The sequence below is a fragment of the Streptomyces sp. NPDC088387 genome, from assembly GCF_044753385.1.
Lineage (GTDB): Bacteria > Actinomycetota > Actinomycetes > Streptomycetales > Streptomycetaceae > Streptomyces.
This window is the reverse complement of record NZ_JBIVNC010000006.1, coordinates 1-115,343: the sequence shown is the minus strand read 5'-3', so window position 1 is coordinate 115,343 and position 115,343 is coordinate 1. Positions and strand designations below refer to the sequence as shown.

Sequence of the window (115,343 nt, the reverse complement as noted above, 5' to 3'; positions counted from 1 at the left end):
TCGCCCGCTCGCGCTGCTGCTTGGCCTCCGCACTGCGGGCACGCCGGGGAACGGCCTGGCTCATGGCCCCGAAGGTAACACAACGAGGTTTCACTATTTAACGAACCCTGGTTGCGTTAATACCGAAACAGTGTTTCGCTAGAGCCATGGACATACGGAGCTCACAGAACACGCAGAGCGCACAGGACACACCGGCCCGCACCTGGCTGATCACCGGCTCGTCCCGGGGCTTCGGCCGCGACCTCGCGATCGCGGCACTGGAGGACGGCGACAACGTCGTCGCCACGGCCCGCAGGCCCGAGCAGTTGGACGACCTCGTGCGGAAGTACGGGGACCGCGTCCTGCCCGTCGCCCTGGACGTCACCGACCGGCCGGCCGCGGTGGCCGCCCTCAAGGCCGGGACCGACCGGTTCGGCCGGGTCGACGTGGTGGTCAACAACGCCGGGTACGCCAATCTCGCGGCCACCGAGACCACCCCCGAGGACGACTTCCGCCGGCAGTTCGACACCAACTTCTGGGGCGTCTACAACGTCTCGACGGCCGCGATCCCGGTCCTCAGGGAGCAGGGCGGCGGCACGATCGTGCAGTTCTCCTCGATCGGCGGCCGTGTCGGCGGCACTCCCGGCCTCGCCTCCTACCAGGCGGCCAAGTTCGCCGTCGACGGCTTCACCCGGGTACTCGCCGCCGAGACCGCGCCCTTCGGCATCAGGTACGTCGTGGTCGAACCGGGCGGCTTCGCGACGGACTGGGCCGGCTCCTCGATGCAGATCCCGGACGTCTCCCCCGAGTACGACGCCACGGTCGGCGCGATGGTCCGTGTGCTCGACAGTTCCGTGGTCGCCGCGGGCGATCCGCGGCGCGCCGGCGAGATCCTCGTCCGGGTCGTCAAGCACCCCAGCCCACCGACCCATCTGCTGCTCGGCGTCGGTGCCGTCGAGATGGCGCAGACCTACTCGCGCGCCCAACTGGAGGAGGCGGCCGCCTGGGCACCGCTGAGCCGCTCGGCGGACTTCGGCCAGGACTACCCGGTCGACCTCCCCTAGACGGCACCCTCCGCACCCTCCGCACCCTCCGCACCCTCCGCATTCTCCGCATCCGCCCGGCGGCTTCCCTGCCCGAGGGCAGTTCCGTACGACTCGTCACAAGGTGCCCTCTTGTGGTGGGAACCGGTGCCAGAGTGGGCACATGTGGCAGCCCCGGACCGCTCCCGCCGCCGTGCGGTGGCTGGTGCCGCTCCTCGTGGCTCTGCTGCTCGGGCAGATGGCCGTGGCGATGGCCACCAGCGCCGCCCGGCAGACCCCGACCATCGACGAGCCGGTCTACGTCGGCGCGGGCACCGTGTATCTGCGCGAGCACAGCCTCCGGCACAACCCCGAGCACCCTCCCCTCGGCAAACTGCTGATCGGCGCCGGGGTCGCGCTCGCGCAGCCGCGTCTGGAGCGGCCGGTCCCGGACCACCAGGGCGCCCTGGGACGGCGGTTGCTGTACGAGTCGGGCAACGACCCGTGGGAGGTGATGCGCGGGGCGCGGCTCCCGGTCCTCGTACTGACCCTGCTCTTCGGGCTTGTGGTCTTCGCCTTCGCCCGTGAACTGGCGGGCACGGCGGCCGGGTTGGCGGCCCTCGCCCTCTACGCCCTCTCGCCGGACGTCATCGCGCACGGTTCGCTGGCCACCCTCGACGTACCGGCGGCGGGTTTCCTCCTCACCTCGGTCTGGCTGGTGTGGCGGGCGCGGTCCGGCCTCCCCCGGTTTCTCCCCCTGGCGGGGCTGGCGCTCGGTGCCGCCCTGGCCACCAGGATGAGCGCGCTGCCCGCGCTGCCGGTCCTGATGGCGCTGGCCGGCTGGTCGGTGTGGCACGCGCGCGGGCGGTCCCTGCGGCGGGCCCTGCTGGGCGCGGCCCTGGTCGCGGTGGTGGCCGTGGCGGTGGTGTGGGCGGCGTATCTCGCGGTGGATCCGCGGCTGCGCTGGGCGCCGCAGCAGCCGGTGCCGGTGGTACGAGGTCTGCGTGGACTGCTGGTGCAGTTGCTGCCGTTCCCGGAGGCGTACCGGGACGGCATGCGCGTGCAGTTCGGCCTGGAGGAGCATGCCTGGGAGGGCTATCTCTTCGGCCGGCTCTACACCGGCTCGCTCTGGTACTACCTGCCGGCGGCGCTCCTGGTGAAGACCCCGCTGGGCACCCTCGCCCTGTGGGCGGCGGGCGCCTGCGCGCTGGTGACGGTACGTCGGCTGCGGCCCGCGGCGCCCTATGTGCTGCTGCCCGCCGCGGTGCTGCTGGCTGCGGCCATGCACACGACCCGCGATCTGGGCACGCGGTACGCGGTGTTCCTGCCGCTGTTCCTCGCGGTGGCGGCGGGCTGTGTGCCGGCCGTGCGCGGGCGGTGGCCGGCGCCGGCCGTGTGGGCGCCGGCGGTGTGGGTGCTGGTGGCGTTCGCCGCGGTGAGTTCGCTGCGGACGTATCCGTACTATCTGCCGTACGGGAACGAGGCGTTCGGCGGGCCGGCGGCGACCCACCAGCATCTGCACGATTCCAACGTGGACTGGGGCCAGGATCTCGGCAGGCTCGCGGACCGGCTGCGCGAGCGGTATCCGGGCGAGCGGGTCTGGCTCGTGTACAAGGGCAGTGGTGTGCCGTCGTACTACGGCATCGACGCGTCCGACCCGCTGGCCGTGCCCGAACAGCGGGTCCGCGGGCTGCTGGTGGTGTCGGACTCGTCCGTCGCCAAGGCGCGCGGACGGCTGGCCGCGCTGATCGACAGCGGTCGGCCGGTCGACGAGGTCGGTCACTCCCTCACGATCTACCGCAGGTGAGGGCGGGCGCCGGCCCACCACGACACCCCTGACGGCCACGTTCCGTGAGCTATGTTGAACGTCCGTGGGAAACGAAGGAGGTACACCGGTGCCATCGCCCCAGCAGGCACGCGCACAGGCATCCGCCATCACCTCCGGCAAGGCGGCGCCCGAGGCCGAGGCCGCCCCGGTTTCCCAGATCAGAACGCTCTTCGACCGCCCGCGGCTGTCCCCGGGACAGCGCCGGATCGCCCAGTACCTGATCGAGCACCTCACCGAGGCCGCCTTCCTGTCCATCACGGATCTCGCGGAGCGGGTCGGTGTCAGCCAGCCGTCGGTGACCCGGTTCGCCGCCGCGGTCGGCTTCAGCGGTTACCCCGCGCTACGGGAGAAGCTCCAGGCGATCGCGCTCGGCACGTTCTCCGGCACGGCGGCCGAGGAGAACCACGGCAACGAGTTGCAGTCGGCGGTGGACGCCGAGATCGAGAACCTGGAGAACCTGCGGCGCGACTTCGCCAACCCGGACCAGGTCATCGAGATCGGGCGCAACCTGTCCTCGTCGGTGCCGCTGACCGTCCTCGGACTGCGTATCTCCGCCTCGCTCGCGGAGTACTTCGGCTACGCCGCACGCCGGATCCACCCCGACGTACGGCTGGTGACCCGGGGCGGCAGCATCGCCTACGACGCACTGCTGCAAGCGCGTGCCGCCGGCGGCAGCTGGGTGCTGGCCTTCTCGATGCCGCGGCACGCGCAGGAGACCCTGGCCGCGGTCAGGGTGGCGCGCGAGGCCGGTCTGCGCGTCGCGCTGATCACGGATCTCGCGCTGGGCGCGGTGGCCGACGAGGCCGATCTCACCCTGGCCACCGGCACCGGATCACGCCTGGTCTTCGACTCGTACGCGGCTCCGGGACTGATGGCCGCGGCGGTGCTCCAGGCGATGACGGACGCCGATCCGGAGCGCACACACGGCCGTCTCGACGAGTACGAGCAGATCTCGGAGCAGCACCAGTTCTTCCTCAGGGACTGAACTCCGCGCGCGTCGCGGATGTGAGCCGTGGTACCCGTGCACCTGATGTGTCCTGTCCATCACAATCCGGCACAGCACGTACACAGCACACATGAATGTTTTCATACGCCTTGAAAACCGAACCGCATATATAAATACTGCTCGCGGATCCCGCACCGCCCGTAGAGAGCCGACGTCCTGCCCATGCGCACAGCCTCCCAGTCACCGCGCGGGTCACGTCTGCCCTTCGAGGGCTCCAGTTCGAACACCCGGGGCCGCCGTCCCCTACCCGCGTCGGGACCCGGGGTGTTCGGTCGGGCATCGCCTGCGCGAGCGCCCGTGGCGGTCCCGGTCATCCCCTAGACCGGGGCCGCCTCAACCCGTCGGACCACCCAGACGACGTCGTAGAACCGGAAGCGATGGCCATGCCCCTGACGTACACACGCACCAGTCCGGACTGGCCGTGCCAGGTCAAGATCCCCGGCAGCTACGACTGGGAGCGCTCGGCGGCCAAGTGGCTGCGCGAGCTGGTGCCGGCCCGCTACGCCGGTTATCCGACCCTGATCCGCCACCCCGTGCTGCTCGCCCGGCACGCGGAACTCCAGGTGCAGCAGGAGGTCCGGGTCGCCCGTACCGCCCTCCAGACCGCCCGCGCCGACCTGCCGCGGCTCGGCGTCCCGGAGTCGGTCATCGAGCACACCATCAAGCTGTACGCGGCGGAGGTCCTTCAGTTGCAGCACATCGCGCGCAGTGTCCGCGCGGTCAGCCAGGCCCTGGCCGAGCACAACAGCGGGCGCTGACCGGCGGGCCGGACCCGCCCGGCCGCCGGCTCTCCGGCGCCGGTGGCGGTCAGCGCTCGTACGACCCCTGGCCGCCCGACCTCACCGACTCGCTGCCGCGCTCGTCCTCGTCCCGGATGAGCAGCGAGATCAGGTGGGCCACGGTCACGCCCGCCTCGGCGGGGTGCCTGAGCGCCCGTCCCGGCTCGATGTTGTAGAGGTTGCTCCGGCCCTCACGCGTGTGCGACAGGTACCCGCCGTCCTCCAGATCCGCGATGATCTTCTGGACGGCCCGCTCGGTCAGTCTGCACCGGGCCGCGATGTCCCGGATCCGGGAGCTGCGATCGTCGGCGATGGCGGCCAGCACACGGGCGTGGTTGGTGACGAACGTCCATCCGCTGTGCGGCTCCGGCACTTCGCCCGTGTCCCTGTGCGAGTCGCCCATGTCCCTACTCATGACTCCTCAGCATACGACCCAGTGTTCCCGCATACGAAAGCGCGAAAACAAGTTCACGTTTATCTCGACGTCTCCACACAAGCGGACCCGGCCACGAAGCGCCACAGCGACGCCTTCATCGCCGCGACGAACTCGTCCTGCCGGGACGCCGGAAGAGCCTCCAGCGACAGATACGGGTTGAGGTCCTCCAGCTCCACGAGCAGCAGTTCGCCGCCCGGCGCCCGGCAGGCGTCGACGCGCTGGATGCCGCACTCCAGGGTGTTCCACGCGATGAAGCGGCGTGCGAACTCCAGGTCCCCGGGGGTGGGTTCGTACGGTTCCAGGTGCCAGCGCCGGGCCGTGTCGGGGGTGTACAGCGCGTACTGGAAGTCGTGGTCGACGAAGTAGAAGGAGACCTCGTGGACGAAGTCGATGTGCGGCTGGACGAGGACCGTGCCGTCGGTGAGCCCGTCCAGGGTGTGCAGTTCCTCGGGACCGGTCACCCGCAGGCCTATGGAGTCCGCGCCGAGCACGGGCTTGACGACGTACCGGTCCACGGCGGGCAGGCGGCCGAGGTCCGCGCGGCGGTCGACGGTCGGGATCACCGGATGTCCGGCCGCGCTCAGCTCCGGCAGATACCCCTTGCCCGCCATGTCCGCCCGGCCGGTGACCGGGTTGTAGACCCGCGCGCCGGTGCGCAGCGCATGGGCGCGGAAGGCGTCGTAGGCGTCCTGGTGGCCGAGGACCGGGCCGCTGTTGCGGACCACAACGGCGTCGAAGGCGTCCATCAGCGCGACCGCGTCCCGGGGATGGCACAGGGCGAGGTCGAAGTCCTCGCGCAGGCGGGCGGTGAGCCGGATGTCCTCGTCGCAGTAGCGCCGCCCGCGCGCCTCGTAGGCCAGGTCGGTCACGTACAGCAGACGCGGTCGGGCGCGGGACATTCGGGGCTCCTCGTGCTTGGGCCTGTGCTTGAGCTCGGGCTGGGCTGGGCTGGGCTTGCGCCGGGGCCGGCGCCTCCGGGGGCGGCCAGATTAGCCGGGCGGCTCGAACGGCCGTCCGGCCGCGCACTCAGTTCCCTCTGCGGACAGCACCGAGTGCCATCCGCGGCGGACTGGTGCTACGTTCCCGTCCATGAGCTCCAGCAGCGCGGAGAGCGCTGAGAAGGGCGAGGCGACGGCCGCCAAGCCGCCCATGCGGGACGCCCTGGTCGGGGCCGCGTTCGACCTGTTCCTGGAGCGGGGGTACGAGGAGACCACGGTCGACGACATCGTGGCGCTGGCCGGGGTCGGCCGGCGGTCCTTCTTCCGCTACTTCCCCTCGAAGCTGGACGTGGTCTTCCCCGACCACGAGCGCTGTCTGGCCGACATGACGGCGTTCCTGGCGGCGAGCGAGCCCGGGGACGAGCCGGTGCGGCGGGTGTGCGACGCGGCCCGGCTGGTGCTGCGGATGTACGCCGAGAACCCGACGTTCTCCGTGCAGCGCTACCGGCTCACCAAGCAGGTTCCGGGGCTGCGGACGTACGAGCTGTCGGTGGTGTGGCGGTACGAGCGGGCGCTCGCCGAGTTTCTGCGGGACCGGTTCGCGGGCCTGCGGGACGGGACGCTGCGGGCCGACGTGATCGCGGCGGCGGTGGTCGCCGCGCACAACAACGCCCTGCGGTCCTGGCTCCGTTCGGACGGCCGGTCCGACGCCGACGCCGCGGTCGGCCACGCGCTGGGCCTCGTGCAGTCCGCGTTCGGCACGTCCGCGGCACCGCCGGTCGAGGAGGCGCCCGAGGACGTGGTGGTCGTGGTGTCGCGGCGCGGGGCGCCCCTGTGGCGTGTGGTGCAGGAGATCGAGACGACACTCGCCCGCGACTGACCCGGCACGCGGAGCCCTCCTGCCCCGCTCGGCTCCCGCACAGGATCGGCACAACCCAAGGGTACGCAGTGCCTTTACGGCTGACACTGAGTGCCATAGCATCGCTGACGTGCACGGTGGCACGACGGACCGTGCACGGGCGTGCACGGTGAGCCGCGCACGCGGGATTTCCGGCCCCGGCGCAGGGAGTTGACCAGCGTGTACCACCACTCAGGAAGCCTCGCGCAGCAGGCGTACGGCCCGGCGACGGGTGTCCTCGACGGCCAGGCCCCCGGGTCGGAGGCCGTCCTCTTCCAGCGCTGCAACTGGTGCGGCACCGCCATGTACCAGCGGCTGCTGTGTCCGGTCTGCCAGGGCAGCGATCTGCGCACCGAACGCAGCACGGGCACCGGCACGGTCCGCCACACCACGGTCGTGCACCGCAACTCCCCCGCCGCGCGCAATGTGTCGCTGGTGGAGATGGCGGAGGGCTTTGTCGTCCGCGGCCGGGTCATGGGACCGCTCATCGGCATCCACAGCGGCGACCGGGTCCGGCTGGCGACGGCCAAGGACCCGGTACGGGGCGAGCCGGTCTTCCAGCTGGTCGACGAGCCGTACCGGGCCTGGAGCTGATCCGCCGGACGCGGTACCGGGTGGACCGGCGGACCGTCAGCCGGCCCGCGTCAGGGTGATCCGGATGCCGACCGTGCCGTCCAGACCGCGCCGCAGCCGGCTGCCGTAGACGGTGAACCAGCCGATGACGTGGTACTTGCGGACCAGGAGCCGGCGGTAGCGCTTGGTGGTCTCCGCGTCGCAGATCTCCGCGGTCGCCGGGACCGAGTCACCGGTGGGCCTGCCCCGTACGTCGCAGGGGCCGACCAGGATGTCGGCGCGGTTGCGGATCCGCTTCACCTTCCAGGAGTCGGTGGGCGTCCAGATCCCGAGGGCGTCGCCGTCGGCCACCACCCAGACCGGCGAGGCGACCGGTGTGCCGTTCTTGCGGTAGCTGGTGATCAGCACGTACTGACCGCCCGCGAGGGCTGCCGTGGTGGTGTCCATGGCGGGCAGTCTAGACGCGCGTACACCCCCGGCCGGGCCCTGTGGGCCGGCGGGTCCGGGTGGGCCGGGACCAGGGCGGACGAGACGAGCGGGCCGACGGTGAACACGCCCGCCTCCCCGCACGTACTGAGGGAGGGCACTCAACTGCCGGAGGCCCCCGCGGTGTTGACGCCGCGTATTCGGGTTCGGGGTCGGGAGCCATTGATGAGCCACGCACGACGACGGGTCGTCCGCCGAGCGACACAGCTGGCGGCCGTCGGCGGACTCCTCCTCGGAGGGACGATGGTCACCCAGGCCGTGGCGAGCGAACCGCCGGGCACCGCGGCCCTGACGCGCAGCGGGCCGGCGGCCGGCACCGGCGCGGACCTCGTGCAGCGGCTCGGCACCTCCCGCACGGCCGGTACCTGGATCAACGCGCAGGGGCGTCCGGTCGTCGCGGTCACCGACGAGGACGCGGCCGCCGAGGTACGCGACGCGGGCGCCCAGCCCCAGCAGGTGCGGCACAGCATGAGCGACCTCAAGGCGGCCACGGCCGCGCTGCGGGCGGCGCCCAAGGTGAGCGGCACGGCCTGGGCGCTGGACTACCGCACCAACGAGGTCGTGGTGCGCGGCGACAGCACGGTCTCCTCCGGCGACTGGGCGCGGCTGACCGAGGTCGCCGAGGGCGTCGGCGGCTTCGTCCGTATGGAGCGCACCGAGGGCACCTTCACCACCCGGATCAACGGGGCGGAGCCGATCCTGTCGACCGCCGGGCGCTGCTCGGCGGGGTTCAACGTGACGGACGGCACCCGTGACTTCATCCTCACCGCGGGGCACTGCGGCCCGATCGGTTCGGTGTGGTTCTCCGACAACCAGGGCCGGCAGCAGGTCGGCCAGACCGTGCGGGGCAGCTTCCCGGGCAACGACTACTCGCTGGTCCAGTACGACGGCGGCCGGGCGGGTGCCGGGGCGGAGGTCGTCGCGGTCGGCGGCGGCAAGGGGGTGCGGATCACCGGTGTGGACAACGCGTCGGTCGGGCAGCGGGTGTTCCGCAGTGGCAGTACGAGCGGGCTGCGCGACGGACAGGTCACGGCGCTGGACGCGACCGTCAACTACCCGGAGGGCACCGTCAGCGGGCTGATCGAGACGGACGTGTGCGCGGAACCGGGTGACAGCGGCGGGCCGTTGTTCTCGGACGGCATCGCGCTGGGCATCACCTCGGGCGGCAACGGCGACTGCGCCACCGGCGGTACGACGTTCTTCGAGCCGGTCACAAAGACGCTGTCGGAGCTGGGTGTTCAGCTGATCGCGGCGGCGCCGGCCGCGGGGCCCTCGCCGTCGGCCTCCGCGGGGGCGCCGGGCGCGGCGACGCCGGGTTCCTCGGCGCCGGTCGGCGGGGAGGTGGCGGCGACGCTGCTGGCCCGGCTGTCGGACCCCAAGAACGTGGGGCCGGGGATGCTGGTCATCGCGGGCAGTCTGGTGGCGCTGGTGGCCACGCGGTACGTCCGCGCGGAGCAGGACCGCAAGGCGTACCGCAACTACTACTCGGCGACATGGAGCTGAGGCCTGCGAAGAGGGGCTCCCGAAAGGGGGCCAGGGCCAGGAGGAGGGGCGGCCGGGACAGAGGCGTCGAGGCCGCCAGGGCCGGCTCGGCGGTCCGGCGCTCAGGCCGCCTTCGCCGTCGGCGGGGCCGCTGCGGCCCACTCCAACACGAGCCGCTGGTACTGCTCGCGCTGCTCGACGCTCAGTGTCCCGCCCGACCGGCGCCACAGGGCCCGGATCTCCTCGTTGACCTCGGCCGCCGATCGCTCGGTGACGGATTCAACGGTGGTGGACATGGTGTGAAGCATACGGCGACCGAGGTGAAGGCCGTGTGAGTAAGTACGGCACTAACGGACATATCGGACCGTGTCACTGATCACGTCCATCTCCCAAGATCTAGTGCGGAGTTCAATATTCCGCTGCCCCGAGGACCAGCACCTGAATGGCCAGTACGGCAGCTCCGCGCGCCCAGTCGTGGAAGTCGGAGACTTTCGTCTCCAGGGCGACGGGCCCGGCCAGCGGGTGCCGCCGGGCGCGTACCGTCTCCTCGACGGTCTTGCCCGCCACGTCCATCAGGCCGACCCCCTCGCCGGCGAGCAGGATCTTCTGCGGCATCACGAAGTTGGCGATCGTCGCGACGAGAATGCCCAGCGCACGGCCCGCCTCCTCCACGACCCGGGCCGGCATCGGCTCCCCGGCGGCGGCCCCGGCGAGGATCTCCTCGTAGGAGTGGTCCCGGCCGGTCGCGGCCTGCACCTGGTAGCGGATGCTCGGGATGGAGAGATACGACACAGCGCTGCCGCGTGACCCGTCGGGGGTGAGCGGTCCGTTCGCGTCGACGATCCACTGCCCGCCGAAACCCCACTCCTCGCCCGGCGGAGCCACCCGCTTGCCGTCCAGCGCCAGCCCGTAGCCGACCCCGGCGCCGATGGTGAGGACCACAAAGCGCGCGAGGCCGCGGCCCGCGCCGAACCAGGCCTCGGCCTCGACGAACGCCGCGAGGTCGTTCTCGACGACCACCGGCAGCCCGGTGCGCTCCTGGACCAGCGCGCCCAGCGGCACACCGCGCCAGCCCAGGAAGACCGACTCGTCGACGGTCGAGCGGTCCGGCACCATGCCGCCCACGCCGATGCCCATCCCGGCGACGCCCGGGTGCTCGCGGGTCAGTTCGGCCGCCATCTCCGCGATCAGTGCGACGACCTCGTGCGGGTCGTGGGTGGCCAGCGGGCGGTCGTGGCGCGCGACGATCTCGCTCCTGAGGGTGGTGACGACGCCGTAGACCATATCGGTGGTGATCTTGAAGCCGAGGAACGAGCGGGATTCCGAGACGATGTCCAGCGGCTGTGAGGGGCGGCCCTGCCGGGACTCCGCCGGCGTGGTCCCGTCCGGCACCTCGACGAGCAGGCCCGACTCCAGCAGTGGTTTGGTGAGCCGGGTCAGGCTGCCCGCCGAGAGATCCAGGCGCCGGGCGATCTCGGTGCGCGAGAGCGGCCCGTGCACCAGCACCTCGATCGCCACCGAGCGCTCGCCCCGACTCAGTGGCAGCCAGCTGGCAGCACCTTCGCTCATCCGGATCGACCCCCTGGTTTCTTTTGTCGTGGAAGTAACGAGCTCACTGTATGTGACACACACAACTTCCAGAAGATGTCCGCAGGCATCTTGACGGCTGGATTCTTTCGCGTCGAAAGTAAGTGACCCCAAGGTGAGCCGCCGCGGACGAGGGAGTCTCTGATGACCATCGCCTCCAGCAGCCCTCCGTCACGGCTGCCGCCGAGCGGCCCGGCGGGGGCAGCGACGAAGACCGGCACCGGCCGGCCCCGATCCCGGGAGGGCCGGGGGGACGGGCGGCTCGCGGCCCTGTTCATCGCGCCCGCCCTGCTGGGCTTCCTGGTCTTCCTGCTGTGGCCGACGCTGCGGGGCGTCTATCTGAGCTTCACCCGGTTCAACCTGCTCACCCCGCCCGAGTGGATCGGGCTCGCCAACTACGACCGGATGATCCACGACCCGATCTTCTGGGACTCGCTCCGGGTCACCGTCGTCTACGTCGTCATCAACATCGGTGTGCAGACGGTCGCCGCGCTCGCCATCGCCGTACTGCTGCAACGGCTGACCCAGTCCGCGGTGCTGCGCGGCATCGTGCTCACCCCGTATCTGATGTCCAACGTCGTCGCGGGCATCGTCTGGCTCTGGATCCTCGACACCCAGCTCGGCATCGGCAACGAGATCGTCTCCGCGGTCGGCGCCGACCGCATCCCGTTCCTCGCCGACGAGACCTGGGCGATCCCGACGATCGCCCTGATCAACGTGTGGCGGCACGTCGGCTACACCGCGCTGCTGCTGTTCGCCGGCCTCCAGGCCATCCCGAACGACATGTACGAGGCGGCGAAGATGGACGGCGCGAGCGAGTGGCGGATGTTCTGGCGGATCACGATGCCGCTGCTCAGGCCGGTGCTCGCGGTGGTCCTGATCATGACGGTGATCGGCTCCTTCCAGGTGTTCGACACGGTCGCCGTGACCACCAACGGCGGCCCGGCGAACGCCACGAACGTCCTCCAGTTCTACATCTACGGCGCCGCGTTCGGCCGTTTCCAGTTCGGCTACGCGTCCGCGATGTCCGTGGCCCTGCTGATCGTGCTGACGGCCATCACCGTCCTCCAGTACCGGCTCACCCGGGCCGGCCGCACCGACCTCGGCTGACCGGAGAGGTGTCGACATGGCCACCGCGAACACCGTGATCCCCTCGACCACCACAACGACCGCGCGCATCCGCACCCCGCGCCGCAGGCCCTCCTTCGGGCGGGCCGTGGCCTGGACGGTGATGGCCGCGATCGTGCTGATCACGCTGCTGCCGTTCTACTGGATCCTGCGCACCGCGCTGTCCACCAACAGCGGGCTCGCCGCCCACCCCGCGGACCTGCTGCCGGTCGACGCGACCACCGGCGGCTTCGAGCGGGCGCTCGGCCTCCAGTCGACCGAGGAGGCGATCGCCCAGGGCGGCTCCGGCGGCGATCTGGCCTTCTGGCGCTATCTGCTGAACTCGGTGATCGTCTCGACCCTGATCACCGTCTGCCAGCTGCTCTTCTCCGCGATGGCGGCCTACGCCTTCGCCCGGCTGCGCTGGCGGGGCCGGGACAAGGTGTTCGCCCTGTTCCTCGCCGGGCTGATGGTGCCGACCATCTTCACGCTGCTGCCGAACTTCGTGCTCATCAAGGAACTCGGCCTGGTGGACAACCTGTTGGGCATCGCACTGCCGACGATGTTCATGACGCCGTTCGCGGTGTTCTTCCTGCGCCAGTTCTTTATGAACATCCCCCTGGAGGTCGAGGAGGCGGCGCTCCTGGACGGCGCCGGAAAGATCCGGATCTTCTTCCGGGTGCTGCTGCCGATGGCGTCGACGCCGGTCCTGACGCTGGCGGTGCTGACGTACATCACGTCCTGGAACGACTACTTCTGGCCGCTGATGGTGTCCTACACCGACAGCTCCCGTGTGCTGTCGGTGGCCCTCGCCGTGTTCCGGGCCCAGACCCCGCAGTCCGGCTACGACTGGTCGGGCCTGATGGCCGCGACACTCATCGCCGCGCTCCCCATGCTCGTCCTGTTCGGCGTCTTCGCCCGCCGCATCGTCGGCACCATCAGCTTCACCGGGATCAAGTGAGGGAACCGACATGCGATTTCGTACAGTTGCCGCCCTCACCGGGGCGCTCGCCCTCTCCCTGGTGACGGGATGCGCGCAGGGCGACTCGGCCGGCGGGGCGCGGAACAAGGTGAGCTACTGGCTGTGGGACGCCAACCAGCTGCCCGCCTACGAGGCCTGCGCGAAGGACTTCGAGCAGCAGAACCCCGGACTCGACGTAGACATCACGCAGATGGGCTGGGCCGACTACTGGACCAAGCTGACGGCGAGCTTCATCGCCGGCACCGAACCGGACGTGTTCACCGACCACATCCAGAAGTTCGGGCAGTTCGCCGACCTCCAGGTGCTCGAACCGCTCGACGACCTGAACATCGACGACTCCGCCTACCAGCCCGGTCTCGCCGCCAACTGGGTCGGCCAGGACGGCCATCGGTACGGGGCCCCCAAGGACTGGGACACCGTCGCCCTCTTCTACAACCAGCAGATGGTCCAGGACGCCGGCCTCACCGGCGGCGAACTCAACCGGCTCGCCTGGAACCCGGACGACGGCGGCACCTTCGAGAAGGCCGTCGCCCATCTCACCGTGGACGAGAAGGGCAGGCGCGGCGACGAACCCGGCTTCGACAAGAACAACGTCAAGGTGTACGGGCTGGCCACCGGCGGCGCGGGCGACTCCGACGGACAGACCACCTGGAGCCCGTTCGTGGCCTCGGCGGGCTGGAACTACACGGACAAGAAGCGCTGGGGCACCGAGTACCAGTACGACAGCAAGACGTTCCAGACCGTCGTGGACTGGTACTTCGGGTTGGCGGAGAAGGGCTATCTGGCGCCGTTCACCGACTACACCGACGGCGCGAACCCGGCCAACGCGCAGGTCGCCGCGGGCAAGGCGGCCACCGCCATCGACGGTGCCTGGCTGATCTCCGCGTACTACGGGACCGAGGGCCTCGACATCGGCACCGCCGTCACCCCGGTCGGCCCCACCGGCAGGAGCGCCACCATGATGAACGGTCTCGCCGACTCCATCACCAAGAACGCGCCCAACAAGGCGGGCGCCCGGAAGTGGGTTCAGTACCTGGCGTCGGACGAGTGCCAGCGGACCGTCGGCGGCTTCGGCATCGTCTTCCCGGCGACCCCGGACGGCACCGAGGCCGCCGTCGCCGCCTACAAGAAGAAGGGCATCGACGTCACGGCCTTCACCCGGCCCGTCGACGACAAGCGGGACTTCACCACCGTCTCCTTCCCGATCACCAACTACGCGGCGGACGTGTACGCGCTGATGCGCCCCGCCATGCAGGACCTCTACGCCAACGACGCCCCGGCGAGCGGGCTGACGCAGACCAACGACCAGATCAATTTCATCCTCGGCCAGTGAAGGGCTCGTAATTCCATGACGTTCTCCCTCGGCATCGTCGGAGCAGGCCAGTTCTCCGGCCAGTTCGCCCGGCTGTTCCTCGCCCACCCGGGTGTGAGCGAGGTGTATGTGACCGATCTGCTGCCCGAGCGGGCGGAGCGACTGGCCGCCGCGGAGTCGCTGTCCGGCACGTTCCCGTCGTACGAGGCCATGCTGGAGTCACCGGCCGTCGACGCGGTCGCGATCTTCACCCAGCGCTGGACCCACGGACCGCTGGTCCTCCAGGGGCTCGGCGCGGGCAAGCACGTCTACTCGGCCGTGCCGATGGCGATCAGCACGGAGGAGATCGCCGCGATCATCGACGCGGTGAAGGCGACCGGGCTGACGTATATGATGGGCGAGACCAGCCAGTACAACCCGGCGACGGTCCACGCCCGCAACCAGATCGCGGAAGGCGCCTTCGGGCGGATCTTCTACGCCGAGGGCGACTACGTCCACGACATGGACCTCGGCTTCTACGACGCCTACCAGTACAGCGGCGGCGAGAACTGGAAGGCCACCGCCAGCTATCCCCCGCTGCTCTACCCGACGCACTCGGTGGGCGGTGTGCTCGGCGCATGGCGGACGCACGCCGTGAGCGTGTCCGCGATCGGGGTCGTGGACCAGCGGGACGACGGGGTCTTCGACCGGTCGGTGAGCCGGTTCGACAACGACGTGTCGAACGCGACGGCGCTCTTCGAGGTGGCCGGCGGCGGCTCGTTCCGCACCAACGAGTTCCGGCGGGTGGGCTACCCCTCCCACATCCGGGAGTCGCGGTTCCGCTTCTTCGGCACGGAGGCGAGTATGGAACAGCTCGCCACGGTCGCGTTCTGGCAGGACAAGAAGGGCGTCAAGGACATCAGCGAACTCCTCGAGCCCAAGCCCACCATGTCCCCCGACGACCCGTCGCTCCAGCACATCGCGCCGGAGCTGCGCGCCGCGTTCACCTCGGGCTCGGCCCCCGTGCACGACCGGGCGCGGCTGCCGCGGTCGTACGACCACCTCCACAACGGGCACGAGGGCAGCCACCACTTCCTGGCGGACGACTTCGTGACGGCCGTCAACACCGGGTCGCTGCCGTCGGTGAACGCGTGGGTGGCCGCCCGCTACACCCTGCCGGGCATCGTCGCCCACGAGTCGGCGCGGCAGGGTGGGGTACGGCTGGAGATCCCGGACTTCGGGGACGCCCCGCAGGTGTGAGGCCCGTCGGTCGCGGGCCGGGTGCCTCAGGTGCCCGGCTTGCGGCCGTAGACGTAGACGTCGTCGCCCTTCTTCAGCAGCGACCAGTACTTCTTGGCGTCGGTCTTCGTCATGTTGGTGCAGCCGTGCGAGCCGGGCGGGTTCCACATGCTCACGTTGACGGAGTGGAACGCCTGGCCGCCGTCGAAGAACTGGGCGTAGGGCATCGGCACGTCGTAGATGCTCGACACGTGGTCGATGTTCCGCCAGTAGATCTTCTTCAGGCCGGTGCGGGTCTCGTAGCCGTTGCGGCCCGTGCGGACCGGGACCGGGCCGTAGACGAGCCGGCTGCCGTCCTGGATCCAGCTGATCTGGAGGGTGAGGTTCACACAGGCGATCCGGCCCTTGTTCACCGGGCACTTGCCGTCCTTGTTGGGCTTCTTGCCCACGGCCTTCTGCTTGTTCATGAGATCCATCACGCCCCAGGTGACGGATCCCGCGTAGCCGATGTTCGGCCTGATGCCGTGCTTGTTCTGGAACTTCTGGATCGCCTTGCAGTCGGCGCTCGACTGCTTGCCGTCGACCGGCCGCCCGAGGAACTTCTCCACCTGCTTCTGGTGCGGCCCCACCGACGTCGTACAGCTCGCCGCCTGGGCCGGCGCGGTGCCCAGCCCGACCACGAGCGGCGCCACCAGCGCGGTGGCCCCGACGACCACGGCTCCCCGTCTGCGCATGTCCCCCATGACTGCATCCCCTTCACCTGCGGTCCGCGCACACCGCGCGACTCTGCCCAGCTAGACCGGCGCGGGAGGGGTTCGGTTGTAGGGCGGCGGGGGCCGGGACGAAACGGTGACATTCACGGGTGTGCGCCGGGGGTGGACGATCGGTCCACTCGCCGGTGATTGGTCCGGTACGGGGGCCGTCGACACGCCTAGGCTCGGATCATGGACTCCCAGCTTGCCGATGACCTCGCCCGGTTTCCCGAACTCCTCCAGGCGGCCCGTGACTTCGCCGTGCCGGAACTGGCGGGGCTCGGGGCGCGGCCGGCCGCCCGGCTGGATCCGGCGCCGCCCTTCGAGGGGCTGCCGGAGGAGGGGGCCGGGACCGAGGAGGCGCTCGTCCGGTTCGGGGAACGGTGGGCGGCCGGGTTCTCCGGCTCGGCCGGGCCGCGCTATCTGGGCTTCGTGACCGGCGGCGCCACCCCCGCCTCCGTCGTCGGCGACTGGCTGACCGGCGTCTACGACCAGAACGCGTCCGGTGCCATCGGCTCCTGGGCGGCGGGCCTGGAGCGGGAGACCGTGGGCTGGCTGCGGGACCTGTTCGGGCTCGGTGAGGCGCACAGCGGGGCGTTCGTGACGGGCGCCAGCGCGTCCAACACCGTGGGTCTCGCCATCGCCCGCGAGTGGCTCGGCGAACGCCTCGGTGTCCAGGTGTCGCGCGAGGGTGCGGCCGCGCTCGGGCCGGTCGACGTGCTGTCCGGCAGCCCCCACTCCAGCATCGGCAAGGCGCTCTCCGTACTCGGCATCGGCCGGGACCGGCTGCGGGCGGTGCCCGTGCTCGACGCCGGCCGGGAGGCCGTGGACGCCGGGGCGCTGGACGCGGCACTGTCCGCGCTGGACGGCCGCCCGGCGATCGTGGTGGCCAACGCCGGCACGGTGAACACCGTCGACTTCGACGACCTGCGCGCGATCGCCGCGCTCAGGGAGCGGCACGACTTCTGGCTGCACGTGGACGCCGCCTTCGGCGGTTTCGCCGCGCTCTCCCCCGCCTTCACCCACTTCGTCGACGGGCTCGACGCCGCCGACTCGCTCTGCGTCGACCTGCACAAGTGGCTCAACGTGCCCTACGACGCGGCCGTGCAGTTCACCCGCCGCCGGGACCTCCAGGTCGCCGTCTTCCACAACGCCTCGCCCTACCTGGGCATGCCGGCCGGCGACCACCCCGACTACCTCCATCTGACGCCGGAGAACTCCCGGCGGCTGCGCGCACTGCCCGCGTGGTTCGCGCTGGTCGCCTACGGGCGGGCCGGGCACCGCGAGATCGTCGAGCGCAATGTCGCCCTCGCGCGCCGCCTCGGCGACGGGATCACCGCGATGCCCGCACTGCGGCTGCTCGCGCCGGTGCGGCTGAACGTCGTCTGCTTCACCCTGGCCACCGATCCGACCCGCGAGCGGGTGGCCACGCTGACGGAGTCGCTGGCCGCGTCGGGCGAGGTCTTCATGACACCGACGGTGTTCGAGGGGACACCCGCACTGCGGGCGGCCTTCAGCAACTGGCGTACGTCGGAGGACGACGTGGAGCGGACGCTGAGGGCGCTGGAGGCGGCCCAGAACCTGTGAGTGGGGGCGGCGGGCCGGGGTCAGGTGTCGTCCCTTGCACGGCGGGCCGCGTCAGGTGTCGTCCCGTCCGCGCCAGGCCGACCTGAACCCGGAGTCGACCGCCGTCAGTCCCCCGTCGACGACCAGCGTCGTGCCGGTGATCCAGGCCGCGTCGCGCGAGGCGAGGAAGGCGACGGCGGCCGCGATGTCCTCCGGCTCGCCGACCCGGCCGAGCGGGTACAGACCGCGCAGGGCGTCGAGGGCACCGGCCCGCTCCTCCCACGGAGGTGTGCGTACGGTGCCGGGGGCCACCAGGTTGACCCGTACGCCGCGTTCGGCCGCGTGACCCGCGAGGGTGCGGGTCAGCGAGACGAGGCCGGCCTTCGCGGCGCTGTAGGCGTGGTTGCCGAAGTCGCGCAGGCCGTTGACCGAGCCGATGCTGACCACGGCACCGCGCCCGGACGCCGCGAGGTGCGGGAGCGCGGCACGGCTGCACCGGTAGGCGCCGGTCAGGGTGATGTCGAGGTCGCGCGCCCAGTTGTCGTCGGGCTCGTCCTCGAAGAGCGGGGCGTCGGGGGAACAGTGATAGGCGTTGTTGACCAGCACGTCGAGCGAGCCGAGGGTGTCGACGGCGTGGGCGACGGCCGCCTCGACGGATACCCGGTCCGCCACGTCGCAGCCGAACGCCCCGGCGGCCATGCCCTGTTCGCGCAGGGCCGCCGCGGTCGTCTCCGCGGCGGCCGGGTCGATGTCGGTGACGAGGACGTGCGCGCCCTCCTCGGCGAACCGGCGCACGGTGGCGGCGCCGATGCCCTGTGCCGCGCCGGTGACCAGTACGCCGTATCCCTCGAAACGCCTTGTGTCAGCCATGGGCAGAACCTACTGCCCCGGCGATCACGACGCCGGGCTCAGCGGCGGTGGCGCCGCGAAGTCACCGGTATCCGTGCGTGTCCGCCGGCTTCCCGGGGTCCTGCACCTCCACCAGGTACCGCCACGCGTCGGGCCGGCTGCCGTCCAGGTCGGTGAAGCCGTACTCCTGGGCGAGTCCGCCGCTGGACAGGGACTGCCCGTTGAAGCGGGCCACGTCGGGGTCGGCGGCGAGCGCGGCGACGGCCCGGCCGACATAGCGCGGGGTCTCCGAGATCGCGAAGTGCGGGGTGGTGGTCAGGGCGTCGCGCCAGTTGGCCTCTTCCACGCCGTAGTGGTCCAGCATCATCTCCGAGCGCAGCCAGCCCGGGGTGAGGGCGACGGCGGTGGCGCCGCGGGTGCCGAGTTCCTCGCCGAGGGCGAAGCCCATCCGCAGGACGGACGCCTTGGCGAGGTCGTAGAAGAAGTTCACGCGGTAGTTGTCGCGGTTGTAGTCGGCGGTGCCGTCGGTCATCTCGACGACCAGGCCGCCGGGCCGGCGCAGCAGCAGCGGCAGGGCGTGGTGGCTGGTGATGGCGTGGGTCTCGACGGCGAGGCGCAGCAGCCGCAGGCCCTTGTCCAGGTTGTGCTCCCAGACCGGCTTGTCCCACTCGAAGAGCGTCTCGCCGCCCCAGATGTCGTTGACGAGGACGTCGAGGCGGTCCTGCTCGCCGGCGATACGGTCGACGAGCGCCTTGACCCGCGCCTGGTCGAGGTGGTCGGTGGGTACGGCGATGCCGTGGCCGCCGGCCTCGGTGACCAGGTCGGCGGTGTCCTCCACAGTCTCGGGGCGGTTGTACTCGGAGCGGGCCGCGCGGGTGCTGCGGCCGGTGACGTAGACGGTGGCACCGGCCGCGCCCAGTTCTACGGCGATCCCGCGCCCGGCGCCGCGTGACGCTCCGGCGACGAGTGCGACCTTGCCCTGCAACGGCTGTGACATGTCCGGCCTCCTGGTGCCCGTACGGTGCTGCGGCGTCCCGGTGCCTGTGCGCACCGGGCGTTTCCGCGCTTGCGTGGACGAGCCTTCCGTGAAAGCCGGACATCTTCTGTCGGCTTTCACGGTGGGGTCACTCGCGTGGCGCAGGGCACCGCCGGGGCGGGGTCAGCGGGCGGGTGCCAGCCTGGCCGCGAGTGCGTCGAAATCCGTCAGGAACCAGATGTGGCCGCCGGTGTTGGTCTCGCGCAGGAGGTCGCGCAGGGCGTCGCTCGCCGCGACGTGGTGGGAGACGTCACCGACGACGGCCAGGCGCAGCCGGTAGTTCACGAACTTCTGCATGACGGCTCCGGCGATGCCGGTACGCAGTTCGAAGAAGTCGGCGGCCACCCGCTCGACGGGCACGGCGACCAGTTCGGCCTCCTGCCCGAACGCGTCGCCGATCAGGTCGAGCGCCGCGCCCTCGCCGTCGAGTGGCGGACCGTCGGGGGCGCAGCGCAGGACACGTACGTCGTGCAGGGTGACAACTGTGTTGGCGGTCATGGACGTTGATCGTAATGCCGCCCCGGCCGCCGGGGTGTGCCGGCTCAGTGGCCGCGCGCGATCCACTCCTGGAGGTGCGGGGCCTCGGCGCCGATCGTGGTCGGGTCGCCGTGGCCGGTGAGGACCCTGGTGTCGGCCGGGAGGGTGAGCAGGCGGTCGCGGATCGAGTCGACGATGGTCGGGAAGTGGGAGTAGGAGCGGCCGGTGGCGCCCGGCCCGCCCTGGAAGAGCGTGTCGCCGGTGAAGACGACACCGAGGCCCGGGTCGTGGAGGCAGACGGCACCCGGCGCGTGTCCCGGGGTGTGCAGGACGCGCAGGTCGGCACCCGCGACCTCGATCACCTGGCCGTCGGCGAGATGCGCGTCGGGGTCGCGGTCGGGGTGGGTGAGCTTCCACAGCGGCAGGTCGTCCGGGTGCAGCCGGATGACGGCTCCGGTGCGGTCGGCGAGCGCGGGCGCGGCGTCGATGTGGTCGTTGTGGGCGTGGGTGCAGACGATGGCGGTGAGCCGCCGGTCGCCGACGGCCTCGGCGATGGCGTCGGCGTCGTGCGCGGCGTCGATGACCACGACCTCGTGGTCGTCGCCGACCAGCCAGACGTTGTTGTCGACGTCCCAGGTGCCGCCGTCGAGGCTGAACTGTCCGGAGGTGACGAGGCGTTCGATACGGGCGGCCATCACAGCACCACCACCGAGCGCAGCACGTCACCGTGGTGCATCCGCTCGAACGCCTGCTCCACCTCGTCGAGCGCGATCGTCTCGGTGACGAACGCCCCGAGGTCGAGCCGCCCCTGCTGGTGCAGGTCGATGAGCATCGGGAAGTCACGGGAGGGCAGGCAGTCGCCGTACCAGCTGGACTTCAGCGCGCCGCCGCGGCCGAAGACGTCGAGGAGGGGCAGTTCGAGCTTCATCTCGGGGGTCGGTACGCCGACGAGGACGACCGTGCCGGCCAGGTCGCGGGCGTAGAAGGCCTGCTTGTACGTCTCCGGGCGGCCGACCGCCTCGATGACGACGTCGGCGCCGAACCCGCCGGTCAGCTCGCGGATCGCCTCGACGGGGTCGGTCTCCTTGGAGTTGACGGTGTGGGTGGCGCCCATGGTGCGGGCGGTCTCCAGCTTCCGCTCGTCGATGTCGACGGCGATGATGCGGGCGGCACCGGCGAGCTGCGAGCCGGCGATGGCCGCGTCACCGACGCCGCCGCAGCCGATCACGGCGACGCTGTCGCCGCGGCCCACGTTGCCGGTGTTGATGGCGGCGCCGATGCCCGCCATGACGCCGCAGCCGAGGAGTCCGGCGACCGCGGCGGAGACCGCCGGGTCGACCTTGGTGCACTGTCCGGCCGCGACCAGCGTCTTCTCGGCGAAGGCGCCGATGCCGAGCGCCGGGGAGAGTTCCTGGCCGGTGGCGGCGAGGGTCATCCTCTGCTCGGCGTTGTGCGTGTTGAAGCAGTACCAGGGCCGGCCGCGCAGACAGGCCCGGCAACGGCCGCACACGGCACGCCAGTTGAGGATGACGAAGTCTCCGGGCGCCACGTCGGTGACGCCGTCGCCGACCGTCTCGACGACCCCGGCGGCCTCGTGGCCGAGCAGGAAGGGGAACTCGTCGTTGATGCCGCCCTGCTTGTAGTGCAGGTCGGTGTGGCAGACCCCGCACGCCTGCACCCGCACCACGGCTTCACCGGGCCCCGGGTCCGGCACCACGATGGTCTCGATCCTGACCGGCTCGTCCTTGCCCGGCGCGATGACGCCGCGCACCTCCTGCGCCATGTGCTGCCCCTCTCGTCGACGATCATCCGTCCCGCTGCCGACCCTACGCGTGATGGAACGGCTGCGGCAGGACCTCGCGCGCACGTCCCGCCGCTGGTCGCCCGGCCCGCTGTCAGTGGCCGGCCGTAGGCTGACCTTCACCGTTCGGCCCGGCGAAGGAGCCCCGTGAGCACCGCACAGACGGAGACCAGTACGCCCCCGTGGCGCATGCTCGTCGGATATGTCCGCCCGCACCGCTGGACCCTGCTCGTCGGCGCCGTGCTGTCGCTGGTCACCGGCGCGACCGGGCTGCTGCTGCCGCTGGTGGCGCGGGGCCTGATCGACGACCTCTCGCACGACCGGGCGATCACGGGCGCGCTCATCGCCATGTCGGCCCTGGTCGTCACCAACGCGGCGCTGGGGGCGGTGGGTTCGTACGTGCTTCAGCGCACCGCCGAGTCGGTGGTGCTGGGCGCGAGACGGACCCTGTCGTCCTATCTGCTGCGGCTGCGGATCTCGGCCGTGGACCGCAGCGAGCCCGGTGACCTGATGGCCCGCATCACCTCCGACACCACCCTGCTGCGCGAGGTGACCACGGACTCCCTGGTCGGCCTCGGCACCGGCGGGCTGACACTGCTCGCGACCATCGTGATGATGGGCGTGGTCGATCCGGTGCTGCTCGCCGTCACCCTGGCCGTCATCCTCGGCGCGGGCACGGTCCTCGGAGTGATCGTGCCCCGGATCAACCGGGCGAGCCGCAAGGCGCAGGACGCCGTCGGTGTGATGGGCGCCTCGCTGGAGCGGGTGCTGGGCGCGCTGCGCACGGTGAAGGCGTCCGGCGCCGAGCACCGCGAGGAGCAGACCCTGCACACCGCGGCCGAGGAGTCGTGGCGACAGAGTGTGCGCGCCGCCAAGTGGTCGGCCGCCGCGGGCAACACGGCGGGGCTGGCGATGCAGATCGCCTTCATCACGGTCCTCGCGGTGGGCGGGGCCCGGGTCGCGACGGGCGCGGTCGACGTCGGCACCCTGGTCGCGTTCCTGCTGTACGTCTTCTACCTGATGTCGCCGATCCAGCAGGTCGTCGGCGCGATCACGCAGTACCAGTCGGGCGCCGCGGCCCTGGCCCGTATCCAGGAGGCGTTGGCCCTCCCCGCCGAACCGCCCATCACCGCTGCCCCGTTGACGGCCCCGGACGCCCGTCCAGCGGCCCTGGTCTTCGACGACGTGCGCTTCCGCTACGCCGACGATCTGCCGTACGTGCACCACGGGGTGAGCTTCGACGTGCCGGCGCAGGGCATGACGGCGTTCGTCGGACCGTCGGGCGCGGGCAAGACCACCGTCTTCTCGCTCATCGAGCGGTTCTACGACCCCGAGTCGGGTCTGATCACGGTGGACGGCCGGGATGTCGCGCAGTGGGACCTGTCGCAGCTGCGGTCCGCGATCGGTTATGTGGAGCAGGACGCGCCGGTCCTGTCGGGTTCCCTGCGGGACAACCTGCTGCTGGGCAGTCCGGACGCGGACGACGGTCAGCTCGCCCGGGTGCTGAAGACGACCCGGCTCGACGGTCTGGTGGAGCGGCTGCCCACCGGCCTTGAGACGCTGGTCGGCCATCGTGGCACCAAGCTGTCCGGCGGTGAGCGCCAGCGGGTGGCCATCGCCCGCGCCCTGCTGCGCAGACCCCGGCTGCTGCTCCTGGACGAGGCGACCTCGCAGCTCGACGCGGTGAACGAGGCGGCACTGCGGGACACGGTCGCCGATGTGGCGCGTACGACGACGGTTCTGGTGGTCGCGCACCGGCTGTCGACGGTGACGATGGCGGACCGGATCGTCGTGATGGACGCCGGCCGGGTCCGCGCGGTGGGCACGCATCAGGAACTGGTGGCCGCCGACCCGCTGTACGCGGAGCTGGCGGCCACACAGTTCCTCGCCACGGCCGGCTGATCCCGGCCGCCGCGTCGGTCCGCGGTCAGTACCCGATCGCGGGGACCAGGTTGGTCACGGGGGCGACCAGGTCGGTGACCTGGTGCAGTTCGTTGAGCTGGTTCAGCTGGTTGAGCTTGTTGACTTCGGCGAGCTGCTCGGAGGGCCTCGGGACGAGGCTCTTGTGCTCGGCGGGGATGTCGGTGACGGTCAGCGAGTCGAGCACGGCGATCGGGTTCAGCTTGCCCTCGCTGTGCGCGTCCGCCTCGGCCGCGCCCGCCTGGGGGACGGCGAGACCGGCGGCCCCCACGGCGAGACAGGCGGCGGCGAGGATACGACGAGTTGAGATCATGTCCTCAGCAACGCGCGCGGGCCCGTGCCGGACACGGGCGGCCCGCGCTCCTCACCCGACAGGCGCACCTTCGGGCCCGTCGTGCCCGGCGGCGGCCTGCTCCTGCCCGGCGGGGGCCTGCGCTTGCCCAGCGGCGCGGCGAGGAGGAATCTCGTAGGAGAGGGTCCCGCGCGGCCCGCCTCCCTCCGGGCCGCCGCCCTCGAAGGAGGTCACGATGAGTACGGTGGTAAGCTCCGCCTTCGGCGCCGAGGTACTGCGCCGGGGTATCGAAGGAAACCCGGACACCCTGCTCGCGCTCTACGCCGACGACGCCGAACTGCGGGTGGTGGACCGCAACTCCCAGCCGAGCCGTCCGATGGTGCTGCACGGCCGGGACGAGATCAGCGCCATGCTCGACGACATCTACAGCCGCGACATGACGCACAAGCTGGAGAACTGCGTGATCCAGGGGGACCGGGCCGCGTTCACCGAGTCGTGCCAGTACGCCGACGGCGTGCGGGTGCTGGCCGAGTCGATGGTGTCGCTGCGCGACGGCAAGATCGTCGAGCAGACCGTGGTCCAGGCCTGGGACGAGTAGGAAGGAACATGCCCCGGTTCCGCCTCGACGCCAGGCTGAGCTGGTCCTTCTCCGCACAGGCGGGACCGGCCCGCCCGCACGGCCCGCGCCGCGCCACGACGGCCGCTCACCTGCTGCGCGCCTCGGCGCTGCGCTCACTGATCCGCGCGGCGACCCGCCCCCACCGGCCGGGGACCGCGGTGGGCCGGCGCGGGCATGTCCGACGGCCGCGGGGCGGGTAGGAGCCGAGAGCCGACCGGTCCCGGGCCTCCCGGCGCGGACGGCCCACGCCGCCCGTGCGCGGGCCCGCCGCCGACCGGCAGCCGGGGATCGCGGGGCGCCCGGCAGCCGGCGTTCGCGGGCGCCCGGCAGCGGGCGGCCGGGGATCTCGGGCGCCTAACCGCCCGTCCGTGCCGACCACGCGGTGAGTTCCGCGCGGGCCGCTGCGAGCAGTTCGGCGGTGGGGGCCGCCGTCGACCCGTTGGTCACGAGCGCGTAGTGGGTGACGCCGGAGTCGGGGGCGGTGAGCAGGAGGCGGCGGCTGCCGGTGTCGCCCGGTTCGGCGGCGACGGCAATGGGGGTGGTGCCGGTGTACGCCGGTGGTGCGTGGGCGGTGCCCAGGTCGGAGACGACCGTGGTGGAGGAGGTCGGGAAGGACGCCGGGAGATGGAGTTCGGTGGGGGCCGGGCCGCCGTCGGAGCGCCACTTCAGCAGGGCGTACTGGCCGGACCCGACGAGCCGGGCCACGTTGGGCAGTGAGCTGGGCACGGGGTTCCAGGTCAGAGTGGTGGAACCGTCCCGGGAGCGGTCCTCGTAGGTGAACGCGAGGGTGGTCCCGGCGGTGGCGCTCGGGTACACCCGGTCCAGCAGCCGGGCGTCCTGACGCAGTGTCACGGTGCCGCTGTCGTCGAGGTGTACGGCGGACAGGTCCTCGTCGTTCCAGGCGTCGCCCTCGGTGAGCACCTTGTCGGGGTTGCCGTTCATCGGCTCGTGGTGCCGGCCGTGGTAGATGTCCCACTGCCACTGTGTGCCGGACAGCACGGGTCCCGAGGCCTGTGGGTTGGACCACCAACTCGCCCCCGGGACACGGGAGTCGAGTGCCTGGTACATCGCCTTGAGGACGGTGGGCGCCTTGTCGGAGACGGTTCCCGCCAGCGGGTGGCCGAACTCGCTGACGATCGCCGGGGTCCCGGCCGCGGCGGCCCGGTCGCGCAGGGTGCCGAAGTCACCGGCGTACTGGCCGTCCTGCGCCTTGCCCCACATGAAGATGCCGGAGATGGCCTTCTGGTCGTAGAAGTGGGTGTTGAACACATAGCGCGGGCCGAGCCGGCCGGCGTCCAGCAGGCCGCCCTCCTGCTTCTGGAAGTCGAGGTTGGCGTTCCAGAAGAGGTTGGGTTCGACGAAGGCGGGCTTGTCCTGCCAGCCGGCCGCGTCCATACGGGCCCGGAACCGCTCGTAGAAGGGCCACAGGACGTCCCGTTCCCAGGTGCGGCTGGTCTGGCCGCTGTCGTAGGTGCCGGCGTGCGGCTCGTTGTAGGGGTCGAAGCCGATGACGCCGGCGAACTGGTCGGCGGACAGGTGCTGTTGGACGTAGGCCATGGTCTTCTCGGCCGTGGTGAGGAAGGCGTCCTGGACTCCGTGCGCGTTGTGCCAGAAGTCGTACGACGCCTGCTTCACGGCCTCGTTCTGGGTGATGTTCTGGCCCCAGAAGAAGCAGATCCCGCAGGACTCGTCGGGGTGGTCGCCGAGGTCGACGGCCCATTTCGGGGCACCGTCACCGGTGTACCAGCTGTCGGGATCGAAGAGGTGCCGGGAGTAGAGGTCCTGGTGGAAGTCGGGGTAGACGCGGATGCCGGCGTCCAGGAACGCTCGCATCTGGTCGGTGGCGGCGGCCAGATACGCGGTGTCCACCTGGCCCCGGACGGGTTCGGCGTAGGCCCAGGAGAGCAGGAAGCGGACGGTGTTGCCGCCGCCGAGGGTGCGCAGCGCGGTCGCCGACTTGCGGGCGTCGGCGACGGAGGCGAAGGGCAGTCCGCCGTTCTCGGAGAGCTTGGTCTCGCCGGAGACGTTGTAGCCGCGCAGCACGATCTCGCGGCCGGTGGCGTCGGTGAAGCGGCCGGCCGAGACGGTGACCGGGGTGCCGTCGAACCAGAGGGAACCGGGGAGGGGGGCGGCGGTGGCGGGGTGCGGGACCGCCACCGTGAGGAATCCGAGGAGGACGACCAGGACGACGAACAGCCGTGCCCGAATTGTGGCCATGTACATAACAATCCGGGCGGTCTTGTGTTCCCGTCAACACCGCGGGGACCCGGTCGTCGCGACCGCCGCTAGATCCAGAAGACCTCCGTGGTGGCGGTGATCAGGTCCTCGCCCGCCGCCGGGTTCGCCCGGCCGGAGCGGACCGTGCCGCCGGTGGCGAGGACGGAGCCGTCGGGCAGCGCCGTGGCGGTGCAGCCGTAGCGGCCGGTGGCCATACCGCCGGAGGGTGTCCAGGTGTGCGCGAGCGGGTCGTAGAGCGTCGCGGCGGCGTAGCCGGTGTCCCGGGTGGCGCTGTCGGTGCCGCCGAGGACCAGCACCTGGCCGGATGGCAGGGGCACGGCGTGGTGGGAGGTGCGGCCGGCCGGCATGTTCTCGGCGACGGTCCAGGAGCCGGTCGCCGGGTCGTAGCGCTCGGTGCGCCACTGGGCGAACGGCACGAAGGTCCGCTCGAAGCGGATGCCGGGTCCGTCGCCGCCCGTGGTGAGGACGGTGCCGTCGGCCAGGAGTGTGGCCCGGTGGTCACGGCGGGGGACGCGCAGGCTGCCGGTGGGTGTCCAGGTGTCGGCCACCGGGTCGTAGAGCTCGCAGAACCCCTGGCCGGTGCCGATGGTGCGGCCGGTGCCGCACAGACCGCCGACGGCGAGCACCCGGCCGTCCTGGAGCAGCACGGCCGGGTGCCCGCACCGCGCGTCGGTCATCGGCGCGGCGGTGGTCCACTCGTCGGTCGCGGGGTCGAAGAGTTCGGCGGTGTACAGGCTGCGCCCGCTCGCTCGGGGTGCCCGCTCGCCCTGGCCGCCGGTGACCAGGACCCGCCCGTCGGCGAGCACGGTGGCGGCGTGCAGGGACCGCGCGGTGGCCATCTCGTTGACCGTGGGCGTCCAGCCGCCGGTCACCGGGTCGTACAGCTCGGCGGTGGCCAGCCGCCCGACCGTGTCCGGGCCGGTCGGGCCGATCCCGCCGGCGACCAGGACGCGGCCGTCGGCGAGCGGGGTGACGCTGTGACTGTGGCGGGCGGTGCCGAGGGCGCCGGTCGGCGTCCACGTGGTGGCGACCGGGTCGAACACCAGGGCCTCGTCGGTGGGCGTGTCACCGGCGAGCGCGCCGCCCGCCACCAGCGCCGTACCGTCCGCCAGCGCCACCGCCGACTCCGAGGGTCCGAACCACCGGCGTGCGGAGGGCAGTTCGGCCGCGGCGAACCAGCCGCCCGCCGACGCGGTGGCCACTCCCCCGCCCGGCTCCGCCGCGCGGAATCCCGCGGCGAGATCTGTCCGTCGTGTCATCGCTCGGCTCCGTATCCGCTCACGCCGTGTAGATCTCTGAGGTGTCCGTCAGCACACTCGTGCTGTCGGGGACGGCGGCCCCCGACCGTACGAGCCCGCCCGCCACCAGCACCCTGCCGTCGAGGAGTTCCGCCGCCACGAAGGCCCAGCGGCCCTCGACCATGCCACCGGTGGGTGTCCAGGTCTTCGCCTGCGGATCGAAGACCTCGGCGTTCTGGTAGCCGACGTCGAAGGTGGAGTCGTCGGTGCCGCCGATCGCCAGCAGGCGTCCGGAGCGCAGCAGCACCGCCCGGTGGTGGCTGCGGCCGTTGCCCATGCCCTGTGCGGCGGTCCAGGCGCCGGTCGCGGGGTCGTAGCGCTCGGTGGTCCACTGGCTGTACGGGTTGTACGTCCAGTCGTCCTGGAGGCCGGGGCTGTCGCCGCCGGTGACCAGGACCGTGCCGTCGCGCAGCAGGGTCGCCTGGTGGCTCTTGCGTACGGAGGCCAGGTCACCGGTGGGTGTCCAGCGGCCGGTGGCCGGATCGAAGAGCTCGCAGAACGACTGGCCCGCGAAGAGCCCCCGCCCGATCGGGCTCATGCCGCCGACGACCAGGACGCGGCCGTTGCGCAGCAGGACGGCCGGGTGGCCGCAGCGGACGTCGTTCATCGGTTCCTCGGTGGGGGTCCACTCCTCGGCGACCGGGTCGTAGATCTCGGCCGACGCCAGGGCCTTCTGGGACACGGCCGACCTGGGCGCCACACCGCCGGTGACCAGCACCCGGCCGTCGGCGAGCAGGGTCGCCGAGTGTGCGTACCGCCCCTCGTGCAGGGCGCCGGTGGGTGTCCAGGAGCGGGCCGCCGGGTCGTAGATCTCGGCGGAGGCGACACCGGCCTGGGAGAGCCCGCCGTAGGGGCCGCTGAGGCCGCCCACGGCGAGGACCGTGCCGTTGGCGAGCTTGGTGAGGGTGTGCAGGCGCCTGCTCACCGAGAGTTCGGTGGTGGGCTTCCAGGCGCTGTCGGCGGGATCGAAGAGCAGGGCGGTGTGCTGCGCGTTGCGGCGCGGGTCCTCGCCGCCCGCCGTCAGTACGGTGCCGTCGTTCAAGGTGACGGCTCCGGTGTCGGTGCCGGCCCAGAAGGTGCCGGCGGGCAGGCTGCCGGCGGCGGTCCAGGTGCCGGTGGCCAGGGCGGCGTCGGCGGACTGCTCGGCGGCCGCGATGTGCCCCGCGGCCAGGGAACGGTTGGTGCTCACGCGTGGTCTCCTCGGGTCATTCGGGGGTGGGCGGGGCTTCGGTGAGGCCGTACGGGCACACCAGCAGCAGATCGGTGACGGCGTCCGGGTCGAGCCGGTCCCCGGTGCGCAGTTGCTCGGGCAGCGCGAGGATCGCCTCGCGGGCCACGGTGACGGTCAGTGTGGTGTCGTCGCGGACCCGCAGGGTCACCCCGGTGAGCCGTGCGTGGGGCTGTCCGTCGAGGGCGGGGGCGGCGGCGAGTTCGGCGTCGGTGCCGCCGCCCGACGAGGTGGTGACGGCGACCGGCAGCGGGTTGCGGAAGAACCGCAGGTACGGGGTGTCGGTGCCCGGTGCGGCCTCCCTGGAGAGCACGAGGACGAGCTCGGCCTTGCCGACGGTGATGCCGAAGTCCCGGAAGAGATACGGGAAGCGGTCCTTGGTGAGGGCGAACTCCAGCGTGGCGGGCCCGGCCCCGGCGGGGGCCAGGAACCTGCTCCACCGGTCCGCGTACTCGCGTCGTGCGCTGAAGGTGCGGAACAGGCCCTTGCCACCCCCCGCGTGCACCCAGCGGCCCAGCGCGTCACGCAGGTCGTGCTCGGCCGCCGCGGCCAGCGCGGGTCCGCCGTCCCTGGCGGTGTAGCGCAGCTGGAACACCACGTCGGTGATCGAGGCGTAGTCGAACTGCCGGAATTCCACCGGCAGTTCGAGCTGCCACTCGCTGATCGCGCCCGCGCCCTCGAAGGGCAGGTACCGCGGGTCGTTCAGATTGGTCTCGAACAGTCCGCCGTCGTCCTGTCCCGTGCTGGTGACGACGGACTGGACGGGACCGGTGTGGTCGCGGAAGCGCGGGTCGGCCTCCTTGTCCCGGCCGTACGCCTCCCCTTCGGCGATCTGCGGGTCGACGCGCACACTGCTGTGCAGCAGCCGGGCGGTGAGGTTGACCGAGGTGTACGGTCCGGCGACGCACGGCACGGTCAGCGTGAGGGTCTTGATCCGCCGCTGGTAGTGGCCGGGGCCGTCGAGGTCGAACACCGCCTCGGGGAGGGAGACGTAGCAGCGGCCGGTCTCCTTCAGCCGCAGCAGCGCGTTCGGGTCGAGCTGGGCCAGGGACACCCGCTTGGTCAGCTCCAGTTCGCGGGCGTTGGCGTCCAGGTAGGCCGCGTCCATCCGGCTCAGGTCGGCCGCCAGCCGCTCGCCCGCCAGGAGGCCCCTGTGCAGGCTGTCCCAGTAGCCGAACGTGATGAACTCGGAGTCGGTGACGCCCAGTTCGTGCCGCCAGGAGCGCTCGGCACGCTTGGCCACGTCGTAGGCCAGCTGATACGCCTGGAAGTAGGTGGTGGACAGCTGTCCGGCCATCCAGTCGTACAGCTCGGTGCTGGTGAACTTGTCCTTGAGGAAGTCCGCGACCTGCGCCGCCTGCTCGCGCTGCCGCTCGTGGTTGGCCAGTTCGCGCTCGGCGATGGCCTGCCGGATCCCGGCCGCCGCGATCTGCTTGTCGAACTGGGCGCTGTCCAGCCGTGCCTGCTCGGCCTGGAACGTCCAGTCGTCGGCCCGGCGCTGGTAGCCGCCCAGGGTCTGGGCCACCGACCCCTGCGTGGACAGGGCCCCGATCAGGCTGCCGAGCGAGCCGGCCAGGCTGTTGAGGGCGCTGGTCAGGTTGTTGCCGCCGAACTGGAGGCCCACCGTGAACGGCGAGCCCACCTTGGCGTCCGGGAACAGGCTGGTGATCGCGGCCGCGCCCTGGAAGCCGGCCGCGATGTACTGCAACGTCTTGGCCGTGCCGGACAGGTCGGCGTGCGAGGTCTCGGACGCGTTCATGAACTCGCGGCTCGTGTAGTACTCCCTGCGGTGCTCGGCGGCGGCCTTGGACCGCAGCGCGCCGTTGTACGCCTCCGTCGCCTCCTTGACCTGCTGCCTGCGCACCTCGCGGGCCGCGTCGAGCACCGCGACCTCGTGTCCGGCGCGCATCCGGGCGAGCGCCTCGGTGTCCCGTTTCTCCAGGGCCTCCAGCAGCCGCGCTCCGAACTCCTTGACCTCACCGGCGAGTTCCTTCGCCTTGGCGGCCATGGTGTCGAAGCGGTAGTGCGGCAGCGGTGCGCCGATGTCGTCGAGGACCTGCCCGAGATCAACACCCGCGGCGGTGGCCCGGACCAGCAGCGAGGGGTCGATGGGCGGCCCGAACAGAGCCGTGGCGCGGAGCACACCGTCGATGTCGAGCGAGTTGCGGATCTTGAACAGCCGGTCGGAGACGGTGTCCCAGTAGCCGGCCAGCTTGTCGTTGCGCGGCAGGCAGAAGTAGTACAGCCAGTTGAGGTTCACCCCGGGCAGCACATACGGCGTCATGTCGGTGCCGGCGGTGCCTGCGGTGCCTGCGGTGCCTGTGGTGCCGGCCAGGAGGTTCTCCACCGCGACGACGGCGTCGGTCACCGGCCGGTCGGGGTTGAGGAGTTGCCGGTAGGTGCGCGGGGCCGGGGCGGGGCGGGTGACCTCCTCGGGGCGTCTGCCGAGCAGTTCGGCGGCGAGGACGTACAGCTGGGTGGCCTGGTTGATCGTCTCCAGCGTGTCCTGGCGGAACAGCTGGTCGGCCCAGGCGATCAGGTTGTCCAGGTACTTCATCACCACGGCCTTCTGGTAGGCGGTGGTGCGGGTGCGGGCGACGACGTCCGGCTGGAAGGGGTTCCGCAGCCAGTTCCTGACCGCCTTGAGGGTGTCCTCCTCGCCGAGTGCGGTCCGCTCCAGGATCTGCTCGATGCGCTGGTCGTAGTACGTGTCCGAGGTCGCCTCGAAGAACGGCTTGGTGATCCAGAAGCGCTGCGGCCGGTCGACGTCGTAGTCCCGGTTCGTGGGGTCGAAGATCCGGTGGAACCACTTCAGCGCGTCGTCGAAGCGCTGGTTCGCCGAGAGCCGTTCGGCGATCAGCAGCGGCACGTGGAAGAACAGCTCCCAGTTGTACTCCGCGTAGGAGTCGCCGAGCGCGAACTCCACCGGCTCGCCCGGGTAGGGCCGGACGATCCGGTCCCGCTCGCCGGTGTGCGGCTTGTACATGGTGTCCGCCCCGAAGTCGAACGGGCCGGTCCACCGGTCGGGGTGCAGCTGGAGGTTGCGCTCGTAGACGCCGGAGAGGCCGTTGCGGGCGTACTCGTAGAGGAACGCGTTGGTGTGCGGGTGGTACAGCGGCAGGAAGCGGAACTTGACGACGGTGTCGAGCTCGGCGGCGAAGGGGCCCGCACCGAGCGGATCGTCGTCGGCCGGCCCGCCGGCGGCGGGCTGCCCGGCGCCCGCCCGCGCTCCGGAGTCCAACGCGAGGGGCCCGGGTACGTCGTGCCCCTCCATCAGATAGGTGCGGGTGCCGTCCGTGAAGTACTGCAAGTAACGCTGGGCCGGGTCGCGGTACTGGTACGACTCGTACTGGCGGTAGAGGTGGAGGCCCGGGGTGGCCTGGAACAGGTAGATGCTCCTCGGGTCGCGCGGATTCGACGTCGGGTCGAAGACGGACATGTGGCTCCAGGCGACCCCGGGGACGATCTCCTCCTCGACACGCTCGTTGAAGTACACGTCGGTGAAGTTGGTGTCGATCGCCGGCGGTGGGCCGGTGTAGTTCTCCCTGGGCTGGAGCTGGATGGGATGGATGTAGACGCTGTTGCGGCGCAGGCTCAGCCGGAAGTGGCCCGAGCGGTGGTAGGTGGGGTCCGGGTGGTAGCCCGTGTCGCTGTAGACCATCCACAGCAGCAGGTCCCCGGACTCCGCGTCGATCTCCGGCGCCAGCACGTACCTGTCGATGTTGGCGGCGACGTTGGTGCCCATCTTGATGTCGGTCTGGAGCTCGCCGTCGGCGATCTTCTTGGCCTCCCAGCCGCCGTCCGCGTACCGGCTCCAGTTGAGCTGGATCTTCCAGTACGTCAGCGGCTCCTCCGGCATCTCCGCCCCCTCTTCGATCTTGAAGGGGGCGTTGACCTGCTGTTCGGTGAACGAGGGCCAGAACAGGTACAGATGGCCGTTCCACACGATCGGCACGATCATGTCGGTGTCGAGGTCCAGGTCGACCTTCTCCCACGGCGACCACGTGGTGCGGTTCTCCCACCGCCGGAAGTGGTAGTTGCCCGGGGAGGCGTCCGTGCGGGCGAAGACGTACACGGTCTCGCCGTCGGACCGGATGTGGCGGTAGGAGCCGATGGGCCTGAGGTGCGCGATGTCGTCGAGCTTCTCCAGATAGTGCAGGAAGGCCTTCTCGACGTTGGCCTCGGTGACCTCCTTCTGCATCAGCTCGTTCTCCAGCTCCGCGAACTGGGGTGACTTCCCGAGGCGCAGCTCCGGCTCGAAGTAGTTCTCGGGGTAGAGGAAGACCTTCTGGTTCGCCTCCCACACCCGGTACGCCTTCATCCACTCCCAGCGCTTCCAGTACTCGGCGTTGGGGTGGATGTACAGGTCCTCCAGGTTGAGCTGGATGCGCTGGATGTACAGCTGCACACTGAAGATCGCCTGCGCGACGCGGGTGGTGAGCTGTGCGGGGCCCATCTCGACGTCGATGAGGAAGTAGTCGAAGAGGGTGTTGGTGTCGTGCCAGTACGGCAGTCCGGCGCCGTCGCGCCGCGGGTCGGCGATGAGACGGCCGATGAGCGCCGCCCGCTGCTTCTCCCGGAGCCGGTCCCGCAGGGAGCCGCCCGCGGCGGGCCAGTCGCGCAGACTGTGCCGGGCCTTGGCCGCCTGCCACGCCGACTGGGCGGCCGCGGCGTCGAGTTCGGCGGGCAGCCAGGCGGCGGCGCGCTCGGCGGACACCCCGAGTCTCTGGACGAGGGTGAGGGCGGCGAGCAGTTCCAGCAGGCCCTCCTCGCCGTAGAAGTCGGCGGGTGCGGTCAGGCCGAGCAGTCCTTCGCCGGTGAGGACGTCGAGGTCGGCGCGGTCCCACCGGGTCTGGCGGGCCAGTTCGGCGACGACGTCCGCCGCTCTGCCGCCCGGCACCCGGGCGGCGGTGAACACCTCCCGCAGCGTCCGTGCGTGTCCCGGGATCCGGTCCCGCAGCCGTGCGAGGCCCAGCAGGCGCACGAAGCGCGGGAACAGCGGCGACGGGCCGGGCAGTACCCGCGTCGGCAGGGTGTTGAGGTCGAGCCAGCCGGCGCTCGCCGCGTAGCCGAAGATCCAGGGGATCTCCTCGGCGGTCACCGCGAGCCGGGCCAGCACGAGCGCGACCCGGTGGACCAGGGTCAGCGTGGTGAACTGCTCGGGGAAGCCCGGTGCGGCGACCGCCACAGCCGGATCGCTGCCGACGAAGCGCGGCGCGAGGAAGTCCTGCAACGCGGAGGGTTTCGACGGCGAGCGCAGCCAGGTGCCGAGCAGTACGTCCGCACTGGCGGCGTCCAGCCCCGCGGCCTGCCCGATGTGCTGTTTGACCGTGGTCTCGCTGAGGGTGCGCCGCAGATAGGGGTTGAGCCGTTCCAGGACCAGCCGGAAGCGGGCGGCGGGCGAGGTACGGACGTCGAACAGGGTCTTGCGGTCGACGTCGGTCAGGAAGACGTCTCCGGCCGCGGGCGGATCGTCCTGCACCCGGGCCAGCTCCTCGACGGCCGCGCGGTGGGCGTCGTCGTCCCAGGCGGCGGCGACCGCGTCGAGGTCGTCGGGCGACAGATAGGCCCGTGAGCACAGGGCCCTGCGGGTCACGTCGTAGAACACCGTGCCGGAGAGCCGTGCCGGCAGTTTCAGCGTGGGCGGCTCGGCGTCGAGAGGCACGCTGTACAGGGGCGGGCGCAGCGCCTTCATCCGGGTGGCGGTGAAGGTGCGGGGCGCCCGGTGGAGGGTCTCGACGGCCGCGGGCCAGCCGGCGGGCCCGCCGGGCAGGCGGGTGAGGGTGTCCCGCTCGGCGTTGGTCATCGGCCCCGTGAACACGAGCAGCCGGGTCTCCGCGTCGTACCGGACGGACATGCCGGTCAGGTCGTACATCCCGTCGGGCACCGCGTCGACGGACACCGTGTACTGGACGGTGCCGAGGAGGGTGGAGACGGCCTCCTGCACCAGCGCGGTGTCCCAGCCGAGCAGGGCGAGGTGCTTCTTGGTCAGTTCGCCCTTCTCGTCGCCGGTCCGCGCGGTCTGCTCGTACACGGCCTGGAGCGCGGCGCGCAGGGCGGTCAGGGTGGCCGACTGCGCGTCGTCGTCCGGGATCGGCCCCTCCCGGTCCGGTACGGACGAGGTGAGGACGGCGTCGACCTCGGGCACGGTGAAGCCGCGTGCGGTGAGCGCGTCGACCGCGTCGAGGAACCGCTCGGTCACCACGACCAGCACGTCGACCGGGGGCAGCGCGGCCACCGGCGCGTCCGGATGGCCGGGCCGGGTCAGCAGCCGGCCGGTCACGAGCTCCGGTTCGTCTCCGCCGCCGGGCACGGGGAGTACGGAGTGTGCGGGATGCCGCATGAGCAGACCGGACCGCAGCTCCGGCTCACCGCCGCTGAACTGGTCCGGCGGCAGCGGGAAGGGGCCGCCGCCCCCGTACAGCTCGATCAGCCGCAGCAGGTCGGCGAGGGACATGTCCAGGGCGCGGGCGAGGACGACGGTCCGGTACAGGGCCGACAGGTTCGCGAGGGTGAGCAGCCGGCTCGGGGTGACGGAGCGGGGGCCGGTGACCAGTTCGGCGAGTTCGGCGTCGGTGACCTCCAGGACGGCGAGCAGCGCGGAGGTGACGGCGGGGTCGCGCAGGTCCCCGATCACCGCGAGTTCGGTGCGGGCCGCGTTCAGTGCGAACGGGCTCACCTGTCCCGGCTCCAGCTGGACGACGGTCGGGTCGAGGAACAGCCGGTCGTACAGCGGGGGCAGGTCCGCGGTGGCGTAGTGGTGGGTGGGCAGGGGGCCGTAGAAGACGAGGACCTGTTCGTGGGTGAGGCGCAGCCGCTCCGCGAGGCGGTCGGTGGCGACCGTGCTGCGCAGTGTCGTGGCGTCGAGCCGGCCCTGGTTGTTGGCGGACATCAGCACGTGGTCGACGTCGAGGACCGGCCGGCCGAGTGCCCGCCAGAGGCGGACGAAGCGGTGCAGGCGGTCGAGCGCGGCCGGGTCCAGGCCCCACAGGTACAGGTTGTTGGTGTCGCACTGGGAGCCGCCGTCGCCGCCGCCGATCCGGATCTCTCCGCGCGGGTTGACGAACCGGGTGTCGAGGACCGCGACGAGTTCGGCGTAGACCAGGCCCGCCGCCTCCAGCATCCGGCGGACGTTGGTGAGGTCGTCGACCAGTGCCTCGGGTGCGGTGGTGGCCGGCCGGCCGTAGAACTCCGCCAGGGTGCGGCCCGGGTCGAGCGGCTCGCCGGTGATGATCCGTCCGCCGACCGGCGGCAGGCCGACGCGTTCGACGGCCACGGGTGTGCCGGTCGCCGTGGCGGGCCGCAGTGCGGCCATCAACTGGTGGCGGCGGACGCCGAGATGGGCGAGGGAGACGCGGGTCTGCTCGCCCCACAGGTCGAAGGGCAGGCCGAAGGGGTACACGGCGGCGCGCAGCACGTCGTACGCGCCGGTGTTGACGTGTTGCGGCTGGGCGCGCAGCTGGGCCGGGTCGCCGCTGGTCTGCCGCTGCGCGGCGGGGATGTGGGTGGGGGACACGGCGTCTTCGAGCAGTTCGCTCACGAGGTCCGCGTACGGCAGCTGGATGTTGGTGTTGTCGCAGGTGAGCTGGATGTCCCAGAGGTCGGGCCGGCGCCGGTACAGCGAGTTCGCGACGTGGCCCTCGCCGCCGGGCGGCTCGGGGTCGCCGGGGATGCCGATGTCGCGCAGCGACAGCATCAGGTCGACGAAGTAGGCCGCCTGGCCGTGCACCGAGCGGCAGTCGGAGCAGGCGCAGTAGTCGGGTGAGCCGAACAGCTCCTCCCAGTCGGGGACCTGTGCGACGAGTTCCGCGTCGACGCGCGGTGAGGCCAGCCAGGGCGGGTCGAAGTGGGCGGCCGTGCGCAGGTCGGCGATCAGGGTGGTGGAGGCGCCGTGCACCTGTGCGGCGCGGGTGTGGACGGCCTCTGCGCGCTCCGCGCCCAGGGCGGGCGCGAGCTGCCGTACGAAGGTGTCCCGGCCCGCCTTCGCCACCGCGTAGGCGGAGTCGTAGCCCTCGTCGCGCAGGGCCTTCACGGAGTCGTAGCGGGGGCTGAGGACGGCGAGCCGCTGGATGCCGGCCAGTTCCTGGCGCGCGGCCTCGTCGGTCACGGTGACGGCGTCGACGCGGGTGGTGGTGAGGTCGAAGTCGGGGTGGTCGGTGAGGAACCGGGCGGCCGGCGAGTCGGCGGACTCGGTGGCGAGGCCGTGCGCGAGGTGGGCCGTGGGGTGTGCCTGCGCGACGAGTCCGGCGACGAGTTCCCCGTACTGACCGGTGACGTCGAAGTCGGCACCGGCGCTCTCGCGGCTCGCGGCCAGGGTGGTCCGCAGAGTCTCCGGTACGCCCGTCTCGGCGGCCAGTGCCGCCCAGTCGGTGCCGCTGATCCGGGCGAGGTCGGCGGGGCGGGTGAGGTCGCCGGTGTCGAAGCGGTCCAGGACGGTGGCGACGAGGGGCAGGTTGGCGCCGGTGGCGGAGCCGAGGTGGAGGGCCAGTCGCAGCCGGTCCCGTTCGGCGTCCGGCAGCGCGGCCCAGAAGTCCGTCGCGTCGGTGCGGTCGAGGTAGGCGCGGTAGATCTCGGCGCGGCGGGCCGCCTCCGGGACGGCGAGAGCGAACAGTTCGGCGACCGGGGTGGTGGACGCGGGGCCGGGGGTGGCGACCGCGGCCACCTCCTGGTCCCGGAGCGCGTCGACGAAGGTGTCCACGGCGGCCGGTTCGGCCGTGCCGGTCACGCCCGCGTCGGCGCAGGCCAGGAGCGCGGCGCGGAGGTCGGCCGGGGAGGTGCGGGCGAGTGCGGAGAGGGCGGGTGGCAGGCCGAAGCGGAGCAGCCCGTAGAAGTACTCGGCGGGCAGTGCGGTGGCGGCGGCGTGCCGTGCGGCGGTGGCGGCGTGGCCGACCTGTGCGTGGCTCCGGCCGGTGGCGCGGGCGAGGAAACCGAGGTCGTCGCGGTCGCCGTCCCGGGAGAGGTCGGTGAGGTCCAACCCGTCGAGCAGCGGGGTGAGTTCGGCGACCAGGCGGGCGTGTTCCGTGGTGCCGTCGGACGGGAGTGTCAGGTGCACCCGCTCGCGCCTGCCGGGGGCGGGGCGGAGCAGTTCCGCGGTCGGTTCGGCGCCGCCGGGGCCGGTCCAGGTGGCGCGGACGACCAGGTCGGCGGGGGTGTCCGGGGCGGGATAGGAGAGGCTGTACGTGCCGTCGGGGCCGGTGGTGGCCTGTCCGGCCACCGTCTCGGACCGCAGCCGCCGCAGCGCGACGGTCACCACGGCCCCCCGGGCGGGCGTCCCGTCGTGCCGGGTCACCTGTCCGGTGAGGGTGTGCGGGGCGCTGGGCCGGGGCGGTTCGGTGTCTGTGCCGGACATGCGTGTTCCCCATCTCTTGCGTCTCACAGGTCTGTTGCGCGGGGCCCGCCGAAGGCGTCTAGCGGGGGCTGCCCACGTGGAAGTGGTCGGGGGCATCCGGCATGAGGCCCTTGAGGATCTTGTGTGTGTCCGCGTTCCGGAGCGCGCCGAGGCGTTGCTTGGCCTCCGGGCGCAGCAGGGCGATCGCCGCCTCGACGGTTCCGCCGCCCGGCGACCTGTTGGGCTCGCTGTCTCTCGGGAAGAAGACGTCGGGGCCCGCGAAGCCGTCCTTCAGGATCGGTCTGCGGAGGGCCAGCAGGGGTTTGGTGGCCCCGGTGGGCCTGCCCTTGTCGTTGAGGACCTTCTCGCCGGTGTAGTACTCCTGGGGCTCGGCGAGCGGCTCGGTGGTGTACATGCCCTTGGTGCTGTCCTTGTGGTAGTCCTGGATGGCGCCCAGGCCCTCGGTGCGCGGATTCCTGGGCACTCCGATCTGGAACTCGGCGTCGACGGACTGCTCGCCGGCCCGCGCGTTACCGATCATGTCGGCGTAGAACTGCTCCACGGCGCCGAGTTGGTCCGTGCCGACTGTCTCCCGGCCGGTCTTCGGATCGACCTCCTTGCCCGCGTATCTGCGGATGTCCAGGCCGCCGCCGGTGCGGTGCGGGCCTGCCGAGTCGCCGGGTCTGGCCAGGCTGATCAGGATGAAGTCCGGCCCCTTGACCTTGTTCCGCCGGGCGTACGCCTTGCCGAGCATGCGCTGGACGATCCGGGCGAGGCCGATGTTCATGTAGTCGGGCAGGGCGGAACCCTCGGGCGCGTTGACGATCGCGTTCAGCTGTTTTGTGATGACGCTGTCGACGACCCGTTCGCCCTTGACGACGGTGTCGCCGAGGTCCGCCACGCCGTCGTCGCGGGCCTTCAGCAGCGCCCGGGCCGAGTCGGCGATCTCCTGGCGTTCGGTCTTTCTCGCCCGGTCCGGGGTGTCTCCCTCCAGGCCGCTGGGATCGACGAGCACCACGGGCCGGTTGCGGGCGTACACGTACACGTTCGTGCCGTCCGCCAGCCCCGCCGGGTCCGGGTTGTTCCATCTGCCCAGCCAGGGCACGTAGTAGCGGGCCCCGTGGTAGGTGAACCCCGTCTCCTCGTCGCGCTCCTTCCCCGTGAAGCGGTACCGCTTGCGGCTGACCGCGCCCGTCTCCGCGTGGAAGGACGTCGTGCCGTACGGGTGGTACTCCTCGTACGACAGCACCACGCCGTCCTGGTCCACCTCCAGGGCCGAGCTGCCGAGGTGGTCGGTGAGCTGGTACCGGACGACGGGGTCGGGCGCCGGGACCGGACGGCCGTCGCGGATCGTGACCGTCTCGACCAGCGCCACCCGCCGGGTGCCGTCGGACACGTGGAGGGTCTCGCGCTCCTCCACCGTCCGTCCGCCCACGGCCCGTTGGTGGCGCTCGCTCGTGCCGAGGTACGTCCGTGTCTCCGTCGTGCCGCCGCGCCGGACCGTGGCGCGCACCCGGCGGCCCGTGTGGTCGTACTGGTAGTACGCGTCGCCGCCGCCCCCGAGGTCCACGTGGGTGAGCCGGTTCTCCACGTCCCGGTCCAGCGCGGTCAGATGGGGCATCGCGGTGATGTTGCCGTTGGCGTCGTGCGCGTAGCGCGCGCTGTACGTGCCCTCCGGGTCGCCGGGCAGGCTGCTGCCCAGGAGTCGGTTGCTGTGTGGCGCGGTGTCGTGGCGGCGGGTCCAGCTGCCGGTGCCCGCGCTGTGTGCGACCGTGCGGATGTTCCCGGCCTCGTCGTACGAGTACGTCTGGGTGTAGGGCCGCAGGGCCGTGCTGTCGTTCGCGTGCGGCAGGGGCGCGAACGGCGCGTCGGCCGGGCCGGGTGGGGTGGTCTGCCCGATGTGCTCGCGCCCGCTCGCCGACACCAGCCGGTACACGGGGTCGTAGACGTGTGCGCGGCGGGCGCCGACCGCCGTGTTCCGGAAGAACACCGTGGGGTGGGAGGGGTCGTCGACGACGATCACGTTGCCCACGGGGTCGTAGGCGTAGGCGAGCCGCTGCCAGGCCGTGCCGTCGGCCGCCGTGGTGTGCGCGGTGGCGAGCCGGAAGGTGTCCGGTTCGTAGGCGTAGGCCGTGACCGCCCGGCAGCCCAGCTCGACCCTCGTCCGCTCGCCGCGCTCGTTGTGGTCGGTGTCCCGCACGATCGCGGTCCAGGTGTCGGCGCCCCGCACGGCGATGTTCACCCGCTCCAGCAGGCCGGCCACGCTGTAACCGGCCTCCGTGCGGCTGCCGTCCGGGCCGGTGATCAGGGTGGGCCGGTCCAGGGCGTCGTACGCGGTCTCGACCCGGTGGGCGGTGGTCTCCAGCAGCGGCGCCGCCAGCGTCAGGGCCGCCGCCGCGTCGGTGACGTCCGCGAGCCGGGTCCAGTCGGGCTCGGTGGTCGGATCGGCCGGCAGCCGGCGTTCCTCGGCCAGCGTGTTGCCCTTGAAGTCGACGGCGGCGGTGCGGGTCACACCGGCCCCGTCGAACACCAGGCAGGGGCGGGTGAGCAGGTTGCGCGCCCTGCCGTCGGCCAGTGACTCGCCGTAGTAGTAGCGCACCCGCAGCCGCTCGGCCCCCGCGCCGGGTGCCACGGCGCTGGAGTACGCGGGGCGCCGCAACGCGTCGTAGCCCCACCACAGTTCGCTGCCCCGTCCGTCCCAGCCGCGTACCGGTCTGCCGGTCACGTCGGTGAGGCTCCAGCGCTCCCCCGCGTCGGGGCTCGACGTGTGCGCCGCGTGGCCCAGCATGTCGAAGTCCTGGGTGAGGACGGTGATCCGGCGGGCGTCGACGATCGCGCGCTCACGCCCCTGGATGTCCCGCCGCACCTCGGTGGTGAGGTACTGCCCCGGCCCGTTGTTCTGCTCGGTGAGGTGCGGGCGGCCGAGGGTGTCGTAGCGGGTCACGGTGTCCGTGTCGGCGTGGGCCAGCGTCTGCCGCGCGGCCAGCCCCTGCGGGTCGCTGTCGGGCAGCCGGGCCCGCTCGGCGTACCAACGGCTGTCCCGCACCGTGTCGTTGCGGTCGCGGTCGCGCTTCTCCCAGGCGTTGAACCGCACCTCGGAGCGGGTGCCGTCCGGGAAGTCGGTGCGGGTCAGCCGGCTCAGCGGGTCGTAGCGCAGTACGGCCGTGACACCGCGCCGGACCAGTTCGTCCTCGGTGTCGAAGCCGCTGTCCGGCGCGAAGTAGGGCTCGTACTGCCGGACGGGGTTGCCCTTGTTGTCGTGGACCGTACGCCCGGTGCCGACCCAGCGCTGCCCGCTCTCTCCCCGGGCCGGCTCGGCCCGGATCTTCAGCAGGACGACTCGGCCGCTCCCGTCCAGGTACGTCCAGTTCTCCTGCCACGGTGAGCCGGGGTCGCGGTGCCGCTCGCGGGCGGAGGTGAGGAAGCGCACGGGCACCTGGTGCAGGTCGTAGGTGAGCGTGGTGGTCGGGTCGTCGCCGTCGGCGGCCTCCGCCGTGTCCGTGTCGAGTACGTCGCCGTCGGCGCCGCCCTCCTTGCCCATCACGGCGGTGGCGACGACCATGCCGAGCGCGTCGAACCGCACGCCGTTCCGGTTGCCGTTGGGGTCGGTGAGCAGCCACGGGCGCAGTACCCGGTAGTGCGGGCGGGCCTCGGCCCTGTTGCGCAGCGGGTCGTACACCCGGACCGGCATCAGGTGGTGGCCGTCGTACTCGGTCTCCCACTCGGCGCCGAACGCGTCGACGTACAGCGTCGGCAGGTAGAACTCCCCCGGGTCCGGCACCTGCCGACCCGACGGCGCCCACCAGCCGGGCCCGTCCGGGCGCTGCACATACCCGGCCTCGCGCAGTGCCGCCTCGGAGACCCGGTCGCCGTAGAGCGCGGTGACCTGCCCCGGCGCGAGGGCGAGCCGGTAGCTGCACCAGGGCAGGGCGCGCAACCCGACCTCGGACAGCGGGAGTTCGTCGCCCAGGTCGTCGGAGGTGTACGTGGTGAGGGTGCGGGCGACAAGCCGGCGCTGTGGCTCCTGGCCGGACAGCTCCTCGTGATAGGGCACGTTGTGCTGTGCGGCCGAGGTGAGGCCGGTGCGGAGACCGTCGGGAGTGAACAGCTCACCCGGGATGACCGGGGCCAGTCCGCCGATCTCGTACTCGCGTGTCTCGACCGGGACGCCGATGCGCCAACGGTCCGTCACCTGGGTGACGTTGGTGACCACGTGTTCGGTGACGGACAGCCGCAGCCGTCCCTGCTCGGGGTCGGCGGGCGACTTCCGCGGGTAGGCGATCCGCGCGGTACGCAGCACATTGCCCCATGCGTCGACGTCCAGGGTGATCTGATGGACGGAGCGCGGGTCGTCGGCCTGACGCTCGGTGGCCACGGTCAGCGTCTCGCCGCTGTGGACGGACACCACCGCGTGCCGGCCCGTCCCCCTGGGCTGTACGACGCGCGGCACATGGCTCGACTCCACGACCTGGTACGGCAGATGCTCCTGCGGTGTGCCGTCCTGCGCACAGGTCTCGGTGCGCAGCGGCTGCCCGCGCAGGGCGCGGACCACGTCGTGCTCCTCCGCCGGGGTGAGGCCGGCGGGCAGCTGGGTGCCGGGGAGCAGCGGACCACCGTACTCGTGGGCGTACGGAGTGCCCAGCCGGTCCCGGCTCGGGCACCAGCCGGTGTGCTGCCAGCGTTTCAGCACGGCCGGCGGCTGGTGGAGTTCGCCGGTGGCGGTGGTGAGGGCGTCGCGCTGCTCGACGTACCCGAAGCCGCGGAACTCGCGCTCGACGCCGTCGAAGTAGCCGTGCCGGTAGCGGTAGCCGGCGTGCAGGGTGGTGTCGGCGACGCTGTCGTGGGTGACGGTCGAGGCGACCACCTGCACGGGAAACGGCAGCCGGGTCAGCCAGGGGTCGCCGGCCGCCTCGTCGGCGAGGTAGTGGTCGGTGGAGGAGGCGTAGCCGACCGTGGTGACGGTGCCCGTGCCGCTCTCGGTGCGGTTCAGCAGATGCGGTTTGCCGGCGGCCATCAGGTCGACGTACCGCACCTGTGGCTCGCCGTCGGGGCGGGGTTCGGCGACGACCAGACAGGCCGTGCCGCGGCCCAGCACGTCGGCCACGGAGGTCGAGGCGGTGGTGCCGGTGTGGCGTACGGCGTCCAGGTGCTCGGGGGCACTGAAGGAGTTGCCGGCCTGGTTGAACCAGAGCCGCACACCGTCCGGGCCGAGGTAGAGGATGTCGGTGGGGGCGCTGCCGTCGATGTCGGCGAGCCGGATCCGCCGCCGGTCGAAGCGGTCCGGGTGGTCGAAGACGGGGGCGCCGGACATCACGACCTTGGGGCCGAACCGGCCGTACCCCAGACTCGGCCAGTACGCGATCTCGCCGTTGCCGATCCGCACCAGGTCGGTCAGGCCGTCGCCGGTCATGTCGGCGAGGTGCACGCTCTGTTCGGCGTCCGCGAACAGCAGCCGTGGGCCGCGCTCCTCACCGCGGGCGGCGGGCACCGTCGTACTGTCCCCGAAGCCGTCCGGGCCGGCCGACGGGTACCAGGTCAGGCCGTCCTCGGCGGTGAGCAGGACGTCGGAGAGGCCGTCGCCGGTGAGGTCGACGAACCGCAGGTTGGGGTCGGCCCAGTCCAGGGACGGCAGCCGGCCGAAGGTCGCGAAGCCGGCCCAGCCGCGGTCCTCGGTGCGCTCGTGGTAGCCGGGGTGGGTGCCGCCGAGGTCGGCGACGGCGGGTCGTCCGTCGCCGTCCAGATCGAGCAACTGCCGTCCCGCGGCGCCGGCCGGCAGCGGGTCGACGGCACGCTGCGGTCCGAAGCTGCCCGCGCCGAGGTTGCGCCGGTAGTACCAGGCGCCGCCCTGCTCGGCGAGGATGCCGGCGATCCCCTCGCCGTCGAGGTCGGTGAACCGGTAGGGCCCGTCGAGGCGGAGGCCGCCGTCCTCGGAGGTGAGGGTGGCGACCGTGCCGGAGACGGTCCGTTCGGTGTAGCCGAAGGTGAGGGCGGGCAGGTCGGCGTGGGTGTAGCCCTGTTGCGCGGGCAGGTAGCCGCGGTGGGTGGCGCGCACCAGCCGGGTGGCGGCGGGGTTCTCGTCGTGGCCGAGCAGCAGCGCGGTCACCAGCTGCGGCCGGGGCCCGAGTTCGGGGATCCGGTGGAACATCAGCACCCGGCGGCACAGCCGGTGGGTGCGCACCTCGAATCCGGACCGGCCGGTGGAGAACGGGTCCTCGCGTACGGGCCACGGGCGGACCTCGTCCGGAGTGGGCACGTCCTCGTGGTGCTCGCCGTAGTCGAAGACGACCTCGAAGCAGAAGTCGGCGGCGACACCGGGCTCGACGTTTCCGTACCGGATCCGCTTCAGGTACCGGCCGGCGACATCCCTCCGGTTGCGCTCCTCGGGCGCCGAGGTGTCCACGCCGGCCCGGTCCTCGCCCTTGTACTCGTACCGGGTGATGTTGCCGCGGTCGTCGGCCGTCTCCTCGAGCAGCCAGCGGAACACCCGCCCCACCGGGTCGGCGGGGTCGGCGACGCGGGCCTCGGGATCCCGGCCGTAGACGCTGGTGACGTTGGCCGCCGAGGTCACACGCCAGTGCAGGTCACCGGTCTCGCGACGCCGCCACTGCTCGATCCGTACGAACGGGCCCTCGGTGCGCGGCCGGTAGGCGGTGATGTCGTACACGCCGTCGGTGCGAGGCGCCGGTACCACGGCCGGAACCAGGTCCTCCGCGCCGGAGAGCTGGAAGACGTCCGTGTCGAGATAGCGCGGCAGCCCCTTGTCGGTGGCGCGCACCACGGACGGCACGTCCGTCGACCAGCCCAGCCCGAAGGGCGAGTTGCCCGCGCCCGAGTCGTAGCTCAGCGTCAGGGCCGGCTCCGCGCCGCGGGCCGGTGCGACCGCGATCGGCACGGAGACGGTGGCCGTCCCGGTCACCGGGTTGGTGGAGAACTTCTCCCCCATCCCGCGCAGGGCGCCGCCCGCCGTCGGCAGGGACAGCGACGGAACGTCCTGCTCCGCCGGCGACGGCGACAGCTCGTCGCGGTCGTCGGTCGTGGTCGTGGCACCGGTCCCGGCGCTGGTCGAGGCGCCGGTGGCCGCTGTGCCGGTGGTCGTGTGGGGGACAGCAGTGTGGTTCGTGGACACGTCTCCCCGATTCCCCGTGTGTTGGTGAGACCGTTGACCAACTTCGCGTGCGGCGGCCGGGGTTGTCGAGCAGGGTTCCGTTCACCGGGACAGCGGCAATCCGAAGGAGTGCAATCGCGCAAAGCTTCTTGACACCGCTGGGCGGGCCCGTGGAGTCTGCGCCGATCGTGAACATCTCGTTGCCCGTCCGCGGCCTCGCGGCCCCCTCCGCCGATACTGACCCGGCGATCGAGGAACGGCGGGGCGTGCGATGGAGTGGACGATCTGGGCAGGGTTCGCGGCCGGCCTGCTGATCTCGACGGTGACCGCGCCGGTCGGCGTGTCCGGGGCGGTCTTCCTGCTGCCGGTGCAGCTGAGCGTGCTCGGCGTGCCGAGTCCCGCGGTCACACCGACGAACCTGCTGTTCAACGTGGTGGCCGGACCCGGCGCCCTCTGGCGCTACCGCCGCGACGGCGCGCTGCGCGGCGGTCTGGCCCGGCGCCTGGTCGTCTGGACACTGCCCGGCGTCGTCGCGGGCGCCGCCGTGCGCGTCTTCGCCCTCCCCGGCCCGGAGGTCTTCCGCGTCCTGGTCGCCGCGCTTCTGCTGCCGCTCGGCGGCTGGCTGTGCCTGCGCACCCTGCGCCCGGCTCGCCACCGGCCGCGCCCCGACGCCGCCGAGCCGTCGCCGCCGGTCCTCGCCGCCCTGGCCCTGACGGTGGGCCTCGTCGGCGGGATCTACGGCATCGGCGGGGGCTCCCTGCTCGGGCCCGTCCTGGCCGCACGCGGCATGCCCATGGCCCGCCTCGCGCCGGCCACCCTCGCGGCGACCTTCACCACGTCGGTCGCGGGGGCCGGCGCGTACGCGGTGCTGGCCACGGCCGGCTCGGGCCCCGTCGCCCCCGACTGGTGGCTGGGCCTGGCCTGCGGCCTCGGCGGCCTGCTCGGCGGCTACGCCGGCGCCCGCCTCCAGCCCCACCTGCCCGAAACCGCCCTTCGCCTCCTCCTGGGCACCCTGGCTGGGGCACTTGGGGCGCTGTATGCCGGACAGGCGCTTGCGTGAGGTGGGGGGCGGGGGGGTTTGGACGCCGGACGACGGGTGGGTGGCCGTAGGGCCGATCAGGCCGGCGGAACCGTCAGCGTGACCACCCAGCGATGGGGCGAGATCGGGCGGGTTCGAACGAACCCGTGGTTCTCGAAAACGGCCATCGGCCCGGTGTGCAGAAACGACCCCGACACGGACGGTCGTCCGTCTCCTCCGGGTACCCCTCGACCGTGCCGCCGCCCAGGCGGGCGATCTCGGCAAGCGCCCCGCCGAGCGCGGCATGGGCGACGCCGCGCCCTCTCAGCCCCTTCCCCGTGAAGAAGCAGGTGACGCGCCAGTCCGGCAGCACCGTGAGCTCCTTCTCGTACCTCCGTCTGCTCTTCACCTCCGGCAGCTCCGCCGGCGTGCCGAACTGGCACCAGCCCACACAGTCGTCCCCCGCGAACACCAACGCGGCACGCGTACGTCCCTCTTGGACGCGCTGCTCCTTCTCGGCCCGGTTCTGCTGGGGAGTTCGGCCCTTCCCGAGCCTGACGTGGAAGCCCATGCACCAGCAGCCGCCCCACACACCGTTGTTCGCCTCGACCAAGCGCGCGAACGCGGGCCAGGTGTCCGTGTCCAGCGGCCGGACGGCGAGGGGGACTGCGGACGTATCGCCCGCCGCGGTGTCGCCCACACCTGCCTCCTCGCTGTGCCGCTCGGACCTCGCGCCCGGTACAGCTCCCTCTCTATCCCCACAGGTCACACCCGTCAACTGCACTGCGGCCGTCGCGAGCGCCCCCCGAACCCCGGACCCCTGATCCCGGCCCCCGGACCCCGGATCCCAGACCCCGGATCCCAGACCCCGGATCCCAGACTCCGCCCCGGGCATCTCCACGACGCCCCGCGCCACACTCCGCCCCGCGCCACACTCCGCCTCGTGCCCCGTGCCCCGTGCCCCGTGCCAGCCACCCCCTCCCCCACAACCCCCGTCTCCGCCCCAGCCCTTGACTCCCCGAGAAACAAGAACGGAGAATTGCCGCCATTCCGGCTGACAACGTTGTCTCCGCCAGAAAGGCATCCACGAATGGCCCCGAGATCGCAGATCGACCGCCGCCACTTCGTCCAACTCCTCAGCTCCTCCGTCGGCCTCGCGGCCCTCCCGCTCACCGCGGGCGCCGGCCCCGCCCAGGCCCACACCCAGGCCCAGGAGCACGCCCACGCGACGCCGGACCCGGTGGCGGAGACCTACTACCGCGTCCTGCTGAACCACACCCACTGGTCCGAGACCCAGTGGGACGCGGCCCGCGGTCACTACACCAACAAGGACTTCGGCTTCGCAGTCGTACTCGGTCACGCCGTTCTGCTCACGCACGGCACCTACGACAGCGACCGGGCCGGCGTGGACGCGCAGACCCTCAGGGCCAGGACCGTCGCCACGATCCGGCACTTCGCCGCGACCAACCGCCTCACCGGCGGCAGCGAGTGGGGCCGCACCCTGTTCTTCGACACCACCTTCCAGCTCTACTTCCTGCTCGCCGCCCGGCTGCTGTGGGACGACCTCGACGACACGACCCGCGCCCACGTCGACACCATCACCCGCGAACAGGCCGCCTACACGGCCGCGTTGGGCACCGGCAACGACCCGGCGTCCGGCGGCTGGACACCGAACGGACGGCTCGGCGGCCACGAGGGCGACACCAAGCTGGAGGAGATGGGCGTCTACGCCCAGGCCCTGGCGCCCGGACTCGCGTGGGCCGCGGACGACCCGCGCCACCCGGACTGGGCGAGCGCGTTCGGCGCCTGGTCGCGCAACGAAGGGGGCCTGCCGCAGGCCGACCTGGCGAACCCGGCCGTCGTGGACGGCGTCCGCGTCTCCGAGAACACGGCCCACAACGTCTACGACACCTTCGTCGTCGAGAACCACGGCTCGTTCGGGCCGCACTACCAGGAAGAGCTGTGGCGTACGTCGGGCCGCAACGCCGCCCACTTCGTCACCGCGGGCCGGCCCCTGCCCGAGGTGCTCACGAACCAGCCGAATGCCGACGCCCTGTGGCGCAGCCTGCTGAGCGTCATGAGCGACGCCGGCGAGCCGCTGATGCCCATGGTCAACGACCGCGAGCATCTCTACGGCCGGGACGTCATCCCCCTCGCGTTCCTCGCCCAGGTCGGCGGCGACCGCGCGGCGGCCCGGGCGGAGACGGCCCTCGCGGAGCGGCTGGAGGCGTATCAGGCGTATCCGCCGCAGTACCGGCTGGCGAAGTTCTCCGGCGAGCCGAAGTACGAGCCCGAGGCACGTGCGGAGCTGGCCATCAGCTATCTCCTGCACCGCTGGGCGAGGGATCACGGGCGGGTGGTCCGGCCCTTGTCCCAGGCCGAGTTGTTCGCCCACTCCGCGGGGGTGACCGACTTCGGCGTTGGTCCCGGGCTGCTGTCCCACCAGTCCACGGCCGCCTGGGCGGGCGTCGTCACCAAGCCGGGGCTGGTGAAGTTCGCGTGGCAGCCCGCGCACGACGACTGGCTGTTCAAGGTCAGTGGCGCGACCCCCATGTTCCTGCCGAGCACGGCGGTCGAGGTGGCGGAACGGCGGGTGCGCGCGTACGACCGGCGGCGCGACGGGTTCGACGGAAGCGCCACAGTGCTTCGGCTGGCGTCGGGCTACGCGGGTCTGACAACGTTGCCAACAGGGTCCGTCGTCTATGCCACAACAGGCCTCGCCGCACGTGAGGGCCGCCTGGAGCTCCACAACCTGACCATGCCGGGGCTGCCGGGCCTGACGGGGTCACGGACCTACCGGTACGCCGAGGGCACCACCGCCGTAGCCTCCCAGGACTCCCGTCCGCCGGTGCCGGGTCCCCGCGTCGACGTGGTGACCTTCCCGCGCACGGAAGTACGCCATGTGCGCATGCTCGGTGTCCGTCCGGACCCCACGTACGGGTACTCGCTCTTCACCTTCCAGGTCCGTGACGGGGCCGAGGGCACGGACCTCGCCCGGGGGCGCGCAGCGACCGCGTCCTCCAACGACCCGGGCCGGGAGCCCCCGCTGGCCGTGGACGGCGACGACACGACCCGGTGGGCGGTGGCACGGGCCGACCGTCCGCGGGCCGACAGCTGGCTCGCGGTCGACCTCGGCGCCGCCCAGCAGGTCGACCGTGTGACCCTGCGCTGGGAAGCGGCGGCGGGCCGCGCCTATCTCGTGCAGGGGTCGGCGGACGGGAGGACCTGGGACAACCTCGCCGCCTGGCCCGCGCCCGACCTCTCCAGCCGGGGCGACTGGCTGGAGATCGACGGCCGGGCCGGGCTGCGCGTCACGGGCTCCGAGCAGCCGATCACCGTCTCCGGCGACGCCGTGGTGCTGGCGGACGGTCCGGCCGTACCGCTGGTGGTCGAGGGCTTCGTCGGCACGTCCGCAGAGGAACTGCGCGTCCTGGCCGGCGGTCCCGTCCCCCGTGCCGCGGCGGACCCGGTCCGTGCCGCGCTCACCGACGGCCACCTCAGCCTGTTCAACCTGTCCGGGGACCCGGTCTCCACCACGGTCGACATTCCCCGGTCCGGTTCCACCGCGACCGTGTTCGAGGGCCGGCAGGTGTTCACCCAGGAGGGCAGTTCCTACGAGGCGCGTCTCGACGCGGCGGAGGCACGGCTGCTGCCGCCTCGGATGACCCTGCGGTCCCGGACCGGAAAGCGGCTGCCCACCGGGCTGCGGGCGGAGGTCGTGAACGGCACGACCGTACGGCTCACGGGTCCGTCCTGCCGGATCGAGGTCACCGGGCAGGGCCGGAGCAGGACGGTGGCCGTCCGTTCCGGCCGCACCACCACCGTCACACTGCCCGGCGCGACCGCGTATCCCCTGGACGATCTCGCGCTCGGCCGCGCGGTGTTCCCGACCAATCCGCTCCCGCGCGGCATGGCCGATCCCGCCGCCGCCGTCGACGGCGATCCGGCGACGGCGTGGACACCGGGACCACACGGCCGCATCGTGGTGGACCTCGGCGCCGAGCACCGCGTCCGTGACGTCCGTACCGAGTGGACCGGGGGCCAAGTACCCGGCCTCCGCGTGGAGTACAGCATCGACGGCCTCACCTACCGGCCCGCCGGGCGGCTCACCGGGCACGGCCGCGAACGCCGGCTCACCACCGAACTCACCGCACGCTACGTCGCGTTGGCGACCGACGCGAACAACGACAGGAGCGCCCGGCTGATCCACCTCCACCTGCGCTGACGGACAGCCGGTCCACCTCCCCCGGCTCTCAACTCCCCACCCTCCGCGTCACGCTGAGCAGATACTCCTTCCGGTTCAGCGGGTTGTGGTCGGTGCGGGAGCGTTCCGGGACGGCGCCGTGCAGCACCGGGGCGTAGTGGTCGAAGGAGCTCTCCCATTCGCCCTCGCCCCGGGTCAGTCCCGGCAGTTGCTGCTCCAGCGTGTGGACGCGGGCTGCCGGGACCACACCCTCCAGGACGCACAGCCGGCCGCGGTTCTCGGTCGTCCCGGGCACCGCCCGCTGTCCGGCGAGGACCGGCAGCAGCGCGCCCAGGGTGTCCGCCGGGGCCTCGACACGGAACCGGTGCATCGGCTCGTGGACCAGCGTGCCCGCCCGGCGCAGCGCCTCGACGAGGACGAGCGGGGTCAGGCCCCGGAAGTCCTGGCCGGTGCTCGACATGCTCTTGTCGAAGCCCTGGTGGGCGTGGCTCTGCCGGGGCGAGTAGCCGGAGCGGGTCATGGTGACCGTGCAGTCGGTGACCTGCCAGCCGTGCAGCCCCTGTCCGAGGGTCTCGCGGACGGTGTCCTCGACCGCCTTGAAGAAGGCGTACGGCATCGAGCCCAGCTCGACCTCCAGGCGGAAGCCGACACCGCTGCCGGCCGGCGCCGGGTCGACGCGCAGCCCGACCGTGGCGAGGAACGGGTTGGGCTCCTTGCCGTTGAACTCGACGGCCGATCCGGAGCCGGCCGGCCGCTCCACGCAGAGCGGGGTCGTCTCGCGGAAGCCGACGTCGAGGCCGTAGTCGGCGGCGAGGGTGGCCTGGACGACCTCCTTCTGCACCTCGCCGTAGAGCGACACGGAGGTCTCCCGGCGGATCTCGTCGTGGCGCAGGCCGATCAGCGGGTCCTGCTCGGCGAGCTGGGTCAGGGCCAGGTGCAGCGCGCCGCGATCGGTGCCGGGGCCGGGGACGACGACGGTCTCCAGCGTGGGCGGGGCGAAGTGGTGGCCCGGCGTGGCGCGCGGGACGCCGATGGAGTCGCCGATCCGGATGTCCCCGAGGCCCCACAGCCGGGCGATACGGCCCGCCGGTACGGCGTCCCCGCGGACGTCCGTGCCGCCGTCGAAGACGTTGATCGCGGTGACCTTGCCCTCCTGGCCCGCGGCGCCGAAGGGGATCCGGTCGCGGGTGCGCAGGGTGCCCGAGAAGAGCCGCGCGTACGCCACCTTCTCCCCCGCCGGGCCGCGCTCGACCTTGAACACGGTGCCGGAGACGGGCCCGTCCGGGTCGCCGGCGGCCGGCGGGAGCAGCTCGGTGATGCCGTCGACGAGGGCGTCCACCCCGGCGCCCGTGACGGCGGACCCCGCGTACACGGGATGGACGCGCGCCTGCCGGGTCTGGGCGGCGAGCGCGGCGCGCAGCCGGGCGGGGTGGGCGGTGCCGTCGACGTAGGCGGCGAGCAGTTCGTCGTCGTGCCGGGTGAGCACGTCGAGGGCGCCGGGGGCGCCGGGGGTTTCGGGGCCGGGGCCCGGGGTGAAGCCGGCGGCCGGGGTGCCGAGGCCGGTGGCCGTGCCCATGGGGATCACGGACGCGGTCAGCCGCTCGGTGACGGCGGCCACGACCTCGTCGTAGCGCGCTCCTCGGCGGTCGAGCTTGTTGACGAAGATCAGTGTGGGGATGCGCAGGCGGCGCAGGATGCGCATCAGGACGCGGGTCTGTGCCTGGACGCCCTCGACGGCCGAGACGACGAGGACGGCGCCGTCGAGCACACCGAGGACGCGTTCGACCTCGGCGATGAAGTCCGGGTGGCCGGGGGTGTCGATGAGGTTGACGGTGGTGTCGCCGACCGGGAACGAGACGACGGCGGCCTTGATGGTGATGCCGCGCTGCCGCTCCAGGGCGAGGGTGTCCGTCCGGGTGCTGCCGGCGTCGACGCTGCCGATCTCGTCGATCACTCCGGCGGAGTGCAGCAGCCGTTCGGTCAGGCTGGTCTTACCGGCGTCGACATGGGCGAGGATCCCGAGGTTGAGCAGGTGCACGAAGCGTCATGTCCTTCGAAGAGGGGGCGATTCCTTCCTGGGGGGACATGAACGTTCCGCGCATCGGGGCTCCTGGCTTCGAGGGTGTGTGCCGTCCCGAGCAGTGCAGCAGAGGCCGTGGATTCCGGGCAATGGATTAACACTCAACCAAGTGGTCGCGGGGGCGCTCGCCGCTCTCACGGCAGCGCCATAAGGTGGCATACGTCCCGTTCGCCCGGCGCGGCGTGCAGACGGGACGCCCGCCGAGGAGAGGAGCGGCCGTGCGTGAGATCCTCCCGGCGCTGAGCGGCTGGTACGCGGCCGGAGCGCCGTTCGGCCTGGCCACGGTGGTCGGCGTCAGCCGCAGCGCCCCGCGCGATCCGGGCGCGGCCATGGCGGTGGGCCCGGGGGACGAGGTCGTCGGCAGTGTGTCCGGCGGCTGTGTCGAGGGGGCCGTGTTCGAGCTGGCCCAGGAGGTTGTGGCGAGCGGCGGGGCCCGGCTGGAGACCTTCGGGTACAGCGACGAGGACGCGTTCGCGGTCGGTCTGACCTGCGGCGGCGAGATCACCGTCCTGGTGCGGCCGGTCACGCCGGCGTCCGATCCCGCGTTCGGCGAGGTCGCGCGGTCCGTCGCCGAGGGCGTCCCGGTGACGGTGGCGACCGTGATCAACGGTCCGGCGCCGCGCGGGGCCACCCTCGCCGTGTGGGACGCCACGGTCGCCGGCGCCCTCGGCACCGAGGGCCTGGACGCGGCGGTCGGCGCCGACGCGCGCGGCGAACTCGCCCAGGGGGCCACGGGCGTACGGCACTACGGGCCACGCGGGGAGCGCCGCGAGGACGCGGTGTCGGTGTTCCTGCACTCCTTCGCGCCGCCGCCCCGGATGCTGGTCTTCGGCGCGATCGACTACGCGGCGTCGGTGGCCCGGATCGGTGACTTCCTCGGCTACCGGGTCACGGTGTGCGACGCCCGTCCGGCCTTCGCCACGGCGAAACGCTTCCCGCCCGGCGTGGAGGTCGTCGTGGACTGGCCGCACCGCTATCTGCACGGCACCAGCACCGACGAGCGGACCGTGATCTGCGTGCTGACGCACGACCCGAAGTTCGACGTGCCCCTGCTGGAGGAGGCGCTGCGCCGGCCGGCCGCCTACATCGGCGCGATGGGCAGCCGCCGTACCCACGACGATCGGGCCAAGCGGCTGGCCGAGGCCGGTCTGACACCGGCCGAGCTGTCCCGGCTGCGCTCACCGGTCGGCCTGGACCTTGGGGCCCGGACGCCCGAGGAGGTAGCCGTGTCCGTCGCGGCCGAGATCGTCGCCCTGCGCTGGGGCGGCAGCGGTACGCCGCTGACGGCGACGGCGGGCGCGATCCACCGGCCGGGACTCCCGCCGGCGCCGAGAGGCTAGCGGCTAGCGGGGCGGCAGCCTGTGCAGCACCACGTCCGAGAGACGGCCGTCGTCCACCCGGGCCGTCAGGTAGGTGCAGTACGGCTGCCGGCGCCGGTCCGTCGGCGAACCCGGATTCAGCAGCCGCAGCCCCGTCGCCGTTGTGGTGTCCCACGGAATGTGGCTGTGCCCGAAGACCAGCACGTCGAGGTCGGGGAAGCGCGCCGCACAGCGCGCCTCGCGCCCCTGCGCGGACCCCGTCTCGTGCACCACGCCGAAGCTGAGCCCGCCCAGCTCGGCGTGTGCCACCTCGGGAAGCCGGGCGCGCAGACCGGGCCCGTCGTTGTTGCCGTACACGGCGACGAGCCTGCGGGAGGCGCCCTCCAGCAGATCCAGGGTGGCCTCGTCGACCCAGTCCCCGGCGTGCACGACCACGTCGGCGCGCGGCAGCTCGGCGAGCAGCGGGGCCGGCAGCTCCCTGGCGCGCTTGGGGAGGTGGGTGTCGGACATCAGGAGCAGGCGCACGGGCTCAGCGTACGGCGGGCGGCATCGGCGTACGACGAGCGGCGGGTGCGGGTACGGGCGGCGGGCTGCGGGCTACGGGCGGCGACTGCGGGCTAGGGCTGCGGGCTGCGGGCGACATCAGTGGGCGGCCCGGCGCCCGGCCGCCTGGCGCCGAAGGAAACGGACCACCAAAGCGCGGGGCATGGTCAGGTAAAACTGTTCAGCCTGGACTGCACAGTTCCTCCTGTCGATCTACGGTGGGGTCATGGACCGCGAACCGCCCGTCTCCGACTCCGCCGCCCGTGTCGCACACGAGCTGCGGGTGGTGTTCAGCCGTCTGGGCCGCCGGCTCCGCGAGGTCGCCGAGGACGACGGGCTCACGCCCTCGCAGGAGTCCGCGCTCGCCCTGGTCGGCAAGTTCGGGGCGGCCACGGCCAGCGCGCTGGCGGCGGCCGAGGGCGTCCGCCCGCAGTCGATGGCCGCCACACTCGCCGCGCTGGAGCAGCACGGCCTGGTCCGGCGCCGGCCCGACCCCGACGACGGCCGCCGGCAGCTGGTCACCCTCACCGACGCCGGTCGCGACCGGGTCGAGGGCAACCGGCAGGCCCGCGACGAGTGGCTCGCCCGTGCCCTCCAGGAGGGCTGCACCGAGGCGGAGCGCGCCACGGTCCTGGAGGCACTGGCCCTCATGAACCGGCTGACAGAGCAGTAGCTCCGGCCCGGCCCACGCTCCCCCGTCACCACCCCCTCAAGAGACCCCCTCAAAAACCCTTTCGAAAGGCCGCACCATGGCTCTCACCACCCTCGACCCCCGTACCGCACTCGTTGTGATCGATCTCCAGCGCGGCATCGTGGGCGCGCCCGTCCAGCCGGTCCCCGCCGCCGACGTCGTCGCCAGGTCGGCCGCGCTCGCCGACGCCTTCCGCGCCCGTGAGCTGCCCGTGGCGCTGGTCCGGGTCTCCTTCGCGGCCGACGGCGCGGACGTGGTGCCCGGCCGGACCGAGACCGGGCGTCCCGGCGGCGCCCTGCCCGCCGACTGGGACACCCTCGTGCCCGAACTGGCCGGACACCCGGGCGACATCACCGTCACCAAGCACAACTGGGGCGCCTTCCACGGCACCGACCTGGACGTCCAGCTGCGCCGCCGGGGTGTCACCCAGATCGTGCTGACCGGCATCGCCACCAGCATCGGCGTGGAGTCCACCGCGCGGGCCGCGCACGAGCACGGCTACCACGTCACCCTCGCCACCGACGCGATGAGCGACATGAACCCGCAGGCGCACGAGAACAGCGTCACGCGGATCTTCCCGCGGCTGGGCGAGACAGGCACGACGGACGAGATCCTCGAACTACTGGCCAAGATCCACGATTAGGGCCGTCGCGGCAGCCGCACACAGGGAGTGGGGATAACATCTGGCAACGGGCACAATTCTCCCGCGCCAACGGCAGACGACCCTCAGGGGGCCACGAACCCATGCCGGTGAAGGTCAGCGTCATCGTCCCGGTGTACAACCCGGGCCGCTACATCGACGACTGTGTCGACTCGCTGCTGCGGCAGTCACTGCCGCCCGACGAGTACGAAGTGATCTTCGTGGACGACGGCTCCACGGACGGCACGCCGGAGCGGCTCGACAGGCTGGCCGCCGAGCACGACCGGGTGCACGTCTTCCACCAGGAGAACTCCGGGTGGTCCGGCAAGCCGCGCAACGTCGGGATCGCCGCCGCCAAGGGCGAGTTCGTGATGTTCGTCGACAACGACGACTACCTCGGCGACGAGGCCCTCCAGCGGATGTACGAGTACGGCGTGGCCAACGGCGCCGACGTGGTGATCGGCAAGATGGCGGGCAAGGGGCGCGGCGTCCCGGTCGAGCTGTTCCGGGTCAACCGCCCCCGCGCCACGGTCTCCAACGCACCGCTGATCGACAGCCTCACCCCGCACAAGATGCTCCGCCGGGAGTTCCTGGAGCGGACCGGGCTGCGCTTCCCCGAGGGCCGCCGGCGCCTGGAGGACCACGTCTTCGTCGCGGAGGCGTTCCTGCGCGCGGACAACGTCTCCGTGCTCAGCGACTACGTCTGCTACTACCACGTGCGCCGCGACGACTCCTCCAACGCCGGCTTCCAACGCTTCGACCCCGCCGGGTACTTCAAGAACCTGCGCGAGGCACTCGACGTCGTCGAGCGGTACACCGAGCCCGGCCCGCTGCGCGACAGGCTGTTCCGGCGCTGGCTGCGCAACGAGATGGTGGAGCGGCTGCGCGGCCGGCGTCTCCTCGGCGCGCCCGAGGACTTCCGCAAGGACCTCTTCGACCAGATCCACCAGGTGGTGACCGAGCGCTTCGGACCCGGTGTCGCGGCCGAACTCCAGCCGACGCAGCGGTTCGTGGCCGCGCTGGCGGCCGCCGACCGGTACGACGACGTGGTGGCGTTCGCCGAGTGGGAGGCCGGTGTCGCCCTCAAGGCCGTGCCGGAGCAGGTGACCTGGCGGGACGGGGCGCTGCGGATCGCCGTCACCGCCGAATACACCCTGCACGGCGAGGCGATGACGTTCCCCGCGGAGCCGCCGGCCGGCCGGCCCGCCGAACCGCCGCTCGACGTGACCGAGGCGATCGAGTGGGTGGCGGCGGACACCGCGGGCCGGTTCGACAAGGCCACGCTCGATCTGCTGCTGCGTGAACGGGCCAGTGCCGCCGCCTACTTCCAGCCCATGGAGTTCACCCGTGAGCGGGTGCCCGTCGGGGACGGCACGCGGGTGCGGCTGGTGCTGCGCGGCACGGCCACCCTCGACCCGGCCACCGCCGTCGAGGGGACTCCCCCGGACGCCGGGCTGTGGGACGTCGACGCGCGGGTGAAGCTGGGCGGCTGGACCAAGGAGCGGCGGCTCGGCCCCGCCACGAGCGACCGGCGCGCGCTGCCGGCGGCCGGTGTGGTCGCCGGGCGTGTGGTGCTGCCGTACTGGACCGATCCGCACGCCAATCTCTCGCTGGACGTCGACAGGGCCCGCAAGCGGCTGGGGATCGCCGGCCTGGCGCCGGACACGGTCACCACGGCGGGCGCCCAGCTGCGGGCCCGGCTGCCGTTGTACGTGGCCGGCGCCACCGATGTGGTGCTGCGGCTGACGACGCCCGCGAGCGACGCGGCCGTCGAGGTGTCGGGCACGCTCACGCCCGCCGGTGACGCCGCCGGGCTGATGGCCGAGCTGCCCGTCGACGCGCTCGGCGACGGCGCCTGGCGGGTCGGGGTGAATCTCGTGCCCAAGGCGGACGAGCCGTACTTCCACGCGCTGCCGGTCCGGTTGCGGACCGTGGCGGGCGGGGTCGAAGTGGTACGGAAGGCGCGGCCGAGTCTGCTGCGCCGGCTGGTGCGAAGGGCCCGGCGGGTGTTCGGCGGGGCCGCGACACAAAGCAGGAGGTAGGGCTTGCGAGCGATGGAGATCTCCGGCGCCTGGGTGCTGGAGCCCAAGGTGTTCCCGGACGAGCGGGGCAGCTTCCACGAGTGGTACCGGGGCGAGGAGTTCCGCGAGGCCACCGGCTACGACCTGGGGCTGGCGCAGGCCAACATGTCGGTGTCCCGCCGGGGTGTGCTGCGTGGTGTGCACTTCGCGGACACACCTCCCGGCCAGGCCAAGTACCTCACCTGTGTGCGCGGTGCCGTGCTCGACGTGGTGGTGGACCTGCGGGTCGGCTCGCCCGACTTCGGCCGCTGGGACGCCGTACGCCTGGACGACGAGACGCGGCACGCGGTGTTCCTCGCGGAGGGGCTCGGGCACGCCTTCATGGCGCTGACCGACGACGCGATCGTGGTCTACCTGTGCTCGACGGGCTATGTGCCGCAGCGTGAGCACGGGGTGCATCCGCTGGACCCGGAGCTGGGCATCGCCTGGCCGGAGGGGATCGAGCCGGTGCTGTCGGAGAAGGACGCGCAGGCCCCGACCCTGGCGGAGGCCCGGCAGTCCGGACTGCTTCCGTCCTACGAGGCCTGCCGCGCCCACTACGCGACCCTGCGGTCCGACTGAGCCGGACCGCAGGACCCCGCTGCGTCTAGCGGTTGACGCCGAACTCCTCCAGGGCGCGGCGCAGCGGGGGCCAGCCGCGCGGGCGGCTCGCGCCGATGTTGCGGGCGCGGGCCATCGGGCGCCAGAAGCCCGCCGACAGCAGGTCGTCCGGGCGCACCGACTGCACACGCTCCAGGATCGCCTCGGGCACCTTCTGCGGGTCGGGCACCTCGAACTCGGCCATGATCTCGTCGTACTTGTCGCGCAGCACGGTGTTCTTCGGGTCGGCGCCGAACACCAGGAGCTGGCCGGTGGGTTCGGTGTCGACGAGCACGGTCACCAGGTCCGGGCGGTGCCGGTTGAGGATCTCGACGAGCTTGTAGACGTCGCCGGTCCAGGCGTTGGTGTGCCGGTCGCGGGCGGCCTCGTCGATGCTGCGCGGCAGCATGTCGTCGAAGACGATCACGCTGGCCCAGTCGGAGTACTGCTCGATGTTCATGAAGTCGCGCAGCGCGTACTCGAAGAGGTGCATGCCGTCGATGAAGGCCAGGTCGAGCGTGGTGCGGCGCCAGTGGCCGAGCGGGCTGCGGCCCCGGCGGAGGTTGCGCAGCGGGTGCCGGCCGCCCTTGAGGTGGGCCAGCGGGTTGTCACGGGCGAAGAAGTCGTCGCTGGTGGCCTTCGCCAGATGGACGTCGCACTTGATCTCCGAGACCACCTTGAAGGCCGGGTCGACGGCGATGCTGGGGACACGCGACAGCGTGAGGCTGCGGCCGTCGTTGACGCCGATCTCCAGGTAGTTGCGGTTCGCGGTGGCCTTGTGCAGGCCCCGGAGGAACTCATGGCGTTTCACGCAGGGACTCCTTGACGATCAGGGGCAGTGCTTCGTGCAGAGCGGTGCGCCAGTCGCGCGGCGGCGGCAGGCCGGCGTCCCGCCAGCGGCCGTGCGCGAGGACGCTGTACGCCGGGCGCGGCGCGGGCCGGGAGAAGGCCGCGCTGCTGGTGGGGCGTACCCGGTCCGGGTCGGCTCCGGCACCGGCGAACACCTCGCGTGCCAGGTCGTACCAGGTGGCCTCGCCGGCGCTGGTGGCGTGGAAGACGCCGTGCGTGGCGGGGCCGATCAGGGGGCCGAGCGCCACCAGGGCCTCGGCGACGTCCGCGCTCCAGGTGGGCTGTCCGCGCTGGTCGTCGACGACGTCGACGGTGTCGCGCCGGGACTCCAGGTCGAGCATGGTGCGCACGAAGCTGCGGCCGTGGACGCCGTACGTCCAGGCGGTGCGCACCACGGCGGAGGCGGTCGGCAGGGTGGCGAGGACGTCGCGCTCACCGGCGAGCTTGGTGCGGCCGTAGGCGGTGCGCGGGGCCGGGGTGTGGTCCTCGGGGTAGGGCGCGGTGCGGGCCTCGCCGGAGAAGACGTAGTCGGTGGAGACGTGCAGCAGCCGGGCGCCGGTCGTGGCGCAGGCCTCGGCGAGCAGCCGCGGTCCGTCGCCGTTGACCGCGAGGGCGCGTGCCTCGTCGGTCTCGGCGTCGTCGACGGCGGTGTAGGCGGCGCAGTTGACCACGAGGTCGGGGCGGTGCTCGGCGAAGACGCGGGCGATGTCCTCGGGCGCGGTGATGTCGAGCGCGGCCCGGTCCAGGGCCACGGCCTGCTCGCCGTGCCAGGCGAGCGCGTCGGCGGTGTCGCGGCCGAGCATGCCGCCGGCGCCGGTGACGAGCCACTTCACGACTGCTCCACGGGCTGCTTGAGCGGCTGCTCCTGGCTCTTGCCGGGCGGCAGCTGTGCCCGCTGTTTGAGCGGCTGCCACCAGGCGCGGTGCGAGCGGTACCAGCCGGCGGTGGTGGCGACCCCGGTCTCGAAGTCGTGCAGCGGGCGGTAGCCGAGTTCGGTGCGGGCCTTGGTCCAGTCGACGCTGTAGCGCAGGTCGTGGCCCTTGCGGTCGGCGACGTGCTCGACCATGTCCCAGCCCGCTCCGCAGACCTCCAGGATCAGGGCGGTGAGTTCCTTGTTGGTGAGTTCGGTGCCGCCGCCGATGTTGTAGATCTCGCCGGGCCGGCCCTTGGTGCGGACGAGTTCGATGCCGTGGCAGTGGTCCTCGACGTGCAGCCAGTCGCGGACGTTGAGGCCCTCGCCGTACAGCGGCACCTTGCGGCCGTCGAGGAGGTTGGTGATGAACAGCGGGACGACCTTCTCGGGGAACTGGTGCGGTCCGTAGTTGTTCGAGCACCGGGTGACGCGGACGTCCATGCCGTGTGTGTGGTGGTAGGCGAGCGCCAGCAGGTCCGAGGAGGCCTTGGAGGCGGAGTAGGGCGAGCTGGGCCGCAGCGGGTGCTCCTCGGGCCACGAGCCGGTCTTGATGGAGCCGTAGACCTCGTCGGTGGAGACGTGCACGAAGGTCCGCACACCGTGGCGCAGCGCCGAGTCCAGCAGTGTCTGGGTGCCCACCACGTTGGTGCGGACGAAGTCGGCGGCGCCGTTGATCGAGCGGTCCACGTGGGACTCGGCGGCGAAGTGCACGACCTCGTCGGCGTGCGCCATGAGCCGGTCGACGAGGGGCGCGTCGCAGATGTCGCCGTGCACGAACTCCAGCCGGGGGTGTGACTCCGGCAGGTTGTCGCGGGAGCCCGCGTAGGTGAGTTTGTCGAGCACCGTGACCTTCGGCCCGCCGTTGCGGGCGAGCAGCCCGCGCACGTAGGTGGAGCCGATGAACCCGGCGGCGCCGGTGACAAGGAGGTTCATGAAGGGATCTGCACCTTGGTCATGTCTGGGGTCGCGGCTGTGCGCACGGCCCGTACCGCTCTCATGTGTGGATCTGCACCTTGCTGTGGTCGCCGAGGACGAGCCGGTGGGCGCTGGGCACCGCCGGCGCCGGCGTGACCTCGACGTGTCTGCCGATCAGGGAGTTCTCGATCCGTCCGACGCCGTCGATGGAGGAGTCGCGCAGCACGATGGAGAACTCCAGCTCGCTCTCGCTGATCCGGCAGTTCTCCGCGACGGACGTGAAGGGTCCGACGTAGGAGTTCTCGACGACCGTGCCGGAGCCGATCACGACCGGTCCGACGAGGCGGGAGCCGACGACCTTGGCGCCCTCCTCGACGACGACCCGTCCGATGGTCTCGGAGGCCTCGTCGACCTCGCCGTCGATACGACGGTCCAGGCCCTCCAGGACGATCCGGTTGACCTCCAGCATGTCGACGACGTTCCCGGTGTCCTTCCAGTAGCCGTGGATGACCGTGGAGTGGACGTCGGAGCCGTTGTCGAGGAGGTGCTGGATGGCGTGGGTGATCTCCAGCTCGCCGCGCCAGGACGGCTCGATGGCCCGCACCGCCTCGTGGATCAGCGGGGTGAACAGGTACACGCCGACGAGGGCGAGGTCGCTCTTGGGGTGCTCGGGCTTCTCCTCCAGCCGCACGACCTGCCCGGACGGGTCCAGCTCGGCGACGCCGAAGGCCCGCGGGTCGGCCACGTGGGTGAGCAGGATCTGGGCGTCGGGGCGGCTGGCGCGGAACTCCTCGACGAGGGAGGTGATGCCGCCGACGATGAAGTTGTCGCCGAGGTACATCACGAAGTCGTCGTCGCCGAGGTAGTCGCGGGCGATCAGTACCGCGTGGGCCAGCCCGAGTGGCCGCTCCTGCGGGATGTAGGTGATCCGCAGGCCGAATTTCGATCCGTCGCCGACGGCCTCCTGGATCTCCTCCGCGGTGTCGCCGACGACCACGCCCACGTCGGTGATCCCCGCGTCCGCCAGGGACTCCAGGCCGTAGAACAACACGGCCTTGTTGGCGACCGGGACGAGCTGCTTGGCCGAGGTGTGCGTGATCGGCCTGAGGCGTGTCCCGGCGCCGCCGGACAGCACGAGTGCCTTCATCTGGCACACCTTAGCCGGGGAACGACCGGAATGGAGACGGTCCGTTGTAGTTCCGTACCGCTCCATTCCGGCCTTTGTTTCCCCGGATGTCACCTGTGAGCGGCGCCCCGGCGACGGGCGCGCGCCCGTCCGGTGTCCCGGGCGCGCGGGAGGTCGGCGGCGGGACCCGTGTTGACGCGCGGTCTCACCGTCCGCTCAGCCCGATCTCGCTCCAGACCTGCTTGCCGCCGCTGACCGGCACGGTCCCCCAGGTCGCCGACATCGCCTCGACGAGCAGCAGTCCGCGCCCGCCGGTGGCCTCCCAGCCGATGCTCGTCGGCTTGACCGGGCTGCGCGGGGAGGCGTCGGCCACCGCCACCCGGAACCGGCTGCCCACCAGGGTGAGGTCGAGGCGGACCCGGCCGTCGGTGTGCACGAGCGCGTTGGTGACCAGCTCGGACACCACGAGCAGGATGGCGTCGGCCTCCTCGGTGACACCCCAGCCGCGCAGGGTGCGCCGGGTGAAGCGGCGGGCGTGCCGCACCGCCTCCGGGACCCGCCACACCGTCCAGCTCTCGCGCCGGGGGCGGACGGCGAGACCGTCGTAGCGCATGAGGAGCAGGGCGACGTCGTCGTTGCGCTGGGCGCCGACGAGCAGGGTGTCGGCGACCAGGCCGAGATGGGCGGGGTCGGAGCCGGCCAGGTCGCGGGCGAGCCGGTCGAGGCCGTCGTCGATGTCGGTGTCGGGTGACTCGACCAGGCCGTCCGTGGTCAGGGCGATCAGAGTGCCGGGCTGGAGCCCGAGCAGGGTCATCGGGAAGTCGGCCTGCGCGACCACACCGAGCGGCGGGCCGCCCTCGGCCTCGGCGATCTCCGTGGTGCCGTCGGGGTGGCGCAGCACCGGCGGGAGATGGCCGGCGCGCACACACCAGGCGGAGCCCTCCTCGGTGTCCACGTCGACGTAGCAGCAGGTGGCGAAGAGGTCGGTCTCCATCTCCAGGAGCAGCCGGTTGGCGTGCGAGACGACCACGTCGGGCGGGTGCCCCTCGGTGGCGTAGGCGCGCAGGGCGGTGCGCATCTGCCCCATCAGGGTGGCGGCGGCCGCGCTGTGGCCCTGGACGTCGCCGATGACGAGGGCGACGTGGTTGTCGGGCAGCGGGATGACGTCGTACCAGTCGCCGCCGACCTCCAGGCCGGCCGTGGCGGGCAGGTAGCGGGCGACGGCGGTGGCGCCCGGGAGCTGGGGCAGCCGGCGGGGCAGCAGCTGGCGCTGGAGCATGCCGACGAGTTCGTGCTCGGCGTCGAAGGCGTGGGCGCGCATCAGGGCCTGTCCGGCGAGGCCTGCGGAGGCGGTGAGCAGGGCGCGTTCGTCGGGGCCGAAGTCGTGCGGGGTGTCCCAGCCGATGAGGCAGGCTCCGGCCATCCGGGTGCCGGCGGGCAGCGGCAGCACGGCGAGGCCGCCGGGGCCGACCTCGGCGAGGGCGGGCTCCAGGGCGGTGGCGCCCGCGGGCCAGATCTGGGCGCGGCCCTCGCGCAGCGCGGCGGCGAGGGTGGGCATGGCCCGGACCGGCGCGTCGGGCCATTCGGTGCGCCACTCCAGCCGCCACAGCTCGGGCCAGGCCTCCGGTTCGGGCGGGTCGAGGACGGTGACGACGAGCCGCTCGCCCTCCAGCTCGGCGAGGGCGATCCGGTCGGCCCGCAGCGGCCGGCGCAGCGCGGCGACGACGGCGTGGCTGACGTCGCGGACGGTCCCGGCGGTGGCCAGGGCGGCGGCGAGGCGCTGCACACGGGCCACGTCGCTGACGTCGGAGCGGGTCGTGGAGGCCTCGGCGACGGTGCCGACGAGCTGGGCGGGGCGGCCCTTGCCGCCGGGCAGCAGCCGGCCGCGCAGCCGCAGCCAGCGCGGTGGCCCGGAGGGTCTGAGGACGCGGAACTCCAGTTCGCGTTCGCCGATGGACATGTGGCCGGCCTCGACGACGGACATCAGGGAGGGCAGGTCCTCCGGGACGGTGTGGCCGAGCAGCGTCTCCACCCGGCCGTCGAAGTCCTCGGGGCCGAGGCCGAACAGGTCGAGGATGTCGTCGCCGACCTCGACGCGGCCGGTGTCCATGGCGAGGGCGAACGCGTCCGTGGCGAGTTCCCCGCGGGCGGCCGCCCGGCCGGGGGCGGGACAGGCGACGGCGTCGGCGATCAGTTCGAGGCACTTGCGGGCGTCGGGGTCGAAGCCGCCGGGTGCCTCGCCGACGGCGAGCAGACAGCCGCGTTCGTCGCCGTGGTGGGCGGGCAGCGCGGCGAGGAAGTAGTCGCGAAAGGGGGTGCGCCGGGCCTCGGGCTCCTCGGCGAGTTCGGCGGGGCCGAGCCAGACGGGGCGGCCGGTGCGGTAGGCGTCGGCGACCGGGGAGTGTCCGTCGACGGTGTAGCCGTCACGGAGCCCGTACAGCCCGCGGGGCACTCCGGCGGACTCGATCAGGCGCAGCCGATCGCCCTCCTCGCCCGGGGTGTACACGGCGACGAACGTGGCACCGGTGAAGACGAGTGCCTGTTCGAGGACCCGGTGACGCCGTTCGGGCGAATCGGGGTCGGCCGTGAGCGCTTTCAGTGCGGCTTCGGCGCGCAGCACCCGTGTTCTGCGTTCCGTAGCGCCCTCTCTGACCACGTCCGTATTACAGCGCTTATGACGCCCGTGCGCAGCCCCTGTGAACGTGGTGGGCCCGCGAGACGGCCGTTCGCCGTGCGCGGCGGACGGCACGGGGGCAGATTTGATGCCTGTAAGCCCGTGCCGCAGACCCGCCCGGTGGATCCGTCCCGTGGATCCGTCCCGGGGCCGGTCGAGGAGGTGGTCGGCATGTCCGACGGGCAGGCCACCGGGCGGCCGAGGGGCCCGGCCGGACGGCCGCTGCTGTCCTTGGCGCTCGCCACCATGATCGAGGGTGCCCACGCGCACTCCGGGGCGGTGTATCTGCTGGCGGAGGACGAGCCGGTGCTGGAGATGGCGGTGATGGCCGGGCTGCCGCGGGCGTTCGCCGCGCCGTGGGAGCGGGTGGGGCTGAGCGCGCCGATCCCGGTCGCCGACGCGGTGCGTGAGCGGCGGCTGGTGTGGGTGGGCGGCGAGGAGGAGATGGCCCGGCTGTATCCGCGGGTCTCGGTGGTCCTGCCGTATCCCTTCGCGCTGGCCGCTTTGCCGGTGGCGACGGAGTCCACGGTGTACGGCGCGGTCTTCGTGACCTGGCCGGGCGCGCACCCCCAGGAGCTTTCCGACCGGGAGCGGGAGCAGCTGACGGCGGCGTGCGACCGGCTGGCGGTGCGGCTGGAGCGGGCGGCGGCCGAGAGTCTGCCGGTGCTTCCGGAGCCAGACCTGCCGGGGGCTCAGCTCGTCGGGGGCATGGCCGGGACGCTGGGTTCGGTCGAAGCGGTACGGATGGCGGCGCGGCTGCCGTACGGGATCTGTTCGCTGGATCTGCACGGCCGGATCGGGTTCGCCAACCCGGCGACGGCGGAGCTGATCGGGGTGCCGGTGAACCGGCTGCTGGGCACCCAGCTGTGGGCGGCCGTGCCGTGGCTGAACGATCCGGTGTACGAGGACCGTTACCGGGCCGCGCTGCTCAGTCAGCACGTCACGTCGTTCGTGGCGCTGCGGCCGCCGGGCGACTGGCTGTCGTTCCGGCTGTATCCGAGCCGGACGGGGCTGAGTGTGCGGATCAGCCGGGCGCGGGCGGTGGCGGAGCTGGGCCGGGCAGGGCCGCGCGAGGACGACGCGCCCTCGCGGCTGATCACCATCTCGCAGGTGCTGAGTCTGGCCGGGGCGCTGACGGAGGCGGCGAGTGTGCGGGACGTGGTGCAGCTGGTGGCGGACGAAGTGGGGCCGGCGGCGGGCAGTCAGGCGGTGGTCCTGCTGGGGTCCCGGGCGGGCCGGCTGCACGTGCTGGGCCAGCACGGCTATCCGGACCCGCGAGTCGTGGAGCGTTTCGACGGGACCCCGCTGTCGGAGCCGACGCCGGGGGTGCACGCCCTGAACAGCGGGGTGCCCGCGTTCTTCGAGTCCCGGGACCATCTGGAGCGGCTGTATCCGCTGCGCAACCGCACCCCGGACGGCTTCGCGGCCTGGGCTTATCTGCCGCTGATCGCCTCCGGCCGCCCGGTGGGTACCTGTGTGCTGGCCTACTCGGAGGCGCATCCGTTCCCGACCGAGGAGCGGGCCGTGCTGAGCAGTCTGAGCGGGCTGATCGCGCTCGCGCTGGAGCGGGCGCTGCTGTACGACGCCAAGCACCAGCTCGCGCACGGGCTTCAGGAGGCGCTGCTGCCGCACTCGCTGCCCCGGCTGCCGGGGGTGGCCGCGGCGGCGCGCTATCTGCCGGCGACCCGCGGTATGGACATCGGCGGCGACTTCTACGACCTGGTGCCGGCGCCGGGCGGCGCGGCGGCGGTGATCGGCGACGTGCAGGGGCACAACGTGACGGCGGCGGGGCTGATGGGGCAGATCCGTACGGCAGTACGGGCCTACACGACGGTCGGGCAGCCGCCGCACGAGGTCATGCGCAGCACCAACCGGCTGCTGATCGAGCTGGGTTCGGACCTGTTCGCGAGCTGTCTGTATCTGCGGCTCGATCCGGCGCGCGGGCGGGCCGTGATGGCCCGTGCCGGTCATCCGCCGCCGCTGCTGAGACGGCCCGACGGACAGGTGCGGGTGCTGGATCTGGCGGGTGGCCCGCTGCTCGGCATCGACGGTACGGCGAGCTATCCGACGACGGAGGTGGATCTCGCTGCGGGTTCGGTGCTCGTCCTCTACACCGACGGGCTGATCGAGTCGCCGGGGGTGGACATCGAGGACGCCCTGACCGATCTGGGCGGGCGGCTCGCGCGCGCAGGTGACCTGCCGCTGGACGGGCTGGCCGAGGTGCTGATGGGCGGGGGTGCGGCGGGGGGCGAGCGGCCCGACGACGTGGCGCTGCTGGTGCTGCGCGCCACGGGGTGACGGGCCGGGGGTGAACGCCGAGTGATCCGGCCCTCCCGCCGAGGGGCCGGACCACTTCCACTGACCGCAGGTGAGGGTGGGTCAGCGGGTCCCGGTCAGGGAGGACTGGCCGCCCTGGCGCTCCAGGCCGTTGATGATGTCGGCGATCAGGTCGCCGAGGTCCTGCTCGCCGACGGCGTCCTGGTTCTCGACGGCGCCCGGGTCCTCGACGGCACCGTCGCCCGCGCCCGGGTCCTCGCCGGCACCGGCGTCGTCACCCGCGCCGGCCTCCTCACCGGCGCCCGCGCCTTCCTCCGCACCGGCGCCGGCGTCGTCACCGGCACCCGCGTCACCGGCGCCCGCGTCACCGGCGCCCAGCGTCGCGCCGACCGCCTCCAGGGCGGTGGTCACGGGCTGGAAGAAGGTCTCGCCGCCGACGGTGCAGTCGCCGCTGCCGCCCGAGGTGAGGCCGATCGCGAGGCCGTCCTGGGTGAACAGGGAGCCGCCGCTGTCGCCGGGCTCGGCGCAGACGTCGGTCTGGACGAGGCCGGTGACCGTGCCCTCCGGGTAGTTGACGGTGGCGTCGAGGCCGAGGACCTGGCCGTCGGCGAGTCCCGTGGTGCTGCCCATCCGGAACACCTGCTGGCCGACGGTCGCCTCGGCGGCCTCGGTGATCGCGACGGTCTGGTCGCCGAGGTTGACCTCGCTGGCCGCGACGGTCGCCGGGTCGTCGTACTTGACCAGTGCGAAGTCGCCGTCGCCGGGGAAGACCGCCTGGTCGACGGTGGCGATGGGGGCGCCGTCCTGCGCGTCGGACCACTGCTCCGCCGCCACACCGCAGTGGCCCGCGGTGAGGAAGGCCGGAGTGCCGTCACCGGCGGTGACGTTGAAGCCGGCCGAGCAGCGGGCGCCGCCCGCGAAGATGGCGTCGCCGCCGGCGAGGAAGGGCTTGAACGTGCCGGCGGACTTGTTGATGGTCGCCGTGCCGGAGCCGAGCGACTGGACCGTCGACTCCAGCTGGTCCCACTTCGCGCCGGTGACCGTGGAGTCCGCGGTGACGAGGATCTTGTTGGTGCGCGGGTCGACGGCCCAGGAGGTGCCCGGGATGGTCGCCTCGGACTTCAGGGTCTGCGCCGCCGACTCGAGTTCGGTGCTGCTGTTGTCGACCTGGCGCACGGTGGCGCCGGCCTGCTCCAGCTCGCTGGTGCCCTGACCGTCGCCGTCGGTGACGTTCACGACCAGCTGCCGGGTGGTGGCGTCGTAGTAGGCGCCGGCGTAGGAGTCGCCGAGCAGTCCGCCCAGCCGGGACGCCAGGCCCGTGGCGTCCCCCGCCTTGAACGTCCGGGGCGCCGCGTCCTCCGACGCGCCGTCCTGGGAGGCGTTGGCGTTGGGCAGCAGGATGGCCGCCGCTCCGAGCGCCGCGACGCCGCCCACCGCTATCGCGGCCTTGCGCTTCGGAATTCGCTTGTGACTCAAACTACTCGACCTCCTGGGGACGGGGTCAGCTGCCGGGGGGCGGCAGCGGATGGGGCGCCTGGATGGCCACTGGTACGCACGGGGCGCGCGGTGCGTTCAATTCCGTTCGCACACGCCGGAGTCGGCGGCCCGCGTCCCGGCACCCCCGCGGAGATCCGCGCATCGGCGGACAGCCCCGGTCCAACACGTTCCGCGATCGGTCGCACACGACCTGCTGTGAACTCGTCCGCGAATCCTGTATTCGGCGAATCTGCACATCGAATACCCAACGGGCGCACCGGAGTCAGAGCTTCTCCACATGCGCGAGCCCCCGCCGACTCCCTTTCTGACCGGAGTGCCGGATTCGCCTCCGGTATTCCAAGATCGGGTCCGCGGTAAATCGACAAGCCTTGTGAAGAAGTCGCCACCATGCCGTGCGCGGCCCTGCACGGTTGGTCACCTCTGGGGCTCAAGTGCCCTGGTGGGACGGTTGTTTGATTGGCTGCCCCGGGTCGGGGCGTGCTTTGATCCATCGCACCGCCAGGGCCGTGGGGATGCCCCGCAAGGAGCACTCCGCGCCTGACGGCCGCGGCCGTCATCTGTCCCCAGAGGGGGCCGCTCCCCCCTTGTGAATATCCATACGAAGGGAAGTTCCCCCATGAACTCCACCCCCCAGGTTGAGACCGTCGAGATCTCCGACGCCGAGCTCGACAACGTCTCCGGCGGCCTTTCCGTCAACGCCGTCAACACCATCACCGGTGCGGTGGACAGCATTGCCCCGGTCTCCGGCATCCTCGACACCGTCGTCGGCACGGTCGAGGGTGTGACCGGCCTGAACACCGCCCCGGTCACCAACCTGGTCGCCGGTCTCTGATCGCACCGGTCGCACCGTCGAGTCCCGGAACCGCCCCGCGGTTCCGGGACTCACGGATGTCTCGAATCGCCCTTGTGAACCCGCGAATCACTCCTGTGGACCGGTGAGGGATCAACCGTGCAGTTCCGTCAGCAGGCCCTCGCCAAGCTCCAGTCGCCGGAGGAGCTCGACCTTCCGGTGCGTCTCGCCCGCCCCCAGGGCTGGCTCGTGCTGTCGGTGACCGTGGTCGCGATGGCCGCCGCCTCCGTGTGGGCGGTGTCCGGTTCGGTCACCTCCACGGTGAGCGCGCCCGCCGTCCTCTCCCACGGCGAGGGCAGTTACATACTCCAGAGCCCGGTGGCCGGCCAGGTGACCGCGGTCCTGGCGAAGCAGGGCGAGCGGCTGCCCGCGGACGCCCCCGTACTGAAGGTCCGTACGGCCGAGGGCGAGAGCGAGGTCCGTACCGTCGCCGCCGGGCGGGTCAGCGCGCTCGCCGCGACGGTCGGCCAGATCATCTCCACCGGCGCGAACGTCGCCGCGGTGGAGAAGGTCGCCCGCGCGGGCGACCCGCTGTACGCCACGGTGTACGTCCCCGCCGAGAGCGCCGCCACGATCCCCGCGAACGCCAGGGTCGACCTCACCGTCCAGACCGTGCCGAGCCAGGAGTACGGCGTGCTGCGCGGCCGGGTGAAGTCGGTGGACCGCTCCCCGCAGTCGGCGCAGCAGATCGCCGCGTTCCTCGGTGACAGCGGGCTCGGCGACCAGTTCACCAAGGACGGCCGCCCGGTCGCCGTGACCGTGCGCCTGGACAGGTCGTCCGGCACGGAGAGCGGGTACAGGTGGTCGTCGGCGGACGGGCCGCCGTATCCGCTCACCTCCATGACCATGGCCACGGGTTCGATCCGGCTGGCCGATCAGCGACCCGTCGATTGGCTGCTGCCGTGACCACCGCCCAGGAGACCCGGAGCAGACGCCGTTCCGCGCCGCCCAGGCGCAGGGTGCCCAAACCGCGTGGCGGGACCGTGCGGACACCGACCGTGCTCCAGATGGAGGCCGTCGAGTGCGGCGCCGCCTCCCTCGCGATGGTCCTCGGCCACTACGGCAGGCACGTTCCGCTGGAGGAGCTGCGGATCGCGTGCGGTGTCTCGCGGGACGGTTCGCGCGCGAGCAATCTGCTGAAGGCGGCCCGCAGTTACGGCCTGACCGCCAAGGGCATGCAGATGGACCTGGCGGCCCTCGCCGAGGTCAAGGCACCGGCCGTCCTGTTCTGGGAGTTCAACCACTACGTCGTCTACGACGGTATGGGCCGCCGTTTCGGGCGCCGGGGTGTGTTCGTCAACGATCCCGGCAAGGGCCGGCGTTTTGTGCCGATGGAGGACTTCGACGGCAGCTTCACCGGTGTGGTGCTGACGATGGAGCCGAACGACGACTTCGCGCGCGGCGGCCGTAAACCCGGCGTCTGGCGTGCGATGCCGGGCCGGCTGCGCGGCACCGCGGGCACCATGCCGGCCGCCGTCCTGGCGAGCCTGCTGCTGGTCCTGGTCGGGGCGGCGGTGCCCGCTCTCAGCCGGACCTACATCGACATGTTCCTGATCGGCGGGCAGACGTCACTGCTGGACGTGCTGTTCGCGTCCATGGGCGCCTGTGTGCTGCTCACGGTGGTGCTGACCTGGCTCCAGCAGGCCAACCTGCACCACGGCAGGATCATCTCCTCCACGCTGTCCAGTGCGCGTTTCCTGCGCCATCTGCTGCGGCTGCCGGTCACGTTCTTCTCCCAGCGCAGCCCGGCCGACCTGGTGCAGCGGCTCCAGTCGAACGACGCCGTGTCCGAGACGCTCGCCCGCGACCTGGCGGCGGCGGGTGTGGACGCCGTGGTCGTGGTGGTCTACGCCCTGCTCCTCTACACCTACGACCCGCAGCTCACCTTCGTCGGCATCGGTGTGGCCCTGCTGAACATCCTGGCCATGCGGATCGTCATCAAACTGCGGGCGACCCGCACGGCGAAGCTGCGGGCGGACAGCGCGCGGCTCACCAACACGGCCTACTCCGGGCTTCAGTTGATCGAGACGATGAAGGCGACCGGCGGCGAGGACGGCTACTTCCGCCGGTGGGCCGGGCAGCACGCCACCACCCTGGAGGAGCAGCAGCGGCTCGGTGTGCCGAGCGCCTGGCTGGGAGTGGTCGCACCGACCCTGGCGATGCTGAACAGCGCGCTGATCCTGTGGATCGGCGGTATGCGCGCGATCGAGGGTCATATCTCGGTGGGTCTGCTGGTCGCGTTCCAGGCGCTGGTGACCCGGTTCACGGCGCCGCTGACCCGGCTGAACGGGGTCGCGGGCCGGATCCAGGACTTCGCGGCGGACGTGGCCCGGCTGAAGGACGTGGAGAACTTCCGCGCCGACCCGGTCTACGACCGCCCCGGCGGCGACTCCACCCGCCGGCTGCACGGCCATGTCGAGCTGGAGGACATCACCTTCGGCTACAGCCCGCTCGACAAACCGCTGCTCACCGGCTTCGACCTGACGGTCGGCCCGGGACAGCAGGTGGCGCTGGTCGGCGGCTCGGGCAGCGGCAAGTCGACGGTGTCCCGGCTGATCTCGGGCCTGTACATGCCGTGGGAGGGCGTGATCCGGATCGACGGACAGCGTCTGGAGGACATTCCGCGCGGGGCGCTGGCCGCGTCGGTGTCCTTCGTGGACCAGGACGTGTTCCTGTTCGAGGGCTCGGTCCGGGACAACGTGGCGCTGTGGGACCCGTCGATCCCGGACGAGGCCGTGGTGGAGGCGCTGAAGGACGCGGCGCTGTGGGACGTGGTGGTGCGCAGGCCGGGCGGTGTGCACAGCCGGGTCGAGCAGGACGGCCACAACTTCTCCGGCGGGCAGCGGCAACGACTGGAGATCGCGCGGGCGTTGGTGCGCCGGCCGAGCATCCTCGTCCTCGACGAGGTGACCAGCGCGCTCGACGCGGAGACCGAACTGGTCGTGATGGACAACCTGCGCCGCCGGGGCTGTGCGTGTGTGGTGATCGCGCACCGGCTGAGCACCGTGCGCGACAGCGACGAGATCGTGGTCCTGGAGCACGGCGCGATCGTGGAACGCGGGCGGCACAACGAGCTGGTGGCGCGCGGCGGCGTGTACGCGGCGCTGGTCAGGGAGCGGTGAGATGACGTCCGTCGATGAGGGCGACCTCGTGCTCGGGGCGCTGGGCGCGCTCGGCACCCGTCTGGACTGCGCGGGGTACAACCGGCTCGACCTGGAGGGGCCGCAGGTGCTGTGGCTGGTCGCGTCCGGCGCGCTCGACTTGTTCGCGGTCGACGCGGCACAGCAGGGGCACTGGCACCACCTGGGCCGTTTGGAGACGGGTTCGCTGCTGCTCGGCCCGGTCGCGGGACCGCAGCACACGCTGATCGCCCGCCCGGTGCGGGACTGTGTGGTGCACCGCGTCGAGCTGCGCGAGCTGTACCAGCCGGCCGGCACCCAGACCTGGTCGTACGACGCGTACGGCAACCCGCAGTACGTGCCGCCGACGACGAGCCCGCTGGAGTACGCCCTCGCGCTCGGTGTGGGCCGTGGTCTGTCGGTGCTGTTCCAGGCGCCGATGGCGAACGAACGGCCCCAGGAGGTCACCGACGACGACGTGTTCTGGATGCAGGTGCCGCCGGGCAGTGTGCAGTACGGCTCGGTGTACGGCGCCGAGGCCGCCGCCGATCTGCTGATGGACCCGGCGCTGTGGCAGAGCCTGGTCGACCAGCAGTACCGCCTGCTCACCACGCTCGACCGCTGGATCGAGCAGCTGGAGCGCACCCACGAGACCCGGACGGCCGCCGGTATCAAGGCCGGTGAGGCGGTGCGCGACGAGGCGAACCGGACCCTGCTCGCCGCGATCGGCCGCACCTCGGAGCGGCGCGCGACGGCGGCGGACGCGGACGCGACGTACGCCGCGTGCAAGCTGGTCGCCCGCGCGGCGGGTATCGCGCTCGCCGAACCCGCGCAGGGCGGCACCGAGAGCGACCGCCTCGACCCGGTGGAGCGCATCGCACTGGCCTCGCGGGTACGCGCGCGTGCGGTGCGGCTCGACGGGCGCTGGTGGCGGGAGAACGTGGGGCCGCTGGTGGGGCACCGGGCGCTGTCCGGGGCGCCGGTCGCGCTGCTGTGGCGGCGCGGCGGCTATGTCGCGGTGCATCCGTCGACCGGCCGGGAGACGCCGGTGGAGAAGGCCAACGCGGCCGAGTTCAAGCCGCGCGCGGTGATGTTCTACCGTCCGCTGCCCGAGCGCGGGCTCGGTCCGCTCGGGCTGCTGCGGTTCACCCTGCGGGGCACCCGCGGCGATGTGACCGGGCTGCTGCTGAGCGGTCTGGTGACGGTGGCGATCGGCGCGCTGGTGCCCATCGCCACGGGCAAGGTGCTCGGCGAGTTCGTGCCGAAGGCCCAGTCGGACCTGATCGTGCAGGTCTGTCTCGCGGTGATGGTGTCGAGCGTGGTCGCGGCGACCTTCATGCTGCTCCAGAACATGACGATCCTGCGTCTGGAGGGCCGTATCGAGGCGACCCTCCAGCCGGCCGTCTGGGACCGGCTGCTGCGGCTGCCCACGACGTTCTTCACCGGGCGCTCCACCGGTGAACTGGCCAGTGCCGCCATGGGTGTCAGCGCGATCCGGCGGCTGCTCGCGGGGGTCGGCCCGGTGGTCGCGCAGTCGGTGACCGTCGGCACGATGAACCTGGGGCTGCTGCTGTGGTTCAGCGTGCCCATGGCGCTCGCCGCGATCGGCATGCTCGTGGTGATCGCGGCGGTGTTCCTCGGGCTCGGGCTGTGGCAGGTGCGCTGGCAGCGCCGCCTGGTCGTGCTCACCAACAAGCTGAACAACCAGGCGTTCCAGACCCTGCGCGGACTGCCGAAGCTGCGGATCGCGGCCGCCGAGAACTACGCGTACGCCGCGTGGGCGGGCGAGTTCGCGCGCAGCCGGGAGCTCCAGCAGCGGGTCGGCCGGATCAAGAACCTGACCACCGTGCTCGGCGCGGTGTATCTGCCGGTGTGCTCGCTGCTGATGTTCATGCTCCTCGCGGGCCCGGCACGGGGCTCGATGTCCGCCGCCGACTTCCTCGCGTTCAACACCTCGGTGACCATGGTCCTGACCTCGGTCACCCAGTTGACCGGCGCCTTCGTCTCGGCGGTGGGCGCGCTGCCGCTGTACGAGGAGATCAAGCCGGTGCTGCACGCCACGCCCGAGGTACGTACGGCGAGCACCCGGCCGGGTCCGCTGACGGGCGCGATCGAGGCGCGGCGGCTGTCGTTCCGGTACTCCGACGACGGGCCGCTGGTCCTGGACGACGTGTCGTTCGAGGTGCGGGCGGGCGAGTTCGTGGCGGTCGTCGGACCGAGCGGCTGCGGCAAGTCGACGCTGCTGCGTCTGCTGATCGGCTTCGACAGGCCGGTCTCCGGGAGCGTCCTGTACGACGGGCAGGACCTGGCGGCGCTGGACCAGTCGGCGGTGCGGCGGCAGTGCGGGGTGGTGCTCCAGCACGCGCAGCCGTTCACCGGGTCGATCCTGGACGTCATCTGCGGCACCGAGCCCTGCACGCCCGAAGAGGCCATGGCGGCGGCCGAGATGGCGGGGCTCGCCGAGGACATCAAGCGGATGCCGATGGGTCTGCACACCATCGTCGCGGGCAACGGCGCGGTGTCCGGCGGTCAGCGTCAGCGGCTGATGATCGCCCAGGCGCTGATCCGCCGGCCGCGGATCCTGTTCTTCGACGAGGCGACCAGCGCCCTCGACAACGAGACGCAGCGGCAGGTCATCGAGAGCACCAAGGCGCTTGACGCCACCCGGATCGTGATCGCGCACCGGCTGTCGACGGTGCGCGACGCGGACCGGGTGATCGTCATGGAGAACGGCCGGGTCGCCCAGCAGGGCCCGCCCGCGCAGTTGCTGGCGGACACGGGCGGGCGGCTGCACGAGCTGGTGCGGCGGCAGTTGGCGTGAGCCGTCAGGCGTCGGCGCGCGGGATCTCGGCGCCCGCGGGGAAGCCGGCGTCGACGTAGCCGTCGTAGAACCCCTTCCAGGGTGCCTCGGCGCCGGCGTGCGCTCCCTCGACCTTCTCGCCGCGCGCCTTGGCGTCCAGGGCGGAGAGGCAGACCTCCCAGCCGGCGCCGTTGCGGGCGGCGGTGTCCTCGGCGACCAGCACGTTGGTGAGGGTGAACCGGGTGCGCGTGGCGCCGAGCGGCTCCAGGTCGAAGTGCAGTTCGTCGCCGCCCCAGTCGAAGGAGAGGTGGCGGGGCGGGTCCACGGCGATCATCGTGCCGGTGAACTCCTCCATGGCGGGGTCGCCGGAGAACGTCACGGCCCCGCCCGGCCGCAGGTCCATCTCGGCGCGGGAGGGGAACCATCCGGCGAGTTCGTCCGGGTCGGTGACGAAGTGCCAGACCCGGTCGACGGAGTGGTCGTACTCCCGGCTGAACCGGATCGCGGGGCGGCCGTCGTCGAGGGTCAGGAAGGTACCGGTGAGGTCGGCGGGCATGGTGGATCATTCCTTCGGTGGGGTGGACTCGGTGCTGTCCGGCGTCTCGTCGAGGCGGCGGCCCAGGGTGTCCAGGCTGCGGTTCCACAGCGTGCGGTAGGGCGCGAGCCAGGCGTCGAGCGCGGCGATGGGGGCGGGGTCGAGGGCGTAGACGCGCCGCTGCGCGTCCTGCCGCACCCGCACGAGCCCCGCGTCCCGCAGCACCCTCAGATGCTTGGACGTGCCCGGCTGGCTCAGACCGCATTCCGCCACGATCTCGCCCACCGACCGCGGCCGCTCCAGGAGCAGCGCGACGATGGCCCGCCGGTGCGGATCGGCGAGGGCGGACCAGAGCGGGTCGTCGGACATGACTCCATATTCCCCGCCGGTTATATACCTGTCAAGGCATACGCAATGTTCCGCCGCGGGGTCGGTCCCGCTCCCACATCTCGGGGACGTCACCGGTACGGCTGTGCAACTGCGTCAGCAGCGGCCGCAGCGCAGCCGCGAAGACCGCGGGTGCGCGCAGGAACTCCATGTGGATGCCGGGGAACTCGGCCCAGGGCGCGCCGATCCGGCGGGCGATCTCAACGGACGGGCGGGCGTAGTACGTGCCCCGGTCCTCGGCCCCGGCGCCCAGCACGATCGGGAAGGACGCCCGCTTCAGCGCGGCCTCGTCGGGGTGGAAGCCGCCGAAGCCGGGCCACTCCACGGAGAAGAGGTGGTCCTGATTGCCCAGGAACCGGGTCCACAGGTCACCGGGCCAGCGGTACGTCCCCTCGCCGCGTGTGGTGCGCGCGAACTCGCGCCCGGCCGCCGGGGCGCCGCCCTGCGCGTACAGGTCCGCCATCCGCGCGAAGAAGGCGCGGTCCGGGTCGCCGTCGGGCAGCACGTTCACCGCGGGCGGCTCGTGGGCGACGAGGCCGGTCAGCACCTCGGGGTGCAGGGCGGCCAGCGTGAGGCCGATGATCGCGCCGCCGCTGTTGCCGAACACCAACGCCCTGCCGCCGCCCGGGCCTTCGATCAGCGCACGGGCGTCGGCGGCCTGCCGGCCCAGGTCCATCGGCCCGCCCGGTCCGTCCGGCCCGCCCGATCCCCCGCCGGTACTGCGGGAGTTGCCGCGCCGGTCGTAGGTGATCACGGTGAAGGCGTCCGCGAGCTGCTCGGCGACGTCCGTGTAGTAGCCGGCGTCTCCCCCGGCACCACTGATCATCAGCAGCACGGGACCGCTCCCCCGCACCTCGTGGTACAGCTCCGCACCGTCGACCTCGATCACACCACCGCGCACCGCGTACTCCCTCTCACCGGACCGGGCCTCGCGACCAGCATCCCCGGAAACGACGCCGAGGGTCGGCAGGCGGCCCCACTCCGCCCACCGACCCTCTGTGCGAGATCGCGGATGCCCCGCGTCAGGGGCCCACACTCCCCATCCGTGGGCCGCTTGCCGCGCTCACGGGGGACCCGCGACCCCGGTCCCTAGAAGGAGAAGACGCTGATCCCGTGGGAGCGCTTCATGCAGTCGTTGGAGAACACGCGCTCGTAGGCGACGCGCTGCCCCTGCCAGACGCCGGAGACGGTGACGACCACGGGCCGGTACTCCCGCGTGCACATCACGCCGGTCTCGCTGCCGAGGGCGTCGAAGTCGCCGTCGGCGTCGGCCAGTTCGGCGCAGGCCTCGCCGGGCGCCGGGTGCGTGCCGCTCGGCGCCGGCGCGCAGCTGAGGGTGACGGCACGCTCCGGGGCGGCCGCGGTGGCGGCCTCGCCCCGGCCCACGGTGAGCACCAGGGCCGACGGGGCGTAGAGCGACGCCGGGGTGTGGGCGGGTTCGGCGAGGGCGGATCCGGTGAGAGGACCGCAGACGGCCGTGGCGGTGAGGCCGATGGTCGCTGCCCAGCGCGCGGTGTTCCGCATTGTGTGCATCCTTCCGCTTGTGGTCGGCGGACTGCCGACGGGATACCGACCGGAGCCCGGTGGGGCCCCGATGCGGCGAGCGCGAGTCTGCCGAGTCCGGCGCCGAAAGACATCTCGACCCCATCGCTTTCAGTAACATTGCGTATTGAATCAGTGGCGTGAAGTGACGGAGGGCGGACGCCACAACCGCTCAACCGTGCGGTTCTTGATCGTCACCGATGGCCGAATGGCCGTTTTGCCCCGGCCCGTTAATCGGCCTGAAACATTCCGATTGAGCTCTCGGCGGAGCCTCCGCGACCCCTTGTCTTCGCGGTGTTGCGGAGTAATGGTGATTACATGGTTACAACAGAGCAGACTCAGAAGTTGCGCGGCTGGTTCGCGGGCCGGCTGCCGGACGACCTCTTCGAGGAGGTGGCCGAGGTGACGGCCGACCGCGAGGAGATCACCGTGGTCGGGCGCATCCCCGAACCCCGGCTGGCGGAGGACGCGTCGGACGCCGAGCGGAAGGCGGCCGTGCAGAGCCGGATCCAGGAGTTCCGGGAGCGGACGCGCGAGACGCGGATGGCGGTCGCCCGCGAGGCGGAGCACCGGTTCGGCCGCAAGGTGTCCTGGGGCGTGCGGTGCGGCGCCGAACGGGCGCTGTACACCCATGTCGCCGCCCCCGTGATGACCCGGCTGCGGCAGCCCGAGCGCCAGGTCCTCGACACCCTGATCGCGGGCGGGGTGGCCCGCAGCCGCAGCGACGCGCTCGCCTGGTGCGTACGGCTGGTGCAGCGGCACACGGACGACTGGCTGACCGAACTGCGCGACTCCCTGGAGCAGGTCCAGCGGGTCCGCGCGCAGGGTCCGGACGCGGAACCGGAGGCCGGCACCGAGGGCGGTGCGGAGGACGGTGCGGAGGACGGGACCGGGGAGGCGCCGGAGACGGACAAGTCCTGAGAACCCCTGGTCCGGGCCGGTCGATTCATCCACCCCGCCCGCGAAAGCTGGATGAAGCGTCCACTGGTCCGGGGCCGGGGGCCGGCCCTAGGGTCACCAGATGTCCCAGGCACCACAGGCCCCCACTCCCCCACCGCTCACCGAGGTCGAGACCCACGGTGTGGAGCGGATCCCCGACGCCGACCGCACGGCGACTCCCCTGGATCTGTTCCGGCTCGCGTTCGGCGGCGCCAACACCTTCTCCACCTGCGTCCTCGGCGCCTTCCCGATCCTGTTCGGGCTCTCCTTCTGGCAGGGTCTCGCCGCCACGCTGCTCGGCGTCGCCGCGGGCGCGCTGATCCTCTGCCCGATGGCCGTGTTCGGCCCGGTCAACGGCACCAACAACGCCGTCTCCTCGTCGGCGCACCTCGGTGTGCACGGCCGGGTGGTCGGCTCGTTCCTCTCCCTGCTGACCGCGGTCGCGTTCTTCTCGATCTCGGTGTGGAGCTCGGGCGACGCGCTGATCGGCGGCGCCCACCGCCTCTTCGGCCTAACCCGCTCCGACCTGTCGTACGCCGTCGCCTACGGTCTGTTCGCCGTCCTGGTGCTCGCGGTGTGCGTGTACGGCTTCCGGTTCATGCTGCTGGTCAACAAGGTCGCCGTGGTCTCCGCGACCACCCTCTTCCTGCTCGGCGCGATCGCGTTCGCCGGTGACTTCGACCCCTCGTACGCGGGTGTCTTCACGGACTCGGCGGACGCGGAGACGCAGGCGCTGTTCTGGCCGTCGTTCATCGGCGCGGCCCTGATCGTGCTCTCCAACCCGGTCTCGTTCGGCGCGTTCCTCGGCGACTGGTCGCGGTACATCCCGGCGAGCACACCGCTCCGCAGGGTGGTCGGCGCCGCGTTCCTGTCGCAGATCGCGACCCTGCTGCCGTTCGTGTTCGGACTCGCGACCGCGAGCATCATCGCGAACAAGGCGCCGGACTACGTCGATCCGGCCGCCCCCGACTTCGTGGGCGGACTGCTGGCCGTCTCGCCGTCCTGGTTCTTCCTGCCGGTGTGCCTGCTCGCGCTGATCGGCGGCCTCTCGACTGGCACCACGGCGCTGTACGGCACCGGCCTGGACTTCTCGTCGGTGTTCCCCCGGCTGTCGCGGGTGCAGGCGACCGTGCTGGTCGGCGCGGTGTCGATCGCGTTCATCTTCGTCGGGCGGTTCGCGCTGGACATCGTGCAGTCCATCTCCACGTTCGCCACGATGATCATCACGTGCACCACCCCGTGGATGGTCGTGATGATCCTCGGCTACTGGACGCGGCGCGGCTGGTACGACCCGGAGGCGCTCCAGGTGTTCAACCGCCGTCAGCGGGGCGGCCGTTACTGGTTCGCGCACGGCTGGAACTGGCGTGGTCTGACGGCCTGGTGGGTCGCCGCGCTGGTCGGCGTCCTCTTCACCAACATCCCGGGGCAGTTCGTGGGCCCGCTGGGCGAACTGGCGAACGGCGTCGACATCGGCCTGCCGCTGTCCCTGGCCACGTCGGCCCTGCTCTTCCTGTCCCTGCTGCGCCTGTTCCCTGAGCCCCGGGCGGTGTACGGACCGCGGGGCGCCCGGCTGGCCCGCACGGTGGACGTACCGGTACGGCCGATCACGGGGCCGGGGACGGACGGGCCGTCCCCGGCGACTGCCGGCGCCCCGCGCTAGGTTGGCGCCGGGACGGGAGCTCGCGCGGATCCTGGCGGAGTCGACGGGGAGAGCCTGACTCCGGCCCTCTGGACGTGTCCGGACCGACTGGTCAGTATCGTCGGCAGCAACGCGCTCGACGAGAGGCGGGAACGCACGGATGGCCAAGCACTGGGCGGACTTCCAGTACGAGATCTACCTCAACGGCATGACGGGCGCGGTCCCGCGGCTGCCGACCGATCTGACCCGCCTGGAGGAGCTCACCGAGCAGCGGCTCGGCCCCGGTCCGGTGGGCTATGTGGCGGGCAGCGCCGGTGACGGCAGTACCGCCCGCGCCAACCGCGAGGCCCTGCGGCGGCGCCGGATCGTGCCGCGGATGCTGCGCGACGTGCACGAGCGCGACCTCTCGGTCGAGGTGCTCGGCCGCTCGCTGCCCGCCCCACTGGCCCTCGCGCCGGTCGGTGTGCTGTCGATCATGCACCCCGGAGCCGAACCGGCCGCCGCCCGCGCCGCGGCCGCGCAGGGTGTGCCGTTCATCCTGTCCTCGGCGTCCAGCACACCCATGGAGCAGGTCGCGGAGGCGATGGGGGACGCCGAGCGCTGGTTCCAGCTGTACTGGCCCAAGGACCCCGAGGTGACGCTGAGCTTCCTGCGGCGGGCGAAGGCGTGCGGCTTCTCGGTGCTGGTGGTCACGCTGGACACACCGATGATCTCCTGGCGGCCCCGGGACCTGGACCAGGCGTATCTGCCGTTCCTGCGGGGCGTGGGCACCGCCAACTACTTCACCGACCCGGCGTTCCGGGCGGGCCTCGCCAAGCCCGTGCACGAGGATCCGAACGCGGCGGTGATGCACTTCGTGAGCCTGTTCTCCGATCCCGCGAAGACCTGGCCGGACCTGGCGTTCCTGCGGGAGAACTGGAGCGGTCCGATCGTCCTGAAGGGCGTACTGCACCCGGACGACGCCCTGTTGGCGGCCGATGCCGGTATGGACGGTGTGGTGGTGTCCAACCACGGCGGCCGGCAGGTCGCGGGCTCGGTGGCGGCGGCGGACGCGCTGCCGCGGGTCGCCGAGGCGGCCGGAGACCGTCTCACCGTGCTGTTCGACAGCGGCGTCCGCACGGGCGACGACATGGCCAAGGCGCTCGCGCTCGGGGCGCGGGCGGTCCTGGTGGGGCGCCCGTACGTCTACGGCCTGGGCCTGGACGGCCAGTCCGGGGTGGAGCACGTCATCCGCTGCCTCCTGGCCGAACTGGACCTGACCCTGGCCCTGTCGGGCCACACGACACCCACCACACTCACGGCGGCGGACCTCGACGAGTGACCGGGGCCACCCGACGGCGGCCGGCCGTCCGGACGCCCCCGCCTACCCCAGGTCCGCGATCTTCACGGCGCCCCCGACGGGATCGGCCGCGCCCTCCGACAGGGATCCGGGGCTCTCCGTGGGCGAGTCGATCACCCACCGCTGTCCGTCGGACCGGTCCCGGACCTTGACGACGATGTCCGACGACAGCTCCTCCGTGGCGGACGCGAGCGCCAGCCCCTCGTCCCAGCGCGCCAGCAACTCGCCCTGCACGGTGAGGTCGTAGCGCACGTCGTCGGCCCGCTCCTGGTCCTCCTCCGCGCAACTGCCGAGGATCACCACACCCGCGTCGGCGTGCGAGTCCAGGCACAGCTCCGGCGCGGCCACGCTCCGCAGCATGCCGTCCGCGTCGTACGTCCACTGCTGGGAGACGTCGGAGGAGCACTCGACGAGTTCGGTCCCGGCGCCGGCCTTCGCCTCGCCGCGGACGGCGAGGCACCCGTCGGCGCCCACGTTGCGCAGCCGGGTCCGCTCGCCCGAGTTCGGCAGTCCCGCGGTGTCCGGCGGGGTGGCGGGCGCTCTCTCGGTGCCGCCGCCCGCGCTGTCCGACGCGATCGGGTCGGAGTCGCCGCCGTCGCCCCACACGGTGGCCGCCAGGACCACCGCGAGCAGTCCTGCGGAGACCAGGCCGACGCCGGTGAGCAGCGCGCGTGAGGAGCGCGGGCCGCCGGCGGCGCGGCGCAACGGCAGGGTGAAGCGCGGCACGGTCCGGTGCCGTCCGGCCCCTCCGTCGCCGCGGCGGCCCGTGCCCCGGCCGCGGGGGCCCGGTTCGGTGCGGCCGGGCCGTGAGTCCCGGTAGCGGCGTCCGCCCCAGCCGAGCACGGCCTCGGCGAGCAGGATGTCCAGACCGCCCTCGATGTGGCTCAGTTGTTCGGCCGCGTCGCGGCAGTAGCGGCACTCGGCGAGATGCTGCTGCACATCGGGCAGGAGGGCTCCGCCGCGCCGAATCGGAACGTCGAGGAGGCGGTTGTAGTAGCCACAGTCTTTGCTGGGTGCGAGTTGCCGGTGGGCCCGGACAAGTCCTTCGCGGAATTTGTCACGTGCCTGTTCGAGTCCTGCCGACGCGCTGTCGGGATCCAGGCCGAGCAGATTGGCGGAAACGGTTATCGGCTCCGCTTCGACCTCGGTGTGCCAGAGCAGACACTGGTTGAGTGCGGTAAGGCCCTGGAATGCGCGTTCCGCGAGGACGCGATTTTCCGGCGTCGGCGACTTTGTTGTGCGCATGCCACGGCCACCGGCCGGTTTCCGCAAGTCCGGGAGTACCGCCACTATTCGTTCCTCGGTGGACCATTGCCGGACGACGTCCCGGGCGGCGACGAGGAGCCGCGGCCGCAGTGCGACACCCGGCTCGCCCAGCGTCAGGCGGTCGAACACCTGGTGGAAGGCGGCCGCCGTGACCATGGCCGCCAGGTCGGCCGACGTGGCCAGGCAGATGACCGCGTAGTCCTCGACGGGCCGCCAGTGCCGGGCCATGAGCACCGCGGTGGAGTGCGCGACTTCGGTGTCCGTGGTGCCGCTGAGCCGGGCGGCGAGGGACTCGTCGGATTCTCCGGGCACCCCGCCGGTCGGCGGGTGGGGCGGACGAGGAGGGTGGGGGGTGGGCACTGAGCGGATTCCTTCCCACGCGCGCGTGACACACAGGTTTTTCGGTCGCCGAAAGGGGCCCAAAATGGTGCGTACCTTTAAGGCGTGGTCGCGGGGAGCGTGAATTCACCGGTGACTCGCCCGATCCCGTTCCTCGACGGGACCGTGAGCCCCCGGTCATTACCCCCCAGGGGGCTAAACCCTCGCACACGTCACTCAAGGCCAACAAGGCACTTGGGCAACATCCATAACGCTGATGGAAAGTCAGACAACAAGAACCGCACACCACACCGCTCGGATTTTGTCATTCCGAGCACCCCGTGTGATTCACACGCCCGCGCCGGAGCAGCGCGCACGCTCCCCGCGCGCACCGCCCCGGTAGTGCACTGGACCCGGCCCTTCCCGCGAGGCCACGTGCAGGACGGCGGCTCTCCTGCGCGAAACGGGCCGCCGGCCCCGATCCTCCGCCCTCGGCCGGCGGCCCCGGGAAGGGAGCCCGGCGCCAGGGGGCACGCGCGGGCTCAGATCTGCCAGGAGCGCAGCCGGTCCGCCGCGCCGTACACGTCCGTCTTGCCGTCGATCAGATCGCGGGCGAGGTCCACCAGCGCCCCGTACGGCGGGTCGATGCCGACATCGCTGACGAACATGTAGGCCACCGCGGTCGCGCAGGCGAAACGGGCGTTGGCCGAGGGCAGCGGTTTGAGCAGGGCGAGGGTGTGCAGCAGCGCGGCGGCCCGCCAGGCCGGGTCGGAGTCCACGCCGAGCCGCGGTGGGTCGACCCGGTGCCGGGCGACGGCGGCGACCAGGGCGGAGAAGTCGTTGACCGTCGGCTGGTCCGGCAGGACCTCCTCGTGGCGCTGGAGCAGCCAGGGGACGTCGATGTGGATGACGGGGGCGGCGGTCATCGGTCAGCCGACCCGCCCGACGTCCCGGGCCGCCGCGGACGGTTCGTCCTCGGGGAACGCGGCGGCGAACTCGTCGGCATGGGACGCGAAGAACTGGCGGAACGCCGCCGCGCCCTCCTTCAGCGCCCGGTGCCGGGCGATGTCCGCGGCGGCGGCCTCGCGCACGAGCGCCTTCATCGACGTACCGCGCTCCTTGGCGATCTGCCGGAGATCCTCCAGTTCGCGGTCACTGAACTCCACGTTGAGAGCTGGCATGCCCCAACGGTACCGCCGGGGTACTTACTCGTAAATATCGCCTGCTCATGGCGGACGCGAGACGGTACCGGGCGAGATATTTCCGTGAGACGTGGGTCACATCCGGCCCGATCCATGTCACATTCCGGCCCGTTCGGCCCCTCCCAGTGGTGAGCGAGAGCACCGCTGCGGAGGGCCATGCATGTCCGAGACACCTGTTCCCGACACCGACGACCCGCTGGACGAGGCCACGGGGGTGTACGTCGACAACCGTGAGCTGCTGTTCGGCCTCGTCTACAACATCCTCGGCAGCGTCGCCGACACCGAGGACGTCCTCCAGGAGACCTGGCTGTCGTGGACGGCCCGGGGCCGGGGACGCGACCTGACGGAGATCGAGCGCCCGGGCGCGTACCTGGTGCGCGTCGCCGTGAACCACGCGCTCGCCCGGCGCGCGGCGATCGTCCGCCGTCAGGAGACCTACGTCGGCCCGTGGCTGCCCGAGCCGCTGGTCGCCGACGACGATCCGGCGCTGCGCGCCGAGTCCGTGTCGCTGGCGCTGCTGGTGGTGCTGGAGTCGCTGACCCCGCTGGAGCGGGCGGTGTTCGTCCTCAACGAGGTGTTCGGGTACGCGCACACCGAGATCGCGGACATCATCGACCGCTCCCCCGCGGCCGTACGGCAGCTCGCGCACCGGGCGCGGGCCCATGTGCACGCGCGGCGGCCGCTGTACCAGGCGCATCCGCGGGTGCGCCGGGAGGCGACCGAGCGGTTCGTGCGGGCGGCGCTCGGCGGGAACATAGCCGAGCTGATGGAGATCCTCGCGCCGGACGTGACGGTGTGGTCGGACGGCGGCGGCAGAAGCGCGGCCGGACCGCGCCCGGTGCACGGCCGGGACAAGGCCGTCCGGCTCATCGCCGGGTTCGCGGGGAAGGGAGCGTCGAAGCGGCTGGAGTTGCGCTACCGGCAGGTCAACGGGGACGCGGCGGCGGTGCTGTTCCAGGGCGAGAACCCGTATGCGGTGATGGTCATGGACCTCACCCCCGACGGCGAGCGGGTCTCCGACATCTACATCGTCTCCAACCCCGACAAGCTCACCCACGTGCCCAGGGAGGACGCGTGAGAACCGTGGAGCGGCCCGGGCGGGGCGAGCGCGTCGCCGACTGGTTCGACGGCCGGCTCGGCACCCACACCCTGGGCAGGAAGTACCTGCGCAAGGTCTTCCCCGACCACTGGTCCTTCCTGCTCGGGGAGATCTGTCTCTACAGCTTCGTGGTGCTGGTCCTGACCGGTGTGTGGCTGACGTTCTTCTTCCATCCGTCGATGAACGAGGTGGTGTACGACGGCAGTTACACCCCGCTGAACGGTGTGCGGATGTCGGAGGCGTACGCCTCGACGCTGGACATCAGCTTCGACGTGCGCGGCGGTCTGCTGATCCGGCAGATCCACCACTGGTCGGCGCTGGTCTTCGTGGCCGCGATGCTCACGCACATGATGCGGCACTTCTTCACGGGGTCGTTCCGCAGGCCGCGCGAGGTCAACTGGCTGTTCGGCTGGAGCCTGCTCTTCCTCGGCCTGTTCGAGGGGCTGTTCGGCTACTCGCTCCCCGACGACCTGCTGTCCGGCACCGGTCTGCGGTTCGTCGACGGCGCCCTGCTGTCCGTACCGATCGTGGGCACGTATCTGTCGATGTTCGTGTTCGGCGGCGAGTTCCCGGGCCACGACATCGTGGGGCGTTTCTACTCGCTGCACATCCTGGTGATCCCCGGCATCATGGCAGCGCTGATCGTGGCGCACCTCATTCTGGTCGTGTACCACAAGCACACCCAGTTCGCGGGGCCCGGCCGCACCGAACGCAACGTGGTGGGCGCCCCGTTCATGCCGGTCTACCTGGCGAAGGCGGGCGGGTTCTTCTTCCTGGTCTTCGGTGTCCTCACGGTGATCGCGGCGGTGGCGAGCATCAACCCCGTGTGGAGCTACGGCCCGTACCGCGCGGACCAGGTCTCCACGGGCGCCCAGCCCGACTGGTACCTGGGCTTCGCCGAGGGGCTGGTCCGGGTGATGCCCGGCTGGGAGATCACTCTGTGGGGTCACACCCTTGTCCTGGGGGTGCTGATCCCGATCGTGGCCTTCCCGCTGCTCCTGCTGTTCATCGGCGTCTACCCGTTCCTGGAGGCCAGGTTCACGGGTGCCGACCGCGAGCACCATCTGCTGGACCGGCCCCGCGACCGGCCCGTGCGCACGGCGATCGGCGCGGCCTGGATCAGCCTCTATCTCGTCCTGCTGGCGGGCGGTGGCAACGACATCGTGGCGACCCGTCTGCATCTGTCCATCAACGCCGTGACCTGGGCGGTGCGCATCGGCGTGTTCGTCGTGCCGGCCGTCGTCCTCGTCGTCACCCGGCGTGTCTGCCTGGGTCTCCAGCTCCGCGACCGGGAGCTGGTGGAGCACGGCCGGGAGACGGGACGCGTCAGACGGCTGCCGCACGGCGAGTACGTCGAGATCCACGAACCGCTGGACCCGGCCCGACTGCACACCCTCACCGCGCACCGGCGCGACGAGCACCGACCGAGCCTCCCCGAAGAGTCCGTACAACCCCCGGCGTCATCCCGGTGTCACACCTCACGTACCCGCACCACGGGTACACCGGGGGACCAACACCTCACCTGACCACGGGGAGTTCACATGTCCATGCGCTCAATGGCCGCCTGGCCGACCGCCGTCGCCGCCCTCGTCCTGGCGGCCACGGCGGTGGCCGTGCCGTCCGCCCACGCGGCGGACGAGGACGACTACCGGCTGACCCTCACCAGCAGTTCCGACACCACCGACTTCGGCCACCGCACGGTCGATCTGTCCGGCACCCTGACCCGGCCCGACGGCACACCCGCGGCCGACGCGCCGGTCAGGCTTCAGGCGTCGTTGCTGTTCAACACCTGGAACCCGTGGGGCGACCCGATCGACCCGATCACGGGAGAGGGCCGGGACCTCGGCACCGTGCGCACGGACGCGAACGGCAGGTTCGTACTGGAGGACGTGCCCGCGGACCGGGTGCCGAGCACGCCGGGCCGCACGCTCTTCCCCCGCCACGAGGTGGTGTTCTACGCGAGCCACGACGCCGATCCCGCCGACCCGGGTTACGTCTCCGCGGACACCACGGTGAACGTGCAGGCCGAGTCGAGCACGCTCACCTACCAGGTCAACAAGCGCAAGGTCCGCGAGGGCGAGTACCTCATCGTGACCGGCAAGGTCGCCTGGCCGGCCGGGCTCGGCCCCGTCGCGGGCACCCGGGTGCTCCTGCGGACCTACTTCGAGAACGCGTACAACGCGCAGACCACCACCGACGCGAGCGGCAACTTCATGCTCCGCGCCAAGATCGACCGCGACGACAACGAGTTCGTGGTGTTCTCCTCGCCCACGGACTACTACATCGCGGGCGAGGGGCACACCCTCCCGGTCGAGAACGTCACCCCCTGACCGGCCGGTCTGCCGGCGCTCGGCCCTGGTCGGCCACGAAGGACGCCATCCTGGCCAGGGCCGAGTTCCAGTTGATCGTGTGTTCGTTCGTCGACCAGGACTGGATGTCGTCGATGTAGCAGAACTGGCCCACGCAGCCCTGGAGTCTCTCCTGCGCGAGGGGGTCCTGGATGCTCGAGTTGGGTCCCCCGGCGAGGGTGCCCGCCGGCGGTGACGGCAGTTTGGGGTCGAGCTGGCGGGCGTACCAGCGGCTGTGCTGGTGGTGCGCGGCGACCTCGCCGTACCCGGTGACGTACGAGATGTTCAGCGCGTTGCGGCCGAGCAGGTAGTCCATGCTCTCCAGGGCACCGTCCCGGTACTTCCGGTCGCCCGTGAGGTCGTAGGCGGTGGCGAGGACGACCGCGTTGTGCAGGATCTGGTGGTTGGAGCCCCAGTCGAAGCGGTTGTCGCCGGGGGCGTACGGCATCCCGTAGGCCTGTGCGTCCAGGGTGGCGAGGTAGGTGTCGGCGCCCCGGGTCACCGAGCGGCGGACCCGGTCCCCGCCGGGGAGCCGGTTGGGCACGGTCGCGAGGTCCAGGCGGCCCGCGGCGGCCGTGCGCGCCCAGTCGTAGCCGAGCGGGCCGAAGATGTCGGCCGTGTGGACGGGTGAGCCGAGGATGTGGCGCTCGAACTGCTTCTCGCCGGTGGTGAGATACAGCTCGGCGGCGGCCCAGTAGAACTCGTCGGTGGCGTCGTCGTCGGGATAGGCGCCGCCGCCGGTGCCGTCGTTGGGATCGGCGTACGTGGTGGGGTGGGCGAGCGCCGCCGACCAGGCCGTGCGCGCGGCGGTGAGGGCGCGTGCCGCGAACCGGCGGTCGTGGGGGCGGTAGAGCCGGGCCGCCTGGGCCGCCGTGGCGGCGAGGTTCAGGGTGGCCTGGGTGGTCGGCGGGTGCAGTGCGCGCGGCTGCGGGTCGTCGTCCGGCAGCAGCGGCAGGCCCGTCCACTGCTCGTCGTGCACCTTGTGATGCGCCATCCCGGCCAGCGGCTGCCCGGCCGGCACCTGCATCTTCAGCAGGAACTCCAGTTCCCAGCGGGCCTCGTCGAGGATGTCCGGCACCTTGTTGCCGCTCTCCGGGATGGCGAGGGTGCCGTCGCCGAGCCGGCCGGGATCGGCGGTGCGGGCGTGCAGGGCGCGTTCGTACGTGCTCAGCACCTCCCAGGTCGAGATACCGCCGTTGACGACGTACTTGCCGTGGTCGCCCGCGTCGTACCAGCCTCCGGTGACGTCGAGTGTGTAGTCGCAGACCCCCGCCCGGCAGGGGACCGCGCCGTCGCCCTGGTTGGGTGCCACGTCGACGTGGCCCGCGGGGCGGCCGTAGCCGGGGCGCAGGTCGTCGCGGACCGGGGTGCCGCTGCGCTGGGTGTAGTAGTACTTCAGCGCGTCGAGCCGCAGCTTGTCGTAGGCGCTCGCGTCGATGTCGAAGGGGCGGCTCGTCTCACCGTCCGCGACCAGCGTGAAGCCCTGTCCTCGGCCGCGGAAGGCGCCGAAGTCGAGGGAGTGCACGGGCTCCCCGGAGGAGGCGTCGGTGCCGCGCGGGACGGTCCAGCCGTGCGCGACGGTCCGGCCGGCCGCGTTCTTCAGCTGCCAGGGCAGCCGCCGGGCCGCGTCCGTGACGACGGTGGCGTTCTTCGGCCCCGAGGGCAGATAGGCCACCTGGTTGACCCGGACGCGGGGCCCGGTGTCCGGCTCGTACGGCTCGGGCGCCACTCCGCCGAGCAGCGAGACGTCGTCCATGCAGAACCGCCAGTCGTCCGCGCCGCCGCCGGCCTGGAACGCGACCTGGCCGAGGGTCGTGTCGACGGGCGAGGTGAAGGTGTACGCGTACGCGCCCCCGCCGGGTTCGAGGTGCGGGGAGGCCTCGAACCACGTGTCGTACGGCTCCTGCGAGAGCCCCACCACCGCCCGGACGACCTGCCCCTCGGGCGCGCCCGACGCCTTGAAGGACAAGCGGTACGTCTCGCCCTTGACCAGGGTGATGCCGCTCTGGCCGACGGCCGCGTCCCAGCGGTTGGCGGTGCCTCCGGGCACCTCCGCGCAGAGCCGCCCCTCGACGGGAGAGGCCGTGACGTTGCTGGTCGTCCACCATGGCTCGGTGGTGGTGTCGAAGGTGCCGTTGCGGAGCCGCTCGGTCTCCTCGGCGCCGGCGGGCAGTGCGGTCAGGGCGGTGGCGAGCAGGGCCGTCAGGGTCAGCAGGGCGGTTCTGCGTCGTTGCACTTCGGGGCTCCTCTGCGAGGTGCGGGTGGCGAGGCGCGGGTGGCTCCCGTCGCTGGGAGCGCTCCCAGTGGCGGTCGCCCGCCATGGTTGTTCCAGTCATGACACCCCGTCAACGGTCCGGACGGGACGGGCCCGTCCGCGCGGGACACCGATCACCCCCTCGGCGTTCGTTGGTAGTTCAACTGCCTTCATTCGCGGCCAGGAAGCACTCAGTACCGATCGTGAAAGGACCAGATTCCGACGGCCTGCCACGCGGAGAGGTCGGGTCTACGGTCACCCGGGTCGGCCGTGGGCGCGCGATCGGCCGGATCCGTCTCCCGCGTGCCATGTGGTGCACGGTCCGATTCCTTCTGACCGCTCTTGACCACCCTGTTCGGGCACCTGAGGGCTTCCCGGTCACGATGCGGCGGAACGCACTACGCTTGACCCAAGTGACCTCCTGTTCACTGTGAGTGTGCACGTGGGAGTGGCGACGATGAGCCCGGACTACCCGTTCGACGAAGCCTCGACGGCTCGGGCGGTCATCGATGCCCGGGGCGACGTCGTCGAGTGGAACGAGGGCGCCCGTCGTGTGCTCGGCTGGACCACCGCCGAGATGGTCGGCCGGCCGGCCACCGACTTCCTCGTGGGTGAACGGCCCAGGCTGCGGAGCCCCCGCTGGGACGGCACGCTCACGCTGCGCCACCGCGACGGCCGTACGGTCCGGGTGTGGATGCTCGTCCACCACCGTCGCCCGCCGGGCGGCGGACCGGCCGACTGGCTGCTGGTCAGCCCCGTGGAGCAGCCCGGGCCCGCCGACGACACCCTCGACACGGCCGCCCTCACCCAGTCCCCCTGTGCCGTGGCCGTCTTCGACGACCGGCTGCGGCTGCGCACCCTCAACACCGCGATGTCCGAGGTCCTCGGACTGCCCGCGGACCGGCTCCGGGGTCTGCGGCTGTCCGAGATCGGCGGCCGGCGACAGAGCGCGGAGGTGGAGGGCCATCTGCTCCAGGTCCTCACCACCGGGCGCCCCATGGACGTCCGCACCCAGCTGAGCCCCGACCGCGCGGACCGCGCGCAGGCCTGGCTGGCCCGGCTCGCGGCGGTCACCGACCGGCAGGGGCGGGTACGGGGCGTCTGCCTCGCGGCACACGACATCACCGAGAGCTTCCTGGCCCGAGAGCGGCTCCAGCTGCTGAACGAGGCGAGTGTGCGGATCGGCAGCACCCTCGACATCACCCGCACCGCACAGGAACTCGCGGACGTCTGCGTCCCCGCGCTCGCCGACTTCGTCAGCGTCGACCTGCTCGACCCCGAGGACTACGGCGGCGAGCCCCCGAGCCGGCTCGCCGCCCCGCTCACCCTGCGCCGTGCAGCGCACCGGTCGCTGAACGCCGGGACCCCCGAGGCCGCGATCAAGCCCGGGGACACCGACACCTACCCGGCGGCCTCGCCGCAGGCCGGCTCCCTCACCGCGGGCCACACCGTCCTCGCCTCGACGGCCGACGGCGATCTGGAGCCCTGGCTGGCCACGGCCCGGGCGCGCAGCGAGCGGATCCGGCAGATCGGGGTGCACTCCGCGATGTCCGTGCCGATCCAGGCCCGCGGCATCACCCTCGGTGTCGCCGTCTTCGTCCGCTACCGGCGGCCCGACCCGTTCACCCCGGACGACGTGCTGCTCGCCGAGGAGGTCACCGCGCGGGCCGCGGTCTGTCTCGACAACGCCCGCCGGTACTCGCGCGAGCGGCAGACGGCCCTGGCGCTCCAGCGCAGCCTGCTGCCGCTGACCCTGCCCCGCACGGCGGCCGTCGACGCCGCCTCCCGGTATCTGCCGGCCGCGCGGGCCGGGGTGGGCGGCGACTGGTTCGACGTGATCCCGCTGTCCGGGCTGCGCGTCGCGATGGTCGTCGGGGACGTGGTCGGACAGGGCGTCCAGGCGTCGGCCACCATGGGCCGGCTGCGCACGGCAGTCCGCACCCTCGCCGACATCGATCTCGCCCCGGACGAACTGCTCACCCACCTCGACGACCTGGTGGTCCGGCTCTCCGAGGAGTCCGGCGACGGGGGCAACCCCGGCGAGGTCGGCGCCACCTGTGTGTACGCGGTGTACGACCCGGTGTCCCGGCGCTGCACGATGGCCAGCGCGGGGCACCCGGCACCGCTGCTGATGGCGCCGGGCGCCGAACCGGCGGAGGTCGAGGTGCCGGAGGGGCCGGCGCTCGGCCTGGACGGGCTGCCGTTCGAGAGCGTCGAGCTGTATCTGCCGGAGGGCAGTCTGCTGACGTTCTACACGGACGGTCTGATCGAGGCCCGGGGCCGTGACGACGCGGCGGGGCTCCGGCTGCTGCACGAGGCGGTCGCGGGGGCCGGCGGTTCGCTGGACGAGACCTGCGACCGCGTGCTGCACACCCTGCTCCCCGCGGGCGGCGCCTGCGACGACGTGGCCCTGCTGGTGGCCCGTACGCGCGGACTGTCCGCGTCCCGCGTGGCCACGTGGGACATTCCGGCCGACCCGGCGCTGGTCGCCCCGATCCGCAAGCAGGTCGTCGAGCAGCTCGGCGTCTGGGAGCTGAGCGTGGCGTCGTTCACGACGGAGCTGGTGGTCAGCGAGCTGGTCACCAACGCCATCCGGTACGGCGCGCATCCGATCCGGCTGCGTCTGATCCACGACACGGACACCCTGATCTGCGAGGTGTCCGACACCAGCCACACCGCCCCGCATCTGCGCCGCGCCCGGACCTGGGACGAGGGGGGCCGGGGCCTGCTGCTGGTCGCCCAGCTCACCCAGCGCTGGGGCAGCCGCCACACCACCGACGGCAAGACCATCTGGGCCGAACTGGGGCTGCTCGACGAGGAGTGAGCGGGGTCAACGCCCGCCGCGGCCACCGCCACCGTCGCCCCGGCCGTCGCCACCACCGTCACCGTCGCCCCAGCCGTCGTCGCCGTTCCCGTCGCAGTAGTAGTACGGGTAGCAGGGGTAGGGGTACTCCGCCGTCGGCTGTGCCGCCGTGGGGGTGGGCGCCGGTGCGCTGCTCGTCGACGGGGAGGGCGAGGCCGTCTTCGACGGCTTCGAGGAGGGCTTCGCGGTCGGGGTCGGCCGGGCCGTCGGCGGCAGGGTGACGTCGCCGACGCCGTCCCAGTTGACCGCCGCCATCCGCAGATCGGGCTGCGAGGTGTCGATCACCCAGCGCTGGGTCTCGCTGCCGTCGCGCATCTTGACCATCAGGTTCCCGGAGCCGTCCGTGGCGGCCGGGGCCAGGGCGAGGTCCTGGTCCCAGCGCGGCACCAGGGCGCCCTGCACGGTGAAGTCGTAGCGCACGTCCTTGGAGTCGGCGCACGCGCCGAGCCGTACGGAGTGGCCGACGTGGGAGTCCACGCACAGACCGGGGTCGGCCACACTGCGCAGCAGCCCGTCGGTCTCGTACGACCACTGCTGCGCCGTGTCGTCGGAGCAGTCGGCGAGTTCGGTCTCGGCGCCCTTGGCGACCTTGCCGTCCGCGACGGTGAGACACAGCCCGGAGGCGACGTTGTGCAGCCGGCCGCGGACATCGCCCTCGGGCGCGGCGGCGGCCTCGATGCCGGACGGGTCCGAGGAGGGCTCGGCCCGGTTGGTGTCCGGGGCGTCCGAGTTGGTGCCGGCGACCGCGGCGCCGTCGCCGGAGCCGTTGGCGATCCAGAGGCCGAGCGGTACGGCGATGAGCGCGCTGACGGTGAGCACCGCGGCGGCCCGGTTGCGGCGGCGGGCGGCCGCGCGGCGGGCGGCGATCCTGGGCGCCGGCGGCCGGGGGCCACGGGTTGCGGCGGGGACGGCGTCGAAGGAGCCGCCGGTGGGCGGGGGGCCGGGCGGCGGCGGCTCGACGTGCGCGGGGGCCGCCGGGCGGGGCGGGATCTCGAAGTCCACGGCGTGCGCCGGGCCCCGGCCCGCGTCGCCGGCGCCGGCCGCACGCTGGGCGACGTAGTCCCGCGCGCCCCAGCCGAGGACCGCCTCGGCCAGAACCAGGCCGAGTTCGGCGTCGAAGCGGCAGAGCTGGTCGGCGGTGTGCCAGCAGTGCGGACAGGCGTCGAGGTGGGTGCCGAGGTCGGGGTCGATCTCGGTGCCGCCGCGCCGGCAGGTGACGTCGAGCATCCGGCTGAAGTGCCGGCAGCGCTGCGACGGCGCGAGTTCGTGGTGGACCTGGACGCTCTCGGAGCGCAGCCGCTCGGCGGCGCGCCGGAGTTCCGCGGCCGCGCCCTCGTCGTCCAGGTCGAGCAGCGCGCCGGGGACCGACAGGGCGTCGGACTCGACCTCGGCGTGCCAGAGCAGACAGCGCGCCGACTCCGGGAGCCGCTGGAACGCGGCGGCGACGAGGCGCCGTTCGGACGGCGGCTGGAGTGAGGCGCGGGTGCCGTTGGGTCCGTCGGGCCGCAGTTCGGGGTGGAGCAGTGCTCGTTTGTCGTCCGTGCCCCACTCCGCCGCTATTCGTCGTACGGCCACGAGCAGGCGCTGGCGCCAAATCGGCGACGGCCCGCCGTGCGGCGGCAATTGACCGAACAGCCTTGTGAACGCGGCCGTGGTGAGCATTCCGGCGGCACGGGAACCGTCGGTGCACAGACGCGCGTAGGCGAAGGCGGCTTCCCAGTGCCGGTCGAGCAGTTCGCCGACGGGATGGGGCGAGGGGTACGGGGAATTCGACAGGCCTCCGTCGAGCACGGTTGGATTCCTCTCACGGCATGCGGCGTTCGCATTGTCTGCACACCAACAGCGCACACCTTCGCACAGGCCACTCAGACGGAACAAGTGCGGTACAAGGGGCGTGGAGAATTTCCGGGCGAGACCGACATTGCGCTGCGCGAGCGCCATTTGACCCTCTGTCAATTCGACGGATCGACAAACGATCAACGCACTCACCGCATTGTCGACAAGGGAACTCGGTGCCTTTTCGGTGCGACTCCGAGTAACCCGCGATATCGAGCACGGAACGTGTCCGTACGCGTACTCAGCGGTGTGCCGCCCGGTATGCGCCCGGGGGCACACCGTAGCGCTCGTGGAAAACCCGGTTGAAATGGAACGGACTGGCGAATCCGGAGGCGGCGGCGACCCGTTCCACGGAAAGGTCGCTGCCTTCCAGCAGCCGGGCCGCGTACTGGAGCCGCGCCTCGCGCAGGGCCCGCATCGGCGATTCGCCGAGCTGCCGGGTGTAGAGGTGGGCGAAGCGCGACGGGGAGAGCGCCACGCCGGCGGCCAGTGAGGCGACGGTGTGCGGGGCGCCCGGGTCGGCGGCGATCAGCGTCTGCGCCCGCAGCAGCCGGGCGTCGACACCGGGCACGGAGGTGGTGGCGCGGACCGTGCCGGCCGTCAGCAGGACCGCCTCCTCCAGGGCGCCGAGGGCCAGCTCACGGGTGAGGGCGGCGTGGGCGACGGCGACCGGATCGCCGGCGTGCGGGTCGCCGGCGTGCGGGTCGCCGGCGTGCGGGTCGCCGGCGTGCGGGTCGCCAGGGTCCGGACCGCCGGCCTCTGAGGGGGTGGGCGGCTCGGGGGCGGGTGGTTCTCCGGTCCAGCGGGCGTCGGTGAGCAGGCGCCGGAACGCCGACTCGACGCGGCCGTGCAGTCCCACGGCGACCGGTCCGACGACATAGACGCCGTCCCCGGCCTCGTAGGGCCGCAGCCAGGTCAGCCAGGACGCGCGGGCGCGGCAGTGGGCCCACCAGAACCGCCAGTGCCGGGCCCGCGGCGCCACCGCGTAGCTCTGCCGCACCCCGGGAGCCAGCGCCACCAGCTCCCCCGGCCCCGTGCGCACCTCGGTGGCGCCCTGCCGCAGCCGGCCGCGTCCGCCCGTCGTCCAGGTGAAGAGCCAGCTGTCCGAGCCGCGCGGGCGGCTGACGCTGTAGCCCGGGTACTGGTCGAAGTGGCCGGCCACCACCAGGCCGGGCGGCGGGGAGGGATTACCGGGAACAGCAGTCCTGGGCAAGTCGTCAGCGCTCATGGACATCCTCCGGGCGGACGCGCCGACCTAGCGTGACCTGTGCACGGGCGCCTGACCGAGGGAGCGAGGGCATGACAGCCACGGACAACGGCACCGCCGACACCTCCATGCTGACGCACACCGAGCTGGCGAGCTTCCAGGACGGCTTCACGGTGGTCCGTGGTCTCTTCGGACGGGACGAGATCGAACGCGTATGCGACGAGTTCGCGGCGCTGCACGCGGCCGGTCCGGTGCCGGGTCACTTCGAGCCGGGCCGGGGCGCCGCCGACGATCCGCTGGCCGCGTATCCGCGGGTCATGCAGCCGCACGAGATCAACGCGGTCGCCCGCGAGATGCTGCTCGACGCCCGGCTGCGGACCATGCTGGAGACGCTGCTCGGCGAGGAGGTGCTGGCCGCGCAGAGCATGTTCTACTTCAAGCCGCCGGGTGCCCGGGGGCAGGCGCTGCACCAGGACAACTTCTATCTGCGGGTCGAGCCGGGCACCTGTGTCGCGGCCTGGGTCGCCTGTGACGTCATCGACCGGGAGAACGGCGGTCTGGAGGTCGTGCCGGGCACCCACCGCATGGATCTGTTCTGCCCGGAACTGGCGGACTCCGAGCTGTCCTTCGCGCGGGAGTTCGTGCCGCCGCCGCCCGGTCTGGCGCCGGTGCCGGTCGACATGGAACCGGGTGACGTGCTGTTCTTCAACGGCAGCCTGGTGCACGGCTCCCAGCCGAACCGCAGTGCCGACCGGTTCCGGCGTTCGTTCATCGGCCACTACGTCGGCCGCTCCACGGAACGGGTCGGCGGCTACTACCGCACCCTCACCATGAACGGCGAGCGCGTCCCGCTGCCGGAGAGCGACGGGGCCGGTCCGTGCGGCACGGAGTTCGAGCCGCAGGGGCCGCACTAGTCACGGACGAGGGCCCGGCACGGGGGAACTTTCGTCCAAGACATTGCCGCCGAAGTCGGCGATCGTAGAGGTATGCGCAGCCACCAGGTGGGGGCGGACCCCACGGATCGCGATGCCGGCTACGGGTGGGAGGTCGCCCTCCCGCCCGGCGACACCTCACTGGCCGGCGTCGCGATGGCCGGCTTCCGGGACCGTGCCGCCGTCGGCCTCGACATGCAGGTACTCCCCCAGCCCGCCGTGATCGTCGTCCTCGGACTCGGCGACGACCCGCTCACCGTGGAGGACACGGACGGACGCCGTGCGCTGAGCGGCCTCGTCGCCGCGCCCTCGCCCGGCCCGGCCCGCGTCCGCGCCGACCACGTCGAGTGCGTGGAGCTGCGGCTGTCACCGCGGGCCGCCTACGAGCTGCTGGGCGTCCCGCCCCGCGAGCTGGACGGCTCGGTCACCGGCCTCGACGACCTGTGGGGCGCGGACGTACGCCGGCTCCGCGACCGGCTGACCGCGGCCGCCGGCTGGCGGGAACGCCTCGCGCTGATGGACGGGTTCCTCGCGCGGCGGGCCGAGCGGGCGCCGGCGATGGCGCCCGAGGTCGCCGCCGCCTGGGACCACATCGTGGCCTCGCGGGGCCGGATCAGGGTCGACGAGCTAGCCGCGTCCTTCGGCTGGAGCCGCAAACGGCTCTGGTCCAGGTTCTCGGCCCAGATCGGCCTCACACCCAAGCGGGCCGCGATGCTGGTCCGCTTCGACCACGCCGCCCGCGCCCTCAGCACCGGCGCGGACGCCACCGAGACCGCCCTCGCCTGCGGGTACGCCGACCAGGCGCATCTGCATCGCGACGTCCGGGCCTTCGCCGGGTGCACACCCGGCGCGCTGGCCGGCCGGGTGACGTCGGCCGGCTAGCCCACACCGGTCCCCCCAACCATCAGCACCTCGGCACCAGTTCGCTACCTCCTGCCCGCGCCCACCCATGCCCGGGAACACCCACGCCCACCCATGCCCGAGAACACCCACACCCGACGAAAGGCCACCCCATGACGGACACCGACATCCGGACGACCGACGTCCGCACACTCGCTCCCGACCACACCCTGATCGCCCGGCACGTCTTCGGGACCATGGCCGCCCAGACCCTGCGCGCCGCCGTCTCGTTGCGCGTGGTCGAGCTGATCGGCGACGCGCGGCGCCCCGCCGCCGACGTGGCCGCCGAGGCCGGAGCCGCGGCGCAGCCCATGACCCGGCTGCTGCGCGCCCTGGCCGCCCTCGGCCTGCTGACGGAACAGTCCCCCGGCACCTTCTCGGTGACTCCGACCGGCGCGCTCCTCGATCCCGGTCGTCCGGACTCGCTCGCGTCCTTCGTGCGGGTCTTCACCGAGCCGGAGATCGTGCGCCCCTGGGAGCAGTTGGACAACAGCGTGCGCACCGGCGACATCGCGTTCGACGCGGTCTTCGGTACCGACTTCTTCAGCCGGCTCGCCCAACGCCCGGAGCTGTCCGCGGAGTTCAACGCGGCGATGAGCCAGGCCGCCGGGGCGACCGCGGCCGTGCTGCCGTACGCCTTCGACTTCGGGCGGTTCACCCGGCTCACGGACGTCGGCGGTGGCGACGGAACCGTGCTGGCCGCCGTACTCGGCGCCCATCCCGGTCTCAGGGGTGTCGTCCACGACACGGCGGAGGGACTGGCGCAGGCGCGCGAAACGCTGGCGGAGCACCGGCTCCTGGAGCGCTGTGAGCTCGTCGCCGGGGACTTCTTCCGTGCGGTCCCCGAAGGCTCGGACCTCTACCTGGTGAAGAGTGTGCTGCACGACTGGACGGACGAGCGGGCGGTGACCATCCTGCGCAACTGCCGTGAGGTGCTGCCGCCGGACGGCCGTGTCCTGATCGTGGAGCCGGTGCTGCCCGAGATCGTCGACACCCACGCCGAGGCCCACGCCACCGACGACGGGGTCACCTATCTCAGTGACCTCAACATGCTGGTGAACGTGGGCGGCCGGGAGCGTACCCGCGCGGACTTCGAGGCGCTGTGCGAGGCGGCGGGCCTGCGCCTGGCGTCGGTCACTCCGCTCGCGGAGGCCGCGCCCTACTCCGTACTGGAGGCCGTGGCCCGCGCGAACCCGTGAGCGGGCCGGCGGTCCACGGCGTCCGAGGGGGTCAGTGGCCGACGATCGGGTGCGGGGTGTAGGGCTGCTCCAGCTCCTCGATCTCCTTCTCGCCGAGTTCGAGGTCGACGGCGGCGACGGCGTCGTCGAGATGTCCCGGCCTGGACGCGCCGACGATGGGTGCGGTCACCGTGCCCTGGTGCAGCAGCCACGCGAGGGCCACCTGGGCGCGCGGCACCCCACGTTCCCCGGCGATCCGGGTGACGGCCTCGACGATGGCGCGGTCGCCCTCCTGGTAGAGGGTGCTGCCGAACCGGTCGGTGGCACTGCGGTCGGTGTCCGTGCCCCAGTCGCGGGTCAGCCGGCCGCGGGCCAGCGGGCTCCAGGGCAGGACGCCCACTCCCTGGTCGGCGCAGAGCGGCAGCATCTCGCGCTCCTCCTCGCGGTAGAGGAGGTTGTAGTGGTTCTGCATGGTGGCGAAACGCGTCCAGCCGTTCGCCGCGGCCGTGTACTGGGCCTTGGAGAACTGCCACGCGTACATCGAACTCGCCCCGATGTAACGGACCTTGCCGGCCTTCACCAGGTCGTGCAGGGCCTCCATCGTCTCCTCGACGGGAGTGTGCGGGTCCCAGCGGTGGATCTGGTAGAGGTCGACGTAGTCGGTGCCGAGCCGGCGCAGGCTGTGGTCGATCTCCGTCATGATCGCCTTGCGGGACAGCCCGCCGCCGTTGGGGCCGGGCCGCATCCGGCCGTGCACCTTGGTGGCGAGCACGATCTCGTCCCGGTCGGCGAAGTCGCGCAGCGCCCTGCCGACGATCTCCTCGCTGGTGCCGTCGGAGTAGACGTTCGCCGTGTCGAAGAAGTTGATGCCGGCTTCCAGCGCCTGCTTGATCAGCGGGCGCGACGTCTCCTCGTCCAGGGTCCACTCGTGGGTGCCCCGGTCGGGGATGCCGTAGGTCATGCAGCCCAGACAGATCCGGGACACGTCCACTCCCGTCGAACCGAGCTTGACGTACTGCATCGTTGCTGCTCCTGTCGTCGTCCTTGGGGAGGTCAGGGGCAGCCTACGACTTCGTGCACACTCCAGGCAGTCAGCCGTCGAGCAGGTCCAGTGCCCGCTCCCAGCCGAAGTCGGGCCGCCGGCCGTGCTCGTCGGGTTCGCCGGAGTAGGGGGCGCCGAAACGCACACCCATTCCGCGCAGCCGCGTGAGGCTGTCCCGGTAGGCGGGGTGGACGGTCAACGCGTCGGCGACGCACGGCAGTACGGAGACCGGGACCCCGAGGCCGTACGCCTCGCAGAGGGTGGCGACGGCGAGGGTGTCGGCCAGGCCCGCCGCCCACTTGTTGACCGTGTTGAAGGTGGCGGGCGCGACCACCACGGCGTCGGGCGGCGGGAACGGCCGGGGGTCCCCGGGGCTGCGCCAGGCGGAGCGGATCCGGCGCCCGGTCTGCGCCTCGACGGCCGCGATGTCGAAGAACCCGCCCGTCGCCACGGGCGTCGCGATGACCCCGACCTCCCAGTCCCGTTTCCGGGCGGCGGTGATCAGCGTGCCGACGTCCGCGGCGATCCCGGCCGCGCAGACGACGACGTAGAGGAAGGGCTTCCCGTCGGGTGAGGTCACCCGGGAACCCTACTGAACGGGCAGCGGGCGGCTACCGGGGCCGGAGGGGCACCGGCGGCGGGCGGCTAGCGGAGCGGGAAGGCCGCCCCCCGCTCGGACTCCGGCCGGGGGCCGTGGATCCGGCGCTCGCTCTCCTCGATGGCCACGTCGTTGATGCTGGCCTCGCGGCGGGTCATCAGGCCGTGCGCGTCGAACTCCCACAACTCGTTGCCGTACGAACGCCACCACTGGCCGTCCGTGTCCTGGCACTCGTACTGGAACCGCACCGCGATGCGGTTGCCGTCGAAGGCCCAGAGGTCCTTGCGCAGCGCGTAGTCCCGCTCGCGCTTCCACTTGGCGGTGAGGAGTTCGACGATCTCCGCGCGACCGGTGACGAACGTGTCGCGGTTGCGCCAGACCGAGTCCTCGGAGTAGGCGAGCGAGACCTTCTGCGGGTCGCGGGTGTTCCAGGCGTCCTCGGCGGCCTGGACCTTCTGGGCGGCGGTCTCGCGGGTGAACGGCGGCAGGGGCGGACGGCTCATGGACGGCTCCTCGGTGGACGGGCGCGGGACGGTGACGGCGAGGACGACGGGGAGAACGGGCGTTCTCGCCGCCTTGCGCTAACCTAGAGAACGGTCGTTCTCACGTCAAGGAGCGCCAGGGAGAGGGAGTCGATGGAGAGCCCAGCCGTACGGGAGCAGGCGCTGGACGCGGCGGAGGAGCTGTTCTACGGGCGTGGGGTCCAGACCGTCGGCATGGACGCCGTCCGGGCGGCCTCGGGGCTCTCGCTGAAGCGGCTGTATCAGCTGTATCCGTCGAAGGACCGGCTGGTGGAGGCGTATCTGGACCGGCGCGACGAGCGCTGGCGCGGGCGCCTCGCGGACTACGTCAGCACTCACGACGACCCCCGGGAGCGGATCCTCGCGGTCTACGACTGGCTGGAACGGTGGTTCGGCGAGGAGGGGTTCCGGGGGTGCGCGTGGATCAACGCGTACGGCGAACTGGGCGCCATCTCGGCCGGGGTCGCGGACCGGGTACGGGCGCACAAGGAGGCCTTCCGGGACTGTCTCGCGGGGCTCGTGGCGGACGCGGGGCGGCCCGCGGCGCTGGTCTGGCCGCTGTTCCTGCTGGCCGAGGGCGCCATGGTGACGGCGGGCATCGAGGGCGGCACGGAGGCGGCGGGGCGGGCGCGGGAGGCGGCGGAGCGGCTGCTGGACGCCTGGCCCGACGCCTGATCCGGAGCCCGGGGGGCGTCAGGCCCACGCCAGCGCCTCCAGGGTGTCCTCCGCGTCGGCGAGCGAGCGGGCCGCGAGGTCTTCGAGGCCGGCCAGATACGGCAGGACGTCGACCCGGGTCAGTTCGGCGGCGACGAGGTGCAGGTCCGTCACACCGGGGTTGCCGAAGTAGGCCCGCAGGTACGGCCACTGGAAGTCGTGGTGCTCGCGCGGGGTGCCGGGACCGTACCCGCCGCCGCGTGCCATCACGACGACCACACGGGTCGCGCGCAGCAGGCTCTCCGATGTTGGCGGTACTGGAGGACTGACGTGGGCCGTACTGGCGGACTGACGTTGGGAGTACTGGCGGAATGAGGGGCGCGGCGGGATCCGATCCGGGACGCCGGCTTCCGCCGCGGGCCGGAAAATTCAATTGTGCCGCGCGGCCGGCGGACCGCAGGATCTGGGCATGTCTACGACCCTCTCCTCGCCGCCTGCCGTCCCCGCCGTCTCTCCGGCCGGGCGCCGACAGCGGGCCGGCCGTCCGGGAGGAACAACGCCTCCGCCGTCGTGACGGGCGCGCTCGTCGCCGGCCTGGTCGCGGGGTTCGGTATCGCGATCCCCGTCGGCGCGGTCGGGGCCTATCTCGTCTCCCTCACGGCCCGTACGTCCCTGCGGACCGGTGCCTGTGCCGCGCTCGGCGTGGCCGCCGCCGACGGGCTGTACGCCCTGCTGGCCACACTCGGCGGTGCCGCCCTGGCGGCCGCGCTGCATCCGCTGCTGGTGCCGCTGCGCTGGGCGTCGGTCCTTGTCCTGGTCGCACTGGCGGTCCTGGGCACGGTCACGGCCGTACGGCAGTACCGGGGTCACCGGCTCGCCGCCCGTTCCCTGCCGCCACCGCCGACCCCGGCACGGGCCTTCCTCACCTTCCTCGGCATCACCCTCCTGAACCCGGCGACCGTCGTCTACTTCGCCGCCCTCGTCCTGGGCAGCCGTACGACGGACCCGGTACCGCCCCTGGCACAGGGGGTGTTCGTCATGGCCGCCTTCGCCGCCTCCGCGAGCTGGCAGCTGCTGCTGGCGAGCGGCGGGGCGCTGATGGGGCGGCTGCTGACCGGTCACCGGGGGCGGCTGGCGACGGCGTTGGTGTCGAGCGGGGTGATGACGGCGCTGGCGGTACGGATGGTGGTCGCGCCGGGGTAGCGGGGCCGCCGGCTTCCGGTGGCAGGGATCCACGAGTGGGTGGCCCGTGCACGGATTAATCCGGCGCCGCCCGCTGTTGCAGAGTGTGCTGCCGCGGTGACGCCAAGAACGGTGTCGGCGGCGCACGTGACGCATCGGGAAGGGACGGAAAGTCATGCCTCTTGAGGGTGAGTACGAGCCGAGCCCGTCGAAGCGGGCCAGGGACCAGGTCGCGCTGTACGAGGAGTCCGGAGGGACCGAGGGCACCGAGCACCTGGAGACCGGGCTGCCGGTCGTGATCCTCACGACCCTGGGCGCGAAGAGCGGCAAGCTCCGCAAGACGCCGTTGATGCGGGTCGAGCACAACGGGCGGTACGCCGTGGTCGCCTCGCTGGGCGGGGCCCCGAAGCACCCCGTCTGGTACTTCAACGTCAAGGCCGAGCCGCATGTCGAGCTCCAGGACGGGCCGGTGAAGCGGGACATGGTCGCCCGCGAGGTGTCCGGTGCGGAGCGGGAGGAGTGGTGGAGGCGGTCGGTCGACGCGTATCCGCCGTACGCCGACTACGCGGTCAAGACCGACCGGTTGATGCCGGTGTTCGTGGTGGAGCCGGCGGACGGGGAGTAGAGGGCTGGTCGGCGCCCGGCACTGCGTGACCGCCGGGTCGCCGGGTCGCCGGGAGGAATCTTTGTGATCGGGGTGCATGAACCCACGAGGGAAGGGCACCCGACCGTCAGGCCCCGCCGCGTTCCCCCGTCGCGGCGGGGCCCTCGTCTGCCCTCCGTCACTCTCCCTCGTTCCCCGTCAGGGGCGGGGCTTCGCGTGGCGCAGGACGAAGGAGTGGCCCGCCGGGTCGGCGCACACACGTTCCTCGTTCGGTCCCGGCATCTCCCCCGCACTCACGGAGCGTCCGCCCAGTCCGATGACCGCGCGCTCGGCGGCGTCCAGGTCGTCGACGAGGAACTCCAGATGCGCCTGCTGGGAGTCCTCCGGGCGCGGCCAGCTCGGCGGGGTGGCGGTCGCGTCACGCCGGAAGGCGACCCGGATGCCGTCCGCGGCCCGGATGTCCACCCGGTCGATGCTCACCTCGATGTCCTCGGCCTCCAGGAACTGCCGGTAGAACTCGGCCAGTTCCTCGGGATCGGCGCAGTCGAGCACGACAACCCCCGTTTGCACCAGTGCCATGTCTCCTCCGCGGGTCCGGGATTGGTAGTCCCCTGATATCCCCAACCGCCGCGATCAGTCGCCGTGGAGCCGCCCGGTCGGTACGGGTGGTGGGCGGCACCGCACGAGGGCTGCGCAGGGGCGGCACGGGACGGGGCTGCGTGGGGGCGGCATGGGGGGGGCGGCACCGGATGCGGCACCGGGGGCGGCACGGGGGCGGTCAGCACGTGGTGCGGAACGTCCTGCGGTACGTCTGCGGCGACACCCCGATCGCCGCGTGCAGATGCTGCCGCAGGGAGGCCGACGTGGCGAAGCCGACCTCTCCCGCGACCTGGTCCACGGGAAGGTCGGTGGACTCCAGGAGATGGCGGGCGCGGGCCACCCGCTGCTGGATCAGCCAGCGGCCGGGGCTCAGGCCCACCTCCTCGTTGAAGCGGCGGGCGAAGGTGCGCAGGCTCATCCGGGCGTGACCGGCCAGGTCGCCCAGGGTGAGCGGGTCGCCGAGGCGTTCCATGGCCCAGGTGCGGGTCGCGGCGGTGCCGGCGCAGCCGAGGTCGGGGACCGGCTGTTCCACGTACTGGGCCTGTCCGCCCTCCCGGAAGGGCGGGACGACGCAGTTGCGTGCGACCGCGTTGGCGAGTTCGCTGCCGTGGTCGGCGCGGACGAGATGCAGGCAGACGTCCACACCCGCGGCGGCGCCCGCGGAGGTGAGCACGGGTCCGTCCTCGACGAACAGCACGTCCGGGTCCAGGTCGATCTCCGGGTACATCCGGCCGAAGAGACCGGCCAGCTTCCAGTGGGTGGTGGCCCGGCGTCCGGTCAGCAGGCCCGCCGCCGCCAGGACGAACGCGCCCGTGCAGATGGACACGACCCGGGTCCCGGGGCGGATGCGCGCGAGCGCCGCGGTCACCGCGTCCGGGAGTTCCGGGGTGATCGTGGACGGCGAGACCGCCGTGATCACCACCGTGTCGGCGGTGGCCAGCACTTCGGGGCCGTGCTCGACGGTGATCGAGAAGTCGGCGTTCGTACGGACGGGCCCGCCGTCGACCGTGCAGGTCACCACCTCGTAGCGGCCGTCGGCCGCGCCGAGGATACGGGCCGGGATGCCCAGTTCGAAGGGGTAGACGCCGTCCAGGGCCAGGACCACGACCCGTTCCACTCGCTCCAGTCGCTGCATGGCACGATCCTATCGAAGGTTGGCAATCGTGCCATTTCCCGGGCCGTCGGCGCCGGGCAGGCTGGATGTCATGAGCGATGAGAACACCATGCGGGTCATCAGCCAGGACGTCCTCGGCGGTCCCGAGGTCCTGAAGACGGTCCGGGTCCCGCGACCCGCCCCGCGTCCCAACGAGGTACTGGTCAGGGTGCACGCGGCCGGCCTCAACCCGACCGACTGGAAGCACCGCGCCACGGGCGGCTTCCTCGGCGAGCCGCCGTTTGTGCTGGGGAAGGACGTCTCGGGCACGGTCGAGGCCGTCGGGGTCGGCGTGGCCCTCTTCGAGCCCGGCGACGAGGTCTTCGGCATGGTGCCGTACCCGTTCGGCAACGGCACCCACGCCGAGTACGTCGTCGTCCCGGTCCGCGCGCTGGCGCCCAAGCCGGCCGGTATCGACCACACACAGGCCGGCGCGCTGCCGCTGGTCTCCCTCACCGCGTGGCAGGCGCTCGTCGAGAACGCGCGACTGGACGCCGGACAGCGGGTGCTGGTCCACGCCGCGGCGGGCGGTGTCGGCCATGTCGCCGTGCAGATCGCCAAGGCGCGCGGCGCGTATGTGATCGGCACGGCGAGCGCCGGCAAGCACGAGTTCCTGAAGGGGCTGGGCGCCGACGAGCTGATCGACTACCGCACGACCGACTTCACGCAGGCCGTGAAGGACGTGGATGTCGTCCTGGACACCGTCGGCGGGGACTACTCGGTACGGTCACTGCGCGTCCTGCGCCCCGGCGGCATCGCGGTGTCGATCCTGCCGGTGGGTCCGGCCGACTTCCACGAGGAGGCCGAGCGGCTCGGTGTCCGCGCGGTCCGGATGCTGGTCGACGCGGACCAGGCCGGGATGCGGGAGATCGCCGCACTCGTGGACTCGGGCAGGCTGCGCGCGACCGTCGCCAGCACCTTCCCGCTGGCCGAGGCGGCACAAGCACACCGGCTCGGCGAGACCAACCGCACCACCGGCAAGTTGGTGCTGCTGGCCGACTGAGCAGGGGCGGAGGCGGGTCCGGCGGCCTGTCTGCGGCCTGCCTCCGCCCGAAGCGGGGCCCTGCTGCCGCCCGAAGCGGACCCTGGATCCCGCAATTCCGAGCACGATCGCGCAAAGCCCGCTCGCAAATCGACGACATATGTCAACCGAACATGCTGAAATTCCTCCCAACGAGGGTAACTTGCAGGGCAGGGACCGGTGTTGGTCCGCGCCCCGCGGGTTCGGCAGGCAGGAGGCGATGTCGTCGTGGAGCAGCACCCCGCGCCGCTCACCCGGCATCTGCGGGTCCACCGCGTGCGAGGCCATACGGTCCTGGAGTTCCGGGGCGAGATCGACATCGTCGCGGCGGCGGAGATCGCGCCGTACCTGGACGTCGCCACCTCCCGCCCCGGCTCCCTGGTGGTGCTCGACCTGACCCATGTCGAGTTCTTCGACTGCTCCGGGCTGCGGCTGCTCTACCGGGCGCGCACCCGGGTACTCGACCGGGACGGCCGCGTCCAGCTCGTCTGCGTCCACCCGCTGACCCTGCGCGTACTGCGGGTGACGGGGCTGTCCCGGATCCTGCCGCCGCTGCCGACCCTGGACGCGGCACTGGAGCGGCCGGAGGCGGCGTCCGGTTCGGTGTGAACAAACCGCGCGACTTCGGGCGGTATGCACACCCGTGCACCCGGGAGGCGCGGGACTTCCTCCGTGATCCCGCAACCCGTCGGTATGGCAGGGGAGTTGTGGGGGCATCCGGTAGGGAGGAAGGAGGACCGTCGACATGTCGACTCGCCTCACACGCCTCCCTGGCCGCATGCCGGGCTGGGCGAAGGTGGCAAGCACCTTTGTAGTGGTGCTCGCCGTACTGTTCGCCGGGCTCCGGCTGAGTGTGGTGCCGGGGCTGAAGGATCTCTTCGGCACCGAGACCCAGGACCGCTCGGGACCCGCACTGCTCAAGTCGATCCAGGACATGAGCCGCTACGACGCCGCGTCCGGCAACTTCCAGGTCGTCGTGGACCTGGAGAAGGACGCCAAACTCCTGCCCGACGCGATCCGCGGCACCCGCACGCTCTACGTCGGTGCCGGCACGGTCGACGCCTACGTCGACCTCGGCAAGCTCGGCGACAACGACGTGAAGGTCAACGACGACCGCACGTCGGCGACGCTCCGGCTGCCGCACGCCGCGCTCGGCAAGCCCGCCCTCGACCTGGACCGCTCCTACGCCGTCTCCAAGCAACGCGGGCTCCTCGACCGCCTCGGGGACCTCTTCTCCGACAACCCCAACGGCGAACAGGCCGTACAGAAGCTGGCCGTGAGCCACATCGGCGACGCGGCGAAGGACAGCGGCCTGACCAAGCGCGCCGAGAGCAACACCACCGACATGCTCGAAGGACTGCTGCACTCGCTCGGCTTCAAGGACGTCAGTGTCTCCTACGGAACCTGACCTCCCCTGTTCCTGAGTCTTCCGGCTCGCACGGGGTAACCGCCCAGCCATACCCGGGAAGTTGACGACTGGAGGACCAACGCATGGCCCGTGCAGCCTCAGGCCCGCCGCTCCTGCCGCGCCCGCTCGCCGAGCTGGCACAGAACGCGCCCGGCAGGCGCGGCCGGAAGACCAAGGGATCCGGCTCCCCGAGGGGAGCGGGCTGGTGGAGGCGCGCCACGAAGTCCTCCGGCGACGCGACCACGAAGGCCGCCGACAAGGCCGCCGCGAAGTCGACGTCGTCCACCAAGACGCCCACCAAGTCCTCCACAAAGACGTCCGCCAAGACTTCTGCCAAGACGACGCCCAAAGCGACACCGAAGGCCTCGACGAAGCCGAGGGGCGCGGACCGGACCAAGGGTTCCGACGAGTCGAAGCGGCCCAAGGACGGTTTCTTCCGTGTCCTGCTGCGCGTGCTGACCGTGGCGGTCGCGTTTGTGTTCATGGTGGGCTTCGCCGTGGTGCTGGCCCGGCTCACCCTCCAGCCCTCCCCCGCGTCCGAGGCGCTCACCCACACCAACCTCCACCCCGGCCGCAGTCTGATGGCCTATCTGGACCAGCCCGAACTGCGGGACGCGGTCAAGCAGATCGGCGGCAACCTGCTGCTCGGTGTCCCGTTCGGTGTTCTGGTGCCGGTCGTCGCGCCGGGCACGCGCGGTGTGCTGCGGGTGCTGCTGCTGACCGCGACGGTGATGCTCCTCGTCGAGTTCGCGCAGGGCGCGATGATCACCGGGCGGGCTTTCGACATCGACGACGTGATCCTCAACACCACTGGCGCGCTTGTCGGTTACCTGCTTCTGGGGCGTCGGGTGAGCCGCGCCGTACACGTCCGGAACCGCGCACGGTGAACTCTCGACAGTGGTCCGTACCAAGGTATTGACGACCCCTTATCTCATCCCTTAAATCAAGAGGCGACCCGCACCCCCCACCTCAGTCGGCGCTCCCCCTCTCATCGGGACGCTGTACAGAAGGGAGAGCCGTGGTTTCCTCACGACTTCTCCGCAGATGTCTGCTCGCCGCTCTTTCCGCCGTGATGGTCGGCTCCGCCGCGTTCGCCGTCCCCGCCACCGCTCAGGCCGATCCGGCCGGGGCGGAGGCGCCGGTCGGCGCGCAGGCGGTGACGTTCTCCGACTACTTCGACGGGGCGGCCGGTTCGGCGGTCAACGGCTCGAAGTGGCAGATCGAGACCGGCGACAACGTCAACAACCACGAGCGCCAGATGTACACGGCCGGCAACGCCAACGCCGCGCTCAACGGGCAGGGCCAGCTGGTGATCACGGCCCGCCGGGAGAACCCGGCGAACTACCAGTGCTGGTACGGCCGGTGCGAGTACACCTCGGCTCGGCTGAACACCGCCGGGAAGTTCACCGCGCAGTACGGACACGTCGAGGCGCGGATGAAGATACCGCGCGGCCAGGGCATGTGGCCCGCGTTCTGGATGCTCGGCAACGACCTCGGCCAGGTCGGCTGGCCCGCCTCCGGCGAGATCGACATCATGGAGAACGTCGGCTTCGAGCCCTCCACCGTCCACGGCACGATCCACGGCCCCAACTACTCGGGATCCGGCGGCATCGGCGCGGGCTACACCCTGCCGGGCGGGCAGGCCTTCGCCGACGCGTTCCACACCTTCGCCGTCGACTGGTCCCCGAACCAGATCACCTGGTCCGTGGACGGCAACGTCTACCAGACCCGCACCCCCGCCGACCTCGGCGGCCGCCAGTGGGTCTTCAACAAGCCCTTCTTCATCATCCTCAACCTCGCGGTCGGCGGCTACTGGCCCGGCGACCCCAACAGCTCCACGGTCTTCCCCCAACAACTAGTGGTAGACCACGTCACAGTCACCACCAGTGACTCGGGCAGCGGCCGGGCCATCCGGGGCCTGGCCGGCAAGTGCGCGGACGTGGCCGGCGGCAACTCTGCGAACGGCACCCCCGTACAGCTCTACGACTGCAACGGCTCGTCCGCGCAGCAGTGGACCGTCGGCTCGGACGGCACCATCCGGGTGCTCGGCAAGTGCCTGGACGCCACCGGCAACGGCACGGCGGACGGCACCCAGCTTCAGCTGTGGGACTGCAACGGCAGCGGTGCCCAGCGCTGGGCGGTCAGCGGCGCGCAGGACATCGTGAACATTCAGGCGAACAAGTGCATGGACGTGACGGGGGCCAACTCGGCCAACGGCACCCGGTTGCAGCTGTGGACCTGCAACGGCTCCGCCGCACAGAAGTGGACCGTCGGCTGACCGTGGAGGTCAGCGAGTGGTCCAGGTGAACTTGTCGCCGCCCACCCAGCGGACCACGTCCGGATCGTCCAGGTCGTGGACCGTGATCCCCCAGGCGGCGGCTGCCTGGAGCACATCGGTGACGGCCCTGGCCGATCCGACCACCTCGCCGTCGATCTCCACGATGCGGAACGGCGGTGTGCCCGGCTGTACGCCGAGCACGAGGATCCGTGGGTGGGACATGTACGGACTCGATACTTCGGTCATGCCTAGAGCGTAGAGCGCATTCGGCCGACATGATCTGCCCATTCGTCCCGATTGGTGCACAGGGGCTCCGCCCGCCGTCCTGGCGGGTGGGGCCCCTGTGCGCGTTCCCGGGTCCGCCGTGCGCCGCCCACGCGGCTGCGGAACCCTGTGAGGAGGAGGTGGGCGATGGATCCCGTCGAGGCACTGGAACGGATCGCGTTCCTGCTGGAGCGGTCCCTGGCGCCGGCCTACCGTGTCCGCGCCTTCCGCACCGCGGCGGAGGTCCTCACGGAGCTGGGCCCGGACGAGGTACGGCGGCGGGCGGCCGCGGGAACGCTGGAGAAGCTCAAGGGGGTCGGTCCGAAGACCGCCCAGGCCGCCCGGGAGGCGCTGGACGGGCAGGTCCCGGGCTATCTGGAGAAGCTGGAGTCCGAGGCCGAGCCGGCGCCCGAGGGCGGCCAAGAGCTGCGGGCGCTGCTGCGCGGCGACTGCCATCTGCACTCCGACTGGTCGGACGGCGGCAGCCCGATCGGGACGATGGGCCGGACGGCGGCCGCGCTGGGCCATGAGTGGGCGGTCCTCACCGATCACTCCCCGCGGCTGACGGTGGCCCGGGGGCTCACCGCGGACCGGCTGCGCGAGCAGCTCGACGTGGTCGCGGCCCTGAACGAGACGTGGGCGCCCTTCCGGCTGCTCACCGGTATCGAGTGCGACATCAACGAGGACGGGTCGCTGGACCAGGAGCCGGAGCTGCTGGAGCGGCTCGACGTCGTGGTGGTGTCCGTGCACTCCAAGCTGCGGATGGACGCCCGCGCGATGACCCGCCGGATGGTGGCCGCCGTACGCAGTCCGCTGTCGGACGTCCTCGGCCACTGCACCGGGCGGCTGCTGATCGGGCGGAACGGCGGCGACCCGCGTCCGGAGTCGCGGTTCGACGCGGACGAGGTGTTCGCCGCGTGTGCGGAGACCGGCACGGCGGTGGAGATCAACAGCAGACCGGAGCGGCTCGACCCGCCGCGGCGGCTGCTGCGCCGGGCGGTGGACGCCGGCGTGCTGTTCTCGATCGACACCGACGCCCATGCCCCGGGGCAGCTGGACTGGCAGATCCTGGGGTGCGCGAGGGCGGAGGAGTGCGGGGTGCCCGCCGGGCGGGTGGTCACCACGTGGTCGAGGGAGGAGCTGCTGGCCTGGACGCGTGAGCGGCGGGTGCCGGACGGGGCACGGTGACGCGACGCGGTGAGCCAATGCGGTGGCGCAGTGCGGTGACGCACATCACCACAAATCGCTGGAACAGCCGAGGCCGGTTGTCCGTTGAACAGACCGTGGGTGCGGATGGGACAGTGTCCCCGGGCCTCACCTTTTGCCCACAGGGACGATCGTTCGGCTGAAGCCCTGTGGAGCCTTTCGCCGAGAGGCGACCGCCATTCGCGCCCACCTTGATCCGCCCCGACCGTGATTCCCCCGTCGCGGTCGGGGCTTCCTCTTTTCTGGCGGCCCCGGGACCCCGGTTCCCGAGTGTGCGCTTGACCTGGAGAGCACTCCAATTCGTAGCGTTTCGGACATGAACACTGCACAGCACAAGATCGGCTCGGGCTTCGGCGGCCGCAGCACCGCGGACGAGGTCCTGTCCGGCATCGACCTGACCGGCAGGCTCGCGGTCGTCACCGGCGGCTACTCGGGCATCGGCCTGGAGACCACCCGCTCCCTCGTCCGGGCCGGCGCCCGTGTCGTCGTACCGGCGAGGCGGCCCGGCACCGCGCGTGAGGCCCTGGACGGGCTGGACGGCGTCGAGGTGGACGAGCTGGACCTCGGTGACCTGGAGAGTGTGCGCGGCTTCGCGGAGCGCTTCCTGGCCTCCGGCCGCACCGTGGACATCATGATCGACAACGCCGGGATCATGGCGTGCCCGGAGACCCGGGTCGGGCCCGGCTGGGAGGCGCAGTTCGCCACCAACCACCTCGGCCACTTCGCGCTGGTCAACCGGCTGTGGCCGGCCATCGAGCCGGGCGGCGCCCGGGTGGTGTCGGTGTCCTCGCGCGGTCACCACGCCTACGGCATGCGCTGGGACGACGTCGACTGGAACGACGGCTACGACAAGTGGCAGGCCTACGGTCAGGCCAAGACGGCGAACGTGCTGTTCGCCGTACATCTCGACCGGCTCGCGCGCGACCGTGGCGTCCGCGCCTTCTCGCTCCACCCGGGCGGCATCATCACTCCCCTCCAGCGCCATCTTCCGACGCAGGAGATGGTCGACGCCGGCTGGATCGACGCCGACGGCAACCCGGTGAACCCGGACGCCTTCAAGTCACCCCAGGAGGGCGCCTCGACCCAGGTGTGGGCGGCCACCTCGCCGCAGCTGAACGGCATGGGCGGGGTCTACCTGGAGGACTGCGACATCGCCGAGCCCGCGCCGGCCGACGGCGGGCGCACCGGCGTCAAGGACTGGGCCGTGGACCCGGAGCAGGCGGCCCGGCTGTGGACCCTGTCCGCCGAACGGACCGGCGTGAACGCCTTCGCCTGACAGCGGTGTTCCGGACGTGCCGCCGGGTCGCGCACCCCGGCGGCATACGTCGTCGGCGGCGGCACGGCCCGCCGGGTCGACCACTGAATGAACGCGGTGTGTGACCTTGATTGATCTCAAGTGCCGTGTTGTCCGAATCCGTTGACTTCGACGATCTGTACCTGCCAAGGTCTGGACCTGAATTGGCCGAGCGCAATCTGCGTCTCGTTCGAAGTCAGGAGTCGACGTGCGCAACCCGCTGTCCCCCACCAGAGGTTCCGACGCCCCCGCGACCACTCGCACCCGGCGCCGCTCCGTCCTCGCGGCCACCCTCGGCGCGATGGCTCTCGTCGTCGCTCTGCCGGCCCAGGCCCATGCGAGCGTCCTGACGTTGCTGCCGCAGAACGCCGACGGTCTGGACCAGACGTTCTCCCCCGCCTACGACTACGACGGCGACGGCTGCTACGCCACGGCCGCGATCGGCGCGGACGGCACCATCAACCCCGGGCTTGCGCTCGGCGGTGACGTCAACGGCAAGTGCCACGACCCCGCCCAGCTGAACAACGCCAACACCTACTCGCGCTCCAAGTGCAACAACGGCTGGTGCGCGGTGATGTACGCGAGCTACTTCGAGAAGGACCAGGCCACGCTCGGCCCCGCGGCGATCGGTCACACCCACGACTGGGAGCACGTCGTGGTGTGGATCAACAACAACGAGGTGCAGTACGTCTCGGTGTCCCAGCACTCCTCGTACCAGGTGGCGGCCCGCTCGGCGATCCGGTTCGACGGCACCCACCCGAAGATCGTGTACCACAAGGACGGTGCCTCGACGCACTGCTTCCGCTTCGCCAACTCCAACGACGAGCCGGCCGAGAACGCGACCGGCAACTGGTTCTACCCGCGGCTGGTGGGCTGGGAGGGCTACCCGGCGGGCTACCGGGACAAGCTCACGAGCGCCAACTTCGGCTCGGCGTCCCTGAAGATCCGGGACGGCGACTTCGCGTGGCATCTCAACTACTCGAAGCCCTCGGGCATCCCGTTCGACGCGTACGCCTGACGTCCCGCGCGACACCGCGGCCCCCGACCGGGACTCCGGTCGGGGGCCGCGTGCGTTGTCGTGCGCCGTCGCCCTACGGGTGACTGGCCAGGTTGGCCACGTTGGTCGACGAGTTGGACGGTCCGCCCCTGCCGTTGATCACATGGCGGATGGTGCCGGTGCCGCCGAGGGAGACGGTCACCATGCTGGTGAAGCGGACGTTGGGACTGTTCGGCGCCTCGATGGCGTTCTCCGCCGCGACGGACGGGTTGACGTTGAAGTAGCAGTAACTGCCCAGCCCCCACGCCTGGTGGCTGGTCACGTTGTTGGCGACCTTGTAGGCGGCGTAGCCCTGGGTGGAGCCGTTCATCCAGGAGGCCTGGTTGGGCGGGTCGTAGGGCATCTCGTTCTGGTAGAAGT

Annotated in this window: 91 protein-coding genes and 2 pseudogenes (1 of these 93 running past the window's edge); 48 read left to right on the top strand and 45 right to left on the bottom strand. The window is 72.0% G+C overall.

Annotated elements, in window-relative coordinates:
• Positions 1–64, bottom strand: partial view of a TetR family transcriptional regulator gene (locus ACIQAC_RS17700; RefSeq protein WP_402191932.1) — the beginning only. 620 nt of this gene lie to the left of the window's left edge; only the first 64 of its 684 coding nucleotides appear in the window; its start codon is at positions 62–64; its stop codon lies off the left edge, out of view.
• An 82-nt stretch (positions 65–146) separates the two neighbouring features.
• Between ACIQAC_RS17700 and ACIQAC_RS17695 the strand changes: the two genes are divergently transcribed.
• The 4 genes from ACIQAC_RS17695 (at position 147) to ACIQAC_RS17680 (ending at position 4,593) form a co-directional block, all read left to right on the top strand.
• A complete protein-coding gene (locus tag ACIQAC_RS17695) occupies positions 147–1,043 on the top strand; it encodes an SDR family NAD(P)-dependent oxidoreductase (RefSeq protein WP_402191931.1) in 897 nt (298 codons plus the stop codon).
• A 142-nt stretch (positions 1,044–1,185) separates the two neighbouring features.
• Entirely contained in the window at positions 1,186–2,808 is a 1,623-nt protein-coding gene (locus ACIQAC_RS17690; RefSeq protein WP_402191928.1) for a glycosyltransferase family 39 protein, read from the top strand.
• Between the two features lie 88 nt (positions 2,809–2,896).
• Positions 2,897–3,814: a MurR/RpiR family transcriptional regulator gene (locus ACIQAC_RS17685; protein WP_402191927.1), complete on the top strand. Its 918-nt coding sequence runs from the start codon at positions 2,897–2,899 to the stop codon at positions 3,812–3,814.
• A gap of 398 nt (positions 3,815–4,212) precedes the next feature.
• A complete protein-coding gene (locus ACIQAC_RS17680) occupies positions 4,213–4,593 on the top strand; it encodes a hypothetical protein (RefSeq protein ID WP_402191925.1) in 381 nt (126 codons plus the stop codon).
• A gap of 49 nt (positions 4,594–4,642) precedes the next feature.
• Here the strand turns inward: ACIQAC_RS17680 and ACIQAC_RS17675 are convergent, their stop codons facing one another.
• Together ACIQAC_RS17675 and ACIQAC_RS17670 are read right to left on the bottom strand one after the other, a co-directional pair.
• Positions 4,643–5,029, bottom strand: a complete 387-nt coding sequence (locus ACIQAC_RS17675) for a MarR family transcriptional regulator (RefSeq protein ID WP_402191923.1) — start codon at positions 5,027–5,029, stop codon at positions 4,643–4,645.
• 59 nt (positions 5,030–5,088) lie between these two features.
• On the bottom strand, positions 5,089–5,949 hold the full coding sequence (locus tag ACIQAC_RS17670; protein WP_402191921.1) for a hypothetical protein: 861 nt from the start codon (positions 5,947–5,949) through the stop codon (positions 5,089–5,091).
• Between the two features lie 190 nt (positions 5,950–6,139).
• On the opposite strand from ACIQAC_RS17670, the gene ACIQAC_RS17665 reads away from it, so the two are divergent.
• Positions 6,140–6,868 carry a TetR family transcriptional regulator gene (locus ACIQAC_RS17665; protein ID WP_402191918.1) on the top strand — a complete coding sequence of 243 codons (729 nt, stop codon included), beginning with the start codon at positions 6,140–6,142 and terminating at the stop codon, positions 6,866–6,868.
• 198 nt (positions 6,869–7,066) lie between these two features.
• Positions 7,067–7,480, top strand: coding sequence for a Zn-ribbon domain-containing OB-fold protein (locus ACIQAC_RS17660; RefSeq protein ID WP_402191916.1), 414 nt, complete (start codon positions 7,067–7,069; stop codon positions 7,478–7,480).
• A 36-nt stretch (positions 7,481–7,516) separates the two neighbouring features.
• On the opposite strand, the gene ACIQAC_RS17655 is transcribed toward ACIQAC_RS17660, so the two are convergent.
• Positions 7,517–7,906 carry a PPOX class F420-dependent oxidoreductase gene (locus tag ACIQAC_RS17655; RefSeq protein WP_402191914.1) on the bottom strand — a complete coding sequence of 130 codons (390 nt, stop codon included), beginning with the start codon at positions 7,904–7,906 and terminating at the stop codon, positions 7,517–7,519.
• Between the two features lie 204 nt (positions 7,907–8,110).
• Between ACIQAC_RS17655 and ACIQAC_RS17650 the strand changes: the two genes are divergently transcribed.
• A complete protein-coding gene (locus tag ACIQAC_RS17650; RefSeq protein ID WP_402191912.1) occupies positions 8,111–9,448 on the top strand; it encodes a S1 family peptidase in 1,338 nt (445 codons plus the stop codon).
• A 101-nt stretch (positions 9,449–9,549) separates the two neighbouring features.
• On the opposite strand, the gene ACIQAC_RS17645 is transcribed toward ACIQAC_RS17650, so the two are convergent.
• The gene (locus ACIQAC_RS17645) at positions 9,550–9,735 is read right to left on the bottom strand and encodes a hypothetical protein (protein ID WP_402191910.1); all 186 of its coding nucleotides are present in this window, start codon (positions 9,733–9,735) and stop codon (positions 9,550–9,552) included.
• A 100-nt stretch (positions 9,736–9,835) separates the two neighbouring features.
• Positions 9,836–10,996 (bottom strand): ROK family protein, encoded by a 1,161-nt coding sequence (locus ACIQAC_RS17640; RefSeq protein ID WP_402191908.1) that lies wholly within the window; start codon positions 10,994–10,996, stop codon positions 9,836–9,838.
• Positions 10,997–11,158: 162 nt separating this feature from the next.
• On the opposite strand from ACIQAC_RS17640, the gene ACIQAC_RS17635 reads away from it, so the two are divergent.
• Genes ACIQAC_RS17635 through ACIQAC_RS17620 form a run of 4 tightly spaced genes read left to right on the top strand, consistent with a single transcriptional unit; the run spans position 11,159 to position 15,654 of the window.
• A complete protein-coding gene (locus tag ACIQAC_RS17635; protein ID WP_402191906.1) occupies positions 11,159–12,124 on the top strand; it encodes a carbohydrate ABC transporter permease in 966 nt (321 codons plus the stop codon).
• A 16-nt stretch (positions 12,125–12,140) separates the two neighbouring features.
• Complete coding sequence (locus ACIQAC_RS17630; protein WP_402191903.1) at positions 12,141–13,082, top strand: carbohydrate ABC transporter permease; 942 nt, start codon at positions 12,141–12,143, stop codon at positions 13,080–13,082.
• 10 nt (positions 13,083–13,092) lie between these two features.
• Positions 13,093–14,436 carry an ABC transporter substrate-binding protein gene (locus ACIQAC_RS17625; protein ID WP_402191900.1) on the top strand — a complete coding sequence of 448 codons (1,344 nt, stop codon included), beginning with the start codon at positions 13,093–13,095 and terminating at the stop codon, positions 14,434–14,436.
• A gap of 15 nt (positions 14,437–14,451) precedes the next feature.
• Complete coding sequence (locus ACIQAC_RS17620; RefSeq protein ID WP_402191898.1) at positions 14,452–15,654, top strand: Gfo/Idh/MocA family protein; 1,203 nt, start codon at positions 14,452–14,454, stop codon at positions 15,652–15,654.
• A gap of 26 nt (positions 15,655–15,680) precedes the next feature.
• On the opposite strand, the gene ACIQAC_RS17615 is transcribed toward ACIQAC_RS17620, so the two are convergent.
• Positions 15,681–16,376, bottom strand: a complete 696-nt coding sequence (locus ACIQAC_RS17615; protein WP_402191896.1) for a L,D-transpeptidase — start codon at positions 16,374–16,376, stop codon at positions 15,681–15,683.
• Positions 16,377–16,577: 201 nt separating this feature from the next.
• Here ACIQAC_RS17615 and ACIQAC_RS17610 point away from each other — a divergent pair, with 201 nt between their 5' ends.
• Positions 16,578–17,972, top strand: a complete 1,395-nt coding sequence (locus ACIQAC_RS17610) for a pyridoxal phosphate-dependent decarboxylase family protein (RefSeq protein ID WP_402191894.1) — start codon at positions 16,578–16,580, stop codon at positions 17,970–17,972.
• Between the two features lie 51 nt (positions 17,973–18,023).
• On the opposite strand, the gene ACIQAC_RS17605 is transcribed toward ACIQAC_RS17610, so the two are convergent.
• The 5 genes from ACIQAC_RS17605 to ACIQAC_RS17585 form a co-directional block, all read right to left on the bottom strand.
• Complete coding sequence (locus ACIQAC_RS17605) at positions 18,024–18,821, bottom strand: SDR family NAD(P)-dependent oxidoreductase (protein WP_402191891.1); 798 nt, start codon at positions 18,819–18,821, stop codon at positions 18,024–18,026.
• A 61-nt stretch (positions 18,822–18,882) separates the two neighbouring features.
• Positions 18,883–19,797, bottom strand: coding sequence for an SDR family oxidoreductase (locus ACIQAC_RS17600; protein WP_402191889.1), 915 nt, complete (start codon positions 19,795–19,797; stop codon positions 18,883–18,885).
• Positions 19,798–19,959: 162 nt separating this feature from the next.
• Positions 19,960–20,334 carry a DUF4180 domain-containing protein gene (locus tag ACIQAC_RS17595; RefSeq protein ID WP_402191887.1) on the bottom strand — a complete coding sequence of 125 codons (375 nt, stop codon included), beginning with the start codon at positions 20,332–20,334 and terminating at the stop codon, positions 19,960–19,962.
• Positions 20,335–20,378: 44 nt separating this feature from the next.
• Positions 20,379–21,008, bottom strand: a complete 630-nt coding sequence (locus ACIQAC_RS17590) for an MBL fold metallo-hydrolase (RefSeq protein ID WP_402191884.1) — start codon at positions 21,006–21,008, stop codon at positions 20,379–20,381.
• On the bottom strand, positions 21,008–22,096 hold the full coding sequence (locus ACIQAC_RS17585) for an S-(hydroxymethyl)mycothiol dehydrogenase (RefSeq protein WP_402191882.1): 1,089 nt from the start codon (positions 22,094–22,096) through the stop codon (positions 21,008–21,010). The genes ACIQAC_RS17590 and ACIQAC_RS17585 overlap by 1 nt, the downstream gene beginning before the upstream one ends.
• A 207-nt stretch (positions 22,097–22,303) precedes the next feature.
• On the opposite strand from ACIQAC_RS17585, the gene ACIQAC_RS17580 reads away from it, so the two are divergent.
• Complete coding sequence (locus ACIQAC_RS17580) at positions 22,304–24,016, top strand: ABC transporter ATP-binding protein (RefSeq protein ID WP_402192656.1); 1,713 nt, start codon at positions 22,304–22,306, stop codon at positions 24,014–24,016.
• A gap of 25 nt (positions 24,017–24,041) precedes the next feature.
• On the opposite strand, the gene ACIQAC_RS17575 is transcribed toward ACIQAC_RS17580, so the two are convergent.
• Complete coding sequence (locus ACIQAC_RS17575) at positions 24,042–24,347, bottom strand: hypothetical protein (RefSeq protein ID WP_402191879.1); 306 nt, start codon at positions 24,345–24,347, stop codon at positions 24,042–24,044.
• Between the two features lie 214 nt (positions 24,348–24,561).
• On the opposite strand from ACIQAC_RS17575, the gene ACIQAC_RS17570 reads away from it, so the two are divergent.
• Together ACIQAC_RS17570 and ACIQAC_RS17565 are read left to right on the top strand one after the other, a co-directional pair.
• Positions 24,562–24,924 (top strand): nuclear transport factor 2 family protein, encoded by a 363-nt coding sequence (locus ACIQAC_RS17570; protein ID WP_402191876.1) that lies wholly within the window; start codon positions 24,562–24,564, stop codon positions 24,922–24,924.
• A gap of 8 nt (positions 24,925–24,932) precedes the next feature.
• Positions 24,933–25,145, top strand: coding sequence for a hypothetical protein (locus ACIQAC_RS17565; RefSeq protein ID WP_402191874.1), 213 nt, complete (start codon positions 24,933–24,935; stop codon positions 25,143–25,145).
• 154 nt (positions 25,146–25,299) lie between these two features.
• On the opposite strand, the gene ACIQAC_RS17560 is transcribed toward ACIQAC_RS17565, so the two are convergent.
• From ACIQAC_RS17560 to ACIQAC_RS17540, 5 genes are all read right to left on the bottom strand, one after another.
• Positions 25,300–27,162, bottom strand: a complete 1,863-nt coding sequence (locus tag ACIQAC_RS17560; protein WP_402191872.1) for a cellulase family glycosylhydrolase — start codon at positions 27,160–27,162, stop codon at positions 25,300–25,302.
• Between the two features lie 68 nt (positions 27,163–27,230).
• Positions 27,231–28,442: a Kelch repeat-containing protein gene (locus ACIQAC_RS17555; protein WP_402191871.1), complete on the bottom strand. Its 1,212-nt coding sequence runs from the start codon at positions 28,440–28,442 to the stop codon at positions 27,231–27,233.
• Between the two features lie 19 nt (positions 28,443–28,461).
• A complete protein-coding gene (locus ACIQAC_RS17550; protein WP_402191869.1) occupies positions 28,462–29,670 on the bottom strand; it encodes a Kelch repeat-containing protein in 1,209 nt (402 codons plus the stop codon).
• A 16-nt stretch (positions 29,671–29,686) separates the two neighbouring features.
• The gene (locus ACIQAC_RS17545) at positions 29,687–39,058 is read right to left on the bottom strand and encodes a neuraminidase-like domain-containing protein (RefSeq protein WP_402191867.1); all 9,372 of its coding nucleotides are present in this window, start codon (positions 39,056–39,058) and stop codon (positions 29,687–29,689) included.
• Between the two features lie 58 nt (positions 39,059–39,116).
• Positions 39,117–46,163 carry a SpvB/TcaC N-terminal domain-containing protein gene (locus tag ACIQAC_RS17540; protein ID WP_402191865.1) on the bottom strand — a complete coding sequence of 2,349 codons (7,047 nt, stop codon included), beginning with the start codon at positions 46,161–46,163 and terminating at the stop codon, positions 39,117–39,119.
• 250 nt (positions 46,164–46,413) lie between these two features.
• Here ACIQAC_RS17540 and ACIQAC_RS17535 point away from each other — a divergent pair, with 250 nt between their 5' ends.
• Positions 46,414–47,202 carry a sulfite exporter TauE/SafE family protein gene (locus tag ACIQAC_RS17535; protein ID WP_402191862.1) on the top strand — a complete coding sequence of 263 codons (789 nt, stop codon included), beginning with the start codon at positions 46,414–46,416 and terminating at the stop codon, positions 47,200–47,202.
• 73 nt (positions 47,203–47,275) lie between these two features.
• Here the strand turns inward: ACIQAC_RS17535 and ACIQAC_RS17530 are convergent, their stop codons facing one another.
• Positions 47,276–47,860, bottom strand: a complete 585-nt coding sequence (locus ACIQAC_RS17530; protein ID WP_402191861.1) for a GNAT family N-acetyltransferase — start codon at positions 47,858–47,860, stop codon at positions 47,276–47,278.
• Between the two features lie 390 nt (positions 47,861–48,250).
• Between ACIQAC_RS17530 and ACIQAC_RS17525 the strand changes: the two genes are divergently transcribed.
• Positions 48,251–51,385 carry a discoidin domain-containing protein gene (locus ACIQAC_RS17525; protein WP_402191859.1) on the top strand — a complete coding sequence of 1,045 codons (3,135 nt, stop codon included), beginning with the start codon at positions 48,251–48,253 and terminating at the stop codon, positions 51,383–51,385.
• 28 nt (positions 51,386–51,413) lie between these two features.
• Here the strand turns inward: ACIQAC_RS17525 and ACIQAC_RS17520 are convergent, their stop codons facing one another.
• Positions 51,414–53,402: a GTP-binding protein gene (locus tag ACIQAC_RS17520; protein WP_402191857.1), complete on the bottom strand. Its 1,989-nt coding sequence runs from the start codon at positions 53,400–53,402 to the stop codon at positions 51,414–51,416.
• Between the two features lie 260 nt (positions 53,403–53,662).
• Here ACIQAC_RS17520 and ACIQAC_RS17515 point away from each other — a divergent pair, with 260 nt between their 5' ends.
• Entirely contained in the window at positions 53,663–54,784 is a 1,122-nt protein-coding gene (locus tag ACIQAC_RS17515; protein WP_402191855.1) for an XdhC family protein, read from the top strand.
• A 3-nt stretch (positions 54,785–54,787) separates the two neighbouring features.
• On the opposite strand, the gene ACIQAC_RS17510 is transcribed toward ACIQAC_RS17515, so the two are convergent.
• Complete coding sequence (locus tag ACIQAC_RS17510) at positions 54,788–55,288, bottom strand: metallophosphoesterase family protein (protein ID WP_402191854.1); 501 nt, start codon at positions 55,286–55,288, stop codon at positions 54,788–54,790.
• A gap of 244 nt (positions 55,289–55,532) precedes the next feature.
• On the opposite strand from ACIQAC_RS17510, the gene ACIQAC_RS17505 reads away from it, so the two are divergent.
• The 4 genes from ACIQAC_RS17505 (at position 55,533) to rfbC (ending at position 59,279) form a co-directional block, all read left to right on the top strand.
• Complete coding sequence (locus ACIQAC_RS17505) at positions 55,533–55,979, top strand: MarR family winged helix-turn-helix transcriptional regulator (protein ID WP_402191852.1); 447 nt, start codon at positions 55,533–55,535, stop codon at positions 55,977–55,979.
• A 76-nt stretch (positions 55,980–56,055) separates the two neighbouring features.
• Positions 56,056–56,640 carry a hydrolase gene (locus tag ACIQAC_RS17500; RefSeq protein WP_402191850.1) on the top strand — a complete coding sequence of 195 codons (585 nt, stop codon included), beginning with the start codon at positions 56,056–56,058 and terminating at the stop codon, positions 56,638–56,640.
• A 101-nt stretch (positions 56,641–56,741) separates the two neighbouring features.
• Complete coding sequence (locus ACIQAC_RS17495) at positions 56,742–58,679, top strand: glycosyltransferase family 2 protein (protein ID WP_402191849.1); 1,938 nt, start codon at positions 56,742–56,744, stop codon at positions 58,677–58,679.
• Positions 58,680–58,682: 3 nt separating this feature from the next.
• Positions 58,683–59,279, top strand: a complete 597-nt coding sequence (gene rfbC, locus ACIQAC_RS17490; RefSeq protein WP_402191848.1) for a dTDP-4-dehydrorhamnose 3,5-epimerase — start codon at positions 58,683–58,685, stop codon at positions 59,277–59,279.
• A 25-nt stretch (positions 59,280–59,304) separates the two neighbouring features.
• Here rfbC and ACIQAC_RS17485 read toward each other — a convergent pair whose 3' ends face one another.
• The 5 genes from ACIQAC_RS17485 to ACIQAC_RS17465 form a co-directional block, all read right to left on the bottom strand.
• Positions 59,305–60,108, bottom strand: coding sequence for a class I SAM-dependent methyltransferase (locus ACIQAC_RS17485; protein ID WP_402191846.1), 804 nt, complete (start codon positions 60,106–60,108; stop codon positions 59,305–59,307).
• Positions 60,095–60,979: a dTDP-4-dehydrorhamnose reductase gene (rfbD, locus tag ACIQAC_RS17480; protein ID WP_402191845.1), complete on the bottom strand. Its 885-nt coding sequence runs from the start codon at positions 60,977–60,979 to the stop codon at positions 60,095–60,097. Before rfbD ends, ACIQAC_RS17485 begins: the two co-directional genes overlap by 14 nt.
• A complete protein-coding gene (rfbB, locus tag ACIQAC_RS17475) occupies positions 60,976–61,992 on the bottom strand; it encodes a dTDP-glucose 4,6-dehydratase (protein ID WP_402191844.1) in 1,017 nt (338 codons plus the stop codon). The genes rfbD and rfbB overlap by 4 nt, the downstream gene beginning before the upstream one ends.
• A gap of 61 nt (positions 61,993–62,053) precedes the next feature.
• Complete coding sequence (locus tag ACIQAC_RS17470; protein WP_402191842.1) at positions 62,054–63,121, bottom strand: glucose-1-phosphate thymidylyltransferase; 1,068 nt, start codon at positions 63,119–63,121, stop codon at positions 62,054–62,056.
• A 184-nt stretch (positions 63,122–63,305) separates the two neighbouring features.
• Positions 63,306–65,756: a SpoIIE family protein phosphatase gene (locus ACIQAC_RS17465; RefSeq protein ID WP_402191841.1), complete on the bottom strand. Its 2,451-nt coding sequence runs from the start codon at positions 65,754–65,756 to the stop codon at positions 63,306–63,308.
• Positions 65,757–65,945: 189 nt separating this feature from the next.
• Between ACIQAC_RS17465 and ACIQAC_RS17460 the strand changes: the two genes are divergently transcribed.
• A complete protein-coding gene (locus ACIQAC_RS17460; RefSeq protein WP_402191840.1) occupies positions 65,946–68,072 on the top strand; it encodes a SpoIIE family protein phosphatase in 2,127 nt (708 codons plus the stop codon).
• Between the two features lie 81 nt (positions 68,073–68,153).
• On the opposite strand, the gene ACIQAC_RS17455 is transcribed toward ACIQAC_RS17460, so the two are convergent.
• On the bottom strand, positions 68,154–69,527 hold the full coding sequence (locus ACIQAC_RS17455) for a S1 family peptidase (protein WP_402191838.1): 1,374 nt from the start codon (positions 69,525–69,527) through the stop codon (positions 68,154–68,156).
• A gap of 637 nt (positions 69,528–70,164) precedes the next feature.
• On the opposite strand from ACIQAC_RS17455, the gene ACIQAC_RS17450 reads away from it, so the two are divergent.
• From ACIQAC_RS17450 to ACIQAC_RS17435, 4 genes are all read left to right on the top strand, one after another.
• Positions 70,165–70,380, top strand: coding sequence for a type A2 lantipeptide (locus ACIQAC_RS17450; protein WP_402191836.1), 216 nt, complete (start codon positions 70,165–70,167; stop codon positions 70,378–70,380).
• Positions 70,381–70,497: 117 nt separating this feature from the next.
• Positions 70,498–71,304 carry an HlyD family efflux transporter periplasmic adaptor subunit gene (locus tag ACIQAC_RS17445; protein ID WP_402191835.1) on the top strand — a complete coding sequence of 269 codons (807 nt, stop codon included), beginning with the start codon at positions 70,498–70,500 and terminating at the stop codon, positions 71,302–71,304.
• Positions 71,301–73,520, top strand: coding sequence for an NHLP family bacteriocin export ABC transporter peptidase/permease/ATPase subunit (locus ACIQAC_RS17440; protein ID WP_402191834.1), 2,220 nt, complete (start codon positions 71,301–71,303; stop codon positions 73,518–73,520). Before ACIQAC_RS17445 ends, ACIQAC_RS17440 begins: the two co-directional genes overlap by 4 nt.
• A 1-nt stretch (position 73,521) precedes the next feature.
• Positions 73,522–76,338: an NHLP bacteriocin export ABC transporter permease/ATPase subunit gene (locus ACIQAC_RS17435; RefSeq protein WP_402191832.1), complete on the top strand. Its 2,817-nt coding sequence runs from the start codon at positions 73,522–73,524 to the stop codon at positions 76,336–76,338.
• Positions 76,339–76,342: 4 nt separating this feature from the next.
• On the opposite strand, the gene ACIQAC_RS17430 is transcribed toward ACIQAC_RS17435, so the two are convergent.
• The 4 genes from ACIQAC_RS17430 to ACIQAC_RS17415 all read right to left on the bottom strand — a co-directional run bounded on the left by ACIQAC_RS17430 (position 76,343) and on the right by ACIQAC_RS17415 (position 78,763).
• Entirely contained in the window at positions 76,343–76,873 is a 531-nt protein-coding gene (locus ACIQAC_RS17430) for an SRPBCC family protein (protein ID WP_402191830.1), read from the bottom strand.
• Between the two features lie 6 nt (positions 76,874–76,879).
• On the bottom strand, positions 76,880–77,221 hold the full coding sequence (locus ACIQAC_RS17425; protein ID WP_402191828.1) for an ArsR/SmtB family transcription factor: 342 nt from the start codon (positions 77,219–77,221) through the stop codon (positions 76,880–76,882).
• A gap of 31 nt (positions 77,222–77,252) precedes the next feature.
• Entirely contained in the window at positions 77,253–78,140 is an 888-nt protein-coding gene (locus ACIQAC_RS17420; RefSeq protein ID WP_402191826.1) for an alpha/beta fold hydrolase, read from the bottom strand.
• A gap of 188 nt (positions 78,141–78,328) precedes the next feature.
• Positions 78,329–78,763, bottom strand: coding sequence for a subtilase-type protease inhibitor (locus ACIQAC_RS17415; RefSeq protein ID WP_402191824.1), 435 nt, complete (start codon positions 78,761–78,763; stop codon positions 78,329–78,331).
• Positions 78,764–79,099: 336 nt separating this feature from the next.
• On the opposite strand from ACIQAC_RS17415, the gene ACIQAC_RS17410 reads away from it, so the two are divergent.
• The 3 genes from ACIQAC_RS17410 to ACIQAC_RS17400 all read left to right on the top strand — a co-directional run bounded on the left by ACIQAC_RS17410 (position 79,100) and on the right by ACIQAC_RS17400 (position 82,680).
• A complete protein-coding gene (locus ACIQAC_RS17410; protein ID WP_402191823.1) occupies positions 79,100–79,702 on the top strand; it encodes a hypothetical protein in 603 nt (200 codons plus the stop codon).
• A 100-nt stretch (positions 79,703–79,802) separates the two neighbouring features.
• Positions 79,803–81,380 carry a purine-cytosine permease family protein gene (locus ACIQAC_RS17405; protein ID WP_402191822.1) on the top strand — a complete coding sequence of 526 codons (1,578 nt, stop codon included), beginning with the start codon at positions 79,803–79,805 and terminating at the stop codon, positions 81,378–81,380.
• 139 nt (positions 81,381–81,519) lie between these two features.
• Positions 81,520–82,680 (top strand): lactate 2-monooxygenase, encoded by a 1,161-nt coding sequence (locus tag ACIQAC_RS17400; protein ID WP_402191820.1) that lies wholly within the window; start codon positions 81,520–81,522, stop codon positions 82,678–82,680.
• Positions 82,681–82,722: 42 nt separating this feature from the next.
• Here the strand turns inward: ACIQAC_RS17400 and ACIQAC_RS17395 are convergent, their stop codons facing one another.
• The 3 genes from ACIQAC_RS17395 to ACIQAC_RS17385 form a co-directional block, all read right to left on the bottom strand.
• Positions 82,723–84,324 (bottom strand): RICIN domain-containing protein, encoded by a 1,602-nt coding sequence (locus ACIQAC_RS17395; protein ID WP_402191819.1) that lies wholly within the window; start codon positions 84,322–84,324, stop codon positions 82,723–82,725.
• A gap of 500 nt (positions 84,325–84,824) precedes the next feature.
• A complete protein-coding gene (locus ACIQAC_RS17390) occupies positions 84,825–85,208 on the bottom strand; it encodes a toxin Doc (protein WP_402191817.1) in 384 nt (127 codons plus the stop codon).
• Positions 85,209–85,211: 3 nt separating this feature from the next.
• Entirely contained in the window at positions 85,212–85,463 is a 252-nt protein-coding gene (locus ACIQAC_RS17385; RefSeq protein WP_402191816.1) for a hypothetical protein, read from the bottom strand.
• A gap of 181 nt (positions 85,464–85,644) precedes the next feature.
• Between ACIQAC_RS17385 and ACIQAC_RS17380 the strand changes: the two genes are divergently transcribed.
• The 3 genes from ACIQAC_RS17380 to ACIQAC_RS17370 are packed head-to-tail and all read left to right on the top strand — an operon-like array spanning position 85,645 to position 88,913.
• Positions 85,645–86,562 (top strand): sigma-70 family RNA polymerase sigma factor, encoded by a 918-nt coding sequence (locus tag ACIQAC_RS17380; protein ID WP_402191815.1) that lies wholly within the window; start codon positions 85,645–85,647, stop codon positions 86,560–86,562.
• Positions 86,559–88,109, top strand: a complete 1,551-nt coding sequence (locus ACIQAC_RS17375; RefSeq protein ID WP_402191813.1) for a cytochrome bc complex cytochrome b subunit — start codon at positions 86,559–86,561, stop codon at positions 88,107–88,109. Before ACIQAC_RS17380 ends, ACIQAC_RS17375 begins: the two co-directional genes overlap by 4 nt.
• 15 nt (positions 88,110–88,124) lie before the next feature.
• Positions 88,125–88,913, top strand: a complete 789-nt coding sequence (locus ACIQAC_RS17370) for an acyl carrier protein (protein WP_402191812.1) — start codon at positions 88,125–88,127, stop codon at positions 88,911–88,913.
• On the opposite strand, the gene ACIQAC_RS17365 is transcribed toward ACIQAC_RS17370, so the two are convergent.
• A complete protein-coding gene (locus ACIQAC_RS17365) occupies positions 88,903–91,167 on the bottom strand; it encodes a glycoside hydrolase family 9 protein (RefSeq protein WP_402191811.1) in 2,265 nt (754 codons plus the stop codon). The two genes, ACIQAC_RS17370 and ACIQAC_RS17365, sit on opposite strands and share 11 nt — an antisense overlap.
• Before the next feature lie 475 nt (positions 91,168–91,642).
• On the opposite strand from ACIQAC_RS17365, the gene ACIQAC_RS17360 reads away from it, so the two are divergent.
• Entirely contained in the window at positions 91,643–94,009 is a 2,367-nt protein-coding gene (locus tag ACIQAC_RS17360) for a SpoIIE family protein phosphatase (protein ID WP_402191809.1), read from the top strand.
• Positions 94,010–94,015: 6 nt separating this feature from the next.
• Here ACIQAC_RS17360 and ACIQAC_RS17355 read toward each other — a convergent pair whose 3' ends face one another.
• The gene (locus ACIQAC_RS17355; protein WP_402191808.1) at positions 94,016–95,839 is read right to left on the bottom strand and encodes a ricin-type beta-trefoil lectin domain protein; all 1,824 of its coding nucleotides are present in this window, start codon (positions 95,837–95,839) and stop codon (positions 94,016–94,018) included.
• 286 nt (positions 95,840–96,125) lie between these two features.
• Positions 96,126–97,112 (bottom strand): helix-turn-helix domain-containing protein, encoded by a 987-nt coding sequence (locus ACIQAC_RS17350; protein WP_402191806.1) that lies wholly within the window; start codon positions 97,110–97,112, stop codon positions 96,126–96,128.
• A gap of 107 nt (positions 97,113–97,219) precedes the next feature.
• Here ACIQAC_RS17350 and ACIQAC_RS17345 point away from each other — a divergent pair, with 107 nt between their 5' ends.
• From ACIQAC_RS17345 to ACIQAC_RS17335, 3 genes are all read left to right on the top strand, one after another.
• Positions 97,220–98,005 carry a phytanoyl-CoA dioxygenase family protein gene (locus tag ACIQAC_RS17345; RefSeq protein ID WP_402192654.1) on the top strand — a complete coding sequence of 262 codons (786 nt, stop codon included), beginning with the start codon at positions 97,220–97,222 and terminating at the stop codon, positions 98,003–98,005.
• A gap of 72 nt (positions 98,006–98,077) precedes the next feature.
• Complete coding sequence (locus ACIQAC_RS17340; protein WP_402191804.1) at positions 98,078–98,905, top strand: helix-turn-helix domain-containing protein; 828 nt, start codon at positions 98,078–98,080, stop codon at positions 98,903–98,905.
• A gap of 131 nt (positions 98,906–99,036) precedes the next feature.
• Positions 99,037–100,122 carry a methyltransferase gene (locus ACIQAC_RS17335; protein WP_402191803.1) on the top strand — a complete coding sequence of 362 codons (1,086 nt, stop codon included), beginning with the start codon at positions 99,037–99,039 and terminating at the stop codon, positions 100,120–100,122.
• A gap of 31 nt (positions 100,123–100,153) precedes the next feature.
• Here the strand turns inward: ACIQAC_RS17335 and ACIQAC_RS17330 are convergent, their stop codons facing one another.
• The 3 genes from ACIQAC_RS17330 to ACIQAC_RS17320 form a co-directional block, all read right to left on the bottom strand.
• Positions 100,154–101,122, bottom strand: a complete 969-nt coding sequence (locus ACIQAC_RS17330) for an aldo/keto reductase (RefSeq protein WP_402191802.1) — start codon at positions 101,120–101,122, stop codon at positions 100,154–100,156.
• Positions 101,123–101,192: 70 nt separating this feature from the next.
• Entirely contained in the window at positions 101,193–101,723 is a 531-nt protein-coding gene (locus tag ACIQAC_RS17325) for a flavoprotein (protein WP_402191801.1), read from the bottom strand.
• Positions 101,724–101,788: 65 nt separating this feature from the next.
• Positions 101,789–102,244: a nuclear transport factor 2 family protein gene (locus tag ACIQAC_RS17320; RefSeq protein ID WP_402191800.1), complete on the bottom strand. Its 456-nt coding sequence runs from the start codon at positions 102,242–102,244 to the stop codon at positions 101,789–101,791.
• A 132-nt stretch (positions 102,245–102,376) separates the two neighbouring features.
• Here ACIQAC_RS17320 and ACIQAC_RS17315 point away from each other — a divergent pair, with 132 nt between their 5' ends.
• A complete protein-coding gene (locus ACIQAC_RS17315) occupies positions 102,377–102,937 on the top strand; it encodes a TetR/AcrR family transcriptional regulator (RefSeq protein ID WP_402191799.1) in 561 nt (186 codons plus the stop codon).
• A gap of 18 nt (positions 102,938–102,955) precedes the next feature.
• On the opposite strand, the gene ACIQAC_RS17310 is transcribed toward ACIQAC_RS17315, so the two are convergent.
• Positions 102,956–103,183, bottom strand: coding sequence for a hypothetical protein (locus ACIQAC_RS17310; RefSeq protein WP_402191798.1), 228 nt, complete (start codon positions 103,181–103,183; stop codon positions 102,956–102,958).
• A gap of 303 nt (positions 103,184–103,486) precedes the next feature.
• On the opposite strand from ACIQAC_RS17310, the gene ACIQAC_RS17305 reads away from it, so the two are divergent.
• Both ACIQAC_RS17305 and ACIQAC_RS17300 read left to right on the top strand, forming a co-directional pair.
• A complete protein-coding gene (locus tag ACIQAC_RS17305) occupies positions 103,487–104,119 on the top strand; it encodes a LysE family transporter (protein WP_402191796.1) in 633 nt (210 codons plus the stop codon).
• A 154-nt stretch (positions 104,120–104,273) separates the two neighbouring features.
• A complete protein-coding gene (locus tag ACIQAC_RS17300) occupies positions 104,274–104,723 on the top strand; it encodes a nitroreductase family deazaflavin-dependent oxidoreductase (RefSeq protein WP_402191795.1) in 450 nt (149 codons plus the stop codon).
• A gap of 177 nt (positions 104,724–104,900) precedes the next feature.
• Here the strand turns inward: ACIQAC_RS17300 and ACIQAC_RS17295 are convergent, their stop codons facing one another.
• Entirely contained in the window at positions 104,901–105,281 is a 381-nt protein-coding gene (locus tag ACIQAC_RS17295) for a VOC family protein (RefSeq protein ID WP_402191793.1), read from the bottom strand.
• Positions 105,282–105,480: 199 nt separating this feature from the next.
• Complete coding sequence (locus ACIQAC_RS17290) at positions 105,481–106,437, bottom strand: GlxA family transcriptional regulator (protein ID WP_402191791.1); 957 nt, start codon at positions 106,435–106,437, stop codon at positions 105,481–105,483.
• Positions 106,438–106,507: 70 nt separating this feature from the next.
• Between ACIQAC_RS17290 and ACIQAC_RS17285 the strand changes: the two genes are divergently transcribed.
• The 5 genes and pseudogenes from ACIQAC_RS17285 (at position 106,508) to ACIQAC_RS17265 (ending at position 111,162) form a co-directional block, all read left to right on the top strand.
• Entirely contained in the window at positions 106,508–107,458 is a 951-nt protein-coding gene (locus ACIQAC_RS17285) for an NADP-dependent oxidoreductase (protein WP_402191790.1), read from the top strand.
• 246 nt (positions 107,459–107,704) lie between these two features.
• On the top strand, positions 107,705–108,085 hold the full coding sequence (locus ACIQAC_RS17280; protein WP_402191788.1) for an anti-sigma factor antagonist: 381 nt from the start codon (positions 107,705–107,707) through the stop codon (positions 108,083–108,085).
• A 136-nt stretch (positions 108,086–108,221) separates the two neighbouring features.
• Positions 108,222–108,884 (top strand): DUF4230 domain-containing protein, encoded by a 663-nt coding sequence (locus ACIQAC_RS17275; RefSeq protein WP_402191787.1) that lies wholly within the window; start codon positions 108,222–108,224, stop codon positions 108,882–108,884.
• 464 nt (positions 108,885–109,348) lie between these two features.
• A pseudogene (locus ACIQAC_RS17270) lies at positions 109,349–109,771 on the top strand (VanZ family protein); the annotation flags it as partial.
• Positions 109,772–109,902: 131 nt separating this feature from the next.
• Positions 109,903–111,162, top strand: a complete 1,260-nt coding sequence (locus ACIQAC_RS17265) for a ricin-type beta-trefoil lectin domain protein (RefSeq protein WP_402191785.1) — start codon at positions 109,903–109,905, stop codon at positions 111,160–111,162.
• A gap of 9 nt (positions 111,163–111,171) precedes the next feature.
• Here the strand turns inward: ACIQAC_RS17265 and ACIQAC_RS17260 are convergent, their stop codons facing one another.
• Complete coding sequence (locus ACIQAC_RS17260) at positions 111,172–111,408, bottom strand: hypothetical protein (RefSeq protein ID WP_402191783.1); 237 nt, start codon at positions 111,406–111,408, stop codon at positions 111,172–111,174.
• Positions 111,409–111,573: 165 nt separating this feature from the next.
• Between ACIQAC_RS17260 and ACIQAC_RS17255 the strand changes: the two genes are divergently transcribed.
• From ACIQAC_RS17255 to ACIQAC_RS17245, 3 genes are all read left to right on the top strand, one after another.
• A complete protein-coding gene (locus tag ACIQAC_RS17255) occupies positions 111,574–112,614 on the top strand; it encodes a PHP domain-containing protein (protein WP_402191782.1) in 1,041 nt (346 codons plus the stop codon).
• Between the two features lie 334 nt (positions 112,615–112,948).
• Complete coding sequence (locus ACIQAC_RS17250) at positions 112,949–113,908, top strand: SDR family NAD(P)-dependent oxidoreductase (protein ID WP_402191780.1); 960 nt, start codon at positions 112,949–112,951, stop codon at positions 113,906–113,908.
• A gap of 319 nt (positions 113,909–114,227) precedes the next feature.
• A complete protein-coding gene (locus ACIQAC_RS17245; protein ID WP_402192652.1) occupies positions 114,228–114,944 on the top strand; it encodes an NPP1 family protein in 717 nt (238 codons plus the stop codon).
• Positions 114,945–115,017: 73 nt separating this feature from the next.
• On the opposite strand, the pseudogene ACIQAC_RS17240 reads toward ACIQAC_RS17245, so the two are convergent.
• Positions 115,018–115,343, bottom strand: a pseudogene (locus ACIQAC_RS17240) (coagulation factor 5/8 type domain-containing protein); the annotation flags it as partial.

Bases quoted from the DNA above. Each gene is read 5' to 3' on its own strand.
- ACIQAC_RS17695 (WP_402191931.1), top strand. From the start codon at position 147: ATGGACATACGGAGCTCACAGAACACGCAGAGCGCACAGGACACACCG.
- ACIQAC_RS17690 (WP_402191928.1), top strand. From the start codon at position 1,186: ATGTGGCAGCCCCGGACCGCTCCCGCCGCCGTGCGGTGGCTGGTGCCG.
- ACIQAC_RS17680 (WP_402191925.1), top strand. From the start codon at position 4,213: ATGGCCATGCCCCTGACGTACACACGCACCAGTCCGGACTGGCCGTGC.
- ACIQAC_RS17675 (WP_402191923.1), bottom strand. From the start codon at position 5,029: ATGAGTAGGGACATGGGCGACTCGCACAGGGACACGGGCGAAGTGCCG.
- ACIQAC_RS17670 (WP_402191921.1), bottom strand. From the start codon at position 5,949: ATGTCCCGCGCCCGACCGCGTCTGCTGTACGTGACCGACCTGGCCTAC.
- ACIQAC_RS17665 (WP_402191918.1), top strand. From the start codon at position 6,140: ATGAGCTCCAGCAGCGCGGAGAGCGCTGAGAAGGGCGAGGCGACGGCC.
- ACIQAC_RS17655 (WP_402191914.1), bottom strand. From the start codon at position 7,906: ATGGACACCACCACGGCAGCCCTCGCGGGCGGTCAGTACGTGCTGATC.
- ACIQAC_RS17650 (WP_402191912.1), top strand. From the start codon at position 8,111: ATGAGCCACGCACGACGACGGGTCGTCCGCCGAGCGACACAGCTGGCG.
- ACIQAC_RS17645 (WP_402191910.1), bottom strand. From the start codon at position 9,735: ATGCTTCACACCATGTCCACCACCGTTGAATCCGTCACCGAGCGATCG.
- ACIQAC_RS17640 (WP_402191908.1), bottom strand. From the start codon at position 10,996: ATGAGCGAAGGTGCTGCCAGCTGGCTGCCACTGAGTCGGGGCGAGCGC.
- ACIQAC_RS17635 (WP_402191906.1), top strand. From the start codon at position 11,159: ATGACCATCGCCTCCAGCAGCCCTCCGTCACGGCTGCCGCCGAGCGGC.
- ACIQAC_RS17630 (WP_402191903.1), top strand. From the start codon at position 12,141: ATGGCCACCGCGAACACCGTGATCCCCTCGACCACCACAACGACCGCG.
- ACIQAC_RS17625 (WP_402191900.1), top strand. From the start codon at position 13,093: ATGCGATTTCGTACAGTTGCCGCCCTCACCGGGGCGCTCGCCCTCTCC.
- ACIQAC_RS17620 (WP_402191898.1), top strand. From the start codon at position 14,452: ATGACGTTCTCCCTCGGCATCGTCGGAGCAGGCCAGTTCTCCGGCCAG.
- ACIQAC_RS17615 (WP_402191896.1), bottom strand. From the start codon at position 16,376: ATGGGGGACATGCGCAGACGGGGAGCCGTGGTCGTCGGGGCCACCGCG.
- ACIQAC_RS17610 (WP_402191894.1), top strand. From the start codon at position 16,578: ATGGACTCCCAGCTTGCCGATGACCTCGCCCGGTTTCCCGAACTCCTC.
- ACIQAC_RS17605 (WP_402191891.1), bottom strand. From the start codon at position 18,821: ATGGCTGACACAAGGCGTTTCGAGGGATACGGCGTACTGGTCACCGGC.
- ACIQAC_RS17600 (WP_402191889.1), bottom strand. From the start codon at position 19,797: ATGTCACAGCCGTTGCAGGGCAAGGTCGCACTCGTCGCCGGAGCGTCA.
- ACIQAC_RS17595 (WP_402191887.1), bottom strand. From the start codon at position 20,334: ATGACCGCCAACACAGTTGTCACCCTGCACGACGTACGTGTCCTGCGC.
- ACIQAC_RS17590 (WP_402191884.1), bottom strand. From the start codon at position 21,008: ATGGCCGCCCGTATCGAACGCCTCGTCACCTCCGGACAGTTCAGCCTC.
- ACIQAC_RS17585 (WP_402191882.1), bottom strand. From the start codon at position 22,096: ATGGCGCAGGAGGTGCGCGGCGTCATCGCGCCGGGCAAGGACGAGCCG.
- ACIQAC_RS17580 (WP_402192656.1), top strand. From the start codon at position 22,304: ATGCTCGTCGGATATGTCCGCCCGCACCGCTGGACCCTGCTCGTCGGC.
- ACIQAC_RS17575 (WP_402191879.1), bottom strand. From the start codon at position 24,347: ATGATCTCAACTCGTCGTATCCTCGCCGCCGCCTGTCTCGCCGTGGGG.
- ACIQAC_RS17570 (WP_402191876.1), top strand. From the start codon at position 24,562: ATGAGTACGGTGGTAAGCTCCGCCTTCGGCGCCGAGGTACTGCGCCGG.
- ACIQAC_RS17565 (WP_402191874.1), top strand. From the start codon at position 24,933: ATGCCCCGGTTCCGCCTCGACGCCAGGCTGAGCTGGTCCTTCTCCGCA.
- ACIQAC_RS17560 (WP_402191872.1), bottom strand. From the start codon at position 27,162: ATGGCCACAATTCGGGCACGGCTGTTCGTCGTCCTGGTCGTCCTCCTC.
- ACIQAC_RS17555 (WP_402191871.1), bottom strand. From the start codon at position 28,442: ATGACACGACGGACAGATCTCGCCGCGGGATTCCGCGCGGCGGAGCCG.
- ACIQAC_RS17545 (WP_402191867.1), bottom strand. From the start codon at position 39,058: ATGTCCGGCACAGACACCGAACCGCCCCGGCCCAGCGCCCCGCACACC.
- ACIQAC_RS17535 (WP_402191862.1), top strand. From the start codon at position 46,414: ATGGAGTGGACGATCTGGGCAGGGTTCGCGGCCGGCCTGCTGATCTCG.
- ACIQAC_RS17525 (WP_402191859.1), top strand. From the start codon at position 48,251: ATGGCCCCGAGATCGCAGATCGACCGCCGCCACTTCGTCCAACTCCTC.
- ACIQAC_RS17505 (WP_402191852.1), top strand. From the start codon at position 55,533: ATGGACCGCGAACCGCCCGTCTCCGACTCCGCCGCCCGTGTCGCACAC.
- ACIQAC_RS17500 (WP_402191850.1), top strand. From the start codon at position 56,056: ATGGCTCTCACCACCCTCGACCCCCGTACCGCACTCGTTGTGATCGAT.
- ACIQAC_RS17495 (WP_402191849.1), top strand. From the start codon at position 56,742: ATGCCGGTGAAGGTCAGCGTCATCGTCCCGGTGTACAACCCGGGCCGC.
- rfbB (WP_402191844.1), bottom strand. From the start codon at position 61,992: ATGAACCTCCTTGTCACCGGCGCCGCCGGGTTCATCGGCTCCACCTAC.
- ACIQAC_RS17470 (WP_402191842.1), bottom strand. From the start codon at position 63,121: ATGAAGGCACTCGTGCTGTCCGGCGGCGCCGGGACACGCCTCAGGCCG.
- ACIQAC_RS17460 (WP_402191840.1), top strand. From the start codon at position 65,946: ATGTCCGACGGGCAGGCCACCGGGCGGCCGAGGGGCCCGGCCGGACGG.
- ACIQAC_RS17450 (WP_402191836.1), top strand. From the start codon at position 70,165: ATGAACTCCACCCCCCAGGTTGAGACCGTCGAGATCTCCGACGCCGAG.
- ACIQAC_RS17435 (WP_402191832.1), top strand. From the start codon at position 73,522: ATGACGTCCGTCGATGAGGGCGACCTCGTGCTCGGGGCGCTGGGCGCG.
- ACIQAC_RS17430 (WP_402191830.1), bottom strand. From the start codon at position 76,873: ATGCCCGCCGACCTCACCGGTACCTTCCTGACCCTCGACGACGGCCGC.
- ACIQAC_RS17425 (WP_402191828.1), bottom strand. From the start codon at position 77,221: ATGTCCGACGACCCGCTCTGGTCCGCCCTCGCCGATCCGCACCGGCGG.
- ACIQAC_RS17415 (WP_402191824.1), bottom strand. From the start codon at position 78,763: ATGCGGAACACCGCGCGCTGGGCAGCGACCATCGGCCTCACCGCCACG.
- ACIQAC_RS17410 (WP_402191823.1), top strand. From the start codon at position 79,100: ATGGTTACAACAGAGCAGACTCAGAAGTTGCGCGGCTGGTTCGCGGGC.
- ACIQAC_RS17405 (WP_402191822.1), top strand. From the start codon at position 79,803: ATGTCCCAGGCACCACAGGCCCCCACTCCCCCACCGCTCACCGAGGTC.
- ACIQAC_RS17400 (WP_402191820.1), top strand. From the start codon at position 81,520: ATGGCCAAGCACTGGGCGGACTTCCAGTACGAGATCTACCTCAACGGC.
- ACIQAC_RS17390 (WP_402191817.1), bottom strand. From the start codon at position 85,208: ATGACCGCCGCCCCCGTCATCCACATCGACGTCCCCTGGCTGCTCCAG.
- ACIQAC_RS17385 (WP_402191816.1), bottom strand. From the start codon at position 85,463: ATGCCAGCTCTCAACGTGGAGTTCAGTGACCGCGAACTGGAGGATCTC.
- ACIQAC_RS17380 (WP_402191815.1), top strand. From the start codon at position 85,645: ATGTCCGAGACACCTGTTCCCGACACCGACGACCCGCTGGACGAGGCC.
- ACIQAC_RS17370 (WP_402191812.1), top strand. From the start codon at position 88,125: ATGTCCATGCGCTCAATGGCCGCCTGGCCGACCGCCGTCGCCGCCCTC.
- ACIQAC_RS17360 (WP_402191809.1), top strand. From the start codon at position 91,643: ATGAGCCCGGACTACCCGTTCGACGAAGCCTCGACGGCTCGGGCGGTC.
- ACIQAC_RS17350 (WP_402191806.1), bottom strand. From the start codon at position 97,112: ATGAGCGCTGACGACTTGCCCAGGACTGCTGTTCCCGGTAATCCCTCC.
- ACIQAC_RS17345 (WP_402192654.1), top strand. From the start codon at position 97,220: ATGCTGACGCACACCGAGCTGGCGAGCTTCCAGGACGGCTTCACGGTG.
- ACIQAC_RS17340 (WP_402191804.1), top strand. From the start codon at position 98,078: ATGCGCAGCCACCAGGTGGGGGCGGACCCCACGGATCGCGATGCCGGC.
- ACIQAC_RS17335 (WP_402191803.1), top strand. From the start codon at position 99,037: ATGACGGACACCGACATCCGGACGACCGACGTCCGCACACTCGCTCCC.
- ACIQAC_RS17330 (WP_402191802.1), bottom strand. From the start codon at position 101,122: ATGCAGTACGTCAAGCTCGGTTCGACGGGAGTGGACGTGTCCCGGATC.
- ACIQAC_RS17320 (WP_402191800.1), bottom strand. From the start codon at position 102,244: ATGAGCCGTCCGCCCCTGCCGCCGTTCACCCGCGAGACCGCCGCCCAG.
- ACIQAC_RS17315 (WP_402191799.1), top strand. From the start codon at position 102,377: ATGGAGAGCCCAGCCGTACGGGAGCAGGCGCTGGACGCGGCGGAGGAG.
- ACIQAC_RS17310 (WP_402191798.1), bottom strand. From the start codon at position 103,183: ATGGCACGCGGCGGCGGGTACGGTCCCGGCACCCCGCGCGAGCACCAC.
- ACIQAC_RS17300 (WP_402191795.1), top strand. From the start codon at position 104,274: ATGCCTCTTGAGGGTGAGTACGAGCCGAGCCCGTCGAAGCGGGCCAGG.
- ACIQAC_RS17295 (WP_402191793.1), bottom strand. From the start codon at position 105,281: ATGGCACTGGTGCAAACGGGGGTTGTCGTGCTCGACTGCGCCGATCCC.
- ACIQAC_RS17290 (WP_402191791.1), bottom strand. From the start codon at position 106,437: ATGCAGCGACTGGAGCGAGTGGAACGGGTCGTGGTCCTGGCCCTGGAC.
- ACIQAC_RS17285 (WP_402191790.1), top strand. From the start codon at position 106,508: ATGAGCGATGAGAACACCATGCGGGTCATCAGCCAGGACGTCCTCGGC.
- ACIQAC_RS17275 (WP_402191787.1), top strand. From the start codon at position 108,222: ATGTCGACTCGCCTCACACGCCTCCCTGGCCGCATGCCGGGCTGGGCG.
- ACIQAC_RS17260 (WP_402191783.1), bottom strand. From the start codon at position 111,408: ATGACCGAAGTATCGAGTCCGTACATGTCCCACCCACGGATCCTCGTG.
- ACIQAC_RS17255 (WP_402191782.1), top strand. From the start codon at position 111,574: ATGGATCCCGTCGAGGCACTGGAACGGATCGCGTTCCTGCTGGAGCGG.
- ACIQAC_RS17250 (WP_402191780.1), top strand. From the start codon at position 112,949: ATGAACACTGCACAGCACAAGATCGGCTCGGGCTTCGGCGGCCGCAGC.
- ACIQAC_RS17245 (WP_402192652.1), top strand. From the start codon at position 114,228: ATGGCTCTCGTCGTCGCTCTGCCGGCCCAGGCCCATGCGAGCGTCCTG.